Annotated in this window: 106 protein-coding genes and 2 pseudogenes (1 of these 108 running past the window's edge); 62 read left to right on the forward strand and 46 right to left on the reverse strand. The window is 63.1% G+C overall.

Annotated features, from left to right (window positions below):
• Window positions 1-157 carry the final stretch of an ABC transporter substrate-binding protein gene (locus tag PspCFBP13509_RS14135; RefSeq protein WP_065924570.1) on the forward strand. The gene continues 857 nt to the left of window position 1, outside the view, so the window shows 157 of its 1014 coding nt (coding positions 858-1014); the start codon falls outside the window, past its left edge; its stop codon occupies window positions 155-157.
• A 109-nt stretch (window positions 158-266) separates the two neighbouring features.
• Here PspCFBP13509_RS14135 and PspCFBP13509_RS14140 read toward each other — a convergent pair whose 3' ends face one another.
• The gene (locus PspCFBP13509_RS14140; protein ID WP_074847098.1) at window positions 267-1055 is read right to left on the reverse strand and encodes an AraC family transcriptional regulator; all 789 of its coding nucleotides are present in this window, start codon (window positions 1053-1055) and stop codon (window positions 267-269) included.
• A gap of 85 nt (window positions 1056-1140) precedes the next feature.
• Between PspCFBP13509_RS14140 and PspCFBP13509_RS14145 the strand changes: the two genes are divergently transcribed.
• Window positions 1141-2139 carry a bile acid:sodium symporter family protein gene (locus PspCFBP13509_RS14145; protein ID WP_065924572.1) on the forward strand — a complete coding sequence of 333 codons (999 nt, stop codon included), beginning with the start codon at window positions 1141-1143 and terminating at the stop codon, window positions 2137-2139.
• 88 nt (window positions 2140-2227) lie between these two features.
• A complete protein-coding gene (locus tag PspCFBP13509_RS14150) occupies window positions 2228-3412 on the forward strand; it encodes a sugar transporter (protein ID WP_065924573.1) in 1185 nt (394 codons plus the stop codon).
• 78 nt (window positions 3413-3490) lie between these two features.
• Here PspCFBP13509_RS14150 and PspCFBP13509_RS14155 read toward each other — a convergent pair whose 3' ends face one another.
• The 9 genes from PspCFBP13509_RS14155 to PspCFBP13509_RS14200 form a co-directional block, all read right to left on the reverse strand.
• The gene (locus PspCFBP13509_RS14155) at window positions 3491-4690 is read right to left on the reverse strand and encodes an NAD(P)/FAD-dependent oxidoreductase (RefSeq protein WP_065924574.1); all 1200 of its coding nucleotides are present in this window, start codon (window positions 4688-4690) and stop codon (window positions 3491-3493) included.
• Window positions 4691-4816: 126 nt separating this feature from the next.
• Window positions 4817-5812, reverse strand: coding sequence for a GlxA family transcriptional regulator (locus PspCFBP13509_RS14160; protein ID WP_137212197.1), 996 nt, complete (start codon window positions 5810-5812; stop codon window positions 4817-4819).
• Window positions 5809-6732, reverse strand: a complete 924-nt coding sequence (tal, locus tag PspCFBP13509_RS14165) for a transaldolase (RefSeq protein ID WP_065924576.1) — start codon at window positions 6730-6732, stop codon at window positions 5809-5811. Before tal ends, PspCFBP13509_RS14160 begins: the two co-directional genes overlap by 4 nt.
• Window positions 6733-6754: 22 nt before the next feature.
• On the reverse strand, window positions 6755-7708 hold the full coding sequence (locus PspCFBP13509_RS14170) for a sugar-binding transcriptional regulator (RefSeq protein ID WP_065924577.1): 954 nt from the start codon (window positions 7706-7708) through the stop codon (window positions 6755-6757).
• 45 nt (window positions 7709-7753) lie between these two features.
• Window positions 7754-8554 (reverse strand): SDR family oxidoreductase, encoded by an 801-nt coding sequence (locus tag PspCFBP13509_RS14175; protein ID WP_065924578.1) that lies wholly within the window; start codon window positions 8552-8554, stop codon window positions 7754-7756.
• An 11-nt stretch (window positions 8555-8565) separates the two neighbouring features.
• Window positions 8566-9330, reverse strand: a complete 765-nt coding sequence (locus tag PspCFBP13509_RS14180; RefSeq protein ID WP_065924579.1) for an SDR family oxidoreductase — start codon at window positions 9328-9330, stop codon at window positions 8566-8568.
• Window positions 9331-9569: 239 nt separating this feature from the next.
• Window positions 9570-11081, reverse strand: a complete 1512-nt coding sequence (locus PspCFBP13509_RS14190; protein WP_065924580.1) for a sugar ABC transporter ATP-binding protein — start codon at window positions 11079-11081, stop codon at window positions 9570-9572.
• A gap of 15 nt (window positions 11082-11096) precedes the next feature.
• A complete protein-coding gene (locus tag PspCFBP13509_RS14195) occupies window positions 11097-12029 on the reverse strand; it encodes a sugar ABC transporter substrate-binding protein (RefSeq protein ID WP_065924581.1) in 933 nt (310 codons plus the stop codon).
• Between the two features lie 50 nt (window positions 12030-12079).
• Window positions 12080-13087, reverse strand: a complete 1008-nt coding sequence (locus tag PspCFBP13509_RS14200; RefSeq protein ID WP_027607262.1) for an ABC transporter permease — start codon at window positions 13085-13087, stop codon at window positions 12080-12082.
• 361 nt (window positions 13088-13448) lie between these two features.
• Here PspCFBP13509_RS14200 and PspCFBP13509_RS14205 point away from each other — a divergent pair, with 361 nt between their 5' ends.
• From PspCFBP13509_RS14205 to PspCFBP13509_RS14215, 3 genes are read left to right on the forward strand one after another with little or no spacing between them, the layout of a single operon-like run.
• Complete coding sequence (locus tag PspCFBP13509_RS14205; RefSeq protein ID WP_065948088.1) at window positions 13449-14285, forward strand: transketolase; 837 nt, start codon at window positions 13449-13451, stop codon at window positions 14283-14285.
• Window positions 14275-15207, forward strand: a complete 933-nt coding sequence (locus tag PspCFBP13509_RS14210; RefSeq protein WP_065948089.1) for a transketolase family protein — start codon at window positions 14275-14277, stop codon at window positions 15205-15207. The genes PspCFBP13509_RS14205 and PspCFBP13509_RS14210 overlap by 11 nt, the downstream gene beginning before the upstream one ends.
• A gap of 5 nt (window positions 15208-15212) precedes the next feature.
• Window positions 15213-16688: an FGGY family carbohydrate kinase gene (locus PspCFBP13509_RS14215; protein WP_065924584.1), complete on the forward strand. Its 1476-nt coding sequence runs from the start codon at window positions 15213-15215 to the stop codon at window positions 16686-16688.
• A 161-nt stretch (window positions 16689-16849) separates the two neighbouring features.
• Here the strand turns inward: PspCFBP13509_RS14215 and PspCFBP13509_RS14220 are convergent, their stop codons facing one another.
• Window positions 16850-17794: an aliphatic sulfonate ABC transporter substrate-binding protein gene (locus tag PspCFBP13509_RS14220; RefSeq protein WP_137212199.1), complete on the reverse strand. Its 945-nt coding sequence runs from the start codon at window positions 17792-17794 to the stop codon at window positions 16850-16852.
• A 235-nt stretch (window positions 17795-18029) separates the two neighbouring features.
• On the opposite strand from PspCFBP13509_RS14220, the gene PspCFBP13509_RS14225 reads away from it, so the two are divergent.
• From PspCFBP13509_RS14225 to PspCFBP13509_RS14235, 3 genes are read left to right on the forward strand one after another with little or no spacing between them, the layout of a single operon-like run.
• A complete protein-coding gene (locus tag PspCFBP13509_RS14225; RefSeq protein ID WP_065948092.1) occupies window positions 18030-19088 on the forward strand; it encodes an ABC transporter substrate-binding protein in 1059 nt (352 codons plus the stop codon).
• The gene (locus PspCFBP13509_RS14230) at window positions 19075-20064 is read left to right on the forward strand and encodes an ABC transporter permease (RefSeq protein ID WP_137212200.1); all 990 of its coding nucleotides are present in this window, start codon (window positions 19075-19077) and stop codon (window positions 20062-20064) included. The genes PspCFBP13509_RS14225 and PspCFBP13509_RS14230 overlap by 14 nt, the downstream gene beginning before the upstream one ends.
• Window positions 20058-20846 carry an ABC transporter ATP-binding protein gene (locus tag PspCFBP13509_RS14235; RefSeq protein ID WP_137212201.1) on the forward strand — a complete coding sequence of 263 codons (789 nt, stop codon included), beginning with the start codon at window positions 20058-20060 and terminating at the stop codon, window positions 20844-20846. The genes PspCFBP13509_RS14230 and PspCFBP13509_RS14235 overlap by 7 nt, the downstream gene beginning before the upstream one ends.
• Here PspCFBP13509_RS14235 and PspCFBP13509_RS14240 read toward each other — a convergent pair whose 3' ends face one another.
• On the reverse strand, window positions 20847-21695 hold the full coding sequence (locus PspCFBP13509_RS14240; protein WP_027607254.1) for an AraC family transcriptional regulator: 849 nt from the start codon (window positions 21693-21695) through the stop codon (window positions 20847-20849).
• A 110-nt stretch (window positions 21696-21805) separates the two neighbouring features.
• Between PspCFBP13509_RS14240 and PspCFBP13509_RS14245 the strand changes: the two genes are divergently transcribed.
• Entirely contained in the window at window positions 21806-22216 is a 411-nt protein-coding gene (locus PspCFBP13509_RS14245) for a hypothetical protein (protein ID WP_065948095.1), read from the forward strand.
• A 74-nt stretch (window positions 22217-22290) separates the two neighbouring features.
• Here the strand turns inward: PspCFBP13509_RS14245 and PspCFBP13509_RS14250 are convergent, their stop codons facing one another.
• A complete protein-coding gene (locus tag PspCFBP13509_RS14250) occupies window positions 22291-22626 on the reverse strand; it encodes a hypothetical protein (RefSeq protein ID WP_074847090.1) in 336 nt (111 codons plus the stop codon).
• 90 nt (window positions 22627-22716) lie between these two features.
• On the opposite strand from PspCFBP13509_RS14250, the gene PspCFBP13509_RS14255 reads away from it, so the two are divergent.
• The 4 genes from PspCFBP13509_RS14255 to glsB all read left to right on the forward strand — a co-directional run bounded on the left by PspCFBP13509_RS14255 (window position 22717) and on the right by glsB (window position 24881).
• Window positions 22717-23061, forward strand: a complete 345-nt coding sequence (locus PspCFBP13509_RS14255; protein ID WP_053134342.1) for a hypothetical protein — start codon at window positions 22717-22719, stop codon at window positions 23059-23061.
• Window positions 23062-23120: 59 nt separating this feature from the next.
• Window positions 23121-23516, forward strand: a complete 396-nt coding sequence (locus PspCFBP13509_RS14260) for a hypothetical protein (protein ID WP_137212202.1) — start codon at window positions 23121-23123, stop codon at window positions 23514-23516.
• Entirely contained in the window at window positions 23506-23892 is a 387-nt protein-coding gene (locus PspCFBP13509_RS14265) for a hypothetical protein (RefSeq protein ID WP_065924593.1), read from the forward strand. Before PspCFBP13509_RS14260 ends, PspCFBP13509_RS14265 begins: the two co-directional genes overlap by 11 nt.
• Before the next feature lie 80 nt (window positions 23893-23972).
• Complete coding sequence (gene glsB / locus PspCFBP13509_RS14270) at window positions 23973-24881, forward strand: glutaminase B (protein ID WP_137212203.1); 909 nt, start codon at window positions 23973-23975, stop codon at window positions 24879-24881.
• Between the two features lie 37 nt (window positions 24882-24918).
• Here the strand turns inward: glsB and PspCFBP13509_RS14275 are convergent, their stop codons facing one another.
• The 3 genes from PspCFBP13509_RS14275 to PspCFBP13509_RS14285 form a co-directional block, all read right to left on the reverse strand.
• Window positions 24919-25158 (reverse strand): DUF6124 family protein, encoded by a 240-nt coding sequence (locus PspCFBP13509_RS14275; protein WP_137212204.1) that lies wholly within the window; start codon window positions 25156-25158, stop codon window positions 24919-24921.
• A 677-nt stretch (window positions 25159-25835) separates the two neighbouring features.
• The gene (locus PspCFBP13509_RS14280) at window positions 25836-27080 is read right to left on the reverse strand and encodes a saccharopine dehydrogenase family protein (protein WP_137212205.1); all 1245 of its coding nucleotides are present in this window, start codon (window positions 27078-27080) and stop codon (window positions 25836-25838) included.
• Window positions 27081-27108: 28 nt separating this feature from the next.
• Window positions 27109-28206, reverse strand: coding sequence for a carboxynorspermidine decarboxylase (locus PspCFBP13509_RS14285; protein WP_027607243.1), 1098 nt, complete (start codon window positions 28204-28206; stop codon window positions 27109-27111).
• A 355-nt stretch (window positions 28207-28561) separates the two neighbouring features.
• Between PspCFBP13509_RS14285 and PspCFBP13509_RS14290 the strand changes: the two genes are divergently transcribed.
• The 7 genes from PspCFBP13509_RS14290 to PspCFBP13509_RS14320 all read left to right on the forward strand — a co-directional run bounded on the left by PspCFBP13509_RS14290 (window position 28562) and on the right by PspCFBP13509_RS14320 (window position 35521).
• The gene (locus tag PspCFBP13509_RS14290) at window positions 28562-29581 is read left to right on the forward strand and encodes a LacI family DNA-binding transcriptional regulator (RefSeq protein ID WP_137212206.1); all 1020 of its coding nucleotides are present in this window, start codon (window positions 28562-28564) and stop codon (window positions 29579-29581) included.
• Entirely contained in the window at window positions 29565-30569 is a 1005-nt protein-coding gene (locus PspCFBP13509_RS14295) for an ABC transporter substrate-binding protein (protein ID WP_137212207.1), read from the forward strand. Before PspCFBP13509_RS14290 ends, PspCFBP13509_RS14295 begins: the two co-directional genes overlap by 17 nt.
• Window positions 30570-31388 carry an ABC transporter permease gene (locus tag PspCFBP13509_RS14300; RefSeq protein WP_137212208.1) on the forward strand — a complete coding sequence of 273 codons (819 nt, stop codon included), beginning with the start codon at window positions 30570-30572 and terminating at the stop codon, window positions 31386-31388.
• A complete protein-coding gene (locus PspCFBP13509_RS14305) occupies window positions 31385-32179 on the forward strand; it encodes an ABC transporter permease (protein WP_065948102.1) in 795 nt (264 codons plus the stop codon). Before PspCFBP13509_RS14300 ends, PspCFBP13509_RS14305 begins: the two co-directional genes overlap by 4 nt.
• Window positions 32176-33207, forward strand: coding sequence for an ABC transporter ATP-binding protein (locus PspCFBP13509_RS14310; RefSeq protein ID WP_137212209.1), 1032 nt, complete (start codon window positions 32176-32178; stop codon window positions 33205-33207). The genes PspCFBP13509_RS14305 and PspCFBP13509_RS14310 overlap by 4 nt, the downstream gene beginning before the upstream one ends.
• A gap of 10 nt (window positions 33208-33217) precedes the next feature.
• Entirely contained in the window at window positions 33218-34051 is an 834-nt protein-coding gene (locus PspCFBP13509_RS14315) for a phosphodiesterase (protein ID WP_065924658.1), read from the forward strand.
• 150 nt (window positions 34052-34201) lie between these two features.
• Complete coding sequence (locus tag PspCFBP13509_RS14320; RefSeq protein WP_137212210.1) at window positions 34202-35521, forward strand: OprD family porin; 1320 nt, start codon at window positions 34202-34204, stop codon at window positions 35519-35521.
• Window positions 35522-35653: 132 nt separating this feature from the next.
• Here PspCFBP13509_RS14320 and PspCFBP13509_RS14325 read toward each other — a convergent pair.
• Window positions 35654-37037: pseudogene (locus PspCFBP13509_RS14325) on the reverse strand (diguanylate cyclase); the annotation flags it as partial.
• Between the two features lie 158 nt (window positions 37038-37195).
• Here PspCFBP13509_RS14325 and PspCFBP13509_RS14335 point away from each other — a divergent pair.
• Both PspCFBP13509_RS14335 and metE read left to right on the forward strand, forming a co-directional pair.
• Window positions 37196-37981: a M12 family metallopeptidase gene (locus tag PspCFBP13509_RS14335; RefSeq protein ID WP_065948104.1), complete on the forward strand. Its 786-nt coding sequence runs from the start codon at window positions 37196-37198 to the stop codon at window positions 37979-37981.
• Between the two features lie 166 nt (window positions 37982-38147).
• Window positions 38148-40436, forward strand: coding sequence for a 5-methyltetrahydropteroyltriglutamate--homocysteine S-methyltransferase (gene metE, locus PspCFBP13509_RS14340; RefSeq protein WP_137212211.1), 2289 nt, complete (start codon window positions 38148-38150; stop codon window positions 40434-40436).
• A 250-nt stretch (window positions 40437-40686) separates the two neighbouring features.
• Here metE and PspCFBP13509_RS14345 read toward each other — a convergent pair whose 3' ends face one another.
• Window positions 40687-41841, reverse strand: a complete 1155-nt coding sequence (locus PspCFBP13509_RS14345; protein WP_065924602.1) for a DUF1624 domain-containing protein — start codon at window positions 41839-41841, stop codon at window positions 40687-40689.
• A gap of 120 nt (window positions 41842-41961) precedes the next feature.
• Between PspCFBP13509_RS14345 and PspCFBP13509_RS14350 the strand changes: the two genes are divergently transcribed.
• Both PspCFBP13509_RS14350 and yfcF read left to right on the forward strand, forming a co-directional pair.
• Window positions 41962-42498, forward strand: coding sequence for a DUF924 family protein (locus tag PspCFBP13509_RS14350; protein WP_137212212.1), 537 nt, complete (start codon window positions 41962-41964; stop codon window positions 42496-42498).
• 96 nt (window positions 42499-42594) lie between these two features.
• Entirely contained in the window at window positions 42595-43227 is a 633-nt protein-coding gene (gene yfcF, locus PspCFBP13509_RS14355) for a glutathione transferase (RefSeq protein ID WP_137212213.1), read from the forward strand.
• Here the strand turns inward: yfcF and PspCFBP13509_RS14360 are convergent.
• Window positions 43202-43474 (reverse strand): hypothetical protein, encoded by a 273-nt coding sequence (locus PspCFBP13509_RS14360; RefSeq protein ID WP_065924604.1) that lies wholly within the window; start codon window positions 43472-43474, stop codon window positions 43202-43204. The genes yfcF and PspCFBP13509_RS14360 overlap by 26 nt on opposite strands.
• A gap of 132 nt (window positions 43475-43606) precedes the next feature.
• Here PspCFBP13509_RS14360 and PspCFBP13509_RS14365 point away from each other — a divergent pair, with 132 nt between their 5' ends.
• Entirely contained in the window at window positions 43607-44251 is a 645-nt protein-coding gene (locus tag PspCFBP13509_RS14365; protein WP_065924605.1) for an ATPase, read from the forward strand.
• Window positions 44252-44285: 34 nt separating this feature from the next.
• Window positions 44286-44618 (forward strand): hypothetical protein, encoded by a 333-nt coding sequence (locus PspCFBP13509_RS14370; protein WP_027607228.1) that lies wholly within the window; start codon window positions 44286-44288, stop codon window positions 44616-44618.
• A 308-nt stretch (window positions 44619-44926) separates the two neighbouring features.
• Here PspCFBP13509_RS14370 and PspCFBP13509_RS14375 read toward each other — a convergent pair whose 3' ends face one another.
• Complete coding sequence (locus PspCFBP13509_RS14375; RefSeq protein ID WP_027607227.1) at window positions 44927-45673, reverse strand: creatininase family protein; 747 nt, start codon at window positions 45671-45673, stop codon at window positions 44927-44929.
• 30 nt (window positions 45674-45703) lie between these two features.
• On the reverse strand, window positions 45704-46417 hold the full coding sequence (locus tag PspCFBP13509_RS14380) for a murein L,D-transpeptidase catalytic domain family protein (RefSeq protein WP_065924606.1): 714 nt from the start codon (window positions 46415-46417) through the stop codon (window positions 45704-45706).
• Between the two features lie 39 nt (window positions 46418-46456).
• On the opposite strand from PspCFBP13509_RS14380, the gene PspCFBP13509_RS14385 reads away from it, so the two are divergent.
• Window positions 46457-48058, forward strand: coding sequence for a L,D-transpeptidase family protein (locus tag PspCFBP13509_RS14385; RefSeq protein ID WP_137212214.1), 1602 nt, complete (start codon window positions 46457-46459; stop codon window positions 48056-48058).
• Here the strand turns inward: PspCFBP13509_RS14385 and PspCFBP13509_RS14390 are convergent.
• A complete protein-coding gene (locus PspCFBP13509_RS14390; protein ID WP_137212215.1) occupies window positions 48055-48558 on the reverse strand; it encodes an AAA family ATPase in 504 nt (167 codons plus the stop codon). The genes PspCFBP13509_RS14385 and PspCFBP13509_RS14390 overlap by 4 nt on opposite strands.
• A 74-nt stretch (window positions 48559-48632) precedes the next feature.
• On the opposite strand from PspCFBP13509_RS14390, the gene dapF reads away from it, so the two are divergent.
• Window positions 48633-49436 (forward strand): diaminopimelate epimerase, encoded by an 804-nt coding sequence (dapF, locus tag PspCFBP13509_RS14395; protein ID WP_065924610.1) that lies wholly within the window; start codon window positions 48633-48635, stop codon window positions 49434-49436.
• Here dapF and PspCFBP13509_RS14400 read toward each other — a convergent pair.
• Both PspCFBP13509_RS14400 and PspCFBP13509_RS14405 read right to left on the reverse strand, forming a co-directional pair.
• Complete coding sequence (locus PspCFBP13509_RS14400) at window positions 49424-50566, reverse strand: PAS domain-containing sensor histidine kinase (RefSeq protein ID WP_137212216.1); 1143 nt, start codon at window positions 50564-50566, stop codon at window positions 49424-49426. The two genes, dapF and PspCFBP13509_RS14400, sit on opposite strands and share 13 nt — an antisense overlap.
• Window positions 50556-51371: an alpha/beta fold hydrolase gene (locus tag PspCFBP13509_RS14405; protein WP_137212217.1), complete on the reverse strand. Its 816-nt coding sequence runs from the start codon at window positions 51369-51371 to the stop codon at window positions 50556-50558. Before PspCFBP13509_RS14405 ends, PspCFBP13509_RS14400 begins: the two co-directional genes overlap by 11 nt.
• A 128-nt stretch (window positions 51372-51499) precedes the next feature.
• On the opposite strand from PspCFBP13509_RS14405, the gene PspCFBP13509_RS14410 reads away from it, so the two are divergent.
• Window positions 51500-52705: a TPM domain-containing protein gene (locus tag PspCFBP13509_RS14410; protein ID WP_137212218.1), complete on the forward strand. Its 1206-nt coding sequence runs from the start codon at window positions 51500-51502 to the stop codon at window positions 52703-52705.
• Window positions 52706-52764: 59 nt separating this feature from the next.
• Here the strand turns inward: PspCFBP13509_RS14410 and PspCFBP13509_RS14415 are convergent, their stop codons facing one another.
• Entirely contained in the window at window positions 52765-53190 is a 426-nt protein-coding gene (locus PspCFBP13509_RS14415; RefSeq protein ID WP_065924614.1) for a GNAT family N-acetyltransferase, read from the reverse strand.
• Between the two features lie 18 nt (window positions 53191-53208).
• A complete protein-coding gene (locus PspCFBP13509_RS14420; RefSeq protein WP_065948112.1) occupies window positions 53209-53700 on the reverse strand; it encodes a GNAT family N-acetyltransferase in 492 nt (163 codons plus the stop codon).
• 422 nt (window positions 53701-54122) lie between these two features.
• On the opposite strand from PspCFBP13509_RS14420, the gene PspCFBP13509_RS14425 reads away from it, so the two are divergent.
• The gene (locus tag PspCFBP13509_RS14425; protein ID WP_137212219.1) at window positions 54123-54593 is read left to right on the forward strand and encodes a GNAT family N-acetyltransferase; all 471 of its coding nucleotides are present in this window, start codon (window positions 54123-54125) and stop codon (window positions 54591-54593) included.
• A 120-nt stretch (window positions 54594-54713) separates the two neighbouring features.
• On the opposite strand, the gene PspCFBP13509_RS14430 is transcribed toward PspCFBP13509_RS14425, so the two are convergent.
• Entirely contained in the window at window positions 54714-55199 is a 486-nt protein-coding gene (locus PspCFBP13509_RS14430; protein ID WP_065924617.1) for an HIT family protein, read from the reverse strand.
• Between the two features lie 140 nt (window positions 55200-55339).
• Between PspCFBP13509_RS14430 and PspCFBP13509_RS14435 the strand changes: the two genes are divergently transcribed.
• Window positions 55340-55669: a DHCW motif cupin fold protein gene (locus tag PspCFBP13509_RS14435; protein ID WP_065924618.1), complete on the forward strand. Its 330-nt coding sequence runs from the start codon at window positions 55340-55342 to the stop codon at window positions 55667-55669.
• A 426-nt stretch (window positions 55670-56095) separates the two neighbouring features.
• Here the strand turns inward: PspCFBP13509_RS14435 and PspCFBP13509_RS14440 are convergent, their stop codons facing one another.
• Together PspCFBP13509_RS14440 and PspCFBP13509_RS14445 are read right to left on the reverse strand one after the other, a co-directional pair.
• Complete coding sequence (locus tag PspCFBP13509_RS14440; protein ID WP_074847076.1) at window positions 56096-56563, reverse strand: copper chaperone PCu(A)C; 468 nt, start codon at window positions 56561-56563, stop codon at window positions 56096-56098.
• Window positions 56563-57168 carry an SCO family protein gene (locus tag PspCFBP13509_RS14445; protein WP_065948117.1) on the reverse strand — a complete coding sequence of 202 codons (606 nt, stop codon included), beginning with the start codon at window positions 57166-57168 and terminating at the stop codon, window positions 56563-56565. The genes PspCFBP13509_RS14440 and PspCFBP13509_RS14445 overlap by 1 nt, the downstream gene beginning before the upstream one ends.
• A gap of 181 nt (window positions 57169-57349) precedes the next feature.
• On the opposite strand from PspCFBP13509_RS14445, the gene PspCFBP13509_RS14450 reads away from it, so the two are divergent.
• The 5 genes from PspCFBP13509_RS14450 (at window position 57350) to hemN (ending at window position 61640) form a co-directional block, all read left to right on the forward strand.
• Window positions 57350-57733 (forward strand): DUF2946 domain-containing protein, encoded by a 384-nt coding sequence (locus tag PspCFBP13509_RS14450; protein ID WP_074847075.1) that lies wholly within the window; start codon window positions 57350-57352, stop codon window positions 57731-57733.
• 62 nt (window positions 57734-57795) lie between these two features.
• The gene (locus tag PspCFBP13509_RS14455; RefSeq protein WP_074847074.1) at window positions 57796-58341 is read left to right on the forward strand and encodes a putative natural product biosynthesis protein; all 546 of its coding nucleotides are present in this window, start codon (window positions 57796-57798) and stop codon (window positions 58339-58341) included.
• An 86-nt stretch (window positions 58342-58427) separates the two neighbouring features.
• Window positions 58428-58871, forward strand: a complete 444-nt coding sequence (locus PspCFBP13509_RS14460; protein ID WP_065948120.1) for a CopD family copper resistance protein — start codon at window positions 58428-58430, stop codon at window positions 58869-58871.
• A 77-nt stretch (window positions 58872-58948) separates the two neighbouring features.
• Window positions 58949-60268, forward strand: coding sequence for a coproporphyrinogen III oxidase (locus PspCFBP13509_RS14465; RefSeq protein ID WP_137212220.1), 1320 nt, complete (start codon window positions 58949-58951; stop codon window positions 60266-60268).
• Window positions 60255-61640, forward strand: a complete 1386-nt coding sequence (gene hemN / locus PspCFBP13509_RS14470; RefSeq protein WP_065924624.1) for an oxygen-independent coproporphyrinogen III oxidase — start codon at window positions 60255-60257, stop codon at window positions 61638-61640. Before PspCFBP13509_RS14465 ends, hemN begins: the two co-directional genes overlap by 14 nt.
• Before the next feature lie 153 nt (window positions 61641-61793).
• Here the strand turns inward: hemN and PspCFBP13509_RS14475 are convergent, their stop codons facing one another.
• From PspCFBP13509_RS14475 to nirS, 11 genes are read right to left on the reverse strand one after another with little or no spacing between them, the layout of a single operon-like run.
• Entirely contained in the window at window positions 61794-63248 is a 1455-nt protein-coding gene (locus PspCFBP13509_RS14475; RefSeq protein ID WP_137212221.1) for a nitrite reductase, read from the reverse strand.
• On the reverse strand, window positions 63245-64084 hold the full coding sequence (cobA, locus tag PspCFBP13509_RS14480) for a uroporphyrinogen-III C-methyltransferase (protein WP_065924626.1): 840 nt from the start codon (window positions 64082-64084) through the stop codon (window positions 63245-63247). Before cobA ends, PspCFBP13509_RS14475 begins: the two co-directional genes overlap by 4 nt.
• A gap of 44 nt (window positions 64085-64128) precedes the next feature.
• Entirely contained in the window at window positions 64129-65310 is a 1182-nt protein-coding gene (nirJ, locus tag PspCFBP13509_RS14485) for a heme d1 biosynthesis radical SAM protein NirJ (RefSeq protein ID WP_065924627.1), read from the reverse strand.
• 3 nt (window positions 65311-65313) lie between these two features.
• Complete coding sequence (ahbB, locus tag PspCFBP13509_RS14490) at window positions 65314-65823, reverse strand: siroheme decarboxylase subunit beta (protein WP_065948125.1); 510 nt, start codon at window positions 65821-65823, stop codon at window positions 65314-65316.
• On the reverse strand, window positions 65798-66241 hold the full coding sequence (locus PspCFBP13509_RS14495) for an Lrp/AsnC family transcriptional regulator (protein ID WP_065924629.1): 444 nt from the start codon (window positions 66239-66241) through the stop codon (window positions 65798-65800). The genes ahbB (PspCFBP13509_RS14490) and PspCFBP13509_RS14495 overlap by 26 nt, the downstream gene beginning before the upstream one ends.
• Window positions 66234-66749, reverse strand: a complete 516-nt coding sequence (gene ahbB / locus PspCFBP13509_RS14500) for a siroheme decarboxylase subunit beta (protein ID WP_065924630.1) — start codon at window positions 66747-66749, stop codon at window positions 66234-66236. Before ahbB (PspCFBP13509_RS14500) ends, PspCFBP13509_RS14495 begins: the two co-directional genes overlap by 8 nt.
• Window positions 66746-67249: an Lrp/AsnC family transcriptional regulator gene (locus PspCFBP13509_RS14505; protein ID WP_137212222.1), complete on the reverse strand. Its 504-nt coding sequence runs from the start codon at window positions 67247-67249 to the stop codon at window positions 66746-66748. Before PspCFBP13509_RS14505 ends, ahbB (PspCFBP13509_RS14500) begins: the two co-directional genes overlap by 4 nt.
• A 1-nt stretch (window position 67250) precedes the next feature.
• Window positions 67251-68420 carry a cytochrome D1 domain-containing protein gene (locus tag PspCFBP13509_RS14510; protein WP_137212223.1) on the reverse strand — a complete coding sequence of 390 codons (1170 nt, stop codon included), beginning with the start codon at window positions 68418-68420 and terminating at the stop codon, window positions 67251-67253.
• Entirely contained in the window at window positions 68417-68734 is a 318-nt protein-coding gene (locus PspCFBP13509_RS14515; protein WP_178084547.1) for a c-type cytochrome, read from the reverse strand. The genes PspCFBP13509_RS14510 and PspCFBP13509_RS14515 overlap by 4 nt, the downstream gene beginning before the upstream one ends.
• 16 nt (window positions 68735-68750) lie before the next feature.
• Window positions 68751-69065: a c-type cytochrome gene (locus tag PspCFBP13509_RS14520; protein WP_065948127.1), complete on the reverse strand. Its 315-nt coding sequence runs from the start codon at window positions 69063-69065 to the stop codon at window positions 68751-68753.
• A gap of 24 nt (window positions 69066-69089) precedes the next feature.
• Window positions 69090-70763, reverse strand: a complete 1674-nt coding sequence (gene nirS, locus PspCFBP13509_RS14525) for a nitrite reductase (protein WP_065924633.1) — start codon at window positions 70761-70763, stop codon at window positions 69090-69092.
• Between the two features lie 195 nt (window positions 70764-70958).
• Between nirS and PspCFBP13509_RS14530 the strand changes: the two genes are divergently transcribed.
• The 6 genes from PspCFBP13509_RS14530 (at window position 70959) to PspCFBP13509_RS14560 (ending at window position 77431) form a co-directional block, all read left to right on the forward strand.
• Window positions 70959-71735 carry a CbbQ/NirQ/NorQ/GpvN family protein gene (locus tag PspCFBP13509_RS14530; protein WP_065948128.1) on the forward strand — a complete coding sequence of 259 codons (777 nt, stop codon included), beginning with the start codon at window positions 70959-70961 and terminating at the stop codon, window positions 71733-71735.
• Entirely contained in the window at window positions 71719-72282 is a 564-nt protein-coding gene (locus PspCFBP13509_RS14535; protein WP_137212224.1) for a cytochrome c oxidase subunit 3, read from the forward strand. Before PspCFBP13509_RS14530 ends, PspCFBP13509_RS14535 begins: the two co-directional genes overlap by 17 nt.
• A gap of 7 nt (window positions 72283-72289) precedes the next feature.
• Window positions 72290-72532: a cytochrome C oxidase subunit IV family protein gene (locus PspCFBP13509_RS14540; RefSeq protein WP_137212225.1), complete on the forward strand. Its 243-nt coding sequence runs from the start codon at window positions 72290-72292 to the stop codon at window positions 72530-72532.
• 623 nt (window positions 72533-73155) lie between these two features.
• Entirely contained in the window at window positions 73156-73596 is a 441-nt protein-coding gene (locus PspCFBP13509_RS14545) for a c-type cytochrome (protein ID WP_065924637.1), read from the forward strand.
• Window positions 73597-73599: 3 nt separating this feature from the next.
• Window positions 73600-75021, forward strand: a complete 1422-nt coding sequence (locus PspCFBP13509_RS14550) for a cbb3-type cytochrome c oxidase subunit I (protein ID WP_137212226.1) — start codon at window positions 73600-73602, stop codon at window positions 75019-75021.
• Window positions 75022-75589: 568 nt separating this feature from the next.
• Window positions 75590-77431, forward strand: coding sequence for a nitric oxide reductase activation protein NorD (locus tag PspCFBP13509_RS14560; protein WP_137212228.1), 1842 nt, complete (start codon window positions 75590-75592; stop codon window positions 77429-77431).
• Here the strand turns inward: PspCFBP13509_RS14560 and PspCFBP13509_RS14565 are convergent.
• The 3 genes from PspCFBP13509_RS14565 to PspCFBP13509_RS31430 are packed head-to-tail and all read right to left on the reverse strand — an operon-like array spanning window position 77425 to window position 78529.
• Window positions 77425-77616: a protein DnrP gene (locus tag PspCFBP13509_RS14565; RefSeq protein WP_065924640.1), complete on the reverse strand. Its 192-nt coding sequence runs from the start codon at window positions 77614-77616 to the stop codon at window positions 77425-77427. The two genes, PspCFBP13509_RS14560 and PspCFBP13509_RS14565, sit on opposite strands and share 7 nt — an antisense overlap.
• Window positions 77613-78296: a Crp/Fnr family transcriptional regulator gene (locus tag PspCFBP13509_RS14570; RefSeq protein WP_065948311.1), complete on the reverse strand. Its 684-nt coding sequence runs from the start codon at window positions 78294-78296 to the stop codon at window positions 77613-77615. Before PspCFBP13509_RS14570 ends, PspCFBP13509_RS14565 begins: the two co-directional genes overlap by 4 nt.
• Window positions 78297-78325: 29 nt before the next feature.
• Window positions 78326-78529 carry a hypothetical protein gene (locus PspCFBP13509_RS31430; protein WP_137212229.1) on the reverse strand — a complete coding sequence of 68 codons (204 nt, stop codon included), beginning with the start codon at window positions 78527-78529 and terminating at the stop codon, window positions 78326-78328.
• A gap of 120 nt (window positions 78530-78649) precedes the next feature.
• Between PspCFBP13509_RS31430 and PspCFBP13509_RS14580 the strand changes: the two genes are divergently transcribed.
• The 8 genes from PspCFBP13509_RS14580 to ubiT all read left to right on the forward strand — a co-directional run bounded on the left by PspCFBP13509_RS14580 (window position 78650) and on the right by ubiT (window position 85742).
• Window positions 78650-79840: an NnrS family protein gene (locus PspCFBP13509_RS14580; protein WP_074847064.1), complete on the forward strand. Its 1191-nt coding sequence runs from the start codon at window positions 78650-78652 to the stop codon at window positions 79838-79840.
• Between the two features lie 9 nt (window positions 79841-79849).
• On the forward strand, window positions 79850-80281 hold the full coding sequence (locus tag PspCFBP13509_RS14585; protein ID WP_074847063.1) for a hypothetical protein: 432 nt from the start codon (window positions 79850-79852) through the stop codon (window positions 80279-80281).
• Window positions 80282-80846: 565 nt separating this feature from the next.
• Entirely contained in the window at window positions 80847-81494 is a 648-nt protein-coding gene (gene pdxH, locus PspCFBP13509_RS14595) for a pyridoxamine 5'-phosphate oxidase (protein ID WP_074847062.1), read from the forward strand.
• An 85-nt stretch (window positions 81495-81579) separates the two neighbouring features.
• Window positions 81580-82134, forward strand: coding sequence for a molybdenum cofactor biosynthesis protein B (gene moaB / locus PspCFBP13509_RS14600; protein ID WP_065924644.1), 555 nt, complete (start codon window positions 81580-81582; stop codon window positions 82132-82134).
• Window positions 82131-83363 carry a molybdopterin molybdotransferase MoeA gene (locus PspCFBP13509_RS14605; protein WP_137212230.1) on the forward strand — a complete coding sequence of 411 codons (1233 nt, stop codon included), beginning with the start codon at window positions 82131-82133 and terminating at the stop codon, window positions 83361-83363. Before moaB ends, PspCFBP13509_RS14605 begins: the two co-directional genes overlap by 4 nt.
• Window positions 83364-83372: 9 nt before the next feature.
• Window positions 83373-84368, forward strand: a complete 996-nt coding sequence (gene ubiU, locus PspCFBP13509_RS14610; protein ID WP_065948136.1) for a ubiquinone anaerobic biosynthesis protein UbiU — start codon at window positions 83373-83375, stop codon at window positions 84366-84368.
• Window positions 84369-84378: 10 nt separating this feature from the next.
• Window positions 84379-85269: a U32 family peptidase gene (locus PspCFBP13509_RS14615; protein WP_092490173.1), complete on the forward strand. Its 891-nt coding sequence runs from the start codon at window positions 84379-84381 to the stop codon at window positions 85267-85269.
• The gene (ubiT, locus tag PspCFBP13509_RS14620) at window positions 85263-85742 is read left to right on the forward strand and encodes a ubiquinone anaerobic biosynthesis accessory factor UbiT (protein WP_065924647.1); all 480 of its coding nucleotides are present in this window, start codon (window positions 85263-85265) and stop codon (window positions 85740-85742) included. Before PspCFBP13509_RS14615 ends, ubiT begins: the two co-directional genes overlap by 7 nt.
• Here ubiT and PspCFBP13509_RS14625 read toward each other — a convergent pair whose 3' ends face one another.
• The 3 genes from PspCFBP13509_RS14625 to PspCFBP13509_RS14635 form a co-directional block, all read right to left on the reverse strand.
• The gene (locus PspCFBP13509_RS14625) at window positions 85743-86423 is read right to left on the reverse strand and encodes a Crp/Fnr family transcriptional regulator (RefSeq protein ID WP_065924648.1); all 681 of its coding nucleotides are present in this window, start codon (window positions 86421-86423) and stop codon (window positions 85743-85745) included. It abuts the gene before it with no gap.
• 332 nt (window positions 86424-86755) lie between these two features.
• Window positions 86756-87403 (reverse strand): two-component system response regulator NarL, encoded by a 648-nt coding sequence (narL, locus tag PspCFBP13509_RS14630; protein ID WP_065924649.1) that lies wholly within the window; start codon window positions 87401-87403, stop codon window positions 86756-86758.
• Entirely contained in the window at window positions 87400-89202 is a 1803-nt protein-coding gene (locus PspCFBP13509_RS14635; protein ID WP_065924650.1) for a HAMP domain-containing protein, read from the reverse strand. Before PspCFBP13509_RS14635 ends, narL begins: the two co-directional genes overlap by 4 nt.
• Before the next feature lie 310 nt (window positions 89203-89512).
• On the opposite strand from PspCFBP13509_RS14635, the gene PspCFBP13509_RS14640 reads away from it, so the two are divergent.
• The 11 genes and pseudogenes from PspCFBP13509_RS14640 (at window position 89513) to PspCFBP13509_RS14705 (ending at window position 106403) form a co-directional block, all read left to right on the forward strand.
• Window positions 89513-90769 carry an MFS transporter gene (locus PspCFBP13509_RS14640; protein WP_092490178.1) on the forward strand — a complete coding sequence of 419 codons (1257 nt, stop codon included), beginning with the start codon at window positions 89513-89515 and terminating at the stop codon, window positions 90767-90769.
• A 2-nt stretch (window positions 90770-90771) separates the two neighbouring features.
• Window positions 90772-92169, forward strand: coding sequence for a NarK family nitrate/nitrite MFS transporter (locus tag PspCFBP13509_RS14645; RefSeq protein ID WP_137212231.1), 1398 nt, complete (start codon window positions 90772-90774; stop codon window positions 92167-92169).
• A gap of 57 nt (window positions 92170-92226) precedes the next feature.
• Window positions 92227-96000, forward strand: a complete 3774-nt coding sequence (locus PspCFBP13509_RS14650; protein ID WP_137212232.1) for a nitrate reductase subunit alpha — start codon at window positions 92227-92229, stop codon at window positions 95998-96000.
• Window position 96001: 1 nt separating this feature from the next.
• On the forward strand, window positions 96002-97540 hold the full coding sequence (gene narH / locus PspCFBP13509_RS14655; RefSeq protein ID WP_027607174.1) for a nitrate reductase subunit beta: 1539 nt from the start codon (window positions 96002-96004) through the stop codon (window positions 97538-97540).
• Between the two features lie 3 nt (window positions 97541-97543).
• Window positions 97544-98299 carry a nitrate reductase molybdenum cofactor assembly chaperone gene (gene narJ / locus PspCFBP13509_RS14660; RefSeq protein ID WP_065948143.1) on the forward strand — a complete coding sequence of 252 codons (756 nt, stop codon included), beginning with the start codon at window positions 97544-97546 and terminating at the stop codon, window positions 98297-98299.
• On the forward strand, window positions 98292-98972 hold the full coding sequence (narI, locus tag PspCFBP13509_RS14665; RefSeq protein ID WP_065948144.1) for a respiratory nitrate reductase subunit gamma: 681 nt from the start codon (window positions 98292-98294) through the stop codon (window positions 98970-98972). The genes narJ and narI overlap by 8 nt, the downstream gene beginning before the upstream one ends.
• 10 nt (window positions 98973-98982) lie before the next feature.
• On the forward strand, window positions 98983-99909 hold the full coding sequence (locus tag PspCFBP13509_RS14670; protein WP_137212233.1) for a peptidylprolyl isomerase: 927 nt from the start codon (window positions 98983-98985) through the stop codon (window positions 99907-99909).
• A 1-nt stretch (window position 99910) separates the two neighbouring features.
• Window positions 99911-100897 carry a GTP 3',8-cyclase MoaA gene (moaA, locus tag PspCFBP13509_RS14675; protein ID WP_065924657.1) on the forward strand — a complete coding sequence of 329 codons (987 nt, stop codon included), beginning with the start codon at window positions 99911-99913 and terminating at the stop codon, window positions 100895-100897.
• Between the two features lie 938 nt (window positions 100898-101835).
• Window positions 101836-104019, forward strand: a pseudogene (locus tag PspCFBP13509_RS14690) (ribonucleoside triphosphate reductase); the annotation flags it as partial.
• Window positions 104019-104714: an anaerobic ribonucleoside-triphosphate reductase activating protein gene (locus tag PspCFBP13509_RS14700; RefSeq protein ID WP_065927214.1), complete on the forward strand. Its 696-nt coding sequence runs from the start codon at window positions 104019-104021 to the stop codon at window positions 104712-104714. The pseudogene PspCFBP13509_RS14690 and the gene PspCFBP13509_RS14700, both read left to right, overlap by 1 nt.
• 69 nt (window positions 104715-104783) lie before the next feature.
• Complete coding sequence (locus PspCFBP13509_RS14705) at window positions 104784-106403, forward strand: methyl-accepting chemotaxis protein (RefSeq protein ID WP_137212234.1); 1620 nt, start codon at window positions 104784-104786, stop codon at window positions 106401-106403.
• Window positions 106404-106603: the final 200 nt, after the last annotated feature.

Genomic DNA, 106603 nt, shown 5'->3' on the forward strand with positions numbered 1-106603 from the left:
AAAAATCGTCCAGGACCCGGAAATCGATTTCACTATCGTGCCGCAGCGTACCTATATCTACGCCGAGAAATTGCAGGAACTGGGCGTACTGAAAAACAAGGCGGCGAGCTGGAAGGACTACTTTTTCGAAGAGGCTCATGGCGGTAACGGCAGCTGAACGTCGATCCCCATTGGAAATACGCTCAACTTTGTGGGAGGGGGCTTGCCCTAATACCGTTCAGTTAAGGAGGAACACTGTAACTGTGGCACGTTCAGCGTTTGAAGTGTCAGCGGAAGAACTCACCCGGCGTGGCATCGAACTGCTGCCGAAACGCGTTGATAAACGCCGAGGTGGACTCATAGCCACAGTTCAACGCCACATCCGTCACCCGCTCGCCTTGCTCCAGGGCGGGCAGGGCGCTCAGTAACCTTAAACGCTGGCGCCAGGCCCGAAACGTCAGGCCGGTGTCACGCAAGAACAACCGGCTCAGCGTCTTCTCACTCACCCCTAGCTTCTGGCTCCAGTGCCCCAGGGTGGTCTGCTGTTCCGGGTGCAGGTTCAGGCTGCGATAGATTTGCCGCAGGCGCGGGTCCAGCGGCAAGGGCAGCATCAGGTCCACCTGGGGCGCTGCCGCTAACTGGTCCAGCACCACCTGGGCCAAGCGCCCATCCGGGCCATCCTCGGCATATTCCACCGGCAGCTCGCTGAAACTGCGGATCAACTCGCGCAGCAGGCTGCTTACCTCCAGCACCTGGCAGCGCTCTGCGGCCCAGGCGGTGACGCTGCAATCAAGGTACAGGCTGCGCATCTCGGTATGGGGCGAGCTGTACACCCGATGCGGCATGCCCGCCGGGATCCACACCGCCCGCTGGGGCGGTGCGACGAAGCGGCCGGCGCTGGTCTGGATCTCCAGCACCCCGGAAATGGCGTAGGACAATTGCACCCATGGGTGGCTGTGCCGGCGGGTCAGCGCACGGTTGGGCAGCGATTCGGTGCGCCCATACACCGGCCGTGGCAGGCTGGAAAGCCCAGGCACACTGCGACGTACGGTATTGGCATGTCCTTTAGGCGGCATTTACTGGCTCATTGGCGTTAGTCGGTAACAAGGCGTTACGTTAGAGTCGCCATGACGCTCTTGGCAACCCCCGGAAGATTCGCTTATGACTCGCCCCCGTTTTCTGCCCGACAACTTCACCCTGACCTTGATCGCCACGGTGATCCTCGCCTCCCTGCTGCCCGCCAGCGGCCAGACCGCCGTGGCCTTCGGCTGGGTCACCAACCTGGCCATCGCGCTGTTGTTCTTTTTGCACGGCGCCAAGCTGTCGCGCCAGGCCATCGTCGCCGGCGCGGGCCACTGGCGTCTGCACCTGCTGGTGTTCAGCCTGACCTTTGTGCTGTTCCCGCTGTTGGGCCTGGCGCTCAAACCGGTGTTGTCGCCGCTGATCGGCAAAGACCTGTACATGGGCATGCTTTATCTCTGCGCCTTGCCTGCCACGGTGCAATCGGCGATTGCCTTTACTTCGCTGGCACGGGGCAATATCCCGGCGGCGATCTGCAGCGCGGCGGCCTCCAGCCTGTTCGGCATCTTCCTCACGCCGTTGCTGGTGACGCTGTTGCTCAATGTGCACGGCGAGGGCAGCTCCACCGTCGATGCGATCCTGAAAATCAGCGTGCAACTGCTGCTGCCGTTTATCGCCGGGCAGATCGCCCGCCGCTGGATTGGCGCGTGGGTGGGGCGCAATAAAGCCTGGCTGAAGTTCGTCGACCAGGGTTCGATCCTGCTGGTGGTGTACGGCGCGTTCAGCGAAGCGGTCAACGAAGGCATCTGGCACCAGATCCCGCTGTGGGAACTGGGCGGCCTGGTGGTGGCCTGCTGCGTGTTGCTGGCCTTGGTGCTGGTGGCGTCCACCGTGCTGGGCAAGGCCTTTGGTTTTAACCAGGAAGACCGCATCACCATCCTGTTCTGCGGTTCGAAGAAAAGCCTGGCCACTGGCGTGCCGATGGCCCAGGTGCTGTTCGCCGGGGCGAGCATGGGCGTGCTGATTTTGCCGTTGATGCTGTTTCACCAGATCCAGTTGATGGTCTGTGCGGCGTTGGCGCAGCGTTATGCCAAGCGGCCGGAGTCAATCCCGGAACTGATGGCACAGGTGGATCCTTGAAGGTCCGTGTTACTATTTTTCCGCGCTGCTCAAGGGCTGGCATTGGGCCGCCTTGACCCGCGCGGAAACCGAGTACGACGACCTGTAAATGAGCATTTCAGCCGCAACCCCCCAAGCCAACTGGCAACCGGTCATCGCCCTCGCGTTGGCCGCGTTTGTGTTCAATACCACTGAATTCGTCCCCGTCGGGCTGCTCAGCGCCATTGGCGCCAGCTTCGACATGCCCGTGTCCAGCGTCGGCCTGATGCTCACCATTTATGCCTGGATCGTGTCCCTGACCTCGCTGCCGGTGATGCTGCTGACCCGCAACGTTGAGCGACGCAAGCTGCTGATCGTGCTGTTCTGCCTGTTTATCGCCAGCCATATCCTCTCCAGCGTGGCCACCAGTTTCGGCCTGTTGATGGTCAGTCGCGTCGGCATTGCCTTGTCCCATGCACTGTTCTGGTCGATCACCGCGTCCCTGGCGGTGCGCCTGGCGCCGGAAGGCAAGCAGGTGCAAGCCCTCGGACTGCTCGCCACCGGTACGTCCCTGGCGATGGTGCTGGGTATTCCCCTGGGGCGTCTGCTCGGCGAAGCCATGGGTTGGCGCACCACGTTCCTGGTGATCGGCGCGTTCGCCGCCGCCCTGGTGTTCTGGCTGGCGCGCACCTTGCCCTTGCTGCCGAGCCAGAACTCCGGTTCCCTGCGTAGCCTGCCACTGCTGTTCAAGCGTCCGGCGCTGGTGGCGTTGTATGTGCTCACCGCCATGACCGTGACCGCGCAATTCACCGCCTACAGCTACATCGAACCCTTCGTCGAAGGCGTGGCCGGCATGAGCGGCAGCGCGGTGACCCTGATCCTGCTGGTGTTCGGCGGCGCGGGTATCATCGGTTCGCTGTTGTTCAGCCTGGTGCACCGCTTCAACCCCCACCTGTTCGTGGTCGGCGCGGTGTTTATCCTGGCCGCGTGCCTGGCGCTGATGCTGCCGTTGAGCGGTGCCGAGTCGTACCTGGTGATCCTCAGCGTGTTCTGGGGCATGGCGATCATGGGCTTCGGCCTCGCCATGCAATCGAAGGTGCTGGTGCTGGCCCCGGACGCCACCGACGTGGCCATGGCGATGTTCTCCGGTATCTACAACATCGGCATTGGCGGTGGCGCCCTGATGGGCAGCTGGGTCGGCAGCCACTTCGGCTTCGCCTGGGTCGGCCTGGCGGGCGGGTTGCTGGCGGCGCTGGCATTGATCGGGTATTGCCTGGCGATTCGCAAGTTTGGGACGGGTGTCGCGCAAAGCTGAGGCAGGAGCGAGCCTGATCGCTCCTGGCATTTATGCTCGCCAGCAAACAGTGGGCTGGCGGGCACCGGGTGTGGGGCGTCAGGCCACCGGAATCAGCGGGTCAGCCGCCGCCAGGGCGGTGGCCCGTTCTGCGGCTGGCGGGTAGATCCACACCGTGTTGATCTGCTGCTTGAGCTCCTTGGCTTCCTGGCCCACCAGCTTGAGTTGACGATCCCAGCCCTCGGTGTACACCGCGCCCCAGGCCCCGAGGTCGAGGCAGGTGACGTATTTGGGCTGGCTGTAGGTCATCGGGGCCACGCCGATCAGGTCGGCGGCGACGTTGTTGCCGGCGTAGCGGCCCAGGGCGATGGCGTGCTGGCAGGACATGCCGGCGAAGTGACCGAGGTCGTCGGTGGCGGCGTAGGCCACATCACCGGCGGCAAAGACATCGGCCTGGCCCTTCACCTTGAGGTTGCCGTCCACATGCAGGCGGCCCTGGGGGTCAAGGGTGCCGCTGACCTGTTCGGTCAGCGGGTTGGCGCGAAAGCCGATGGTCCAGATCACGGTGCTGGACTCGATGCGCTGCCCATCGGCCAGGGTCACGCCGCCGGCATCCACCGCGGCCACGGAGGTGTTCAATCGCCATTCGAGGCCCAGGTGTTGGCTGGCTTCGACGATGGACGGGCGAATGCCATCGCCCATGGATGCCCCGATCTGCGGGCCACGGTCCACCACGATCACACGGATAGTGGCGTCGTCACCCAGTGCTGCGCGCAGGCGTGCCGGCATTTCGGTGGCGGTCTCGATCCCGGTAAACCCGCCGCCGGCCACCACCACGGTGTTGCGTGCCGGGCTGTCGGGCAGGTTTTTCAAACCCTTGATATGGGCTTCGAGGCGCGTGGCGTCTTCGATCTGGTCCACATCGAACACGTGCTGGAGGCCTTCCATCTGCGGGCGATTGAGACGACTGCCGGCGGCCAGCACCAGGCGGTCGTACTTGAGGGTGGTGGGGATGCCTGCTGCGTTGCGGTAGGTCACCTGCTTGCCGTGTTCATCGATGCGGTCGGCGGCGCCCTCGATGAAGTCCACGCCGACTGCCGCAAACAATGGGCCCAGCGGTGCCTGCATGGCATGCACTTCGGCCTCGTAGAAACGTGGGCGAATACGTAGCGCCGGCTGTGGGGCCAGGACGCTGATCTGCACGTCATGGCGATCATGTTTATCCAGCAGGCGCGCGGCGCTCAAGGCGCTCCAGACACCGCCGAACCCGGCGCCGATGATAAGGATGTGCTGCTTCATGGGGATGCTCCAGGGACCAGGTCGATACGATTGCTCAAGGCGCAATGCGTTACCGGCCTACTCTAAGAGCGCCGCGGTTTGGCGGGTAGGACAGAAAACCCTGAATAACTGCCAAGCGGCCTGCCGTCAGCGGGAAAAGCGCGCGCGGTAGTCGCGAGGGGAAATCGCAAGGTGGCGATGGAAGGTGTAGCGCATGCGCTCTTCATCGCCAAAGCCACACAGGTGCGCCACCTGGTCGATGTTGCGCTGGGAGTCTTCCAGCAGGCGCCGCGCCGCCTCCACGCGAAACAACTCGATGGCCTTGGCCGGGGTGCGCCCGGTTTTTTGCTTGTAGACCCGGGCGAAGTTGCGCGGGCTCATGCGGCTTTGTTCCGCCAGGCGCTCCACCGTAAGCTCGCGGTCGCTGAGGTTGTCGGCGATCCACAGGTGCAACGCATCGAAACCGGCAGTGTCGTCGGTCTGGGCTTGCAGCAGTTGGCTGAACTGGGCCTGGCCGCCAGGCCTTTTGAGAAACACCACCAGTTCCCGTGCCACTTGCAGGGCGACGTGACGCCCGCAATCGGCCTCTACCAACGCCAGCGCAAGGTCGATGCCGGCACTCACGCCTGCCGACGTCCACACATTGCCTTGCTGGACAAAGATCGCGTCCATGTCCACATCGATGCTGGGGAACCCGCGCTTGAGCATGTCGCACATCGCCCAGTGCGTGGCAGCACGCCGGCCCTGGAGCAAGCCGGCCTGGGCCAGCAGGAAGGTGCCGCTGCACACCGAGGCCGTGCGCCGGGCCCGAGTGGAGGCGTGACGCAGCCAGTCCACCAGGTCGGTGTTGGCGGCCAGCGCCTGTTGAATGGCGGGGGCGCCGGGTACGATCAAGGTGTCCAGGGCGGCGGGGTCAAATTGCGCCAATGGCAGGGTGTCGACGCTCAATCCTTCGGCCGTCGGCATCAAGCCGCCCGCCAGGCTGGTGGTGTGCACCACATAGCCCGGCAGGCCACGCTCGACCATGGCCTTGGTGGCAGCCCAGAACACGGTCTGGGCACCGGTCAGGTCGAGCAGGCCCATTTGCGGGTAGGCCAGGAACACCAAGGTGCGCGACTGGCCGAGCGGCTGGACGGGGTTCATAGCGCCGACAACACCGCCTCGAGTTTTTCCTGGTCCCGTGCAAACTGTCGAATCCCTTCCGCGAGTTTCTCAGTGGCCATCGCATCTTCGTTCGACGCCCAGCGGAACTGCGCTTCGTTCATTGGCTGGCGTGCTTCACCTTCGGTCACCGGCACCAATTTGCGCGCCAGCGTGCCCTGGTCTTCGTCGAGCTTCTGCAGCAGCTCCGGGCTGATGGTCAGGCGATCGCACCCCGCCAGCTGTTCGATCTGGCTGAGGGTGCGGAAGCTCGCGCCCATCACCACGGTGTTGATCTGGTTGGCCTTGTAGTAGTTGTAGATGCGCGTCACCGATTGCACGCCTGGGTCATCAGCGCCGGTGTAGTCCAGGCCGGTGTTCTTGCGGTACCAGTCGTAGATGCGGCCCACGAACGGTGAGATCAGGAACACCCCGGCATCGGCGCAGGCCTGGGCCTGGGCGAACGAGAACAGCAGGGTGAGGTTGGTCTGGATGCCGGCTTTTTCCAGGCGTTCGGCCGTGCGGATGCCTTCCCAGGTGGAGGCGAGTTTGATCAGCACGCGGTCGCGGCTGATACCGGCCTGGTCGTACAGGGCGATCAACTGGTTGGCCTTGGCCCACAGCGCGTCTTCATCGAAGGACAGGCGCGCGTCGACTTCGGTGGAAATACGCCCGGGAATGACCTTCAAAATGCCGGCACCGACGGACACCGCGAAGTGGTCGCAGGCCAGGCCGACGTCGCCCTTGGCCAGGTTGACGGCATTGCGCAGCAGCTCGGCGTATTCCGGGATCGCGGCGGCCTTGAGCAGCAGCGACGGGTTGGTGGTGGCGTCCACCGGGCGCAGGCGGCTGATGGCTTCCAGGTCGCCGGTGTCGCAGACCACGGTGGTGAATTGCTTGAGTTGTTCGAGTTTGGACGTCATGAGCGGCAATCTCCAAAAAAGGTTATTGGTTGAGGGCCTGTGCGGTGTCCAGGTCGGTGATCAGGATATCCAGGTAGCCGCCCTTGAGCGCGCCACGAATGGCCTGGACCTTGTTCAGCCCGCCAGCCAGGCCGAGCACGCGGTGGATACTGCGCAACTTGGGCAGCGCCACCGAGACCACGAATTCTTCATCTTCCTCCAGCACCGGCTTGCCCTGGGCATCGAAGTAGCGCAGGCAGATATCGCCGACGGCACCGCGCTCGGCCAGCAGGCGCAGCATGTCCTCGGTGTAGTAGTTGCCACTGTTGCGCAGCAACTGTGAGGGTTCCAGGTCGCCGATGCCGACGATCGCCAGGGTGATGCTGTCAAAGCGTTGCAGCACTTCCTTGACCTCTTCCATCTGCACGATGCGCTGTTTGCTTTCCACCGATTGCTCGATGCTTTGCGACGGCAGCAGGAACGCCGGGCAGTTGAGTAGGGTGGCCAGGCGCTGGGTGAGCAGGGTGGCTTCAAACGCGCCTTTGTGGCCGACGCCGCCCAACAGTTGTACCACTTCCTGGGCGCCTTGTTTGCCCGGCTGGGCATGCAGGTGGCCGACCATGGCGCGAATGGTGCTGCTCCACGACGAAATGCCGATATGGTCCTGGGGCGACAGGCTGGTCTCCAGGTAGTGGGCAGCCGCCGAGCCGATGGCTTGCTTGATGCTTTCATCGTTGCCGGGCTCGGTGGCTTCCACCACGATCACCTGGCGCACGTCGTAGCGGCGTTGCAATTGGTTTTCCAGCTCCAGGTGCAGGCCTTGCAGGCGCATCACGCTGATCTTCACCACGCCTTCCTGCAGCGCCCGGCGCAGGGCACGGCTGATAAAGGATTGGGACAGGTCCAGCTGGGCGGAAATCTCGGACTGCTTGAGCCCGTCTTCGTAATAGAGGCTCGCGATCTTGGTGATCAGGCGCTGTTCTTCGATCTGGCTCATGAAGGCCTCAGTGATGACATCAATGCGGGTGAGGATACCAAACCCTTACGACATGATCAGGCCGCCGTCGATATTGATCGCCTGGCCGGTCAGGTAGGCCGCGTCATCCGAGGCCAGGAACGCCACCAGGCCGGCGACATCCGAGGGCTTGCCGGCCCGGCGCAGGGGGATGTTCCTGACCCATTCGGCCATCAACTCGCCCTTGGCGTAGCGTTTTTCGTCGGTGCTGAGGATCTCGCCCCATACGCGGTCGTTGTAGTCCCACATCTCGCTTTCGATGATGCCGGGGCAGAACGCGTTGACCGTGATGTTATGCCGCGCCAGTTCCAGTGCCAGGCTCTGGGTAATGCCGATCACGCCCATTTTGCTGGCGGCGTAGTGCGGGGTGTAGATAAACCCCTGGCGGCCCTGGCCGGACGAGGTGTTGATCAAGCGCCCGCTGCCTTGCTTGACCATGTACTTGGCCGCCTCCCGGCAGCCCAGCCACACGCCGGTGGTGTTGACCTGCAGCACCTTGTCGAAGTCGGCGCGGGGCATCTTGTCGTAGTGGTCGATGGTGATGATGCCGGCGTTCTGCACTGACACGTCGATGCTGCCGAAGCGCGCGTGACCCTCGCGGTAGAGGGTTTCGATGTCTTCTTCGCGGGTCACGTCGATGCCCAGGGCCAGGGTGTCGACCTTGTATTCCCGGGCCAGTTGGTCGGCGGTGAATGTCACGCGCTCCAGGTCGTTGGAGGCCAGCACCAGGTTGGCACCTTCCTGGGCGAAGCGCTCGGCAATGCCGGCACCGATGCCACGGCAGGCGCCGGTGATCACGATGGTTTTACCGCTGAAACGTTGCGACATGACAAAACTCCTTACCAGCAGACAAAACCACCATCGACCAGCAGGTCGACACCGGTGCAGAAAGACGAGGCCTGGCTGACCAGGAAAATCGCCGGGCCGACCATTTCGTCCACGCTGGCCATGCGGCCCATGGGCGTGGTCTGTTCAAAGATCTTCACCTGGTCGGCGACTTCCGGGCGCGAGTTCATCGGCGTGGCGGTGTAGCCGGGGCTGATGCAGTTGACGCGCAGGCCTTTGTCGGCCCATTCCATCGCCAGGCTTTTGCTCAGGTGGATCACCCCGGCCTTGGAGGTGTTGTAGTGCGCCTGCAACAGGCCGCGGTTGACGATGCTGCCGGACATGGAGGCGATATTGACGATGGCGCCTTTGCCACGCGGCAACATCACCGCGGCCTGGGCCTGGCAACTGAGGAAAATGCCGGTGAGGTTGATGTCCAGGGTGGTTTGCCAGCGTTGCAGCTCCAGGTCTTCGGCGGCCTGGGCATTGGCGATGCCGGCGCAGTTGACGGCCACGCTGAGCGGGCCGAGCTCATGCTCGGTGTGCGCGACCGCTGCATCCAGGGCAGCTCGCTCGGTGACGGTGCCGCTGAGGGCCAGGGCGCGCCGGCCCAGGGCCTGGATGCGTTCTACCGTGCTGGCGATGCCGGGGCTGCCCGGAAGATCAAAGCAGGCTACATCCGCGCCGGCTTCGGCGAGCCCGACGGCGATAGCCTGGCCAATGCCGCTGCCGGCGCCGGTAACAAAGGCCACTTGGCCTTGAAGACTAAAAAGCTGCATGAATAACTCCAATTTTTGAAATCACAGTGGAACCCCTGTGGAAGGAGGCTTGCCCCAAGGTTTTTTGTAGGAGCGAGCTTGCTCGCGAAGAACCCACAGGCGCCGCGTACATTCAGGAAGCACGCGTTATCATTGACGTTTTTCGCGAGCAAGCTTGCTCCTACAGAGGCCGATGTACGCTTAACTGACTGGCATTAGGGCAAGCCCCCTCCCACATTTGGATCTTTGTAGGTCTTTGGTTATGCGGTGGCCATTTCCATGACCGCAACCGGAGTGGCCTCGCCACGCTCCAGAATCCCCATCTGCCGCCCTCGGCTCATCACCATCACCCGATGGGACAAGCCCAGCACTTCGTCCAGGTCGGAACTGACCACAATCACCGCCATGCCCTTGGCCGCCAGGTCCGCGATCACTTCATAAATCGCCGCCCGCGCGCCCACGTCGATGCCGCGTGTGGGTTCATCGAGGATGAACACCTTGGGGTTGCGCGCCAGCCACTTTGCAATGATCACCTTCTGCTGGTTACCGCCGGACAAGCTGGAAATCCGCGACTGCGGCGCACCTTTGACCCCCAGTCGCGCCACCGCCGTGCGCGCGAATTCGCGCAGTGGGGCAGGGAACACCCAGCCGCGTTTATCCAGCAGGTCGGTGTTGCCATAAATCAGGTTGTCTTCGATGCGATGCTCCACCACCACGCCTTGCTGCTTGCGGTCTTCGGGCACCAGCACCACGCCGGCCTGGATCGCCTCGAAGGGCGAGCGCAACTGGCGGACCTCGCCATCCAGCACCATATGGCCGCGAATATCCTGGGCCGCGCCGGCAATGGTACGCACCAGCTCGGTTCGCCCGGCGCCGACCACCCCGGCAATGCCGAATACCTCGCCGGCACGCACGCTGAAGTCGATGCCGTGCAAGGCAAACTCACGGCAGCTCAACGCCTTGACCTGCAACATCACCTGCTCCTGGGGCGCCTGCAACGCAGGAAAGATCCGCTCCAGGCTGCGCCCGACCATCTGCTCCACCAACTCCCGCACCGGCACCTGGGCCGTGGCATGCAGGGCGATCTGGCGACCGTCGCGCAGCACCAGCACGCGGTCGGCGATGCGTGCGATCTCTTCCAGGCGGTGGCTGATATAGATAAACGACACACCCTCGGCCTTCAGCCGTTCCACCTGCTTGAACAGCAGCTCGGTTTCCTCGCCACCCAATGCGGCGGTGGGTTCATCGAGGATCAACAGGCTGGCCTTCAGCGTCAGCGCCTTGGCGATTTCCACCAGTTGCTGGGCCGCCACGCTCAGGCCTTCGACCTTGCGCGAGGCCGGCACCTTGAGCCCCAGGCGCTCTAACTGGATCTGCGCCTGGGCCTCCATGTACTCGCGGTCCACCCGCCCACGGCGCATGGGCAGGCGGCCGACGAAGATGTTCTCGGCAATCGACAGTTGCGGCAGCAGGCGGATTTCCTGGTGGATCAGGCCGATCCCGGCGCCCAGCGCAGCCCCCGGTGAAGCGGGGGCGTAGGGCGCGCCGAGCCAGGTCATGCTGCCCCCGGCTTCCGGTTGCACCAGCCCGGCGATGATCGACGACAAGGTCGACTTGCCCGCGCCGTTCTCACCGAGCAGGGCCAGTACTTCACCGGGGCGAATGTCCACGTTGACCTGCGACAACACCTGCACCGGCCCGTAGGCCTTGCTGATATTGCGCAGGCACAGCACCGCGTCTGATCGAGCGGTGTCAACGGCTGCTGCTTGCATGACGACCTCCAAGGCTTACGGGTGCTGTTGCAGGAACGGCGCGACGTTTTCTTTAGTGGTCAGCACGGTGGGCAACAACTGCTCCTTGGGCAGGGTCTTGCCGGCTTTGAGGTCGATGGCCGAGGCCACGGCCAGGCGCCCCATTTTCTGCGTCTGCTGGGTCATGGTCGCGTTCAGCACACCGCTTTGCACGGCCTTGAGCCCGGCCACGTCGCCGTCGAAACCGACCACGACCACCTTGTGATCGAGGTTGCCGACTTTCACCGCCTGGGCAGCGCCCAAGGCCATGGCATCGGCTCGGCCGAAGAACACGGTGATGTTCGGGTCACGCTGGAGCAGGTCCTGGGCCACGGCGAAGCCTTTGTCCTGGGCCCATTCAGCTGGTTGCTGGGCGACGACCTTGAGGTCCGGGAAGGCTTTCAGGCCCTCTTCAAAGCCTTTGGCGCGATCATTCTCGGGGGTGGTACCGATCTGGCCTTGCAGGATCGCGATGCGGCCCTTGCCGTCGGTGATCTTGCCCACGTACTCGGCCAGGGTCTTGGCGCCGGCCACGCTGTCGCTGGCGATAAAGGTGTCGCCCGGTGCGTCGGGGGCGTTGCGGTCCACGGCGATCACCGGGATGCCCGCAGCCTTGGCGGCTTTCACCGGCACACCGGCGGCGGTGGCACCGGCCGGGATGTAGATCAGCACGTCGATCTGGCGGGTGATCAGGTCTTCAATCTGGCTGACCTGGGTGGAGGAGTTGCCCTGGGCGTCCACGGTGATCACCTTGACCCCCTTGGCTTTGCCTTCGGCTTCCACCGATTGCTTGATCTGGTTGAAGAAGTCGGCCTGCAGGTTGGCCACGGCCAGGCCGATGGTCAAATCCTTGGCCCAGGTGGTGCCGGCAACGGTGAGGGTGGCGGCGGCGAGAGCGGTGGCCAACAGCAATTTCTTGGGGCTGAACATGTCGGTGACTCCTGGTTTTATTGTTGGAGGGTGTCAACTGTCGAACAGGTTTAACGGGCAGTGCTGGAGCGGCGTCGCAGGGTGTCGATGGTGACGGCGAGGGCGATGACCACGCCGATCACCACTTGTTGAATAAAGGGCGAAACCCCCAGCAGGTTGAGGCCATTGCGCAATACGCCAATGATCAGCACGCCCACCAGGGTGCCGCCGATGCTGCCGACGCCGCCACTGAGGCTTGCGCCGCCAATCACCACGGCGGCGATGGCGTCCAGCTCCAGGCTCAGCCCGGCGCTCGGTTGCGAGGAGTCCAGGCGCGCGGCCAGGGTCACGGCGGCGATGCCGGCCAGCGCACCGCTGATGGCGTACACCCAGAGGGTAATCGCCCGCACCTTGATGCCCGACAGCCGTGCCACTTCCGGGCTGCCGCCCATGGCGTAGAGGTTGCGGCCGCCGGCACGAAAGCGCAGGAACACCCAGGCCACCACCAGCATCACCAGGAACAGGCCCACGGTGGCCGAGAGGAAACCGAAGTGGCGCACCGTCGCCAGGCTGGTGAACCAGTCCGGATAGCCGACGATCTGCCGGCCTTCGGTGAGGATATTCGCCAGGCCACGGGCCACCGACATCATGGTCAGCGTGGCAATAAAGGGTGGCAGCTTGGCGTAGGTGATCAACGCGCCGGAGACCAGCCCGGCGAGCATGCCGCTGGCAATCGAGATCGGAATCGCAAAGCCCAGGGGCACCGCCTGATCCTGATACAGCCAGCCGAGCATCATCATCGAGAAGGCCAGCACCGAGCCGACCGACAGGTCGATGCCGCCGATCACGATCACCGCCGTCATGCCGATCGCCAGGATGCCCAGCACCGTGACCTGATCGAGGATGTTCAGGCCATTGCGCAACGAGAAGAAGAATTCGGAACTGAAGGAGAAGACCAGCACCAGCAGCACCAGCCCGATCAACGGGCCGCCGATATTACTGGGCAGCAGTTTGACAATACGTGGGCGAGGTGGCGGCTTGAGTTCGGCCGGGTGCTGGACAATAGCTTTGGCGTCCACAGTGTTCTCCTGAGTTATTTTTTTTGGAGTGCTTCAGGCTTCTTGAATATTTATGCGTGCCTGACTGTTAATTCAGATTCCAGTGACACCGTGTCAAAGTCAAGCGCTTAATTTTTCTTGCCTGCCGCTGAAACGGTGTTTTTGCCCGGCGCAAAGCCACGGTCTAGAGGAGCCGGCGTGGGATTTTGGCCGTTTGTCCGAGGGGGATTTCCGAGTTTTATTTGATTTTTCGGCGGTTCGCTCACTTGACCTGCCGGAGGATCGGCGTCTAAATAGAAATATATTGTCACTGCTGAATAAATATTCAAAGACAGCCTTGGACACTTTCACCCCGCGTGGTCAGCCTCAAAGGAGCCGCTGCATGAATGCCTTCCAGTACGACGCCCACCAGATCAAGGAACAGGCCCGCCTGATTCGTCGCCATGTGATCCGCCTGAACGCCGACTCACCGGCCGGCGGGCACACCGGGGCGGATCTTTCCGAAACCGACATCCTCGCCACCCTGTATTTCCGCGTCCTCAACACCGGCCCGGAACGCACCGAAGACCCCGAGCGCGATATTTATATCCAGAGCAAGGGCCACGGCGTGGGCGGTTTGTACTGCTGCCTGGCGCAGGCGGGCTACATCCCCACCGAGTGGCTGCCCACCTACCAGCACTTCAACTCGCACCTGCCCGGCCACCCGGTACGCCAGAAAACCCCCGGCATCGAACTGAACACCGGCGCCCTCGGCCACGGTTTGCCGGTGGCGGTCGGGCTGGCCCTCGCGGCGAAGATGTCCGGCAGCAACAAGCGCATCTACGTGCTCACCGGTGACGGCGAACTGGCCGAAGGCTCCAACTGGGAAGCGGCGATGGCGGCGGCCAAGTACGGCCTGGATAACCTGTTTGTGATCGTCGACAAGAACAAGCTGCAGCTTGCCGGTTTGACCGCCGAGATCATGCCGCTGGACCCACTGGACGTGAAATGGGCGGCCTTTGGCTTCCGCGTCAGCGAGTGCGACGGTAACGATGTCGGCCAATTGATCGAAGCCCTGGAAAGCATGCAGACCAAGACCGGCGCGCCCCAGGTGCTGATCGCCCACACCATTAAAGGCAAGGGCGTGTCGTTTATCGAAGCCCGCCCCGAATGGCACCACCGCGTGCCCAAGGGTGATGAAATCAACGCAGCACTGGAGGAGTTGAACCATGGCGAGTGAACATTTGGCGAGCGTCATGGTGCAAGCGTTTATCGCTGCCGTCGATGCCGGGCTGGACGTAGTGCCGGTGGTCAGCGACTCCACCTCCACGGCCAAGATCGGCCCGTTTGCCCAGCGTTTTCCCGAGCGGCTGATCAATGTGGGCATTGCCGAGCAATCCCTGGTCAGCGTCGCGGCGGGCCTGGCCCTGGGCGGCAAGATCGCCGCCACCTGCAATGCGGCGCCGTTCCTGATCTCGCGGGCCAATGAGCAGATCAAGGTGGACGTCTGCTACAACCAGGCCAACGTGAAGATGTTCGGCCTGAATGCCGGCACCAGTTATGGCCCGCTTGCCAGCACCCACCACAGCCTCGACGATATTTCGGTGATGCGCGGGTTTGGCAATGTGCAGATCTTCGCCCCCGCCGATGCCGTCGAGTGCCGGCAGATCGTCGATTACGCGCTGCGCTACCACGGCCCGGTGTATATCCGCCTCGACGGCAAAGCCTTGCCCGACGTGCACGGCGCCGATTATCAGTTTGTGCCCGGTCAGGTCGACATCCTGCGCCAGGGCGCCGATGTGAGCATCGTGGCCCTGGGCTCGGTGGTGCATGAAGCGGTGGATGCAGCGGCATTGCTGGCGGAGCAGGGCATCCAGGCGCAGGTGATCAACCTGTCGTCGATCCGGCCCTTGCAGCGTGATGTATTGCTCAGCGCCTTGAGCGGCACCCGCGCGGTCATCAGTGTGGAGGAACACAATATCAACGGCGGCGTCGGCAGCCTGGTCGCCGAAGTGCTGGCCGAAGCCGGGTTGGGCATTGCCCTGATCCGCCTGGGTATCGGCGATGGCGAGTACGCCGCCGCCGGTGCCCGCGAACCGACCCGCGCCTTGCATAACATCGACGCGGCTGGGATCGTGGCGGCTGCCACTCGGTTGCGGTGAATTCAATGAATAACAATACCCCGCTGATCCTGGCGATAGATGAAGGCACCAGCAACGCCAAGGCGGTGCTGGTCAACGAACTTGGCCAGGTGATTGCGCGCGGTTCGCGACCCTTGAGCATCAGCCATCCCCAGGTCGGGTTTTCCGAGCAGGACCCGCTGCTGATCTGGCAAAACACGTTGGCTGCGATTGAAGAATGCCTGGCCCAGGTGGACCGTCCGATCACTGCGTTGGCCATCAGCAACCAGCGTGAATCGGTGGTGGCTTGGGATAGGCATACCGGTGAGCCATTGTCGCCGTGCATCAGTTGGCAGTGCCGACGCTCTACGGCGTTGTGCACGCACCTGCATGAGCAGGGCCATGAAGCGCTGATCCTGGAAAAGACCGGGCTGGCGTTGGACCCGATGTTCTCGGCGGGCAAGTTCCGCTGGATTCTCGATCACCTTGAGGATGGTCACGCCCGCGCTGCTGCAGGCGATATCTGCCTGGGCACCGTCGACAGCTGGCTGTTGTGGCAACTCAGCGGCGGCCAGGTGTTCGCCACCGACTATTCCAACGCCGCACGTACCCAACTGTTCAACCTGCACACCTGCGCCTGGGATCCTGAGCTGTTGGCGCTGTTCGGCATTCCGGCTGCGGCGTTGGCGCCGATCCGGCCGAGCGCCGGTTTCTTCGCCGAAACCGTCGCGTTGGGCGGCTTGCCCGCCGGCATCCCGGTGATGTCGATGATCGGCGACTCCCATGCGGCGCTGTACGGGCAGGGCGGTTTCGCGCCGGGGCTGGTCAAGGCCACCCTCGGCACTGGTTCGTCCTTGATGACGCCCATGGGCGGGCCGATTGCCTCCACCCATGGCCTGTCGACCACCCTGGCCTGGCACGATGGCAGCCAACCTACTTTCGGCATGGAAGGCAATATCGTCCATACCGGCGCTGCCGTGCAGTGGGCGTCGAAGCTGGTGGCGGGAGAATCCCTGGATGCGCTGACCGAACAGGCCGCGCAATTGCCGGATAACGGCGGCGTGTATTTTGTCCCGGCGCTGTCCGGCCTCGGCGCACCGCACTGGAAGGCCGACGCCCGTGGGCTGATCTGCGGGCTGACCGAAGCCACGTCCGGCGCGCACATCCTGCGCGCGGCGCTGGAATCCATCGGCTATCAGATTCGCGATGTGTTCGAGGCCATGCAGCAAGACATCGGCAGCCCGCTCAAGGAACTGTGGGTGGATGGCGGCGCCACGCGCAACCGCTGGCTGATGCAGTTCCTCGCCAACCTGCTGCAACGCCCGGTGGTGCGCAGCCTGTCGCCGGAGGTTTCGGCATTGGGCGCCGCGCACCTGGCGGGACGGGCGTTGGGGGTGTGGGCGAGTGATGCGGCGCTGGGGCAGTTGCAGCGCCAGCGCGAGCGCTTTGAGCCGCAGGAGGATCCGGCGATGGCGGAGCGTTACTCAGAGTGGAAAAAGGCTCTAGCCCGAACACTCCTCTAACCGCATATGCAAACCAAATGTGGGAGGGGCTTGCCGCCGATGAGCATAGGGATCTACATAACGTTGACTCAACACTGAACGTCCGGCAGATAGGGCTGTTGTGGTGAGCGGGCTTGTCGAATCGTCGCACCGCCCCTCCCACATTGAGATCACACCCGCCTTCAAGGCCGCCAGGTCTGCACATCCTTGGCATCCACCGCCTTGGGCAACAACCCCGCCTTGAAGAACGCATCGGCAATCTTCTGCTGCTCACCCAACTGCTCAATCGTCACCGGCTGCACCTGATAACTGCGGTGCGCATTCGCCGCTTCCACCGTGGCTGCATCCAGGTTGCCCCACAGCGGGCCGAGCACTTTTGCCGCGTCCTGCGGGTTGGTTTTTACCCAGTGGCCGGCGTTTTCCAGCTGCGCATACACCACCTTCAATACCTCCGGGTGCGCCTTGGCGTAGGGCGTGCCGGTCAGGTAGTAACGCTTGTAACTGGCCAGCCCGGCACCGTCCGCCAGGGTGCGTGTCGGCAGTTGGCGCTGCACGCTGGTGAGGAAGGGTTCCCAGGTGACCCAGGCGTCCACCTTGTTGTTCTCGAACGCCGCGCGGCCATCGGCCGGCGACAGGTAAGCCGGCTCGATATCCGAGAATGCAAGGCCGGCCTTGGCCAGCGCGGCAATCAACAGATAGTGAGTGCCGGCGGCCTTGGTCACCGCGATCTTCTTGCCCTTCAAATCCGCCAACTGTTGGATCGGCGAGTCCTTGCGTACCACGATGGCCTGGGCCGAAGGCGAGGGCGCTTCCTGGGCGAAGTAGGTGAGTTTGGCCTGGGCGGCCTGGGCGAAGATCGGCACGGTGTCGGCCACGTCGGCGCTGATGTCCACGTTGCCGACGTTCAGCGCTTCCAGCAGCGGCAGGCCGCTGGGGAACTCATGCCAGCTCACCTCGATGTTGTCGGCCTTGAGGGCTTTCTCCAAGGTGCCCTGGGTCTTGAGCAGGGTGATCAGCGTGGAGGATTTCTGGTAACCGATGCGCACGGTTTCCTGGGCGTGCGCACTGACAGCGACGGAAAAGGCCAGCAATCCTAATACAGCGGCGAGGGGACGACGAAGGGGCATGGTGGGCTCGATTTTCAACGAAATATGCCCAAGCTTAATGATCTAAAAACCATTCGATAAATACTCTTTCGATCTGAGCTTAGGGCGCTTTCATCCGCTTCCTGCCCATCAGGCATAACAATAGAATTATATGGTTCTTTCATAAAAGTCAGTCATTAATATAATCAAAATGGTTTTTTTGACGCTTTCGGCCCTTCTTTGGAGTGGGCTGATCCATTAAATAGGGATAGTTCGCATGGCTGCTTTTGATCACCTGACCCGTCGCCGCCTGCTGGGTCTGGCCGGCCTCACCCTGGCCAGCCTGTCGCTGCCGCGCCTGGGTTTTTCCGCCGACGCACACGCCGGCCACACTACCGCCCAGGAGCCTGCCGGCACCGGTGAGTTCATCCGCCTCGACGCACCGCGCAAACTCAAACTGGCAGTCAACCTCAACGCGGTGTGCCTGGCGCCGGTGGTGATCGCCCATGGGCAGGGCTTCTTCACCAAGCACAACCTGGACGTGGAACTGGTCAACTTCGGCAACTCCACCGAGGTCTTGCTGGAAGCCATCGCCACCGGCAAGGCCGACGCAGGCGTGGGCATGGCGCTGCGCTGGCTCAAGGCCCTGGAGCAGGGCTTTGACGTGAAGCTCACCGCCGGCACCCATGGCGGTTGCCTGCGGTTGCTCAGTGCCGCCAACGGCGGCGTGAGCAAGCTGGAAGACCTCAAGGGCAAGGCCATCGGCGTGACCGACATGGCCAGCCCGGACCGCAACTTCTTTTCGATCCTGCTGAAAAAACACGGCGTCGACCCGGTGCGCGATGTGGAGTGGCGCCTGTACCCGGCCGACCTGCTCGGCACGGCGCTGGAGCGTGGCGAAGTGCAGGCAGTGAGCGGCAGTGACCCGTTCATGTACCGCCTGATCAAGTCCGGCGTGGCGCGGGAGTTGTCCACCAACCTGGTGGAGGAATACGCCAACCTCAGTTGCTGCGTGGTCGGCGTCACCGGCAAATTGGTGCGTGAAGACAAGCGCGTGGTCGCGGCGCTGACCCAGGCGATCCTGGAGGCCCATGACTATTCCGTGCAGCACCCGGAGGACGTCGCCAAAGGCTTCCAGGCCTACGCACTGAACACCTCCACCGAAGAAGTCCAGGCGATCCTCCACGACCACACCCACGGCCACCACGCGGTCGGCGCGGCGCTGACCCAGGAGATCACCACCTACGTCACCGACCTGAAAACCGTGGAAGTGATCAGCAAAGGCACCGACCCGATAGCGTTTGCCAAGGAGATCACTGCCGATGTCTTCAACTGACGCAACCGTCCTCAACCCGCCTGTGGCGCTCAAGCTCGGGTGGCAAGGCGCGGCGGTGGTGACGGCCTGGGTGGCCGTCGCGCTGCTGATCAGTTACTGGCCCAACGCGGTGCGCAATTGGCCGATGACCCAAGGCTTGGCCAACCTGTGCGTTGGCGCGGCAGCGTTGTTCATTGTGCTGAGCCTGCTGGGCCGAAGGTTGTCGAAACTCGCGCTGCGCTTGCGCACGGCCGCACCCTGGCTGATCGCCTTGCCGGTGCTGCTGGGCCTCTGGGAATTGCTCACCGCCAAGCTTGCGCTGTTGCCGGTGCCGTTCTTCGCACCCCCCCAAGCCTTGCTCGCGGTGTATATCGAAGACTACGCACGCCTGGCCGACAGCCTGCTGCATTCGGCGCTGCTGCTGGGCTCGGGGGTGGCGCTGGGCGCGGCCACCGGGTTTGTCGCCGGCGTCGCCATTGGCTGGTCCACGCGTATCGGCTACTGGCTGCACCCGGTGCTGCGCATCCTCGGCCCGGTGCCATCGACGGCGTTGTTGCCGCTGTGTTTTTTCCTGTTTCCCAGCAGTTGGAGTGCGAGCGTGTTTTTGATCGCCCTGGCCACCTGGTTTCCGGTCACGGTGCTCACCTGGTCCGGCGTGGCCAGCGTCGATAAAGCCTATTACGACGTGGCGCGCACCCTCGGCGCCCGGCCGGGCTTTCTGATTTTCAAAGTAGCGATTCCCGCCGCGCTGCCCCACGTCTTCGTCGGCCTGTTCATGGGCCTGGGCGCCTCATTCTCAACCTTGGTGGTGGCGGAAATGATGGGGGTCAAATCCGGCATCGGCTGGTACCTGCAATGGGCCCAGGGCTGGGCCGCCTACGCGAACATGTACGCCGCACTGCTGATCATGGCGCTGGCCTGTTCGGGGTTGATCACCGGGTTGTTCCTGGTGCGTGATCGGTTGCTGGCCTGGCAGAAAGGAGCGATGAAATGGTAGCCCTGGCACACGCGGTATCGGCTTCGGAAGGATTGGCGCTGCGCATAGAAAACCTCAGCCATGGTTTTGCGCTGGACGGACGGCATTTGCCGGTGTTGGAGCGGGTGTCCCTGGACGTGGCGCCGGGAGAGTTTGTGGCTTTGCTCGGGCCTTCGGGCTGCGGCAAGTCCACCTTGCTGCGCCTGGTGGCGGGGCTGGAACCGGCGGACGCCGGACGGCTGTTGGCCGATGGCGAACCCATCACCGGGCCGGACCCAAGCCGCGTGGTGGTGTTCCAGGACCCGACCCTGTACCCATGGCGCCGGGTGTGGGACAACGTCGCCCTCGGCCTCGAAGCCCAAGGCCTGCTCAAGACCCATTCGGCCAAGGTCGATGAGGCCCTGCACAAGGTCGGCCTTGGCCCGTTCGCCCGTGCCTATCCCCGGCAGTTGTCCGGCGGCATGGCCCAGCGGGTGGCGTTGGCCCGTGCCCTGGTCAACCAGCCGCGTTTGCTGATCCTCGACGAACCCCTGGGCAAACTCGACTCCCTGACCCGCATCACCATGCAAAAAGAGCTGATCGACCTGTGGCAGCGCCAGGGCTACACGGCCCTGCTGGTGACCCACGATGTGGAAGAAGCCTTGCTGCTGGCCAACCGGGTGATTGTGTTCAGCGACCGCCCGGCGAAGATCCAGGCACAGTTGAGCATCGATAGGCCGTATCCACGGCACCGGGACGATCCTTACCTGGTGGACCTGCGGCGGCAGATACTGGGCCTGCTGGGGTTGGGCGAAAACTGGTAGTCAGTGGGCGTCTTTCAGCGCAATGGCCTGGGTGGTCGTACTTGAGACACCGGCACGGTCCGCCAGGTAACGCGCGGGCGGCTGGCCCACCGCCTTGCGGAACATGGTGATGAAGCCACTGGCGTTTTCATAACCCAGGTCCAGGGCCACCCGTTGCACACTTTCACCCTTGGCCAGCCGTTGCAGGGACAGGATTACATGCAACTGCCGGCGCCAGCGGCCGAAACTCAGGCCCAATTCCTCCAGCAACAGGCGCGTCATGCTGCGCTCGCTCATGCCGATGCGCACGGCCCATTGACCGAGGGTGGCTTTGTCGGTCGGGTCGGCCAGCAGGCTGTTGGCCAGGCGGCGCAAGCGTGCGTCCTGGGGCATGGGCAGGTGCAGGGCTTCGACCGGGGCGGCGGCCAGTTCATCCAGCAAGGTGTTGATCAAGCGGCCTTGGGCGCCGGCCTCGTCATAGAATTGCGGGAAACTGACGGCCTTGCTGATCAGCTCATGCAGCAACCCGGACACGGCCAGGGTGCAGCATTGCGGCGGCAGGGCGTGGGCGGCGTCGGGGTCGATCAGCAGGCAATACACCTCGGCCTCGCCAGACCCGCGCGCAGCATGGGGCGTACCGCCGGGAATCCATAATGCACACTGGGGCGGCACGATCCAGATCCCCGCTTCGATTTCACAGTGGATGACCCCGCGCAGGGTGTACATCAACTGGCCCTTGCGGTGCGCGTGCTGGGCATGTTCCCAGGTGTCCGACGTGCTGGTGGCGCCCACGGCCACCACGGCGCGGGGGAACAGGTCGGCGTCCTTGGCCATCAACGGGTCGAGCAGATCAAGACGGTGGTGCTTCATGGCGCGGGTCGCAAGTTGGCCGGATTGCGAAACAGTCTGGCTATTCTGTGCAATGCCGTCCAGGGGTTCGAGCTTTATATTGAGATCCACTCTCATTAAGGAGCTTTGCCATGCGACTCGACAGTACAACGTTCCCTGTGGTGAAAATCGTCTTCGATGCGCCCAGCGAAGGTGGGCCGCAGGATGCTTTCCTGGCCTTTGAAGGGCTATTGGCGAGGGAGCAGGCCTTTATGTTGCTGCACGAAAAATCCGTGGATGAAAACAACCATGAGCACTCCCACGAAGAGCGTAAGCAGGCGTCGATCTGGATGAAGAAAAACAAACAGGCGCTGCGCATGTTCGTCAAAGGCATGATCCAAGTTGAGCCCAGCGCCGCCAAACGCCTGGCACTCAAGCCGTTCGCGGTGATGTTCAGCAAGGCCTGGGGCTACCCGTTGCTGGTGGTGGAATCCAAGGACCAGGCCTGGGCACTGGCGCGGGATGTGCTGGATGAGCGGGTGTCGGATGTGGCGCATTTTTGAAGGGTAAAGTGGAGCAAAAAATGTGCGAGCGGGTCTGGCCGCGGGCCCGCTCCCACATGGGTTGGTGGTATGGCTCAGTCCACGCAGTTCGCTCGGCCCAGCTTGCCTTTCTCCACCGTCGCCGAGCAGCCGAAGTGGCCGTTATCCACTTGGCACGCGCCGGTCACCGGACCGTTGCCGGACTGGGTGGTGACGCTGGTCTGGCACTCGCCTTCACACTGGCTCGAATCGGTACATGCCTTGCCAGCATCCTTGTACGGGGTGATGCATTTCCAGCTCTGCAGCTTGCCGACTTGCTTCATGGTACCGCCGCCTGCCAGGCAGGTGGACGCCGCAGCGTCCTGGGCGGGTGGGGTCGTGGTACAGGCCGATACCAGCAGTACAGCGGCCAGGCCAATCATCAATTTCATGCAAAGTCCTCGTGGAGTAAGCGCAACGGTGCAGTGTACGGGCATATGGACTACTTTGATTGACAAGCGATCCCCACCCGGTAATGACTCATGCGCACGTTATGGAAGCGGTATGTGGCCCTGCTGGAAAACGACCTGAGCACGCAAATTTTCGACAACGTCAAAAACCTGCTGGTGTGCGCGCTGTTGTTTGCGGCGGGCACCAATACCCTCGTGGGGCAGCAGGACCTGTTTATCGGGGTGTTTGCCTCCAGCGTGGCAGGGTGGGGGCTGATCCTTCTGTCGACAGTGCTGATGCTATTGAACGTCAGCGATGGCATTCGTCGGCTGGCCAAGCTGCGTTATCACCTGGCATTGCAACTGTTGCTGATCCTGGTTTATCTGGTGGTGGCCGAGCGGGTGGTAGAGATTGTGTGGGGCTTCAGGGCGCATTGAATCGAGGTGTTCACCGCGTTCGCGCTAGAATTGCCCGCCCGCGGACCAGGATGCGCACCATGCACACGCTTTATTGTTACGTCGATGGATCTGACAACCAGGCAATCGAACCGGTATTGGCCGACGCCTTTCGCGCATTGGTCAGCGATTGGGCGCAATATTGCGCCGTGTTTGTGAATCACCAGCACGAGCGTACACCCGACCTGGCGCCTGATGATCTGAATGACTGGTTTATCGGGCTCCACCTTCCTTTACCTCACGTCAGCCAATCTCAAATTGACCAATTGGTTGTGTTTGCCAAAGCCCTGGCCGGCGCAACAGGGCGTGATTTTGTGGTGGGTATTTCGTTGCCGTCGGGGCTTTGCGAGGATCTGGTGTTTCTCGACGCGAACGCTGACGAGACTGAGGGATTACGCTTGTACACACGGTTGGAGGCTGCGCTCCATGGGGCTTGATATTCATCTTGAGGCTGATAAGCGAATGTCCCTGGTCCATCTGGCTGACGCCGTGAACGCGGTGGGCGTTGCTGAACTGGAACAGAATGAACACTCGGTGGTGGCGCACTTTCATTCAGGTCTTTTTCTGAGCGGCTGCTATGAAGTGGATGATCCTGATATTCGGGCGCAAGGCCCGAGCGATCTGGCATTTCCGGTGGCCGTTCGTGGTTATCTGCGCATCAAGGGGCCTGCGCCGGAGGACGCTGATCCATTGGCTGACGTCAGGCACCTGGTTGAGCAACTGACTGCGAGGTGTGAGGCCTGTTTCTTGATATCGTTTCAGTACGAGTCCCTTATGTATTGCCGGGACGAGGAGGGCCTTCACGTTATGTAGTACGCCACCTGGCCTGCGTGTTTCAGGTATCCTCCGCACCCCGCTTTCCACTGATTCAAAGACAGATGACAGGACAAGACATGCAGGCGCTGCTGGAGTCGATCCTCGACGAAGTGCGCCCCCTGATCGGCCGCGGCAAAGTCGCCGACTACATTCCCGCGCTGGCCGATGTACCGGCCAACCAACTGGGCATCGCGGTATACGGCAACGACGGCTCGGCCTACCGCGCCGGTGACGCCGATACGCTGTTCTCGGTGCAAAGCATTTCCAAGGTGTTCAGCCTGGTGCAGGCCATCGACCACGGTGGTGAAACCATCTGGGAACGCCTGGGCCACGAGCCTTCGGGGCAACCGTTCAACTCGTTGGTGCAACTGGAATTCGAACGCGGCCGCCCGCGTAACCCCTTCATCAATGCCGGCGCGCTGGTGATCTGCGACATCAACCAATCACGCTTTGCCGTGCCGATCCTGTCGATGCGCGACTTCGTGCGGCGCCTGTCGGGCAACCCGCAGATCCTGGTCAACAGCGTGGTCGCCGACTCCGAAGCCCAGCACGGTGCGCGCAATGCGGCCATGGCCTATCTGATGAAGTCCTTCGGCAACTTCCACAACGATGTGGACGCGGTGCTGCACAGCTACTTCAACTACTGCGCCCTGCAGATGAGCTGCCTGGACCTGGCCAAGGCGTTCAGCTTCCTGGCCAACGAGGGCACCAGCGCCCACAGCGGCGAACAGATCCTCACCGCGCGGCAGACCAAGCAAGTCAACTCGATCATGGCCACCAGCGGGCTGTATGACGAGGCGGGCAATTTTGCCTATCGCGTGGGATTGCCGGGCAAGAGCGGGGTAGGCGGCGGGATCGTCGCGGTGGTGCCGGGGCAGTTTACGGTGTGCGTGTGGTCGCCGGAGTTGAACGCGGCGGGCAACTCGCTGGCGGGGATCAAGGCGTTGGAGTTGTTGAGTGAGCGGATTGGGTGGTCGGTGTTTTGAGATCGTTCCCACGCGCGTGGGAACGATGATCTGGGTGTCATGCCGCTGGATGGGCGTAATCCAATGCTTTGTCTACCAACAGTTGCACACCTTCCAGCATTCGGCAGATGCCCAACGCCACATTGCGTTGCGCACCGTCGATTTCAAAGGCCAGGTGCGTGGCGATGTCGGTGATGGAGGATAGATCCTGGGAGGCGTTGACCAGCAGGGTTTCCGTGCCCAGGTCGGGGCGCACGGTGAAGAGTTTATCTGGAGGATTTGGGGTGTCTTTAATCATGGTGGAACTCCGTCGACAAGTGGAGCCGCCAGCGTTTGCGGTCAAACGAAGAGGGTGGCAGCTGTACGCGGGTTGACCGACCGGTTGTCAACGAACCCGGCATACCCGAAAGTATCCCGCGCACAACTGCCGCGACACGATACCTCAGGCACAAAAAAAACGCCTGGGATAGGTGCAGGGCGTAGCAGTTCGTTAACAAGGCCGGACGGTCAAATCCGGTCGCTGAATTGGCAGCGACGGCGCAGAGGTTAGTCAGCCGCGTTCCGAGCGACAACCTGAAACAGTCGTGGGAAAACTCTGAGAGTCTGGGGCGAAGTGCTATCCCTGTGGGAGGGGCTTGCCCCTGATAGCAGTGTGTCAGCCAAGATGCATCAACTGACACGGCCTCATCGGGCATGAGTATCTACACAACTCTTAAAGGCTTATACATAACTCTGTGGTGAGCGGGCTTGCCCCGCGCTGGGCTGCGAAGCAGCCCCAATCCAGGCACCGCGTTTTTTCAGTCATAACCCATTGGCCGGTTTTGGGGCCGCTTCGCAGCCCAGCGCGGGGCAAGCCCGCTCACCACAAAAGCCCCCTCCCACATTTGGATCTTTATTGGTTTGTAATCGCTACCTACCCCAAACAAAAAATGCGCCCCTGAGGGCGCATTTTTTTGTTCGGTCAGCTATCGCCTATCAGGCAATCGCATCCCAGGCCCGATCACCGTGCTCGTCCTTGATGCGAGTCGGCAGGCCCATCACGTCCAGCGCCTTGAGAAACGGCTCAGCCGGCAGTTCCTCGACGTTGGCCATGTGTTTCACATCCCACTCGCCCCGGGCGACCAGCAGCGCTGCGGCTACCGGTGGAACGCCTGCGGTGTAGGAGATGCCCTGGCTGTCCGTCTCGGCAAAGGCTTCTTCGTGGCACGCCACGTTGTAGATGAACATCTCGCGTGGCTGGCCATCCTTGGTGCCTTTGACCAGGTCGCCGATGCAGGTCTTGCCGGTGTAGCCCGGGGCGAGCGAAGACGGGTCGGGCAACACGGCCTTGACCACTTTCAACGGCACCACTTCCAGGCCTTCGGCGGTGGTGACCGGCTTCTCGGAGAGCAGGCCGAGGTTTTTCAGCACGGTGAACACGTTGATGTAGTGTTCGCCGAAGCTCATCCAGAACCGCACGTTGGGCACGTCGAGGTTTTTCGACAGCGAGTGCACTTCATCGTGGCCGGTGAGGTAGAGGTTCTGCGAACCCACGACCGGCAGGTCGTCGGTGCGTTTGACTTCGAACATGGTGTTGCTGGTCCACTGGCTGTTCTGCCAGCTCCACACCTGTCCGGTGAATTCGCGGAAGTTGATTTCCGGATCGAAATTGGTGGCGAAGTATTTGCCATGGGAGCCGGCATTGACGTCGAGGATGTCGATCGAATCAATGCGGTCGAAATGCTGTTGCTGCGCCAGCGCGGCATACGCGTTGACGACACCCGGGTCGAAGCCCACGCCAAGGATGGCGGTGATGTTCTTCTGTTTGCACTCTTCCAGGTGGTTCCATTCGTAGTTGCCGTACCACGGCGGGGTCTCGCAGACCTTGCCCGGCTCTTCGTGGATGGCGGTGTCGAGGTACGCAACGCCCGTGTCGATGCAGGCACGCAGTACCGACATGTTGAGGAACGCGGAACCCACGTTGATGACGATCTGCGATTCGGTCTCGCGGATCAGGGCCTTGGTCGCTTCCACGTCCAGGGCGTTCAGCGCGAAGGCCTGGATGTCGGCGGGCACCTTGAGGCTACCCTTGGCCTTGACGCTGTCGATGATGGCCTGGCATTTGGAGATGTTGCGCGACGCGATAGCAATACGACCGAGTTCGTCGTTGTGCTGCGCGCACTTGTGGGCCACCACCTTGGCGACACCTCCTGCACCAATGATAAGAACGTTCTTTTTCAATTGCTTTATTTCTCCTATATCCGCCAGCTTACGAAAGGCTGGACAGGTAGTCGTCGTAACCAAATTCACGAACCACTTCGACTGTACCGTCGAGTTGTTTCACTACGATGGACGGCATTTTCAGGCCGTTGAACCAATTTTTCTTGACCATGGTGTAGCCCGCGGTGTCGATGAACGACAGCCGATCGCCGATGGCCAGCGGACGATCAAATTGATACTCGCCGAAGATGTCCCCGGCCAGGCAGGATTTGCCGCACACCATGTAGGTGTGTTCGCCCTCGCTCGGCGCCAGCTTGGCGTTGAGGCGATAGATCAGCAGGTCCAGCAGGTGGGCTTCGATGGAGCTGTCCACGACGGCGAGGTTTTTGCCGTTGTAGAGGGTGTCGAGCACGGTGACTTCCAGGGACGCGCTGTTGGTGATCGCCGCTTCGCCGGGTTCCAGGTAGACCTGCACGTCGTACTTCTGCGAGAACGCCTTGAGGCGCTGGCAGAAGGCGTCGATGGCATAGCCTTCACCGGTGAAGTGGATGCCGCCGCCGAGGCTGACCCAGTTGACCTTGTGCAGCAGCGCGCCGAAGCGTTCTTCGATGGTGTTCAGCATCTGGTCGAACAGGTTGAAATCGCCGTTCTCGCAGTTGTTGTGGAACATGAAGCCGGAGATCTGCTCGATCACGCCTTCGATCTTCACCGGGTCCCATTCGCCCAGGCGGCTGAACGGACGCGCCGGGTCGGCCAGCAGGTAGTCGGAGCTGCTTACCTGCGGGTTCACACGCAGGCCACGGGTCTTGCCTTCGCTGCGCTCGGCAAAGCGCTGCAGCTGGCTGATGGAGTTGAAGATGATCTTGTCGCAGTTATCGAGCATCTCTTCGATTTCATCATCGGCCCAGGCCACGCTGTAGGCGTGCGCCTCACCTTCGAACTTCTGGCGACCGAGCTTCAACTCATACAGCGACGACGAGGTAGTGCCGTCCATGTATTCCTGCATCAGGTCGAACACCGACCAGGTGGCAAAGCACTTGAGCGCCAGCAGGGCCTTGGCGCCGGACTGCTCGCGCACGTAAGCAATCTTCTGCATGTTGACCAGAAGCTTCTGTTTATCGATGAGGTAGTACGGCGTTTTGATCATTTTTGAGAGCCTGCGGCGGTGCCTGCCAAAAAAGGACACGCATTGTGCCCGCACTTGGATCGAATCGAAAGGTTAGTGGGCGGATTTTGCACGCCGGTTTTTCAAGCATAGCCCCGGAGTATGACTATCTAAGGATATGCACCGGCCCGGTGTGGGAGGGGGCTTGCTCCCGATAGCGGTGGACCAGCCCGCCAATAGGGTGCCTGACACACCACTATCGGGTTCAAGCCCCCTCCCACATATTGGCCTATGTGACTTTGTTGCACTGCCATCAAACCGTCATCTCCCCACCACCTTCCTGCCACATTCCCCCGTTACTGTCCTCGCCAATGAGATCGATCTCAAGCGAGTAAACATGACTGACCTGAAAGACGTTGCGCGGCTGGCTGGCGTATCCCGCGCTACCGCCGCCCGCACTTTTGCCTCCCCCGACCAGGTGCGCCCGGCGACCCGTGAGCAGGTGTTCGCCGCTGCCCGGGAGTTGGGGTTTCGGCCCAACCTGCTCGGCCGCCAACTGCGCCTGCAAACGACCCAGTTGATCGGCGTGGTGGTGCCCAACCTGCTCAACCCGGTGTTCGCCGAACAGTTCCAGGCCATGGAGCGTGCCGCACGTTTGCGTGGCTACAGCCTGGTGCTGGCGACCACCGACTACAGCAGCGAGCGCGAGTGCATCGTAGTGGAAGAACTGCTGCGCCAGCGCGTCGATGGCCTGGTGCTGACGGTCACCGATGCCGAAAGCAACAGCGTGCTCAGCAGCCTGAATACCGAACGGACGCCGTTCGTGCTGGCCTATCACCAACCGAGCAACCCCAACTACAGCGCCGTGTCGGTGGACAACCGCGCCGGCATGGCCTTGGCCACGCGTTACCTGCTGGAGGCCGGTCATCGACGTATCAGCATGGTCGCCGGCCCCGCCTTGCAGTCCGACCGCGCACGCCTGCGCTATGCCGGTTACTGCGACGCGATGAAGGCATACGGTCTCAAAAACCGCGCGGTGATCGAAATGCCCGCCCATACCCAGGCTGAATTCGCTGCCATCCAGCCGTACCTCAACGGCCCCGACGCCCCCAGCGCGCTGGTGTGTTCCAACGATTTCCTGGCTATCAGCCTGATCGCCGAGCTGCGCCGCAACGCCTGGAATGTACCTGGGCAACTGTCGGTGATGGGCTTTGACGGCATCGCCCTCGGCACCCAGATGCACCCGACCCTGTGCAGCGTGGTACAGCCCATCGCGCTGCTGGCCAGCACGGTGATTGACCAACTGCTGGCGCAGATCGCCGGCAACGATCCCATTTCCCATTGCCTGCCTTGCCATATCCGGCCGGGCGAAAGTACCCAACCCTTTGAGGAGTCCCTTGATGCGCGCATTCAGTAAAACCCTGGCCACCGTGCTGCTCTGCGGTGTGGCCAGCCTGGCCCAGGCCGCCGACACCGCGATTTGCTACAACTGCCCGCCGGACTGGGCCGACTGGGGCACCCAGCTCAAGGCCATCGCCGCCAGCACCGGTGTGCAGGTGCCGCTGGACAACAAGAACTCCGGCCAGTCCCTGGCGCAACTGGTGGCCGAAAAGGCCGCGCCCGTCGCCGACGTGGTCTACTACGGCGTGACCTTCGGCTTGCAGGCGCAAAAGGCCGGCGTGGTCGAGGGTTATAAGCCCAAGGGCTGGGAACAGATCCCCGCCGGGTTGAAAGACCCCGCCGGCCAGTGGTTTGCGATCCACTCCGGCACCCTGGGCATCATGGTCAACGTCGATGCATTGGGCGGCCTGCCGGTGCCGCAAAGCTGGGCCGACCTGCTCAAGCCGCAATACAAAGGCATGGTCGGCTACCTGGACCCGTCCAGCGCCTTCGTCGGCTACGTCTCTGCCGTGGCGATCAACCGCGCAATGGGCGGCGACCTGGACAACTTCGCCCCGGCCATCGACTACTTCCAGAAGCTGGCGAAAAACGCCCCCATCGTGCCCAAGCAGACCGCCTATGCGCGGGTACTGTCCGGCGAGTTGCCGATCCTGGTGGACTACGACTTCAACGCCTACCGCGCCCGCTACAAGGACAACGCCAACGTCGCCTTCGTGATCCCCAAGGAAGGCAGCATCAGCGTGCCCTATGTGATGAGCCTGGTGGCCAACGCGCCGCACCGCGCCAATGGCGAGAAGGTGCTGGACTTCGTGCTGTCGGACCAAGGCCAGGCACTCTGGGCCAAGGCTTACTTGCGCCCGGTACGTCCGGTGACCATGCCGGCCGATGTCGCCGCGCAGTTCCTGCCCGACAGCGATTACGCCCGCGCCGGTGTGGTGGACTATCAGAAAATGGCCGCTGTGCAGGAAGCCTTCGCCGCCCGTTACCTGAACGAGGTCAAGTAAGTGGCTGCATCGGCAAAACAGGCAGCCTGGGCGCTGGCCCCGGCCTTTGCAGTGCTGTTCGCGTTCTGGCTGCTGCCGCTGGCACACTTGATGGTGCTCGGCGCCGATAGCCGCGACAGCCACGGCAGCGGCTATTGGCAGGTGCTCAGCAGCGCGCAGTACCTGGGCAGCCTGGCGCAGACCTGCGTGCTGGCCATCGTGGTGACGTTCACCGCGTTGTTGATCGGTGGCATCAGCGGCGTGTTCCTCGCGCGCCAGCAGTTTTTCGGGCGCTCGGCGTTGGTGGCGTTGCTCACGTTTCCCCTGGCGTTTCCGGGGGTGGTGGTGGGCTTCCTGGTGATCCTGCTGGCCGGACGCCAGGGGTTGCTGGCGTCCCTGGGCCTGCAATTGGCCGGTGAGCGCTGGATCTTTGCCTACTCGCTGGCCGGGCTGTTTGTCGGCTACCTGTACTTCTCGATTCCGCGGGTGATCCTCACGGTGATGGCCGCGTGCGAAAGCCTCGACCGCAGCCTGGAAGAAGCCGCGCATTCGCTGGGAGCAGGGCACTGGCGGGTGGTCTGCGACGTGATCGTGCCGGGCCTGGCGCCGGCGTTGGCGTCCTGCGGTGCGATCTGCTTCGCCACGTCCATGGGCGCCTTCGGCACCGCGTTCACCTTGGGCACGCGCCTGAATGTAACCCCGGTGGCGATCTACAATGTATTCACCAACTACGCCAATTTTGCCGTCGCCGCCGCGTTGTCGGTGGTGCTCGGCGCGGTGACCTGGGCGGCGCTGTTGCTCACGCGACGCCTGGTGAAAAATGCGGGGACGGTCTTGTGAAACGCTCATCGCTGTTTGTGATGCAACTGCTGTTCACCCTGCTGGTGTGCGCGTTCATGCTGGTGCCGGTGCTGATGTCGTTGCTGGCCGGGTTGACGCGCAATTTCTTCGTCGGCCTGTCCAGCGGCCTGACGTTCGACTGGCTGATCCAGGTATGGCAGGCCTATTCGCCCACCGTATGGCTGTCGTTGCAATTGGCCCTGGCGTGCGCGGTGTGTGTCTGCGTGATCGGCGTGCCGGCGGCCTATGCGCTGGTGCGCATGAACAACCGCTTCAGCCGTGCCTTCGAAGAGCTGATGGTGCTGCCCGTGGCGATGCCGGGGCTGGCCAGTGCGCTGGCGTTGCTGCTCACCTATGGCCAGTTCGGCACGTTTCGCAGCAGTTGGCTGTTCATCCTGGTCGGCCATGTGTTGTTCACCTTGCCGTTCCTGGTACGTCCGGTGATGGCGGTGATGCAACGCCAGCAACTGCCGGTGCTGGAAGAGGCGGCGGCCAGTCTGGGCGCCGGGCCGATCAGGCGCTTTTTCAGCGTGGTGGTGCCCAACTGCCGGGCGGGGATTCTGGCGGGCGTGCTGATGGTGGTGACCTTGTCGTTGGGGGAATTCAACCTGACCTGGATGCTCCACACGCCGATGACCAAGACATTGCCCGTGGGCCTGGCCGACAGCTACGCCTCGGCGCGCCTGGAAATCGCCAGCGCCTATACCCTTATCTTTTTGCTGATGATCGTGCCGCTGCTGATTGCGTTGCAGGCCATCAGCGCTCGTTTGTCCCGTGGAGAGCGTCGATGACCGCTATCACTATCCGCCTGCAAGGCTGTCGCAAGGCATTCGCCGACGGCACCGTGGCTGTGCATGACCTGAACCTGACCGTCGAAGGCGGTGAGACCCTGGCGATCCTCGGCCCGTCCGGCTGCGGCAAGACCACCACCTTGCGCCTGATTGCCGGCCTGGAACGCCCGGATGTGGGCCAGGTTTTTTTCGGCACCGACGACGTCACCCGCCTGCCCATCGAGCGCCGCGACGTGGGCATGGTGTTCCAGAACTACGCGCTGTTTCCCAACCTCGATGTGGCCGGCAATATCGTCTACGGCTTGAAGATTCGCGGCATGGCGCCGCTTGCGCGGAACAAGCGCTGTGAGGAACTGCTGGAGTTGGTCGGCCTGCAACAGCATGGCAAGCGCAGCATCCACGAATTGTCCGGTGGCCAACGTCAACGGGTGGCCCTGGCCCGTGCCCTGGCGCCGCGCCCTAAAGTGCTGTTGCTGGATGAACCGCTGGCGGCCCTGGATGCGCAATTGCGCGAGCGCCTGCGCAGCGAGCTGAATGAACTGCTGCGCGGCCTCGGTATCACCTCGGTATTTGTCACCCACGACCAGGGCGAAGCCATGGCCCTGGGCGATCGTATCCTGGTGATGGAGCACGGCCGCGTCGCGCAACTGGCCAGCCCACGGGAGATCTACCAAAAGCCGGCGAATGCCTTCGTCGCCGGTTTTGTCGGCAACCTCAATGCCTTTGCCGTCACCTCGCGAACAGCCCATGGCCTGAAAGTCTGCGGCGGCGAGTTGCCGTGGCAGGCCGTCGACGTGCCCAACACGGTGTACTGCCGCCCCGAACACTTGCGGGTGATGGAGAGCGAAGGGCACTTGCACGGCCATCTATTGGCGCAGTTTTTCCAGGGCGCGCAAAGCCGCCTGTTGGTGGACGTGGGCGGCCCGCAACCGCTGCTGGTGGACAGCAGCGACAACCACCTGTACGCCGTCGGCGCGCCGATTGCCCTGGCGATTGCGCCGCACATGTTGTTCACCCTGAATGCGTGAGAGTTTGCTTGTGAATCGTCCGTTTCTTGTTGCGCAAATCAGCGACCTGCACCTTAAAGCCGGCCAGCGCCTGACGTATGGGGTGGTCGATACCCTGGGCGCGCTGCGCCGTGCCGTCGACCATTTGAACGCCAGCCACCCACGGCCCGATATCGTGGTGGTCAGCGGTGACCTGGTGGACTTCGGCCGCGCCGATGAATACGCCGTGCTGCACCCCGAACTCGCGCGCCTGCACATGCCGTGCTACCTGGTGCCCGGCAACCACGACACACGCGGTCCGTTGCTCGAGGCATTCCGTGATCACGCCTATTTGCCGTTGTCGGCAGAGGGCCCGTTGGACTGGGTGGTGGACGAGCATCCGCTGCGTTTGATCGGCCTGGACTCGACTATCCCGGGTGGGCACGGCGGCCAGCTACTGGACAGCCAATTGCACTGGTTGGACGCGCAACTGGCACGACGCCCGGACGTGCCGACGTTGCTGATCCTGCACCATCCACCGTTTATCAGCGGCATCGGCCATATGGACCGCGAACCCTTTATCAACGCTGCGGCGCTGGAAGCAGTTGTGTCTCGCCACCCGCAAGTGGAACGCCTGCTGTGCGGGCACCTGCACCGACCGATGCAACGACGCTTTGGCGGCAGCTTGAGTTGTGTGTGCCCCGGTACTTCCCATCAGATTGTGCTGGACCTGCAGGACGCCGCGCCCGCGCATTTCAACCTGGAGCCGGCGGGGTATCTGTTGCATCGCTGGGATGCGCAACAGGGCCTGATCAGCCACAACGGCGTGTTCGGGGATTACCCGGGGCCGTACCCGTTTTATGACGCTCATGGATTGATTGACTGAGGTTTACGGAGGTTTCACTTCACTCAACTCGCTAACAACTAAGCAACTGAATAACCGTTAACGCCGCGGCCAACTTCACATTTGGCCGACGGCATCCTGCTGCCCATTTTTTGCGCCCGGAACCTGGGTTCCGCGCCGGAGTTCGTCCTGATGAAAGCCACGTTGAATGTATTAAGTGTATTGACCGGCGGCCTGGGCATTGCCCTGAGCCCCTTGGCGTCTGCTGACTTTTTGAGCGACAGCAAAGCCAACTTGAGCATGCGTAACTTCTACTTCAATAACGACAACCGCGACGGCACGGCGGCACCGTCGAAGACCGAAGAGTGGGGCCAGGCCTTTATCCTCAACTACCAGTCGGGCTTCACCGACGGCACCGTCGGTTTTGGCCTGGACGCCATCGGCATGCTCGGCGTGACCCTCGACAGCAGCGCCGCGCGCCATGTCGGCAGCTCGATGATCCCCACCGAAGACGGCAAGGCCACGGACAACTGGGCCCGTGGTGGCGCGACGGCCAAGGCGCGCTTTGCCAAGACCGAAGCGCGCTACGGCTACCTGCGCCCGAACCTGCCGATCCTGGTGAGCAACGACGGCCGCCTGTTGCCGCAGTCGTTCGAAGGCGGGCAGGTCACCAGCAAGGACATCGACAACCTGACCCTGGTCGGCGGCCAGCTTGAGCACACCACCGGTCGCGGCTCCAGCGACCGCAGCGGCCTGGCAGCGGCGGGCGGTACCCAGGAGAGCAATAAATTTACCTACGCCGGTGCGGACTACCAACTGACCAAGGACCTGATGGTCCAGTACTACTACGCCAACCTCGAAGACTATTACCAACAACATTTCGCCGGGTTGATCCACGTATTGCCGCTGGGCGAATACGGCTCATTGAAAACCGACCTGCGCTACTTCAACACCCGCTCCGACGGCAAAAACAGCAGCGCCGCCGGACGTGCCGAAGGCTACAAATTGGGCGGCTTCACCAAGAACGGCAACGGTGAAATCGACAACAACACCTGGAGCGCCGCGTTCATCTACTCCCTCGGCCCGCACGCGATCACCGCCGGCTACCAGCAAGTCTCGGACGACAGCAACTTCGCCCAACTCAACCAGGGCGGCCTGGTGAACAAAGGCGAGGGCGGTGCCAGCCTGTACCTCTACACCGACCGTACCGTACAGACCTTCATCCAGGCCGGCGAACGCACCGGCTTTGCCCAGTACGCCTACGACTTCGCGTCGCTGGGTGTACCCGGCCTGAAGGCCTCGGTCATGTACCTCAAGGGCGAGCACATCCTCACCACCAGCGGCAACGACGCCAGCGAGTGGGAGCGGGACATCTCGTTGGATTACGTGGTGCAGAGCGGCACGTTCAAGAACGTCGGCTTCGGCTGGCGTAACGGCGTGTCACGCAGTGAAGTGGCGCGGGACCAGGACCAGAATCGGGTGTTTGTGAGTTATTCGATTCCGTTGATGTAGTACCGCTGAGCCCCTCATCTTTGTAGGAGCGAGCTTGCTCGCGAAAAATGTCAACGATAACGCGCCTGTTCAGAATGCCAGCGGTGTCCTTGGGTTCTTCGCGAGCAAGCTCGCTCCTACAGGGGGGCTTGCTCACGCCACCCGATTCCTGCCCGCGCCCTTGGCCTCATACAAGCGCATGTCCGCGCGCTTGAGCAATGCCAGGGAGTCGCGGTCAGAAGGCTCGGCCACGCCCACGCCGATACTCACGGTCAGGCGACCCACGCTTGGGAACACTGCCGCCTCGACAGCCACACGGATCTTTTCGGCGACCACGTCAGGGCTGTCCGGCGCTTCGACTTCCGGCAGCAGCACGGCGAATTCTTCTCCGCCATAACGGGCAACGAAGTCGGTGGCGCGCGTGGTGTTTTCTATCAGGGCTGCCAGTTGGCACAGCACATCGTCACCGATGGCATGGCCGTAGGTATCGTTGACGCGCTTGAAATAGTCGGCGTCGATCAGCAGCAGGGCGAAGGTGCGGCCGGTACGTTGGAACAGCAGGCTGTTCTCGGCGAGTTTTTCGTCGAAGCGGCGCCGGTTGAACACGCCGGTGAGGGCGTCGTGGGTGGCCAGCTTGAGCAGGTCGGCGTTGGCCTGGGTGAGGTCGGCGGTGCGTTGCGCCACGGTGGCTTCCAGGGAGGCGTTGGCGTCTTGCAGTTCACGTTCCTTGGCGAGCAGCGATTGCGTCATGCCGGTGAGCGATTGTCCCAGTTGGGCAATCTCCAGCACCGGGTGTTCCTGGGGGAAGACCGCGCCGGGCTGATGGTCCTGCACCTGTTTGGCGGACTTTGCCAGGCGCTCGATGGGACGGCTGAGGGAGGAGGCGAGGTAATACGCGGCCACTACAAAAGTGATCGCCGCGAGCAGGCCGAGCACGAGCAATTTGTACAGCAGGCTGCGCGCCGGTTGCAGGGCTACGTCCAACGGCTGGCGCACCATGATGTACCAGTTCATCCTGGCGTTGGACGGGCTTGGCACGGCGACGGAGGCCGTGACGTAGCCGTTGCCGGAGAACCAGCCGGCCGACGTGAGCAGCTTGTCTGAGGGTATCTGTTCACCCGCGAGGGCTTCGGGGTAAAGCACCTTGCCATCGAAGTCGACAATCAAGGCCTCGATATCGGGGAGGGCGTCTTTTTGCGTTACGGCAGCAGTTTGGCCAGCAGCACTGCCTCGTGGGGATCGCCGGTGTACTCACCGCGCAGGCCGGCCTGGAACCATGCTGCACCGATTGATTGACCAGCAGCCCGTTGACGGCCTGGCGCACTTGGCCATCGGCGTCGGCGATGCCCATCCAGGCATATTCGGCGCGTGATTGCGTACGCAGTTCCATCAGCGTGAGGATATCCGGTGCGTCCAGGTCGCCCTTGCGCATGATCGGTGCTTTGCTCAACAAAGACACTTCCAGCTGGCGCTCGTGCAGTTGCACCGCCAACAGCGCTGCGGTCGAGCGCGCCGTGCTCAGCAGGGGGCTGGCGCTGGTGGGGTGTGCGTATTTCATGTTTTACGCGTTTTACCTGCACGTGATTGCGCCCTGAGATGAGTGGTTGAAATGGGCGGTTGTACTTCACGCGGAACCGTTGGCGCTCTCGGCACCAACTGTTCATTGTGGCAAAAAGCCGGACAACCACGGAGATCATGATTGTGATGACAGGAATTAATATTCAGCCATTTATACCGCCTTCCTACGCCCAGCCGAATGATGACACTGGCCAGAAACAGCCCGTCGACGCACCGGTTTTATCCAGGAGCAAGCGTGGGGTGGCCCTAGAGGCTGCGTTGTGGCCACAGTTTTCGACGGTCAGGATTTCTCTGATGGAGATGACCAAGGAACAGGAAAAATTCATCAAGGACAACATCAACAAATGGGCGCCGTATATCAACCTGAAACTGGAGTTCACCAAAGAGCTCGATGGCGATATCAGAATCAAGGCAGATAATGACCTCCTCGGTGGGAACTCCTATTACGGCACCCAAGGTAAACAAACGGCAGGTGCCGGTGAGCCTACGATGAATATCGGCTTCAAGGGTGGGCTGAATGAACTCAACGCTCGCGTGATAATGCATGAGTTCGGTCATGCATTGGGATTAGCCCATGAGCATCAGCACCCGGAAAATACACTCGACCTGAATTTTGAGCGGATTCGCAAATATCACACAGAGAAAAATGAGCCCTCGGCCCATGAATGGTTTTTCCCGTTCGACTCACAGACGGTTGTCACCTCCCCCTATGATCAAGCGTCCGTCATGCACTACACCATTCTCAAGGATTTTCGGAACAGTGGACATTATGTCGAGGGCGGCAGTGAGTTGTCAGAAGGCGACAAGCAATTTGCGCGCAAGCTCTATCCCATCCCCCGTCCTCCGGTACCGCCTCGTTGGTGGAACCTTTACAACGGACACGTCCCTTCTTCGCGAGCCTGAGCTGATCCCCCATTCAGACATCACCCAATGCGCCACCGCGAAAAGGGCGGGTTTGCAGCTTGTGATCATGAATTAAATTTGTGTTCGTATAAAATAAAATGAGTTTGTCTCACTATGATTGACTGCCGACAATGGCTCCCATCTCAACAGATTGGAGTTTTTTGTCATGGCAGTCGCTCATTCCCTCGGATTTCCGCGCATTGGACGCGATCGTGAACTGAAAAAAGCGCAGGAAGCGTTCTGGAAGGGCGAACTCGACGAAGCCGGCCTGCGGGCCGTCGGCCGTGAACTGCGCAAGGCCCACTGGGATCTGCAGAAACAGGCCGGTATCGAGTTGCTGCCCGCCGGTGATTTCGCCTGGTACGACCAGGTGCTGACCCACTCGCTGATGTTCGGTGTGATCCCCGAGCGTTTCCGTCCAGCCGACGGCAACGCCACCCTGCACACGTTGTTCGGCATGGCCCGGGGTGTCAGCGACAGCTGCTGCGGCGGTGCCCACGCCCAGGAAATGACCAAGTGGTTCGATACCAACTACCACTACCTGGTGCCTGAATTCAGCGTCGACCAGCAATTTCACCTGGGTTGGGAGCAGTTGTTCGAAGAGGTGCAGGAAGCCCTCGACCTGGGCCACACCGTCAAGCCGGTGGTGATCGGCCCGCTGACCTACCTGTGGCTGGGCAAGGCCAAGGGGGGTGATTTCGACAAGCTCGACCTGCTTGAGCGCCTGCTGCCGTTGTACGGCCAGATCTTCCAGCGCCTGGCCGACCTCGGCGTGGAATGGGTGCAGATCGACGAGCCGATCCTGGTCCTCGACCTGCCGCAGGAATGGAAGAACGCGTTCGAGCGTGCCTACAACCTGATCCAGCGCGACCCGCTGAAAAAGCTGGTGGCGACCTACTTCGGTGGCCTGGAAGAGAACCTTGGCCTGGCCGCGAACCTGCCGGTGGATGGCCTGCACATCGACCTGGTGCGTGCGCCGGAGCAGTACCCGACCATCCTTGACCGCCTGCCGGCGTACAAGGTGCTGTCCCTGGGTGTGGTCAACGGCCGCAATGTGTGGCGCTGCGACCTGGAAAACGCCCTGGCCATCTTGCAGCACGCCCATGAAAAACTCGGTGATCGCCTGTGGGTGGCGCCATCCTGCTCGCTGCTGCACAGCCCGGTGGACCTGGGCCGTGAAGACCAGTTGGATGCCGAGCTGAAAAGCTGGCTGGCATTCGCCGTGCAAAAATGCGCTGAAGTGGCGGTGCTGGCGCAAGCGGTTAACCAGCCTGAAGCGCCCAACGTCCTTGCTGCCCTGGCCGAAAGCCGCGCGGTGCAGGCGGCCCGCGCGGCCTCGCCGCGTATCCACAAGCCTGCGGTACAGGCGCGGGTGGCGGCGATTACCCGCCAGGACAGCCAGCGCCAGTCGCCGTTTACCCAGCGTATCGAGAAACAACGTGCGGGCCTGAACCTGCCGCTGTTTCCGACCACCACCATCGGTTCGTTCCCGCAGACCGCATCGATCCGCCTGGCGCGGCAGTCCTACAAACAGGGCAAGTTGAGCCAGGCCGAATACGTCGAAGCCATGCACAGCGAGATTCGTCACGCCGTCGAGGTGCAGGAAAACCTCGGTCTGGATGTGCTGGTGCACGGGGAAGCCGAGCGCAACGACATGGTCGAGTACTTCGCCGAGCAGTTGGACGGCTATGTGTTCACCCGCTTCGGCTGGGTGCAGAGCTACGGTTCGCGTTGCGTGAAGCCGGCAGTGATCTTCGGCGACCTGAGCCGCCCGAAGGCGATGACGGTGGAGTGGATCCGCTATGCCCAAGGCCTGACCCGCAAGGTGATGAAGGGCATGCTGACCGGCCCTGTGACCATGCTGATGTGGTCGTTCCCGCGCGAAGACGTGAGCCGCGAAGTGCAGGCCCGCCAACTGGCCCTGGCGATTCGCGACGAAGTGGTCGACCTGGAAGCTGCCGGCATCCAGATCGTGCAGATCGACGAAGCCGCGTTCCGCGAAGGCTTGCCGTTGCGCCAGGCGCACTGGCAGGGGTACCTGGACTGGGCCACCGAAGTGTTCCGCCTGTGCGCCTCGGGCGTGCGGGATGAAACCCAGATCCATACGCACATGTGCTACAGCGAGTTCAACGATGTGATCGAGTCCATCGCGGCCATGGATGCCGACGTGATCACCATCGAGACGTCACGCTCGGACATGGAGTTGCTGGATGCGTTCGAAGCTTTCGCGTACCCCAATGACATTGGCCCAGGCGTCTACGACATCCACTCGCCACGGGTGCCGGATGCCTCGGAAATGGCCAACCTGTTGCGCAAGGCGGCGAAACGGATTCCTGCCGAGCGCCTGTGGGTGAACCCGGATTGCGGGTTGAAGACGCGGGGGTGGCCGGAGACGGAGGCGGCGTTGATTCATATGGTCACTGCAGCTCGCCAGCTACGCGCTGAGTTGGCTTGATATCGTAAAAAATGTGGGAGGGGGCTTGCTGTGGTGAGCGGGCTTGCCCCGCGCTGGGCCGCGCAGCAGCCCCAGTAAAGCAGAATGCGGTATATCAGAAACTCCATAGCGGCTGTTTTGGGGCCGCTACGCGGCCCAACGCGGGACAAGCCCGCTCGCCACAGGGGGAACTCGCCAGTCTCTGAAAGTTGTGTAGATACCTATGCCACGATGAGTATGGGCGAGCTCCCACATTTGGATCTGTGTCAGATTAGAGGTATTTGAGCCAGGCCAGGTCGCGCCGCCGCGCCTTGAGCCCGGCGAACCAGCGCACCGGCGGGTAGAGCGCCAGGGGTAATACTAGCGCCATCAGCCACACCGCGCCCATGCTGTCGAAGCCAAAGTAGTTGCCTTGGTTCAGGCCAAGCAGCGCGACACAGGCGACATACAGCACTTTCAGCACATAAAGGTGCAACAGGTAAAAGAACATCGGCACGGATCCAAACACCGCCAACACGCCGATCCAGCGTCGATGCCCCGCGCGTTCAAACGCCAGCAACAGTAACAGTCCAATGCCCAGGGTCAACGCCAGGAACAGCAGCGAAGGCGGGTACTTGGTGACGTTGAAAAAGCTCATCAGCGTCTGCACGCCGTTGTCATACGCCTGCCAGGGTTTCTCGCCGTAGCCATTGAGCCCACGCAACAGCACAAACCCCAGCAACGCACCCAAGCCGCCGAGCAGCAAATACCGCTGGCGCACGGCAGGCCGCGTGGCATTGGCAAACCACGGTCCCAGGCCGTAACCCAGGGCAATCACGCCGATCCACGGCAGTACCGGGTAGGTCGTGCGCAGGCGCAGGGTGTCGGACACGTCAATCCAACTGCGTTCATGCAGGATCGTCCACGGAATATGCAGCGCCGAGCCTGGGTCGAAGTGCAGGCCATCCAGCAGGTTGTGCCCGCCGATGATCACCAGCGCCAGCACGATCAACAGCGGGCGCGGCAACCACACCAGGGCGGCGAGGGCGAGCATGCTGATGCCAATCGCCCAGATCACCTGCAGATAGATCACGCTGGGCGGCAACTGGAAGGTCCAGGCGAAGTTGACCAGGGTGAACTCCAGCACCACCAGGAACAACCCGCGCTTGAACAGGAACGCCGACACATCGCGGCGGCCCTGGTATTTCTGGCCGTATAAAAACGCGGATAAGCCCGTGAGCAACACAAACACCGGCGCGCACAGGTGGGCGAGGGTGCGGCTGATAAACAACGCGGGCTCGGTGCTGTCGATGCTCATCGGGTCGCTGACCTGGCGATGCAGCAGGAAGGTCTCGCGTACGTGGTCGAGCAGCATGAACAGGATCACCAGGCCGCGCAGGGCGTCGATGGAGAGCAGGCGTTGGCGCAGGGGAACGGCATCGGTCATGGGCGGGATCACAGGGCAGGGCGGAAAATTGGCGTTATCCTATAACATTAATCGACGCGTTGCCCTCCATTGATCCCGCTTCTGATACCTTCAGTAAACCCATACCCGGAGCCCCTGAGCATGAGCACCCCTCAAACCGTCATCGACTTCTGGCAGCACGCCGGCCCCAAGCGCTGGTTCGCCAAGGACGATGGGTTCGACGCCACCTTCCGCGACACCTTCCACGCCACCCACCTGCAGGCCGCCCGGCGCGAGCTGGAAAGCTGGCTGGATTCAGCCGAAGGCGCCTTGGCCTTGCTGATCCTGCTCGACCAATACCCACGCAACGCCTTTCGCGGCACCGCGCACATGTTTGCCACCGACCCGCTCGCGCGTCTGTATGCCGCGCGCATGGTGGACGCCGGGCTCGACCAGCAGGTGGAGCCGGCATTGCGCGCGTTCTGTTATTTGCCGTTCGAACACTCGGAAGACCCAAGGGATCAGCAACGCTCCCTGGCCCTCAACCAGCCACTGGACGCCAACACTTACCGCTGGGCCAAGGAACACGCGCAGATCATCGAGCGCTTCGGGCGTTTTCCCCATCGCAATGCGGTGCTGGCCAGGGTCACCACGGATGAAGAGCGCGCCTTTCTGGACAAGGGCGGGTTTGCCGGTTAACCCGCTATTCCGCCCGGGAATGCCCCCATAAAAACCGCGCATTGTCTTTCTCGGCGCGCATCTCGTAGCGTAGGGCTTCACCCAAGGAGCCCCGTTATGAACCAGCCCCCGTTGCGCCTCTACGTTGATTCGCTCTACACCAGCCCGTACGCGATGTCGGTGTTCGTCACCCTGCGGGAAAAAGGCCTGGCCTTCGACCTGGTCACCCTGGACCTCGACGCCGCGCAAAACCAGACAGCCGACTTTGCCCAGCTATCCGTGACCCAGCGCGTGCCGACCCTGGTGGAAGGCGATTTTGCCTTGTCGGAATCCTCCGCGATTACCGAATACCTGGACCAGGCCTACCCCGAGACAGCCGTGTACCCGGCCGATCCCAAACAGCGGGCGAGGGCACGACAGGTGCAGGCGTGGTTGCGCAGTGATTTGCTGCCGATTCGCCAGGAGCGTTCGACCCTGGTGGTGTTTTATGGGCAGAAAATGCCGCCGTTGTCAGCCGACGCCCAAGGGGCAGCCCGGCGCTTGATCAGTGCGGCGCAGGTGCTGTTGGCGGGCAACCCTTCGTACTTGTTCGGTGAGTGGTGCATTGCTGACGTGGACCTGGCGGTGATGCTCAATCGCCTGATTCTCAACGGCGACAGCGTACCTGCCGAGTTGGTGGCTTATGCGCAGCGCCAGTGGCGCCGGCCGTCCGTGCAGGCGTGGGTCAACCTGCAACGTCCTGCGCTGTAGCGCTGGTCGTCATTTGCATGACGCGCCGGTCCAGGTCTTCCCAATCGGCCATGCCCAGCACCCGCGTGGTGTTCAAGCCACGCAGGTAGCCGCGCAACTGCTGGGCACTGGCGTGCACCTGGTCGGCCTCCGACGCCTCATCCAGCAGTACCTGTTCATACTCGACCAGGTAATCGGCGACCCGCTCGCGAAACTCCGGCAAGACGGCTTCGCGGATGCGGTCGAAGGTTTTCTGGTGAGGCTTCATGGCGTGGTCCTTATAGGTTTTATGTGAGCACTATCGGTTCAGATAATAGTCACCATCATGCAACGCAAGTTCTGTTTTTTCAGGAAAAGCGCAAAATCGTCTGCATCGAGACGCTGTTCAAGGAAATGCGCGATGAGGACGTTGATTCAGCTGGGTTTAATGATGCTGATGCTGGGCACTGTGATCGTCAACAACGCAGCGATCGCTGATGAATTGCGTGCAGGCCATTTGCTACCTATCGTCGGTAGCGTAGACTCCCTGCAGCATGCGCAATCGGTGGGGGTGTTGTTAAGCGATAACACCCGCGACAACCTCAGCTACCTTGAACGCTACCACGACATGGCCTTGAACGGCGCCAGGGATGCCCTTGACGCAGGTATCCGCGAGGCGTTCGTCAACAGCTCCGACCCGGAACTGGCCATTGATTGGTTGATGAGCTCGCTGCAGGGAACCTTTTTGTCGGTGACGGTCTACGACAACCTGGATGCCCTGGTGCAGGCTCGCCCCGATGTGGTGGTGATGCTCGATACCCATAACCAATTGCTGACCCAGCGCAACGATCAGGTCGAAGCGCGTTTTATCGCACGGTTTTATGACGCGAACCTGCAATACATCGCCAAGGCCGAAGGCTCGGTGCACAGGCAGGTGCCCTCGGTGTGGGTGCACGACAAGGCCGCACCGGAGATTGCCGCGCGGATCGAACAGCAGCGGGATGTGCAGCTCGATGCGTTGAAGCAGTTCGATGCCTCGCTCAAGGCGCTGGTTCGCGCGGGTTGATGTGAACCTTTATTTTTAGACTCAGGATTTTTTCATGCGCTCTTTTTTCGTACCGGTCGCGGCCCTGTTGCTGGCCGGTTGTGTTTCCGCTCCCAATAATCCGACCTTGACCCTGCAAACCGGCAAGAGCCCGGATGACTATGTGCAATGCCTGCTTCCCAAGCTGGAAAAGCACGGCATCACGTCGACGGTGACCCAGAACTCGCGCCACGCCAAGCTGGTGTTGACCAGCAAGATTGCCGCCGATGACGTGCTGGAGGTCTACAAGGCGGGGGACGGCGGCAAGGTGTTTTTGTATGAGCGCAAGCCGCTGGCGTCGACCATTACGCCGTCGCGGCTTGAACAGGTGGCGCAGGACTGCAGATAACCGATGTGGGAGGGGGCAAGCCCGCTCACCACAGCGGTTCGATCCTGCTGCTGGCGGTGGTCATCGACCGCATGAAACAACGCTGATGGTGGTAAACAAGCCCGTCGTAGTGAGCGGGCTTGCCCCGCGCTGGGGCGCGAAGCGGCCCCAATACAGTCACTGCATTCTTCCAGGCTGAACCGGGTTGCGGGTTTTAGGGCCGCTTCGCGCCCCAACGCGGGCAAGCCCGCTCACCACAGTTACAGTGTTCCTCCTTAACTGACTGGCATTGGGGCAAGCCCCCTCCCACATTTGAATCTGCATAAGGCCTAAGGTCTGGCTTCATTGCTGAAGCTGTTAACCGTTTTCACCAGCCCTTGAGCCGCCAGCGCCACCAACTCCCCACCTTTCTCCACCGTCGCCAGCGCCGGGTCCGAGCCCATGCGCCCGTCGGGGAAGCGGGCGCGGAAGTCCAGGGCTTCACGGATCGGCCCGGTGTTGGCGATCTGCGGGGAGTAGTCGGCCGACTTGATCGCGTCCGGGTACGCCCACTGCGTCACCGCGATTTCCGAAGGCGTCGCATGGCTGCCATGGCCCACCGGGAATTGGCGGTGCGCCAGGTCAGTGACGCCTTCCAAGTCCCACCAGTTCACCAGTTTCAACGCAAACCCGGCAGGGCGACGGCCGAAGCTCGCCTCGGCGTACAGCTCGGAAAACGCCGCTTCAATCGTGGCGATATTGCCGCCGTGACCGTTCAGGAACAGGATCTTGTCGAAACCATGCCCGGCCAGCGAGCGCACCCAGTCGCCAATCGCAGCGATAAAGGTGGAAGGGCGCAGGGAAATGGTGCCAGGGAAACCCAGGTGGTGCTGGGCCATGCCGATATTGAAGGTCGGGCCGATGAGGATGTCGGCGTTCTTTTGCGCCTCATGGGCGATGATTTCCGGGCACATCCAGTCGGTACCCAGCAGGCCGGTGGGGCCGTGTTGTTCGTTGGAGCCGATGGGGATCACCACCGTGCGGCTGCGTTCCAGGAACTGCCCGATCTCGATCCAGGTCGATTGATGTAGAAGCATGCGAAGCTCTCTTTTATCTGTGGGGACAGGCTAACCGCCACGGATTGTACGACTACTCGCCACCTGCTGGGGTTTGCAATTGAGGTACGTCGAGGACTTCAACCAACGTTGGTCGGGGTACCACGAAAACATGAACTGCCCATCCTTGAGCTTGTCCACCACCTGGCGTGCCACCTGCGGACGCACGGCCGGGCAACCCTGGCTGCGGCCGATGCGGCCTTCGCGCTTGCTCCACAAGGGGCTGACGTAGTCGGCGGCGTGAATCACGATGGCGCGGTCGCGGGCCTGGTCATTGAACCCCGGCTCCAGGCCGTCCATGCGCAGCGAGTAGCCATGGGTGCCGAGGTAGCTTTCCTGGGTGCGGAACAGGCCCAGGCTGGATTGATGGCTGCCTTCCAGGTTGGAGAATTGGGTGGCGAAGTTTTCCCCGGACTTTGCGCCGTGGGCCACCAGGTCGCGCAGCACCAGGGTTTTCTTGCGCAGGTCGAAGATCCACAGCCGACGGGCGGTTGAAGGTTGGGAATAGTCAATCACGGCCAGGCGCTCGGAGCGTTCCTCGCCATTATTGACGGCGCATTGCACGGCGTTCAGGGCGCTTTTCAGTACCGTGGGATTGAGTTCTGGAGCCGAGCGCGCCAGGCTGCTATACAAGGAAGGAGGGTTGCCATTGGCGGCGAGCGTAATATTGCTCAGTAAAGCCAGGCCCACGGTGACCAAACCGAGGCGGCACATAAAAGTCAGCATCTACAGTACATCCCCCCACTGTGGATTGGAGCAAAGCTATTGTTCAAAAAACACGCATGTTACTTGAGCATTTGCCTGCTCGTTGCACCATTGGTCGCCACAGCCGACGTGCTGCCGGTCGAGCCATTGCCGGTCACCACGCCGGCGCCGGTCGAACTGGCCCCGCTGCAACAGGCACTGGCGCAACTGCCGGGTGTCTGCCCCGGCCTTGCCGCGCAGATAGACGCCGCCGCCCAATTGCGCCTGCAAGCGTTCTACCAGCAGCAGGGGAATGGGCCGCTGTGGTCCGCCAACGATCGCCGCGAGGCACTGCACGCCCAATTGCAGCTGCTCGCCGATGACGGGCTGGACCCCACCCACTATAGTCTGCCTGCGGCGGATGCCACGGCCAATGTGCTGTGCAGCGACATCGACATCAGCCAGCACTACCTGCAAGCCCTGCAGGATCTGCATTACGGGCGCCTGCAGCAATCGCGCTTCGAACCGCTGTGGCATTCGCAGCCGCCCACCCGCGACCCCGACACCGAAGTGCTGGCCCTCGCTGCCCTCGGCCTGCAAAACATGGCGCAAGCCTTTGACCAGGCGCGCCCCAGCGCCGACCTGTACCGCAGCCTGCGCAACGCCTATTCCACGGTCCGCCTGCAACCCTTGCCCCATTGGGATCCGGTCGGCAGCGGCCCGTTATTGCGTCCCGGCATGGACGACCCGCGCGTCCCGGAACTGGCCCGTCGGCTCCACAGCGGTGGCTACCTGTCTGCAGAACCCAAGGGCGCCGGCAAACAATACGGTCCGGAACTGGTCACGGCGGTGAAGGCCTTCCAGCTCAGCCACTCCCTGCAATCGGACGGCGTGATCGGTGCCGGCACCGTGGCCGAACTCAATATCAGCCCGGCCATGCGCCGCGAACAACTGCGCATCAACCTCGAGCGTTTCCGCTGGCTGGCCCAGGACCTGGAGCCCGAAGGCGTACTGGTCAACGTCGCCGCCGCGCAACTGAGCGTGTACCAGAGCGGCATCCCGGTGTGGCAGACCCGCCTGCAAGTGGGCCGCGCCGAACGCCAGACGCCGCTGCTCAAGTCACGCATCACCCGGTTGACCCTCAACCCCACCTGGACCATCCCGCCCACCATCATGCGCGAGGACAAACTCCCGGCCATCCGCCTCAACCCCGAGTACCTGCGCCAGCAGAACCTGCAAGTGCTCGACGCCGAAGGCCACCCGCTGGCGCCGGAAAATATCGACTGGGCGCGCCCCGGCAATATCCTCCTGCGCCAGGAAGCGGGCCCGCGCAACCCACTGGGCAAGATCGTGATGCGCTTTCCCAACCCGTACTCGGTGTACCTGCACGACACCCCCAGCCAACCGCTGTTCACCAAGGGCCCGCGGGCGTTCAGCTCCGGTTGCGTGCGGGTCGAACAACCGCTGCTGCTGCGCGACCTGCTGGTCAGCCCGGCCGAACGCGCGCGCACCGATGAACTGCTGGCCACCGGCGTGACCCATGAATTCCGGCTGGCCACCCCGGTGCCGGTGCTGTTGGGCTACTGGACGGTGCAGGTCGACGGCCAGGGTGACCTGGTGTATGCGCCGGATATTTATGGGCGCGACCTGGTGTTGATGAAGGCGATGGGGAGTGTGCTCTAGGGCATTGCCGTGTGGGCAACGATTGACCCGACGGCCTCGGTAGCTGTCACGGAGGCCGTGTCCAGGGTCAACACGGGTTGGTCCCAACGCTCATATTCATGCGCCGATACCGACTGCCAAGTCGGCGGCGTCAACCCAGGAATGTCGCCCCTACGGGTTTCCACCCGGCGCCGGTGTTCCTGTGCGTCTGTACACACCACCTGAATATTGACCAGCGCCACGTCTGCCGTCGCGGCCGTCGCTGTCCAGGCTGCCCGACTCTCCTTGACCGGGTTCACGCAATCGGCGACGACCCTATGGCCCAACTGCAAGTTACTCAGCGCCAGCGCATTCGCCACGCCGTAACCGCTGGCACCGACATCACCCGCCAATACGCCAGCGTCGCGAATCGCCTGTTCGATCACATCGATGCGCAGGTAAACCGCACCGGTCTGGCGCGCCAACTCGCGGGCAATCGTGGTTTTGCCGGTGCCGGGCAGGCCGCTGAAGACGATAAGCATGCTTGACTCTCGATAAGCTTGGGTCGGTTCAGGGTATCCTCCAGTTCCCCCACCGGTCGACCCCAGGACAGCCCATGACCTTGCCGTTCACAAAAATGCACGCCCACGGCGACGATTTCATCATCATCGACCGCCGTGGCCTGGACGACCCTGTTACCCCCGAGGTCGCCCGCCGCCTGGGCAATCGCCACACCGGTATCGGCTTTAATCAATTGGCCGTGGTGCTCGACTGCGAAGACGCCGCCGCGCGCGTCAAGTTCTGGAACCCCAATGGCACGCCGCTGCAAACCTGTGGCAGCGCCACGCGCGGGGTGGCCGACCGCTTGATGCATGAAACCCGCAGCGATTCGGTTGTGCTGCGCACCGACCGGGGCCTGTTGACCTGCGTGCGGGTAGCGGATCGTCAAGTGTCGGTCAACATGGGTGAGCCGTCGCTGGACTGGTCGGCCGTGCCGCTGGCCGAGGCCATGGATACGGGTACGTTACCGCTGGCGGGCAACCCGGCGGCGTGCAGCATGGGCAACCCCCATTGCACGTTTTTTGTGGCCGACATCAACGCCATCGATCCGGCCGCCGTCGGCCCGGCGCTGGAAATTCACCCGCTGTTCCCGGCCAGGACCAATGTGCATTTCGTGCAGGTGCTCGACCGTGGGCATATCCGCCTGCGCATTTGGGAGCGTGGCGGCGGCGTGCCGTTGGGCTCCGGTTCGTGCTGCTGCGGCGCGGTGGTCAATGGCATCCGCCGTGGCTTGCTGGATGCCACGGTGCAGGTGCAGTGCGACGGCGGTACGGTCACGGTGTGTTGGGACGGGCAGGGCGGTGTGGTGTTGACGGGCAGTGTGGAGCCGATCATGCAGGGCAGCGCCTACCTGTTCTGAAACGTCACCGTGAAGGTGGTGCCGGCCGTGGCACAGGAACTCACCGCCACATCGCCGCCATGGACCTTGGCCAACTCCCGCACGATATACAGGCCCAGGCCCACGCTGCGCACGTCGCTGCCCTGGTCGGTGCCACGGGTCATGGGCTCGAACAGCCCGGCCAGCAAGGCTTCGGGAATCGCCGTGCCATGGTTGTGCACCGCCACTGCGCAAGCGCCGGCATCCAGGCGCGAGGTGATGGTGATCGGCCGTTGCGGGTCACCATAGGCCACGCTGTTGGCCACCAGGTTGCCGATGATCTGCTGCACGCGATCGGCATCCAGGCAGGCGTTGCCACGGCCCTGTGCGTGATGCTCCAGCGTTGCCTTGGGGAACGCCACGCGCAGTTCGTCCACCGCGCGATGGATCACCTCGTGCAGGTCCAGCGGCGCCGCCTTGATGGTGATGCCCTGGCCGACCCGTGCCTGGGTAAAGTCCAGCAGGTCGGCGATCATGCGTTGCGCGCGCTCGGAGGACTGGTCGATATGCCCCAGCAGTTGGCGCTCCTTGGGTGTGCGTTCGCCACGGCTGAGAAAGTCCGAGGCCATGCGGATCGCCGTGAGCGGGTTTTTCAGGTCATGGCTGACAATCGCGACCATCTGCTCGGCAAACAGGGCGCGACGCTGGGCGATGGCGTAGGCCTCGTTCAGTTCGGCCTGGGCTTGTTGCAGCGCGACTTCGGTGGCGGTTTTTTCCTGCAACAGCGCTTCGGCCAGGTGGCGCGCGTTGAGCAGCTCGCGCTCGTACTTGTCGCGGTCGGTGGTGCCGAACAGCGCCAGGTCGTACACCACGGCGCCGGCCTGTTCGCGTTTGTTACCGTTGAGCAGCACGGTCAGCTTGTGGCCGTCGCGGTGCAGCAGGTCCAGCTTCACCTCGGTGACGCTGCCGTGCATGCGCAGCATGGGCGCCAGGTGAGTCTGGTGGAAGATCCTCCCGCCCATGCTCAGCAGGTCCTGGAAACGCCGGCCCTGCAGCTCGGCGATGCTGAACCCCAGCCCGTCGCTGAAGCGTGCGTTGGCCTGCAGGATCGTGCCATCTTCCGTGGTGACAGCCAGGGCGCAGGCGGCGCTGTCGAACAGATCAGCCGGCACGTGCAGCCATCCACGGCACCAGGAAGGCGTCCATGGCCACCGCGCAGGCCTGCGGTGCGCTCATGTGCGGGCAATGGCCGACGTTGTCCACCAGGCAATAGGTGCTGTTGGGCAGCACGCTGTGCAGGTATTCACCCACGGCCACCGGAGCGATCAGGTCGTCACTCGATTGCAGGATCAGCACCGGGGTGGGCAGGCCGATCACGTCCTGGCGGTTGTCCGACATAAAGGTCACGCGCGCGAACTGCCTGGCGATCTCCGGCTCGGTGCGGCAGAAACTCTCGGTCAACTCGTCGCTCAGCGCCGGTTGGTCGGGGGCTCCCATGATCACCGGGGCCATGGCGCTGGACCAGCCGAGGTAGTTGCTGTCGAGGGTGTCGAGCAGGTCGTCGATGTCGGCGCGCTTGAAACCGCCCACGTAGCCATCGTCATCGATATAGCGTGGCGACGGGCCGATCATCACATGGGCGGCGACACGCCCGGGGGCCAGGCGGTCGGCGAGGGCGCCGATCATGGCACTGACCGAGTGTCCCACCAGGATGACCGGGCCCTCGGCAAAGGCTTCGATGATCTCGTTCAAGTCGCGGGCATAGCCGTCCAGCGCGCTGTACTTGGCCTTGTCAAAAGCGTTGAGGTCGGACAGGCCTGCGCCCGTCAGGTCATACATCACCACGCGAAAACGCTCTTTGAACTGCGGCGCAAGGTAGTTCCACATGGCCTGGTTGCAGCCAAAACCATGGGAAAACACCAGGGTCGAGGGCCCGTCACCCATCACGTTGACGTTGTTGCGCTGGAGTAGGCCCATGGGGATCTCGAAGTTATGGCGTATTGCTAGGTGTGCTGCAGTTTAGATAGTCGATGGCTTTGGGTCACGCGTTATAGCGCCGATAGGGTAAAGTCGGCGCCTTCAGGAAGAAACTTCAGGTAACAAACATGATGCGGTGGTTGCGGCAATCCGTCTTGAGTCTGCTGGTATTGATGTCCGCCGGCCTGTTTATCACCGCCCAGGGCGAGACGTCGCCCATCGGCGTGGCCCTCGACCAGCGGGTGATCGACCTCACCAACACCCTCGACGCCGCCACCACCACCCGTCTGCAAGACCAGCTCGCCGCCCTTGAGCAGCGCAAAGGCGCGCAGGTGGCGGTGTTGCTGGTGCCCACCACCCGTGGCGCGAGCATCGAGGACTACGCCAACCAACTGTTCCGTGCCTGGAAACTGGGGCGCAAGGATGTCAACGACGGCATCCTGCTGCTGGTGGCCAAGGATGATCGCAAGGTGCGCATCGAAGTCGGTTACGGCCTGGAGGGCACGGTGACCGACCTGCTGGCCCACCGGATTATTGAAGAACACATCACCCCGGCCTTTCGCCAGGGCGACTATGCCGGCGGTGTCGAGCAGGGCGTGAACGACTTGGTTGTCCTGGTGGATGGCGGTGACTTGCCGCAAGTGGCCGGGCACGGCGGCAGTCTTGAGGCGCTTGCGGTATTGCTGGCGTTTGTGTGTGGTGCCATCGCTGGCGTGCTGGTCGCGGCGCGCAAGCTGGGCTGGCGCGGGGCGCTGATCGCCACCGCAGCCGTTACCGTGGCGCTGGTGGTATTCGCCGGTGGCCGGGAATGGCCGATGTACCTGCTGGTACTGCCGCTGACCCTCCTGATCGGCGGCGCCACCTTCGGCGCCTTGTGGCTGGCGCGCACGGCGTTCTACTGCGTGATAGGGCTGTTGGCCTACATCGCCGGGGTGGTGATCGCCAACCGGTTCGTGGAGGTCAGCTATATCCATTGGCTGGTGTGGCCGTTTGGCGCGGCATTGGTGCTGGGCTTGTACCTCGGGTTGTTCTTCGTCATCAGGGCATCCTGGAAAAAGCGCCCGCGCTTTTTCCTCCTGCGTGCGCTGGCGGTCATGGCCATCTACGTCGCTGCGGCGACACTGCTGGGGCACGGGTATCAGGGCTGGATCGTGGCGATTCCAGTGGCCTCCTTTGTGGCGTTTATCGTGTTTGTGCAGAGCATCGCCAGTTCCGGCTCGGGGTCCGGTTCGGGCGGTGGTTCCGGTTCGGGCTCCAGTGGCTCCAGCTCCAGCAGCAGTTCCTCGGGGGGCGGTGGTTCCAGTGGCGGTGGCGGGGCGTCGGGGAGTTGGTAATCGGCGGTTGTTCGGCGTGACGCCAGGCTGCAAGCGGCTGTCGGGCAAAGCCTTGGACGTTACAGCCGCTTGGACAGAAACACGCGACTGCTGCCTGCCGGTTCACATGGGACTTCCCCGAACCGCACCCACCCATGCTTTTCATAAAAGCCCGGTGCCTGAAAACTGAGGGTATAGAGCACCGCGTTCGCGCAGCCGCGACGCCGGGCTTCGTGCTCAAAGGCGTGCAGCAATCGGCTGCCGAGGCCTGTGCCGCGCAGGGTCTCGGGCAGGTGGAACAGGTCGAGAAAAGCCATGCCCAGGGTGGTTTTGCCGGTGATGCCGCCGACGATCTGCCGGGTATCGGGATCTTTGAGCAATACCGTCAGAGGCAGGCGATCGTTGTAGCCGGCGATACCTTCGTTGAACGCAGCCAGGCCGTTGCCGAGCATACGCTCGGCGTCGGGATTGGCCTGGTCGCTGACTTCAATAAGCGCTGCGGTCATTGCGAAACCCTCCGTTGGTTAAAGCGTCATCAGCATCTCATGCCAGGCCATGCCGCCATGATCCGAGGGTGACGGCTGCATGTAGGTGTAGCCCATGCGGGTGTACAACGGCACATGCTGTTCCTTGCACATCAGGTGAATCGTGCGCTTGCCCATGGCGCGCATGCGCTGCACGAACTCGCTCATCAGCACCTTGGAATACCCCTTGCCCTGATGCGCCGGGTCGACCACCACCGACATGATCACCACATTCGGCGCCTCGGCCGAATGCCCCACCAGTTCCTTGAACGCCTCGTCCGACATCACCACTTCGTGGGCACAGCCGCTGTTGATAAAACCTGCCACTTCGCCATCGGCTTCCAGGATCAAAAAACCTTGCGGGTATAGGGCAATGCGCGTGGCGATCTTTTCCAGGGTCGCGGCTTCGTCGCCCTCGTAGGCGGTGATTTCAATTTCAAAGCAACGGGCGGCGTCGGCGGGGAGGGCGTTGCGCAAGGTGAGGGCGGGCATGGGCGTTTCCTGGGGCGTTGAGCGAAAGGCCACATCATAACGGCCTCGCTGGGACTCTGCGCAGAACACAGATCGAAATTGTGGGAGGGGGCAAGCCCCCTCCCACAGTTTTGTCCGCGCCAGGCTTGGTGGTGGGTGCTGTTTTCGATGCATGTTGGTCAGGGCCATGACGTTCAAGAGGCAGTGTGGAACCCGCCAAAGCGGGTTTCCTCACTGCTCAAGTCACATCAACTCACCGTAAACACATCCGCCACGTCCTGGACCAGGATCCGGGCGGTATTGGCGACGGTGCAACCGATTGGCAGAACGACTGCTCGGCCTGAGTGCTTGATAGGATTAAACTGCCAAAGCGGGAGCAAGCTCCCTCACCTCCGTTATTCATTCACCCGGGCGGGCACCGGAAATCCATGAAGGAAGGACCCATGCTGGAAATAAAACGCGCCACCCCCACCGACGCCAACACCGCTTTTGACATCCGCCGCGCAGCCATTCGCAGCCAATGCATCGGTGCCTACACCGCTGAACAAATGGCGCTCTGGACCCGTGGCAAGGCCGAGGACGGCTACAGCGCGCTGATGGAAAAACCGTTCTACCTGGGCTGGTTGAACGGTGAGCCGATCGCCACTGGCATGCTCGACCCGGCCAACAACGAAGTCGGCGCGCTGTTCGTGTTGCCCGCATTTACCGGATGCGGGTATGGCAAGGCGATGCTGGATCACCTTGAGCAGGTCGCGCGGGAACTGGCGATTGAAGAGGTGGTGCTGGACGCGACGTTGAATGCCGCGAGTTTTTATCGCGCGTGCGGCTATGTGGGCGATGAACAGGCGATTTATCACTCGCCGTCGGGGTTGCGGTTGGCGTGTATTCCGATGAAAAAACCGCTGCCGCGCTGACGCACCGACTGTAGGAGCCGGCTTGCCGGCGAAAAGCCCGAGGGCAATGCGCTTATTCAGAATGGCCGCGTCATCGTTGACGATTTTCGCTGGCAAGCCAGCTCCTACGGGTGGGCTTGTTCAGTGGAAAAAGTGGGTTCGCAAGGTTGCGATCACTTGTGTAACGGACGGCCCGTGGATCGGTGGAGGCATCAGGCTCTCACCAAACTCCCGCCACACAAACAGCGTCAGTTCCGCACCATCGGTGAGCGTTTTTGCCAGGCCCTGCGAACCCAAACCCTGCAACCGCCGATAGCGCTCATCCCGCCAGAATGCTTCCTCCACCCAGTCATACACCGGGATGAAATGAAAGTGCAGCGGGAACCCCGGCATATGCCCATAGCGGCTGATATACAACCACTTGGGCTTGAGTTGCGCGTCCATGACTCGCTGGGTTTTTGCCAGCAGTCCACCCAGTTCGGCCAGCGCTGCATCCGGCATATCGGCCAGGGAATCAACAGGCGCCTTGGCACCCAGCAACAGGTAACCCGGCAGCTTCGAAGCCAGGTGATGGTTGAGCAGCCAGTGCTCGGTCTCAAGCAGGATGTAGGTGGGGTCGATCTGCATCAGTGCGCGTCCTTGGGAGCAAGGTCGGCAGGATAACAAGCACGCACGCCTGTATCCCATAAAACCACGGGATCTGTGTCTACCCCATGCAGCCTCAGCCCGATAGCTTCCCGTCACGACCACCCACGACCGAGCAAACCATGGAACTCACCGCTGTCCCGTTTGGCATCACCGACTGGTCCACTGTCGAACCCGAGCTTCACCCCGGCGTCAGCGGCAGTGCCTCATGGCGCACCTGCCACTTCGGCACCACCCGCGTGCGCAGGGTCGAATACAGCCCCGGCTACCTGGCCGATCACTGGTGCACGCGCGGGCATGTGCTGCTGTGCCTGGAAGGCGAGTTGCACACTGAGCTGGAAGATGGCCGCCGGTTCACGCTGACGGCGGGGATGAGTTACCAGGTGGGCAATGATATGGAGGCACATCGTTCCTCGACGAGTGTCGGGGCGAAGCTATTTATCGTGGATTGAAGGGTGACCTTTGTGGCGAGCGGGCTTGTCGAATCGTCGCACCGCCCGCGTTGGGGTGCGAAGCGCCCCTGATGAAGACAGATGTGGTGTATCAGACACTCCTCTGCGCCTGGTTTTGGGGCTGCTGCGCAGCCCAACGCGGGACAAGCCCGCTCACCACAAGAATGCGCTCGCCTGAAATTATTTATGCAGGACTCAAGACTTCAGTGTGAAATTTTAACCCTTTAAAATCAGTTAGTTATTTCAAGTTTGATAAGGGCTTTCTCCCGTTGGACTGCGCAGCAGTCCCGTTTTTTCAAACAAAGAGCGGGGGCCACTTCGCGGCCCAACGGGAGCAAGCTCCCTCGCCACAGGTACGGTGTTCGCCCTTAACTGCCTGCCGTTAGGGCTTGCCACAGGAACAGGCACCCCCTTAAATCCGCTGTATCAATGCATCTTGCTATGGTCCATGCCATCCAGCCCACGCGCCGTGGCCTGGACCTCAACGGTCTGCTTTTCGCCCTTGGCGTCCTGCACCGTCAGGGTCAGCGGCACCTGGTCACCTTCCTTGATCTGGCCGGTCAGGCCCATCAGCATCACGTGGTAGCCGTCCGGGTCGAGCTTGACTGCCTTGCCCGTCGGCAGGGCCACCGAGTCCACGGGGGCCATGCGCATCACGTCGTCCTTCATGCTCATCTCATGGATCTGCACATCCTTGGCCACCGGCGAGGCCACGCTGAGCAGCTTGCTGTCGCTGTCGGCGGTCACGGTCATGAATGCCCCGCTGGACGGTTGGCCCGGCACCGAGGCGCGCACCCAGGCGTCGGTGACTTGCACCTGGGCACTGGCGTGGGCGGCGAGGCCCAGCAGGGTGAGGCCAAGGGTGAAGCGCTTGAGGTGTTGAACGGCAGTCATTAGCAGACCTCCATGACGGTGAGCAGGTCTTCTGCGCACTCTTTAGCGGTAAGGGATGCCTGCAACCCCAGGCGCAGGTTGCCACGGGTGTCGAAGACAAAACTGGTGGCCGTGTGGGACAGGGTGTAGGTGTCGCCGGCGGGGATCTTTTCATAGAAGATCCCGAACTCCTTGGCGGCCACGGCGATTTCTTCCGGGGTGCCGTACAGCGCTTCGAAGCTGGGGTCGAAGGCCTTGACGTACTTGTCGAGAATCTCCGGCGTGTCGCGTTCCGGGTCCAGGGTGATAAAGATCACCTGCATGATCTCGCCGTCGCGGCCCATCAGTTTCTTGGCCTGGGCGGCGCGGGCCAGCGTGGTCGGGCACACGGCCGGGCACTGGGTGAAACCGAAGAACACCACCGGCATCAGGCCACGGTAGGAACTGAGGGTGACGATGTCGCCCTCGGTGTTCTTGAGCTTGAAGGTGCGGCCCATGATCTTGTCGCTCAAGTCCTTGCCGTACTTGAAGTTCAACTTGGGGCTGTTGTCACAACCGGCCAGCAGGCCCAGGCCCAACAGGCCCATGCCGGTCAGGACCTTGCGGCGGGTGAATAACGTACTCATCAACGGTGCATCCTGTGAAACGCCCGCATTGCGCGAAATCAACTCGGCGGGCTTTGAATAGGAGTAAACGAGGAGGGCGCCAAGTCTACCAACCCTGGCCAGCCCGCGTAATCTGCGACGTTCTGCCACAGGGGCACGCTGGATTTCATCCTTTTGCACCGCTGGTGGTAGAGTCGCCGCCATGAAATCGAGCCGCCCCGACCGTTCCCTGATCGTCTGGACCCTGTACTTCTGCGTGCTGATGAACCTGTTCGTGTGCGGTTTGGGCCATGGCCAGATGACCGGCCAGCAGCTCAACGGGATCGGTGGCGCGTTCTGTGGAGTGGACGGCCAACAGGCGCCACTTTCCGACAAAGGGCTGGGCGCCCCGTCTTCCAGTAACATCTCGAACTACTTTGCCTGCCCGGTGTGCAACGCCGTGACCGTCGCGCTGGTGTTCCTGATCGGCCTGGCCTGGTTGCTGGGCCTGGGGCAGACCCCACGCCCGGCCCATGAGCGGCGCAACAAGGCGCCGCCGCGTTATTCCTGGCCTTCGGCCAACCCCCGTGCATCCCCCGCATTCTGACGTGTGCCCTGGGCCTCCTGTGAACAGGGGGCGTTCTATCGTCACGACTGTGAGTGCGCTTTATGAACCATCACTTGCCTGCAGGCGCCAGCCGCCTGGTCAGCCAGGCGTCCCGCCGCACGCGCGCGGAGCCGGCACGCCCGGACTACCCGAGCAATGCCCGCTGCTTTGTGCACCTGGATGCACGCCTGTTGCCGTATTGGCACACCGTGTTCGACATCTGCCCGACGCTGCTCAAGCTCGACCCGCCCGAAGGCCTGAACCTGTTTCGCAGCTTTATGACCTGGGCCTATCGCAACCGCCCGGCCCAGGACTGGACGTATCACTTGAGCGTCTGTCGTTGGCTGTTGGGCTCGGCGTATCGCGCGCAGATTGGCGACGAGCCCATCGAGGCCTTCATGGCCGCCGCCGCAGCGCGCTGGATCAGTACCGATCAGAGCCCTGCGCTGGGCATCGTCCTGGCGTGGCGCGGGTCGAAGGTGTTCGATTGGAAGGACGCTCGGTTCGCGGCTGCCGAACAACAGGTGCTGCCCGCTCCAGCGTGGGAGTTTGCCTGGAGCCCGCTGACGCACCTGGGCGAATTCAACCGCTGGTTGCCGCTGCCGTGAACCGCGCTTGATCGGCATCAAGGCCACGGCCTGCGCAAGTCCGCACACTGAGGGTCCTCACTGGCCGGTCCCTCTGCGAGGCCTCCATGCTCTACCTCCTGTTGCTATTGGCCCACCTGTTCGCCGCGCTGATCTTTATCGGCACGGTGTTTTTCGAGGTGCTGATCCTGGGGCACCTGCACCAGCACTTGCCGATTCGGGTGATGGTGCTGGTGGAGCAGGGCGTCGGCCGGCGCGCCCGGGTAGTGATGCCGTGGGTGTTGCTGGTGCTGTTCGGCGCCGGGCTCGGCATGGTCTGGCTGCGTTATCTGCCGGCGTTGGCGGCACCGTTGGCGTCCTCGTTCGGCACGTTGCTGAGCCTCAAGTTGATCCTGGCCGCCAGCGTATTGCTGCACTTTCTGGTGACCATGGCGCGGATGCGCTGGGGCAAGGTCAGCGCGCGCTATAGCCGCTTTATTCACCTGAGCCTGTTCGCGCACATGGTCGCCATTGTGTTGCTGGCCAAGGGCATGTTTTACCTCAGTTGGTAACGACCTTGATGCATATCAAGGTGCGCGCAGCGGTCGCACCGGACAATGGACCACCGCCGCCCGTTCCGGAGTCCGCCATGCGCACCCATCTTCATCCCACCCGCTTTCGTCAGGACCAGGGCGTGCTGGACCTGGCCTGCGATGCGGACACGCGCCGCTTCCATGGCGGTGTGGGTTCCCTCGACCTGTTGCGTGCCCTGCGCGACAGTCGCCAGCGCCAGCGGCCCCTGGCGTTGAACCTGCAGTGGCCGGCGGTTGACGGCGGCGCCGACTACCTGCGCAGCCTCACCGAGGAAATCCAGTTGATCGGCTGCCAGCTCGGTCCGCGCCAGCCGGTCGAGCACTTTCACCTGCGCGGCACCACGCCGACGATCGAGCAGGTGTGCACGTTGCTGGAACACCTGCACAGCCGCTTCAACTTTCTCGACCACGACCGTGGCGACTACCGAATCGACCTCGACCCCTGGCACATCGACTGGGCCACCATGGGCCTGTTGCGCGACCAGGGTTTCAACCACGCCAGCATCGGCGTGCCCGACGTCAGTCGCGAGGGACCGCTGTGCCAGGCGCGCTACCAGGACCCGGCGCCTATCGAATCGCTGGTGGATGCGGCGCGCACCTTTGGCTTTCGCTCGGTGAACATCGACCTCGGCTACGGCCATGCCTGGCAGACGCCGGCCAGTTTCGAGTTGAAACTGGCCAGCCTGATTGCCCTGGAGCCGGATCGCCTGCAACTGTTCGATTACGCCCAGCCACCGGTGCGCTACCAGGGCCGTCAATCCCAGGCGTTTTGCAGCGCGGCGGATAAGATCGTCATGCGCCGCAGCGGCTTTGAACACCTCACCGCCGCCGGGTATCACTACATCGGCCTGGGCCAGTTCGCCCGCGCCGACGATGACCTCAAACAGGCCCAGGAGCGCGGTCGCCTCAGCCGTAACTGCGAAGGCTTTACCCTGCACGGTTACTGCGACCACATCGGCTTCGGCCTGGGCGCCATCAGCCAGATCGATACATTGTGCGCGCAGAACACGGCGGTTCTGCCGCACTACCGTGAGCAGCTGGCCAGTGGTCAACCGGCCACGTGCCGAGGCTGGTTTCGCGAGGCGGCCGACCCGGTGCGCCTGCATGTCGCCGAACGCCTGGCCTGTGACCTGGAACTGAATATCCAGGCCGTGGAGCGCCGTTACGGCCTGGTGTTCAGACGTTATTTCGCCAACCTCTGGCCGCTGCTGGAGGCGTTGCACCGCGACGGTCTGCTCGAGTTGTCGCCTACGTTTATCTGGCTGCTGCCTGCGGGCCTGCCCCAGGTGGATGCCATCTGCGCATTGTTCGAACGGGCGGTGCTCGCCACCCCCGTCAGCGCCAACGACGAGGTGATCGACCATGACGGCGTTTGAGTTCGACCGTGCCCTGGTGCACAAATACGACCGCCCGGGGCCGCGCTACACCTCGTACCCGACCGCGCCGCAGTTCAACAGCGCGTTTGCCCTGGACGACTATCACCAGGCCGTGCGCGCCAGTCACCAACTCGCCGCGTCCAAGGCGTTGTCGGTGTACATCCATATTCCGTTCTGCCAGAGCCTTTGCTACTACTGCGGCTGCCACAAGATCATCACCCGCAAGACCCATCGCGCCGTCGAGTATGTGGCGTACCTCAAGCGCGAGATCCAGATGCAGGGCGCGCTGTTCGAGCGCTCGCGACGCCTGACCCAATTGCACCTGGGCGGCGGCACCCCGACGTATCTGGACGATGCGCAACTGGCCGAACTGATGGCCTGCCTGGCGGACAACTTCAGCCTGGATGACAGCGACGCCCATGAGTTCTCCATTGAGGTCGACCCGCGCACCATCAGCCTCGAGCGCATCAACACCCTGCGCCGCCTGGGCTTCAATCGCCTGAGCTTCGGCGTGCAGGACTTCGACCCCGACGTCCAGGCCGCCGTCAATCGCGTGCAAAGCGAAGCGCAGATCCTGCAACTGGTGGCGGCGGCCCGCGAGGCGCGCTTCAAGTCGGTGAGTGTCGACCTGATCTACGGCCTGCCCCTGCAAACCGTGGCCAGCTTCGACGTGACCCTGAGCAAGCTGATCGCCCTGCGCCCCGACCGCGTGGCCGCCTACAGCTACGCGCACCTGCCAAGCCAGATCCGCGCCCAGCGCATGATCCGCCCCGAAGACATGCCACCCCCGGCACGCAAGCTGGAGCTGCTGGAACTGACCATTCGCCGCCTCACCGAGGCCGGGTATGTCTACATCGGCATGGACCATTTCGCCCTGCCCGACGATGAGTTGGCACTGGCCCGCGTCAACGGCAGCCTGCAACGTAACTTCCAGGGTTACTCCACCCATGCCGATTGCGACTTGATCGGCCTGGGCGTATCGGCCATCGGCAAGGTCGGCGACAGCTACAGCCAGAGCGTCAAGGAACTGTCCCAGTACTACGCGCGCATCGATGCGGGCATGCTGCCGGTGCAACGCGGTTACCGGCTCAACCCCGACGACGTACTGCGCCGCGAGGTGATCAATGGGTTGATGTGCGACGGCCGCGTCGATGTCGCCCAGGTGGAAGCGGCCCATGGCATTCGCTTCAATGAGTATTTTGCCCAAGCGTTGACGCAGTTGGACGAGCAAGTGGCGGACGGCTTATTGCTGGTTCGGGACGACGCGCTGCAACTGCTGCCCAAGGGCCAACTGATGGTGCGCAGCGTGGCCATGGCCTTCGACGCCTACCTGGGCGGTGCCCACAAAGGCCAATTCTCCCGCACCGTCTGACCCACCACGCAGCCCGATAGCAGTGTGTCAGCCAACACCTCTACCAACCCTGCCACCGCCATCGAAGCCTCGCTGAAGCTCGACATCTCCCACAGGGGATCAGCGGTGCCCATGCGCTCTATGACCTGGCTGCTTCCTTCCTGTCACCCGTGTTCAATGCGATGTCCCTTCCGCAAACTCCACCTTATTGCCCACGTTGTACTTGCCCGACGGCTTATTCATGGGAATGCGCTTCACCTCCTCGAGCGTCTGGCTGTCATACACAATCAGCGCCCCCTCCGTGGCCCAGATGCTCAGCAACACATACCGCCCATCCCGGGTGAATTCCACATGGGCTGCCGTCTTGCCCGGCACTGGCCTCAGGGTGTGGGCGATCTCGAGGGTCTGCTTGTCGATCAGGTGAATCGCATCATTGTCCGGCCCGAAAAACACGTCGCTCCACACATAGCGCGAGTTCACATGGCTGCGCATGAAAAAGCCCGGCCCGAGGGTGGGAATCTGTTTGATCAGGCTCCAGGTCTTGAGGTCGATCACCGAGATTTGCCCCTTGCTGATATTCGGCGTGGCAAACACCCATTGCCCGTTGCGGCGCCAGTACGTCCCCGAACCCAGGTGCGGCATGCCGGACAGCGGGACGTCGGTGACCACGCGGCCGCTGTCCAGGTCGATCACCTGGCCGCCGCCGGCCTTGCGTGAGGTGGCGATCAGTTGCCGGTAGTCGGGCGAGAACGAGAAGTCGTCGAGCACGTCCTGGGCCTGGATGCGCCGGGGCTCGAAGCTGGGGCGGGCATCGGCATAGGACAATTCCCAGACTTCGTTCACGTCCTTGAGCGCGACGATAAAGCTGTTGCGCGGTGGTGCGGTGTACACCGCACTGACCCGTGAGCCCGTTTCCAGGGTCTTGACCAGCGACAGGTCGCGGGCATCCAGCAGCACCAGGTTGCCCGGCAGGTAGTTGCCCGCCAGCACCCAGCGCCCATCCTTGCTCACCGCCAGGTTGCGGGTGTTGAGGCCCACGCGGATCTCGGCGATCAGCTTGAGGTTGTGCAGGTCGTACTGGCTGATCCAGCCGTCCCGCGAGGCGAAGTACACAAAGCGTCCGTCCGGGGAGAATTTCGGCCCGCCGTGCACCGCGAAATGGGTGGGGAAACGGTCCAGCACGGCAAAGGTGTCGCCGTCGAGAATATCCATGTGATGGTCGCCGGATTCCACCACCACAAACAGGTTGAGCGGGTCGGCGTGATGCTGCGGCGTGCTCGGCAATTGGCGCAGGTCCGCCAGCACGCTGTGGCTGGTGCGGATGTCATGCTCGTTCCAGGTCGCAGGTGAGTCAGGCGGCTGTTGCAGAAACTGCGCCAGCCCATCCATCTGCGCGGCGCTCAGTTGCGGCGCGAACGCGGCCATCTGGCTGGCGGGCCGGCCGTGTTCGATGACCTTGCGCACTTCATCCGGCTTGATCCGCCCCAGGCTCTCCGGCAGCAGCGCCGGGCCGGTGGCGCCGATGCGATTAAGCCCGTGGCAGCTTTCGCAATACTGGCGGTAGTCCTGCGCGGGCGTAGCGTGCGCGGCCGTGGCCCACAGCAGCGGCACCAGCAGCAGGCGCTTCATACCGCCACCGCTTCACGGGCCGGTGCCAGGCTGGCGGGGAAGTGCAGGGCGGCGTCGGCAAACAGGTTGACGACGTGGCCGATCACCGTCAGCGTCGGTACGCCGGGTTCGCAGTCGGCGGCCAGGGTGGGCAACTGGCGCAGGGTGCCACGGGCCACCTGTTGATCGGCGCGCGCACCGTTGCTGATCAGGGCGGCCGGCGTATCTGCGGGCAAACCGGCCGCCACCAAATGCTCGGCGATCAGTGCCAGGTTCGACAGGCCCATGTAGAACACCAGGGTCTGGCTCGGCTCGGCCAGGCTGGCCCATGGCAGTTTCAACGCGCCGTCGCGTTGCAGGTGGCCGGTGACGAAGCGGCACGAATTGACCAGCTCGCGGTGGGTCAGCGGGATACCGGCATAGGCGCTGCAGCCGGAGGCGGCGGTGATGCCCGGCACCACCTGGCACGGGATACCGCGCGCGAGCAGGTACTCCAGCTCCTCGGCGCCGCGCCCGAAGATAAACGGGTCGCCGCCCTTGAGGCGCACCACCCGCTGGCCCTGGTCGGCCAACTCAGCCAGCAGTTCATTGAGTTGATCCTGGGGCAGGCTGTGGCAACCGCTGGCCTTGCCCACGTAATGACGGGCGCAGGTCAACGGGATCAGCGCGAGCAGTTCGGCACTGATCAGCCGGTCGAACACCACGGCGTCGGCCTGCATCAACAGGCTCCAGGCGCGCAGGGTCAGCAGGCGCGGGTCACCGGGGCCGGCGCCCACCAACGCGACTTCGCCGGGGTGCAAGGGGCTGTGCAGACTGGCCGGCAGGCCAGTGGAGGAGTGGGCAGTTGAAGTGTGCATGCGACGTCCTTGGTTCATCATCAGGTAGGCGGCCCCCGGTTGTGTCACCGGGTAGTCGAGCAAGGGATCAGGTTGAGCGGCTGGCGCGCGATCTCGGCGTCGCTGAAGTAGCAACCGGGGTCCGGGCCCCACAGGTCGCCATCGGCCCAGGCGCGGGTGCGGGTATTGCCGTTGCAGATCGCCAGCCAGCGGCACTCGGCGCAGCGTCCGCCAATGCTGCGCGGGTGTTCGCGCAGGCGTAGCAGCAACGGGTCGGGCTGCTCCAGCCAGAGTTGGCGGAAGGTGGTGTTGCGCACATTGCCCACCGATTGCTGCCACCAGTAGGTGTCCGGGTGCACCTCGCCGGTGTTGTCGATATTGGCGATGCCGCTGCCCGAGGCATTGCCGCCCCAGCCGTGCAGCAGGTGTTCAAGCTGCGGGTAGTGTTCGGGCAGGTGCTGGTGCACCCATTGCAGCAACAGCACGGCGTCGGCGTCGTTGTTGCCGCTGACGAAATCACTGTCCACGCCGTGTTGAATATCGCTCCAGGCCTGCTGGAAAATCAGCGCCATGGCCTCGCGGCTCATCTGCCGGTGCGCATCCAGTTGGCGGCTGCGTTTGCCACGCCCGCTGTAGTTGAGGTGTGACAGGTAGAACTTCTGCACGTCATAGGTGCGCATCAGCGCCAGCAACTGCGGGAGCTGCCCATGGTTGTCCTGGGTCAGGGTGGTGCGCAGGCCCACGCGAATCCCGGCTTCGCGGCACAGGCGGATGGCGTGCATGGAGCGCTGGAAACTGCCGTGCAGTTGGCGAAACGCATCGTGGGTCGCCTCCAGGCCGTCGATGCTGATGCCCACATAGTCGAAGCGCGCGTCGGCGATCTGCTGGATGTTGTGCTCATCGATCAGCGTGCCGTTGGTCGACAGCGCGACGAAAAAACCCTTGTCACGGGCATAGGCGCTCAGCTCGAAGAGGTCTTCGCGCAGCAGCGGCTCGCCCCCGGACAGGATCAACACGCGAACCCCGGCGTCGTGCAAATCGTCGATCACCCGCAATGCTGCCGGGGTGTCGAGTTCATCGCGAAACACGCTGTCGGCGCTGGTGGCGTAGCAGTGCTTGCAGGTGAGATTGCAGCGCCGCAGCAGGTTCCAGATCACCACCGGCGGCCGCTCTCTGCCAGGGGGCGAGGTGCGCGGCGGCGGGCATTGGCCGGCGAGGGTGCGCAGGTACTGACTGATTCGCAGCATGGGCTATTCCTTTGAGTGCGCCGGCGTCAGGCGCAGGCCGGTCTTTTTCAGGATGCGGCTGCTCACCAGCATCTCGTCGGCGTGGCAGGCATCCCCCAGCAGGAAACGCAGGTGCTCGCGGTAGCTGTCGATTTCTTCGCGGCTGCGGCCATGCACCATGGCGAACAGGTTGTAGGGCCAGTTCGGGCGCCGGGGGCGACGGTAGCAATGGCTGACAAACGGCTGGGCGCCGAGCAGTTCTCCCAGGCGCGGCAGGTGCACATCGGCCACGTCCCACACGGTCATGCCGTTATGCCGATAGCCCAGGCGGTAGTGGTTGGGCACGGCGGCGATACGCCGGATCGCGCCTTCGGCCTGCAGGCGCTTGAGCAGGTCGAGGGTCGATTCGACGCTGATGCCCAACTGCTCGGCGAGCCAGGCCCACGGGTCCTCCACCAGCGGCAGGCCGCTTTGGGTGAGGGCGACCAGCTGCAGGGCCAGGGTGTTGTCAGACCGGGAAATACAGACCGACATGGTAGGTGTGCTCCTTCGGCAGATTGAGCACCGCCAGCCCGGTGAGGGCCTCGATGTGCGATAGGGTGGCGGCCAACTCCTGCGCGGTGGCGCAGGCCAGCACGAACCACATGTTCCAGCGGTGTTCGCGGCGGTAGTTGTGGGCCACCTGGGGCAGGGCGTTGAGCTGCTCGGCGACCGCGTCAAAGCGCGCCTCGGGTACGGCGAGCGCCGCGAGGGTGAAAGCGCCGCCGAGACGCTCGATATCGAACATCGGGCCGAAGCGCGTGAGCACGCCGTCTTCGAGCAGGGCATACAAGCGGTCGAGCAGTTCACTCGGATGGCTGTGCAGTTCCTCTGCCACCTGTTGCCAGGTCTGGCGCACCAGCGGCAGGCCGTGTTGCAGGCGGTTGATCAATTGTCGATCCAGCTCATCCATGGGCCCATACCTGTGACGTCGGCGGCGCGAAACGCCCGCCGCATTGCTTGAAGGCGCGGGTGCTGAACAGCAGTTGGTGGGGCAGGTCGCTGAGCAGATGCTGCTCCAGCAACGCCTGGATCTGCGCCTCGACCACCGCGCGCTCGCGCCCGTGCACCATGCAGAACAGGTTGTAGCGCCACTGCGGCAGGCGTCGCGGGCGCTGGTAACACAGATTCACGCCGGGCGCGCGGCCCAGGCGCGCACCGACTTCATCGACCAGCGCATCCGGCACATCCAGCACCAGCATGGCGTTGGCCACATAGCCCAGGGCGCGGTGATTGAGCACCAGGCCGACACGACGGAACAGGCCCTGGTCGTGCCATTGCTGCATCTGTTGCAGCACCTGATCGTGGTGGGCACCAATCTGCTCGGCGAGCTCGTCGTAGGGCCGTGGCACGATGGGCAAACCGCGTTCCAGGCACTGGCGCAGATCGAGCATCTGCTCGTGGTTCAGTGGCGCGATCACGGCTGCTCTCCCAAACTACCCACCTCAAAAAAATCTCCCGTAGCAGCTGCCGCTTCGAGGGGGAAACCGAGGTCGATGCGATAGGCGGTGAGCATCGGCAGGTCCAGGGGCGTGAGGCCGGTGTCTTGCTCCAGCTCATCGAGGATCTGCTGCAGGTGCTGGCGGTGGGGCCCGGTGAGCACGAACCATAGGTTGTAATGATGCTCGCGGGCGTAGTTGTGATTGACCTCCGGGTACTGGCTGACCCGCGCGGCCACCTGTTCCAGGCGCTCGATCGGCACCGCCAGGGCGGCCAGGGTGCTGGCGCCCGCGCGGGTGTGTTCGAACACCGGGCCGATGCGCGACAAGGCGCCGGCCAGTTCCAGGCGTTGCAGGCAGGCCATCACCTCGGCCGCGCTGCAACCCAGCACCTGGGCCATTTCGCGGTAGGGCTCGGCGCACAGCGGCATGCCGTGCTGGAAGCGTTCGATCAATTGCTGGCTGAGCGAATCAAGGTCCATTTCAATACCCCATTTTTTGCGCGCGCAGGCTGAAGAAAATCCCGCTGGGACTCTGGGCCGGCAGGCTTTTCAGCAGGGTCAGGCGGTACGGGTCCCACACTTGCAGCTGTTCGCCATCGCGCACCGACAGCCACAGTTGCTCGCCACGCCCGCTGAATTCCATGTGCAGCACACCGGGGCCGGGGCGCAGGTCGGCGACCACTTGGTGGGTTTCGGTGTCGAGTACCTGCACCCGGTCGTTGTCCGGGTAGGCGAAGTTGACCCACAACTGGCGCCCGTCGGGCCGCGCAGTGACAAAGATCGGCTGCCCGGCCACCGGGATCGCCGCCGTCTGCTGCCAGGTGCGCGCGTCCATCACCAGCACCTGGTGGCGTCCCACCGCCGGCACGAACGCCTGGTCATCGGCGACGGCCCAGCCCTCCAGGTGGGGCATCTTGTACACCGGCAGCTTGGCCTGGCCCCGGCCATAGTCCTTGAGCACGCGCACCACGCCGCGCTCCGGGTGCCACAGGTCGAGCTGGGCCATGCCGTCTTCACCGAACAGCCCGGCCATGTAGTAGCGGCCGTCGGCGGTGATCAGCGCGTCATAGGGTTGCTCGCCGACGTCCTTGAAGCGGGTGATGCGCGGCGGGTTGCCGTGGCTGAAGTCGGCGCTCCAGATCTCGCCGGTGTCGAACAGGCTGAACACGAAGCGCTGCCCGGGCGCATCCACCAGGCCGACCACCCGCGAGCGTTTGCCATCGGCCAGTGCGGTCGCGGGGATGTCGGCGATGAGGGTCAGGTCTTCTGCATCGAACACCTTGACCCCGCCCGGCACGTAATTGGATACGGCGATCAAGCGCCCATCCTGGCTGATGGCGCCGCCGATGCTGTTGCCGCCCTGGACGATGCGCCGCTCGATGCGTTGGCGCAGCAGGTCGATCTTGGTCAGGCCGCCATCGCGGGCAAACACGTAGGCATAGCGCTGGTCGCGGGAAAACACCGCCGAGGCGTGGGACAGGTCGCCCAGCCCCTCGATACGGGCCAGTTCGGTCATGCCGGTGCTCTCGATAATCTGCACGCTGCCACTGGCGCGTTCGATCACCAGGCCCAGGTCGCCGCTGCCGCGCAAGGCGGGTTGGGCGCAGGCACCCAGCAACAGGCACAGGGATAACAGGGTAGGACGCATCATGGTGGGGGGCTTCCTTGCAATAGGCGGTCGACCAGCCAGGCAATATCGCCGGCACTCAGCAGCGGGCCCCAACCGGGCATGGCGCGGGCAGGGCGGCCGTAGGTCACGGTGGCGATCAGGCTGTCGCGGCTGTGGTGGGCCAGGGCTTGCGGTGTGAGGGCCGGGCCCAGGCCGCCGGTGAGGTGCAGGCCATGGCAGGCCCCGCAATCCTGGGTCAACAGGTGTTCAAGGCGGGCAGCGTCCGGGGTGGCCGCTGCCCGCACGGGAATCAGCAGGAGCAGCGCCATGGCCGTACCGATCATCGATGCTTGCATGGCGTGCTCCTTGTGCTTATTTCAAGGTCAGGACCCAATCGGCCAACACCTTGGCTTCATCATCGGTGACCTGGTTCGGCGGCATCGGCACCGGCCCCCAGTTGCCCTGGGTACCGTTCTTGATGTGGCTGGCCAGGGTGGTGGCTGCGTCTTTCACACCGGCATTCTTGGCGGCGACGTCCTTCAAGGCCGGCCCCACCAGTTTGCTGTCAATCATGTGGCAGCCCACACAGGGTTTGCTGTTGAACAACCCCGGCCCGTCTTGTGCCAACACCGGTTGCAGGCTGAGCGCAGCGGCGGATGCCAGCAGTGCGAGGAGAATATTTTTCATTCGGTGACCTCGTGTTGATGGGGCTCAATAAATGTCGTGTTGGGTGTTGTAGACGTTGAATTTTCCGGTCGGCGTGATCAGGCGCTTGTCGCGGATCACCTGCTTGAGCTTCAAGGTCTTGTCATCGATCACCACCAGCGCCGACTCTTCGGTCTGGCCGTTCCACACCGAGAACCACACCTCGTCACCGGCCTTGTTGTATTCCGGTTGCACCACCCGCAGCGCGCCTTGCTTGATGCCCGAATACTCGGCAATCGGCAGCACGGTGTAGCCCTTGTCCAGCTGGTTGATGTCGAACACCGCCACCGACTGGCTGAGCTTGGCGTCGGGGTTGAGGGTGGTGTCGACATACAGGTGATGGGAGTTGGGGTGGGTCTTGATAAACAGCGAACCGCCGCCCTGGCCCTTGAGGGATTCCACCTGCTTCCAGGCGTATTGCGGGTGCTTGACCGGGTCGGTGCCGATCACCGAAATACCGCCGTCGCCCAGGTGGCTGGTAGCCCACACCGGGCCGTATTTGGGGTGAATGAAGTTGGCGCCACGGCCAGGGTGCGGGGTCTTGCCGACCTCTACCAACGCGGTGAGCTTGCGCTCCTTGGAGTCGATCACCGCGACCTTGTTGGAGTTATTCGCGGCGGTCATGAAGTAGCGGTGGGTGCTGTCCCAGCCGCCGTCATGCAGGAACGGCGCGGCGTCGATGGTGGTGATGGTGAGGTTCTTGATGTCCTGGTAATTGACCAGCATCACCTTGCCGGTTTCCTTGATATTGACGATGAACTCCGGCCACTCGTGGGAGGCGATGATCGCCGCCACGCGGGGTTCGGGGTGGTATTCCTGCTTATCGACGGTCATGCCCCGGGTGGACACGATCTGCCTGGGCTCCAGGGTTTCGCCATCCATGATGGTGAACTGCGGCGGCCAGTAGGAGCCGGCAATCGCGTACTTGTCTTCATAGCCCTTGAACTTCGAAGTCTCCACCGAGCGCGCTTCGATACCCACCTTGATCTCGGCGACTTTGGTCGGCTCCAGGGGCCACAGGTCGATCATGTCGATCTTGGCATCGCGGCCGATCACCAGCAGGTAGCGGCCAGACGCGGAGATACGCGAGATATGCACGGCGTAACCGGTGTCGATCAGCTTGATGATCTGCTTGGTGTCACCGTCCACCAGGGCGATCTTGCCGTCGTCGCGCAGGGTGACCGAGAACAGGTTTTGCAGGTTGAGGGTGTTCAGTTGTTTTTTCGGCCGGTCTTCGGGCTTGACCAGTACTTTCCAGGTCTTGAGGGTTTCGGCCATGCCCCATTCAGGCGGGGTGGGCGCGGTGTGCTGGATGAAGGTGGCCATGCTGGTGATCTGCGCCTTGGTCAGCGCATTGGACGTGCCCCAGTTGGGCATGCCGGCCGGGGAACCGTAGGTGATCAGCGCTTCCAGATACGCCTGGCCACGGGCCTGGGTGATGTCCGGGGTCAGCGGCTTGCCGGTGGCGCCTTTGCGCAACACACCGTGGCAGCCGGCGCAGCGTTCGAAGTAAATCTGCTTGGAGGCGTCGAACTCAGCCTGGCTCATATCCGGCGCGCCGGGGCTTTTCACCATCCCGGTCGGCGCGTCGCCATGGGCGTTGATGGGCAATGCGAGGGCCAGGGCGCAGCTCAGGCTGGCAAGACTCAGGACCCAGGGTTTTCTGTTGCGAGTCAGCATTCCATATCTCCTCAGGCAAGACCTTTGCGATGCCCGGCGAAGGCGGGGTAGAGCGCAGGTTCTTAGTGCCAGGCAAGACTATGTTGCAGTGGCGCAAGGCTCGCTTGACGGCGATCAAGTTTGCCGTTGTACGTGCTTGCCAGGTTGTCGCAGGGGCCCTTAGCGTGGGGGCCGAACCCGTTGCGAGTACGCGTAATGACCGAGCCCTTCTACCAACCGCAGGACAACGAACAGCAGCTGTTCGAACACGCCTGGCGCCACCACCTGCCGGTGCTGATCAAAGGCCCCACGGGCTGTGGCAAGACGCGCTTCGTGCAGCACATGGCGCACCGCCTGAACCTGCCGCTGTACACCGTGGCCTGCCACGACGACCTCAGCGCCGCCGACCTGCTCGGCCGCCACCTGATCGGCACCGACGGCACCTGGTGGCAGGACGGCCCACTGACCCGCGCCGTGCGCGAAGGCGGGATCTGCTACCTCGACGAAGTTGTCGAAGCACGCCAGGACACCGCCGTGGTGCTGCACCCGATTGCCGATGAACGCCGTGAACTGTTCCTGGAACGCACCGGCGAAGTGCTCAAGGCGCCGTCGTCGTTCATGCTGGTGGTGTCGTACAACCCCGGCTACCAGAACCTGCTCAAGGGCATGAAACCCAGCACCCGCCAGCGCTTCGTGGCGATGCGGTTTGCCTACCCGCCGGTGGCCGACGAAGAACGCATCGTCGCCCGCGAGGCCGGTGTGGATGTGGCGCTGGCCGCCCAGGTCGTGCGCCTGGGCCAGGCGTTGCGTCGGCTTGACCAGCATGACCTGGAGGAGGTGGCCTCCACCCGGCTGCTGATCTTCACCGCCCGCCTGATCGGCGCCGGCATGAGCCCACGCGAAGCCTGCCTGGCGTGCCTGGCCGAACCGCTGAGCGACGACCCGCAGACCGTCGCCGCGCTGATGGACGTGGTGGATGTGCACTTTGCCTGAACCGCGCCGGCTGCCAGGCGACCTGGCGATGTGGTTTTTTATCCTCGCCGAGCTGTCGGTGTTCGCGATTCTGATCCTCACGTTTGCCGTGACCCAGGTGCTCAAGCCCGAGCTGTTTGCCGCCGGGCGCGCACAGCTGGATACCTCGACCGGGTTGGCGATGACCTTGAGCCTGCTGACCGCAGGCGTGTTGGCAGCGTTGGCGGTGCAGCAGGTGCGATTGCAGCGCTGGCGACGCGGCGCCGGTTTGTTCGTCGCGGCGTTGTTGGTGGCGCTGGTGTATGTGGCGATCAAACTCACCGAGTACGCCCACCTGGGCGCTGCCGGACTGGGCCTGGAGCACAGCACGTTTTTTACCTTGTACTGGATACTCACGGGGTTTCATTTCCTGCATGTGCTACTGGGGATGGTGATTCTCGGGTGGCTGGCGCTGGGCTGCTGGTGCGGCGGGCTGTCAGTCGGCGGGCTGGAGTCCGGGGTGCTGTATTGGCACATGGTGGATCTGGTGTGGGTGGTGCTGTTTCCGTTGGTCTATGTGATTCACTGAGGTGGGTATGACGGATTCCCAGACGCTGATCCTGTGTTGGCTGATGTTGGTGGTGCTGAGCGTTGGCACTGTACTGACGGGGGCGTCCGGGTTGTGGTGGGCGGTGTTGCTGCTGGCGGTGGTCAAGGGGTGGGTGATTGTGGATGGGTTTATGGCGTTGCGGCGTGGGCCAGTGTTGTGGAGATTTTTGATGCTGGGGTGGGGGGTGGTTGTGGTCGCTTTACTGAGTACATATCCGTTATTTGCGTAGCGGCTGCTTACGAGGCTCGGTATGCCCTCATTCCAGATCAAAAGCCAAGCTGTGGCGGCCTTATAGCCGACCGGTGTTGGGTCTGGTGTACTCGGTTAAAAATGTGGGAGGGGGCACCCCCGAATGCCAACCCCATCAAGGCCTCCCCCCGTAGCAGCTGCCGAGCGCAAGCGAGGCTGCGTCAGGCGCGCTGCCGATTCAAGCTCGAGTCGCGGCCGACGCAGCCTCGCCGGGGCTCGGCAGCTGCTACGGGGGTTTGCGCGGTGCTGGATAAGACGGTATCTGCGCCGATGAGGGAGTATCAGTTGATGCATCTTTGGCTGACCCACTGCATCGGGGGCAAGTCGAATCGTCGCACCGCCCCTCCCACATTTGGATCTCCATGTATCAGCTAGACCTCGGTCTGCTTTTGCTCTGGCTTTTGATCTTGATCCTAGGCGCCCCGTCAAAACGACCCGCCGTCAGGGCGGAACCCTAAGCCGCCGTTACCTAAATAACGGATATGTACCCAACCCAACCCAAAAAATACCCCACCAAAACCATCAACATTTCTTGATCGCCATCAAGCAGTTTTCACCCCCCACCTCCCTATCATCCCCTGGCCAAGCAATGAGGAAGCGACCATGTCAGAGACCTTCACCAAGGGCATGGCCAGGAATATCTACTTCGGAGGAAGCGTGTTCTTCTTCCTGATTTTCCTGGCCCTGACCTACCACACCGAACAAACCTTTCCCGCCCGCAGCAACGTCGACCAACTCAGCGAATCCGTCGTTCGCGGCAAGGGCGTCTGGGAGCGCAACAACTGCGTCGGCTGCCACACCTTGCTGGGCGAGGGCGCTTATTTCGCGCCGGAGCTGGGCAATGTGTTCAAGCGCCGGGGCGGCGAAGAAGGGTTCAAGCCGTTCCTGCAAGCCTGGATGAAAATGCAGCCCCTGGGTGTACCGGGGCGGCGGGCCATGCCGCAATTCAATCTCAGTGACCAGGAGGTGGACGATATGGCCGAGTTCCTCAAATGGAGCTCGAAGATCAATACCAATAACTGGCCACCGAACAAGGAGGGCTGAGCCATGCGCAGTGCCAATCCATACTTGAAATTCCAATCCCAGGCCGTGGCCAAACCCTACTTTGTGTTCGCCCTGATCCTGTTTCTCGGTCAGGTGCTGTTCGGTTTGATCATGGGCCTGCAATACGTCATCGGCGACTTTCTGTTCCCGTTGATCCCCTTCAACGTGGCACGGATGGTCCACACCAACCTGCTGATCGTGTGGCTGCTGTTCGGCTTTATGGGCGCGGCTTACTACCTGATACCCGAGGAGGCCGAACGCGAGCTGCACAGCCCGAAACTGGCGATCATCCTGTTCTGGGTGTTCGCCGCCGCCGGGGTGTTGACCATCCTCGGCTACCTGATGGTGCCGTATGCGGCGCTGGCCAGGCTGACCCACAACGAGCTGCTGCCGACCATGGGTCGTGAGTTCCTGGAGCAACCGACCATTACCAAAATGGGCATCGTCGTGGTGTGCCTGGGCTTTCTGTACAACATCGGCATGACCCTGCTCAAGGGCCGCAAGACCACCGTCAGCATGGTGATGATGACCGGGTTGATCGGCCTCGCGGTGTTCTTCCTGTTCTCTTTCTACAACCCCGGCAACCTGGCGCGTGACAAGTTCTACTGGTGGTGGGTGGTGCATCTGTGGGTCGAAGGCGTGTGGGAGCTGATCATGGGCTCGATGCTGGCCTTCGTGCTGATCAAGGTCACCGGCGTCGACCGCGAAGTGGTGGAGAAATGGCTGTACGTGATCATCGCCATGGCCTTGATCACCGGGATCATCGGCACCGGTCACCACTTTTTCTGGATCGGTGCGCCTGAGGTGTGGCTGTGGGTTGGTTCGATCTTCTCGGCCCTGGAGCCGCTGCCGTTCCTGGCGATGGTGATGTTCGCCTTCACCATGGTGAAGCAACGTCGGCGCCAGCACCCGAATCGCGCGGCGACGTTGTGGGCCAAGGGCACCACGGTCACGGCGTTCTTCGGCGCAGGCGTGTGGGGGTTCCTGCACACCCTGGCACCGGTCAACTTCTACACCCACGGCACCCAACTCACCGCCGCCCACGGGCACCTGGCGTTCTTCGGTGCCTACGCCATGATCGTGATGACCCTGATCAGCTACGCCATGCCCCGCCTGCGCGGTATCGGTGAAGCGCCGGACGCGCGTTCGCAGACCCTCGAAATCTGGGGCTTCTGGATGATGGTGCTGTCGATGGTGATGATCACGCTGTTCCTCACCGCCGCCGGGGCCGTGCAGGTCTGGCTGCAACGCTGGCAGGTGGACGGGGTGGCCTTGCCGTTCATGGCCACGGTGGAGCATTTGCAGGGACTGTTCTGGGCGCGGTTGGTCAGTGGGGTGGGCTTTCTGATGGGGTTGCTCTGCTACCTGCTCAGCTTCCGGCAACGTGCTCGGATGGCTGGAGCACCGGTGCCGATCGTCTACTGAAGTAACGCGGTCCAAATGTGGGAGGGGCGGTGCGACGATTCGACTTGCCCCCGATGGCGGCCTCTGGGCCGACCGCTTTTTGGGGGGTGAGTACATATCCGTTGCTGCGGTAACGGCTGCTTAGGGTTCCGCTCTTACAGCGGGTCACTTTTGGAAGAGCGCCAAAAGTAACCAAAAACGCTTCGCCCCAACACTCGGCACCTCGCCTAGGCTCGGTGTGCCCGAACGAAGGCTTTGGAGCGTGGGCCGCCGCAATGGGCCATCCATGGCCCAGTGCGGCTAACCCGGCGTCCTGCCGGGTTACCCACGCTCCAAAGCCTGCGTTCGGCCAGCGTGTTTGACGGGGCGATTTGAGATCAAGAGCCAAAGCGCGGCGGCCTTAGAGCCGACCGGAGTTGGGGCTGGTGTACTCGGTAAATGTGTGGGGCTTGCCCCCGATGAGGGAGTGTCAGTCACTTATTTTTTAACTGACCCGGCGCTATCGGGGGCAAGTCGAATTGTCGCACCGCCCCTCCCACATTTTGACTGCAGTGTGCCTGTCAAATATCAAACAGTTGGAGCCCATCCCATGGTCTTTACCCTTGAATTGGAAGAATGGATCGGCAGTGCCTGGCACCGCTTTATCACCCGCCGTGCCAGCGCCGATTTCCCGGCGGCGCGGGTCGAGCTGGTCGACCGCCAGCGCAGCCTCGCCGTATTGTTTCGCGCCTTGGGCGGTGCCAGCGGGATCGCCCTCGAAGCCGCCAGCGAACGCGACCTGCTGCTGCGCCGCAACCTGTTGATGCGCATCGCCGGCACCTGCCGGCATGCGCCGCTGGCCTCCTGCGATGGCAACCGCCTGCGCCTGCCGTCGAGTCTGGCGGTGTACCCCACCGTCGCCTTGAACCGGGAGCTGTACCGCTGGCTGGCGCTGCTGGCCGCCCATGCAGGCCCCATGGCCCATTGGGCCCGGGACAACCAGCGCTGGACCTGGCTGCTGCTGCAACGCTACCCGGCGCTGTTGCCCAGTTACCAGCGCCTGGTGGACGCGCATCTGAGGCTGCGCCCCGACCCGGCCAGCCTCAAACCCGGTGAAGCCGCCCTGGAAAAAGCCTTGCGCAAGGCCCTGCGCGAGCCCGGCAGCGTGCGCCATTTACCCCACAGCGAACGCGCCGCCTGGCCGTTGCCCTTATGGCTTTACCCGCCGTTGCACCTGGACACGCCCCAGGCCCTCGACCTTGAAGACGACGGCGACGACCTCGCCACCCCGTCCGGGGAGCAGCAGGGCGCGCCCAAACGTGCCAGCCGTGTGGATGATCACAGCCGTGATGGCGGCCTACTGGTGGTGCGCCTGGAAAACCTGTTCAGCTGGACCGAGCACGTCGACCTCGATCGCTGGGCCGACGACAGTGAGGACCCGGACGCCGCCCGCGTCGCCGAAGACCTCGACCAGTTGAGCCTGTCGCGCCAGCGCGTGCGCAAGAGTGGCGGCTTGAAGCTGCACCTCGACCTGCCTCCTGCCGAAGTGGATGACATCCCCCTCGGCGAGGGCATCAAGCTGCCCGAGTGGGATTACCGTCAACAATGCCTGCAACCCGGTTTCGTCAATCTGCAACGGATGCAGCCACGTGCCGATGCACCGCAACCGTTACCAGCCCGATTACTCGGCCCGGCCCAGCGCCTGCGCCGCCAGTTCCAGCAACTGCGCACCGACCGCCAATGGCTGCGCCAGCAACCCCAGGGCGCGGAGCTGGACCTGCAAGCCTGGGTGGATTTTTACGTGCAACGCCAACACGGCGCCTGCACCGAACGCGGCTTGTACCAGGAGCAACGTCACACCCGACGCGACCTGGCATGCCTGCTGCTGGCGGACCTGTCGATGTCCACCGACGCGCATTTGAACGACGAGCAAAAGGTCATCGACGTGATCCGCGACAGCCTGTTGCTGTTCGGCGAAAGCCTGGACGGGCTGGGGGATACGTTTGCGTTGTATGGCTTCTCGTCCCTGCGCCGCCATCAGGTGCGCCTGCACCAGCTCAAGACCTTCGAGCAAGTCTATGACGACCGCACGCGCGGCTGCATCCAGGCCCTCAAACCGGGGTACTACACGCGCATGGGCGCCGCGATTCGCCAGGCCACCCAGTTGCTGGGCGCGTGCAAACAGCGGCGCAAGTTGTTGTTGCTACTGACCGATGGCAAACCCAATGACCTGGATCTGTATGAGGGCCGCTACGGGGTCGAAGACACCCGCCAGGCAGTGGTCGAGGCGCGGCGCCAGGGCCTGATTCCGTTCTGCATCACCATCGACAGACAGGCCGGGGACTATTTGCCCTATATGTTCGGTGCCCATGGCTACACCCTGATCCGCCAGCCGGAGCAGCTGCCGCTGCGGTTGCCCCAGCTGTACCGGCAACTGACCGAGGGTCAGTAGAAGTCGCGCGGCAACCAGAAGAACATCGCGATGCAAAACAGCGTCAGGCTCAGGCAGAACCACTGGAAACGCCGCAAGCGAAGGGCCTGTATGCCGGCGTCCGAGGCGGGCAGGGCCATACCGCAATCCGTGCACTGCTGATGCTTGTCGGCATTGCGCTGCTGGCAGTACAGACAGGTTTTCACTCGAATTGCTCCAGGCGCAGCCGGTCCAGAATGGCGATCTGACGTCCGTCCTGGGTGATGATCTTTTCATCGATCAGGCGCCGGATAATCCGCGAAAAGGTTTCCGGCTGGATCGACAGATGCCCGGCAATCAACTGCTTGGCCATGGGCAGTTCGAAGGTGGCCTCGGTGCTGTGCAGGCGCATCAGTTGGGTCAGCAGGTAGCGCACCACGCGGTGGGTGGCGTTTTTCAGCGACAGGGTCTCGATCTCGTTGACCCGCTGGTGCAGGCGCACGCACAACGTGCCGAGCAGGGCGAAGGTCAGGCGGCTGTTGCTGTGCAGCAGGCGCATGTAGGTGGCGTTGGACAAACGGTACAACTGGGTGGGGCACACCGCTTCGGCGCAGGCCACGTAGTTGGGGGTGTCCATCAGCATCATGGCCTCGGCGAAGGTCTGGCGCTCGCCGATCACTTCGAAGACCTTCTCCTGGCCGTCGGGGGTCAAACGGTAGATCTTCACCGCACCGGCAATCACGAAGTAAAACGCATCGGCCGGTTCGCCCTGGCGGAACAGCGGCTCGCCTTTGTCGATACTCAGCAACTGGCTGTTGCCCATCAGCTCGTTGAGTTCTTCGTCGTTCAGCGGTTCGAACAGGTGATGGCTGCGCAGGATCTGGTGGTGCACGCGATGCAGCACCATGCCCGGTTCCTTGAACAGCAGCGGCGCGTTCACACCAGCACCAGCGAAAGCCCGCTGGCGGCGGCCAGCATGGAGCCGAGGATCACAAACCAGGCGAGGGGGACATAGGCGTTTTTCATCATGGCTCCAAAGCATGCTAAAGGTGTTGTAGGAGCGAGCTTGCTCGCGAAAAACCCACAGACACCGCGTTTAATCAGGATGCCCGCGTCATCGTTAACGTTCTTCGCGAGCAAGCTCGCTCCTACAGTGAGCGCAAGCGTAAGCGTTGAAGTGGGTTTGCGACTTGATCTACGACAAGGGCAACGCGCAGGTATCGGCGCAAGATTGCCGCAGTCCTGAAGGGAGACCGTGTCATGCAAGTGCTCGATCGGCGCAAGGCCATGTCGATTACCCCGTTGTTTCGCCTGGCCTTCCGGCCATTCTTCCTCGGCGCCTGTGTATTGGCGACGCTGGCAATCCCCCTGTGGCTGCTGGCCCTGGGCGGTCACCTCGGCAGCTGGCAGCCGGCGGGCGGCTGGCTGGCCTGGCATCGCCATGAGCTGCTGTTCGGCTTTGGCCTGGCGATTATCGCCGGCTTCCTGCTCACGGCAGTGCAGACCTGGACCGGCCGCCCGGGCATCAGCGGCAACGCCCTGGCGCTGCTTGCCGGCGTGTGGCTGGCGGCGCGCCTGGGGTGGTTGTTCAACCTGCACTGGCCGCTGTTGGCGGTGCTGGAGCTGACCTTTCCCCTGGCTGTCGCCGCAGTGATGGGCTGGACCCTCTGGCAGGTAAGACAGAAGCGTAATTACCCGATTGTGCTGGTGCTGGCGCTGTTGACCGTGGCCGATGCGCTGTCGCTGTATGGCTTGCTGCGCAATGACCCCGGCCTGCAACGCCAGGCGGTGCTCACAGGCCTGTGGCTGGTGGCGGCGATGATGGGCCTGATCGGCGGACGGGTGATTCCGTTTTTCACCCAGCGCGGTTTGGGCCGGGTCGAAGCGGTCAAACCCTGGGTGTGGCTGGACCTTATATTGCTTGGCGGCTCGCTGCTGATCGCCGTGCTGTATGCCGCAGGGCCTGCATTGGGCGCCAACCTGTGGATCGGCCTGCTGTTCGCCGCCCTCGGGTTGGGGCACCTGGTCCGCCTGGTCCGCTGGCATGATCGCGGCCTGTGGCGCGTGCCGTTGCTGTGGTCATTGCACCTGGCGTATGCCTGGCTGGCCGTGGCCTGCCTGGGCATGGCGCTGTGGCACTGCGGTGCGCCGCTCAATCCCAGCCTGGCCGTGCATGCATTGACCATCGGCGCCATGGCCGGGCTGATCCTGGCCATGATCGCCCGCGTCAGCCTGGGCCACACCGGCCGCCCGTTGCAGCCGCCGGTCGGGATGACCCTGGCCTTTGGGCTGCTGAACCTGGCGTGTGTGTGCCGGGTGGTGCTGGTCCTGCTGTTGCCGATGGCCGCGTTGTGGCTGGCGGGTGTGTGCTGGACCCTCGGGCTCGGCCTGTACCTGTGGCGGTATGGCCCGATGCTGTGGCAGGCGCGGGTCGATGGGCATCCAGGCTAGGGGGACGTCATGCTCTATTCCACCTTGTTGATCGTGCATCTGCTGGCGGCGATTGCGTTTATCGGCACGCTGTTTTTCGAAGTAGTGATCTGGCACAGCGCCCGTGAGGAATTGGCCTGGTCGGCGCAGTTCACCTCCGACCACGCCATTGCACGGCGTTCGCGCCAGGTACTGCACGGCGTGGTGGTGTTGCTGTACGGCGCTGGCATCGGCCTGGCCTGGCACTATCGCGGGCTGTTGGCGGTGCCCTGGGCCAGCCATTTCGGGGCGCTGCTGAGCCTGAAAATTTTGCTGGCCCTGAGCATCATCGGCCATTACCTGTGGCTGGCGTACCTGCTGGGCCATCAGCGCTTGAGCCCGAGGCGTGCGACGTGGATTCGTCGCAGCATCCTGGGGCATATGGTCGTGATCGTGATTCTGGCCAAGTTGATGTTGCGCTGATCTGGCAGGCTGATAGGGACCTGATGTATAGAGATCAAATGTGGGAGGGGCGGTGCGACGATTCGACTTGCTCCCGATGGGTCCTCTGGACCGACCATTTGCTGGGGTTGGAATGAGTACATATCCGTTGCTGCGGTAACGGCCACTTAGGGTTCCGCTCTTACAGCGGGTCACTTTTGGAAAAGAGCCCCAAAAGTAACCAAAAGGGCTCTTGCCCCAACACTCGGTACCTCGCCTAGGCTCGGTATGCCCGAACGCAGGCTTGAATCCGTGGGCCGCCGTCATGGGCCATCCCTGGCCCAGGACGGCTAACCCGGCGTCCTGCCGGGTTACCCACGGATTCAAGCCTGCGTTCGGCCAGCGTGTTTGACGGGGCGCCTAGGATCAAGATCAAAAGCCAGAGCCAGAGCCAGAGCAACAGCAACAGCAACGCGATCCGTTGTGTAGAACCCCACACCTCAAGCGATCACATGCGGCGTCATGCCACGGGTGAATGTTGATCGTGGTCAAGGGATAACGGCGCGGTAGTTCCCACACTGTGGCGAACTTTCTGGAGGACCGTGTCATGCCCTTGTCTCTTGCGCAATTGCGCCGTAACTACACCCTTTATGGTTTGCGTGATGACTTGGCGCAGGACGATCCCCTGGTGCTGTTCGGTCAGTGGCTGGATCAGGCGCGCAAAACCGAGGTGCCTCCGGCGGAGGCCAATAGCATGGCGCTGGCCACCGTGGACAGCCAGGGCCATGCGCATTGCCGCATCTTGCTGCTCAAGGGTTTCAGCGCCGAGGGTTTTTTCTTTTTCGGCCATTACCAGAGTGCCAAGGGCCAGGAGTTGGCGAGCAATCCCCATGCGGCCATGACGTTTTTCTGGCCGGGGCTGGAGCGTCAGGTGCGTATCGAAGGCCCGGTGGTGCGGGCGGATGCGCAGCTGTCGGACGATTATTTCGATGCGCGCCCGGCCGCCAGCCAGTTGGGCGCCTGGGCGTCGCCGCAAAGCCAGCCCCTTGGCCATCGCAGCGAGCTGGAAAGCCGCTTGCGAGAGGTCACCGAGCGTTTCGCCGGGCAGCAACCGCCACGCCCCGAGCATTGGGGCGGCTACCGCCTGCAGCCGCAGCGCATCGAGTTCTGGCAGGGCCGGCCCGACCGTCTGCATGACCGTCTTGACTACCGCCTGCACGCGGGCATTTGGCAGCGCACGCGCCTGGCCCCCTGAACGAGATACCTCCTTGGAGGAATAGGCCCTGCGCCCGTTGCGGCGCAGGCTGACGGCAACTTTCTTGACGCCTGGAGCCTTGATCATGGCCCATTTGAAACAACGCAATTTCGTGCCCCTGAACATCGCCGTGCTGACCATCAGTGACACCCGTACCCTCGACACCGACACCTCCGGCCAGACCCTGGTGGACCGCCTCGAAAGTGCCGGGCATGTGCTCATCGACCGTGGCCTGGTGATCGACGATATCTACCAGATTCGTGCGCAAGTCTCCCTGTGGATCGCGGATCCCGAGGTGCAAGTGGTGCTGATGACCGGCGGTACCGGTTTCACCGCCCGCGACAACACGCCCCAGGCGGTGTTGCCGTTGCTGGACAAACATGTCGAAGGCTTCGGTGAGCTGTTCCGCCAGGTGTCCCTGGCCGAAATCGGCACTTCCACCGTGCAGTCCCGCGCGTTGGCCGGCATCAGCAACGGCGTGCTGGTGTGCTGCATGCCGGGCTCGCCGGGGGCGTGTCGCACCGGCTGGGACCAGATCCTGGCGGGGCAGTTGGACAGCCGCACCGGCCCGTGCAACTTCGTGCCGCACCTCAAGCCCCAGCCTGAGCAAACCCTGCAAGCCTGCGAGTCGCGTTCATGAGTGTCTCGGTGTGTGACAGCGGCCACCTGATGCCGGTGGACGAGGCCATCGCCACGCTGCTGGCCCAGGCGCCGCCGCCGCCGAGCACCCAGGTGATTGGCCTGGAGCAGGCGCTGGGGCGGGTGGTCGCTGAAGAGCTGTTCTCGCCCCTGGATTTGCCCGGTTTCGACAACAGCGCCATGGACGGCTACGCCCTGCGCGCCGAGGACGTGCCGGCCGAAGGCGGCTACCTGATGCTCGCCGGGCGCATTGCGGCGGGGCAGCACAGCAAGGTGAGCGTGCAGGCCGGGCAGGCCGTGCGCATCTTTACCGGTGCGCCGCTACCGCCTGGCGCTGACACGGTGGTGGCCCAGGAGCGTTGCCGCCTGTACGGCCAGCGCATCTGGTGCCCGCCGGTACGTCTCGGCGAGCATGTGCGCAAGCAGGGTGAAGAGTTGCAGCGCGGGCAGACCCTGATCGCCGTCGGCAAACGCCTGCGCGCCCAGGACATCGGCTTGTTGGCTTCGGCAGGCATCCCTCGGTTGAAAGTCTATCGCCCGTTGCGGGTGTGCCTGCTCAGCAGCGGCAACGAGTTGCGTGATCCGGGCGAGGCGCTGGTGCCGGGACAGATCTACAACAGCAACCGCTATGCCCTGGCCGCGTTGTTGCGTGGCTGGGGCGTGGACGTGCACGACTACGGGGTGATGGCCGATGAGTTGGCCGCCAGCCGTGATGCCCTGGCCCTGGCCTCGTCCGAATGCGACCTGTTGCTGACCTCGGCGGGTGTGTCGGTGGGGGAGGAGGACCATCTCAAGCAGGCCATCGAAGCGCTCGGTCGCGTGGACTTCTGGCGCCTGGCGATCCAGCCCGGCAAACCCCTGGCATTTGGCGAAGTGGCGGGCAAGCCGTGGCTGGGCCTGCCCGGTAACCCGTCGGCGGCGCTGATCACCGCGCTGGTGGTGGTGCGCCCGTTCCTGCTGCGCGCCCAAGGGGTGGAGCGGGTGTTGCCGGTGCCGATCCAGGTGCCGGCCGCGTTCGAATGGCTCACGCCCAACAAGCGCCGCCAGTACCTGCGTGCACGCCTGAGCCCTGGCGAGGACGGGCAATTGCGCGCCGTGCTGCACCCCCAGCAAAGCTCGGCGATGCTCACCGCCGCCTGTTGGGCCGATGGCCTGGTGATCGTCGAGCGTGAGCATCAGGTGCTCAAGGATGAATCGGTGCCGTTTGTGTCTTTCGCTGAATTTCTCTGAGGAGCCCCCATGCAACTGGTCTGCCCGGCAGGCAACCTGCCTGCGCTTAAAGCCGCTGTGCGTCAAGGCGCCGATGCGGTGTATGTCGGTTTTCGCGATGACACCAATGCCCGGCACTTTGCCGGGTTGAACATGGACGACAAACAGTTCGACGGTGCCGTCGCCTTTATTCGCCAGCACCAGCGCAAGCTGTACGTGGCGGTCAACACCTACCCGCAACCGAAGATCTGGGCGCGCTGGCAACGCGCCGTCGACCGCGCGGCGGACCACGGCGTGGACGCCCTGATCGCCGCGGACCCCGGCGTGCTCGACTACGCCAGCCGCCAGCATCCGCACATGGCCTTGCACCTGTCGGTACAGGGCTCGGCCACCCACGCGGCGGCGCTGAAGTTCTATGCCGAACGCTATGGCATTCGCCGCGCGGTATTGCCCCGTGTGCTGTCCCTGGCCCAGGTCAAGCAGGTGGCTGCGAGCAGCCCGGTGCCCATCGAAGTGTTCGGGTTTGGCAGCCTGTGCATCATGGCCGAGGGGCGTTGCCACCTGTCTTCCTATATCACCGGCGAGTCGCCGAACCTGTGCGGCGTGTGCTCGCCGGCCAAGGCGGTGCGCTGGAGCGAAGATGCCGAGGGCTTGAGTGCGCGCCTGAGCGAAGTACTGATCGACCGCTATACCGCCGACGAACCCGCCGGTTACCCGACCCTGTGCAAGGGCCGCTTCCTGGTCGGCGGCAAACGCTTCCATGCCCTCGAAGAACCCACCAGCCTCGACACCCTCGACCTGCTGCCGGAGCTCAGCGCCATCGGCGTCGAAGCGGTCAAGATCGAAGGCCGCCAACGCAGCCCGGCGTATGTGGAACAAGTCACCCGGGTCTGGCGCGCCGCGCTCGACGCCCACCGCAGCGCACCGGCCAGCTTTGTGGTCAAGGACCAATGGCGCCAGGTGCTGGCCGGGTTATCCGAAGGCAGCCAGACCACACTCGGCGCCTACCATCGTGCATGGCAGTGAGGAGACACAGATGAAACTCAGCCTGGGACCGGTGCTGTTTTATTGGGATAAGGAACACTTGGGGCGCTTCTACTCGGACATGGCCGGCTTGCCCCTGGACGTGATTTACCTGGGCGAAACCGTGTGTGCCAAGCGCCGCGCGTTTTCCCTGGACCGTTGGTTGGGCCTGGGCCGGGAGCTGCAGACCTGCAGCCCGGCGCAGATCGTGTTGTCGAGCCTGACCTTGATCGAAGCCGCCTCCGAACTGTCGAGCCTGCGTCGCCTGTGTGACAACGGCGAGTGGCTGGTGGAGGCCAACGACATGGGCGCGGTGCAGATGCTGATCGAGCGCAAACTGCCCTTTGTCGGCGGCCCGGCGCTCAACCTCTACAACGGTCACGCCCTGGTGCAACTGCTCGACGCCGGCATGCAGCGCTGGGTGCCGCCGGTGGAGTGCTCCCAGGGCCTGATCGCCGACGTGCTGGAACAGGTGCGCGAATTGGGCCGGCCGTTACCCGAGGTGGAAATCTTCGCCTACGGCCATTTGCCCCTGGCCTACTCGGCGCGTTGCTTCACCGCCCGCGCGGAAAACCGCCCCAAGGACGATTGCCAGTTCTGCTGCATCAACTACCCCGACGGCATGCCACTGACCAGCCAGGAAGGGCAGGCGCTGTTCACCTTGAATGGCATCCAGACCATGTCCGCCGACGTTACCAACCTGCTGGCCGATTACCCCGGCCTGGTGTCCAGCGGTGCCGATCTGTTGCGCCTGAGCCCACGGGCCGAGGGCATGGTCGAGGTGGTGCGTGCCTACGACCAGGTACGCCAGGGCGCTACGCCGCCGCTGTATGTCGAAGGCTGCAACGGCTACTGGCACGGCCAGGCGGGCATGTTGCGGGTTGAGGAGGTGGGCCTGTGCTGAGTCGTAAACCATGGCTGCTCAAGGGTGCCGACCGGTTGTTGCCATTGATCCGCCGTGTGCCGTTTGGCGTACAGCGCCTGGTCTTGCAGCAGGCCCTCAACCGCTGCCTGGCCGAACCCCTGCGCGACGGCGGGTTTGACCTGCTGCGCGGGCGTTGGCTGTGTTTGCGTATTCCTGACCTGGGGTTGTGCTGGTACCTGACCCTGGGGCGGGATGGGTTGCGGATTGCGCAAAAGGCTGAGGCGCAGGTCAGCATCAGTGGTAATTGGCGGGAGTTTCTGTTGCTGGCCAGCCGCCAGGAAGATCCGGATACGCTGTTCTTTCGCCGCCGGTTGGTGATTGAGGGGGATACGGAATTGGGGTTGGGGTTGAAGAATCTGATCGACAGTTTGGACCCGGATGTGTTGCCGCCCTGGTTGTGGCGGAATCTGGAGCGGGCGGGGCGGGCGTCAGCGGGCCATAGCGGGCACTGATCAGCCGGCCTGATAGCCCATCAACTGTTCTTCGCAGAGGATTCGAATGGTGCGCCGCTGCACCTCGATCAACCCGCCTTCCACCAGCCGGTGCAGGATCCTTGAAAAGGTCTCCGGCTGGATCCCCAGCTTCGACGCCACCAGGCGCTTGGGCACTTGCAGCACCACCTCGCCACTCAGCGCATCGCGCTCCTGGAACAGGAAGTTGATCACCCGACGGCTGGCGTTGGCCAGGGTCAGGGTGTCGATGTCCTTGAGGCGCTGATGCAGGTGGATGCTCATGCTGGCCAGGATCGCCAGGCAGATTTTCGGCTGGTCTTCCAGGGCCCGGCGGTAGTGCTGGCCTTCGATGCTGACCAGCACGCTGTCCTTGAGCGCGGTGGCGCTCACCGGATAGGCCTTGGCCTGGGTGAACAGCAGCGCTTCGGCAAAGGTCTGGCCGGGCTGGATGACTTCCACCAGATGTTCCTGGCCTTCACCCGTGACCCGGTGCAGCTTGATCTGGCCGCTGACCAGCAGGAAAAAACGCTCGGCCGCGTCGCCCTGATGCATCAAGGGCGCATGGCCGGGCAGGCGCTTGAGATTGGCCAGGGTGCAGACGTCCTGGAAGGTTTTTTCCGGGAGCTGGCTGAACAGGTGATGGCGACGCAGGGTGAGCACGATGTGGGGATGGGTGAGCATGGTTGGGCCTCCGCAATGGGCTAGCGTAGAGGGCTTGGGGCGGGGTTGATATGCCTCTGTGGGGGTACCTCTTGCGGGGTTTGTGTAAACGATGTCTACGGTTCTACACCCCGATGAGCAAGGGTATCTACACAACTTTTCAGACCCAGACAAATCTCCCTGTGGTGAGCGGGCTTGTCCCGCGCTGGGCTGCGTAGCGGCCCCAAAACCAGTGTCTACAGAGTGTCTGATACACCGCATTCTTCTGGACTGGGGCTGCTACGCAGCCCAGCGCGGGACAAGCCCGCTCACCACAACAGCCCTATCTGCCGCGCGTTCAGCGTTAAACAGCCTCACCCCGCCTGCCGCAAATGCTCCATCGCCCAGACCGCCGCTTCCACCCGCGACCGCAACCCCAGCTTATGCAGCAAATTCTTCACATGCACCTTCACCGTGCCCTCGGTAATCCCCAGCTTATGCCCGATCACCTTGTTGCTGTGCCCACTGGCAATAGTCCTCAGCACCTGGCGTTCGCGCTCGGTCAATTCCACTGCCCCATGGGGCTGCGGCGAGCGCAGGGCCTGGGCCAGGACGCGGGTCAGGCCGGGGCTGATGACCAATGCGCCATGCAACGCGTCACGGATGTACTGGATCAACAACTCCGGCTCCATGTCCTTGAGCAGATAGCCATTGGCATCCAGGCGCAACGCATCACGAATATCGTCTTCAGCGTCGGACACGGTAAACAGCAACACCTTGCCGCCATAGTTCATGGCGCGCAGGCGGCGCAGGGTTTCGAGGCCGTTCATGTGCGGCATGTTGTTGTCCAGCAGCACCAGGTCCGGTTGCAGGGTGTCGATCTGGTCCAGGGCTTCCTGGCCGTTGCCGGCTTCGCCGACCACTTGCAGGTCGTCTTCCAGTTCAAGCATCTGGCGCATGCCGTGGCGCATCATCGGGTGATCGTCGACCAGCAGGATACGGTGGCGGGTGAGGGTGTTCATGAGGCGGTGCCTTGTAGGGAGTGGCCGAGAAATTCCGGTTGGAAACGCAATTGCACGCGGGTGCCCTGGGGCTCGCGGGGGCTGATGTCGAGGCGGCCATGCAGGCTGCGGGCGCGCTCGTCCATGATGGTCAGGCCGTGGTGTTCGCGGGTGTCGACCTCACCGCAGAAGCCCCGGCCGTCGTCCTCGATGCTCAGGCTCACGGTCTCGCCTTCCTGGCGCAGTTGCAGCCAGGCGTTTTGCGCATGGGCATGGCGCAGGCAATTGGACAGGGCCTCGCGGGTGACCTGCAACAAGTGGATCTGTTCGCTGGCCGACAGTTGGAAGGCCAGGGCGTCCACATGCAGGTGCACCTGGAACTCGCCACGCCGCGAGAACTCTTCGGCGGTCTCCTGCAGTTCCTGCACCAGCCCGGCATCGTGGATTTGCAGGCGGAAGGTGGTGAGCAATTCGCGCAGTTGGCGGTAGGCGTTGTTCAGGCCATCGCGCAGTTCGGCGGTGACGGTGGCCAGGGTTTCCACCGGTTCGCCACGGCGGATCAGGGTTTGCATGCGGCTGACTTGCAGCTTCATGTACGACAGCGCCTGGGCCAGGGAATCGTGCAGTTCGCGGGCGATGATGGTGCGTTCGTCGAGTAGCAGCAGGCGGTGGTCCTGTTCACGCTGGCGCTTGAGCGACAGCGAGGTGCCGATCAGGTTGGCCAGGGCCTGGATCAGTTGTTTTTCCCAATCCTGGGGGGGATGGCCATCGTCGAAGTGGGCCTTGAGTTCGCCCAGTTCCGAGCCCTGGTTGCTGATGCTGAATACCTGGGGGAGCGCCACTTTGTGTTTTTGGCACGTTGCGCAATCACCGATGGCGCAGACGTTGCGGCTATCCCCTCCATTCAGGGAGAGCATCTGCTGGGCCGGCGCCAGGAAGTGCCCTTGCAGGCACAGCGACAGGCGCAACCCCGGCAGGCGTTTCTGGAAGCGCCGGATCAGTTCATCCAGGCCCTCGGCGTTCGCCAGGCGCGTGGCCAGGCTGCGGCTGCTCTGGTAAAGCAGCTCCAGGGCGGCGTTGGCTTGTTGCAGGTTGAGGGTTTTCTGCCGGACCTGGCTCTCCAGGGTGCGGTGGGAGTGTTCAATGGTCTCGGCCATGGCGTTGAAGCTCAGGGCGAGTTGCCCCAACTCGTCTTCGGAGCGGTGATTGACCCGGGTCTTGAAGTCACCATCACGAAAGCGCCGGGTCGCGTGCACCAGTTCTTCCAGGGGGTTGACCACGCCGTACTGCAATTCGTACAGGCCGATCAGCAGGATGATCAGCGTGCTGAACAGTGCCAGGCCCTGGATGCCTTGCTGCCAGCCCTGTTTCTGTTCGCTGTGTTGTTGCAGGAGGCTGACGAATTGGTTCAGTTGCTCGACGAACCCCGGCGCGCTGGCCTGGAACAGCACCGCGTCGCCACGGGCCAGCGCCGGGCGCAGATCGGTGTCCCAGCGCTGCTGGATCTGTTGGTAGCTCTGCAGCAGGGCGCTGCGCGGGCCGTCTTCGAGCACCGCCTTGAGCGATTGGCTGTCGAGGCGTCCTTGCAGGCTGTGGGTGATGGCGTCGATCTCGTCGGCAGGGGCCCCGGCGGCGAGTTTCCAGCTGAGGTGGTAGGTCTCCATGCGCACCGAGCCGGCGGTGTTGATGGCGGCCGCGTCGCCCTGGCTGAACCAGGCGATCAAGCCGGCGCTCAAGGAGCTGGCAAGGGCGAGAATGGCGATCAGGATTACCGCCAGGCCGGCGCGAGCGGGCAGGGAGCTGCGCAGCCAGTTAAACATGGCGGCGTGATCGAAGGGGGTTGAGAGCCTGCATGGCGGCACCTGCAAAGGGAAAAGGGCTGAAAAACCGCAATCCCTGGCGCACTACCTCTAAAGAGTTGCCGGCCAACCCTCCCACGGGAAAACGCCGGCACAAGAGACCAATCCATTGATAAATAAAGACTTTCTCTTGTTGTTAGGACTACCTCCTTAGAGGTATGTGGGGCCAGCATAGCCCCATACCCCCCAGGCGGACGTTGACCTGGGTCAAGTTCCACGGGGGTGTCGCCCCTAACCTGCGCCCATGGAATCACTTTCTGGAGCGCATACCGTGACTCAACCCCGTATGAGACAAGGCCTGGTGCTGGGCATGAGCACACTCGCCTTCACCGTCTGCTTTATGGTGTGGATGATGTTCGCCGTGTTGGGCGTGCCCATCAAAGAGCTGTTGCAACTCAACGAAACCCAGTTCGGCCTGTTGGCCGCCACGCCGGTGTTGACCGGCTCCCTGGTACGCCTGCCCCTGGGCCTGCTGACTGACCGCTTCGGCGGGCGCATCGTGTTCTTCCTGTTGATGCTCGCCTGTGTGCTGCCGCTGTACCTGATCACCTACGCCACCGCCTATTGGCAGTTCCTGGTGCTGGGCCTGTTCGTCGGCCTGGCCGGCGGTTCGTTTTCGGTGGGCATCGCCTACGTGGCCAAGTGGTTCGACAAAGACAACCAGGGCTTTGCCATGGGCGTGTTCGGCGCCGGCAACGCGGGCGCCGCCGTCACCAAGTTTCTGGCCCCGGCGCTGATCGCCCTCGGCACCTGGCACCTGGTGCCCAAGGTGTTCGGCGCGATCCTGTTTATCACCGCGCTGCTGTTCTGGTTCCTCACCAGCGAAAACAAGGCCCACCGCAGTGCTGGCGGCGCCAGCCTGCGCCAGCAGTTGCTGTGCCTGAAAGACCCGGCCGTGTGGCGCTACTGCCAGTACTACTCGATTGTGTTCGGCGGCTACGTGGCCCTGGCGCTGTGGATGACCAAATACTACGTGCAGGAATACGGCTTCAGCCTGCAAAGCGCCGCGCTGCTGGCCGCGTGTTTCTCCCTGCCCGGCGGCGTGCTGCGTGCGGTGGGCGGCTGGATGTCCGACCGCTGGGGTGCCCAGAGCGTGACCTGGTGGGTGCTGTGGGTGAGCTGGATCTGCCTGTTCCTGCTCAGCTACCCGCAGACCCAATTGCAGGTGCAGACCGTCAACGGTCCCCTGGATTTCCACATCGGCCTCAACGCCACCCTGTTCACCGTGCTGTTGTTTGTGATGGGCATCGCCTTCGCGTTCGGCAAGGCCTCGGTGTTCAAGTACATCGCCAATGACTACCCACAGAACATGGGCGCGGTGTCCGGCATCGTCGGCCTGGCCGGTGGCCTGGGCGGCTTTGTGCTGCCGATCCTGTTTGGCGCCCTGGTGGACCTCACCGGCGTGCGCTCGTCCTGCTTCATGTTGATGTACGGCGTGGTCTGGGTGTCCCTGACCTGGATGTACTTCAGCGAAATGCGCAAGCAACCGCTGTTGGGCAAAACCGCCCAACCTCTCCAAGGAGAATGAACATGTCCATCGCGCAAAAGCCCGGCTCGGGGCCGGTGATCCACGACTGGCGCCCTGAAGACCCGGCGTTCTGGGGCGCCAGCGGCAAGAAGACCGCGACCCGCAACCTGTGGATCTCGATTCCCGCGCTGTTGCTGGCCTTCGCCGTGTGGATGGTGTGGAGCACGGTGATCGTGCGCCTGAACGCCATCGGCTTTACGTTCACCACCGACCAGCTGTTCTGGCTGGCGGCGTTGCCGGGCCTGTCCGGTGCCACCTTGCGGGTGTTCTACTCGTTCATGGTGCCGATCTTCGGCGGCCGCCGCTGGACCGCCCTGAGCACCGCGTCGCTGCTGCTGCCGTCGCTGTGGATGGGCTTTGCGGTGCAAGACCCCAACACCCCCTACAGCGTGTTTGTACTGATCGCGCTGCTGTGCGGTTTCGGCGGCGGCAACTTCGCCTCGAGCATGTCCAACATCAGCTTCTTCTACCCCAAGTCGCAGCAAGGCACGGCCCTGGGCCTGAACGCCGGCCTCGGCAACCTGGGGGTGTCGGTGATGCAGTTCTGCGTGCCGCTGGTGATCACGTTCGGCGTGTTCGGCCTGGTGGGCGGTCAACCGCAGGCCTTGGCGGATGGCAGTCAACTCTGGCTGCAGAACGCCGGTTTCATCTGGGTGCCGTTTATCCTCACCGTCACCGTGGCGGCCTGGTTCGGCATGAATGACCTGTCCAGCGCCCGCGCTTCGTTCAGCGAGCAGGCGGTGATCTTCAAGCGCAAGCACAACTGGCTGATGTGCTGGTTGTACCTGGCCACCTTCGGCTCATTCATCGGCTTTTCGGCGGCGTTCCCGCTGCTGATCAAGACCTCGTTCCCCGATGTGGTGGCGCTGAAATTCGCCTTCCTCGGCCCGCTGGTCGGTGCCCTGGTACGCCCACTCGGCGGCTGGCTGGCGGACAAGCTGGGCGGCGCACGGGTGACCTTGTGGAACTTCGTGCTGATGATCGTGATGGTGTTCGGCGTGCTGCACTTTTTGCCGGTGAACGGGCAGGGCGGCAGCTTCTACGGTTTCCTCGGCATGTTCATGCTGCTGTTCATCACCACCGGCGTCGGCAATGGCTCCACCTTCCGCATGATCCCGGTGATCTTTCGCACCCAGCACGAGAAGGCCAGTGCCGGTAAATCCGCCGCCGAGCGCGAGCAGGCGATCAAGGATGCCGGCAAGGAATCCGCCGCCGTGCTGGGCTTCAGCTCGGCCATGGGTGCCTTCGGTGCGTTCTTCATTCCCAAGTCCTTCGGCACATCCATGGCCGCCACCGGCAGCCCGGCGATGGCCTTCTACATGTTTGTCGGTTTCTACCTGAGCTGCATTGTCGTGACCTGGTGGTGGTACGCCCGCAAAGGCTGCGCCACACCCTGCTGATCGACCACGAATTCGCGGGGCAACGCACCCCACGGCACGCCTGATGAGGAAAGCATCATGAGTCACTTACTGGATCAACTGCGGTTCTTCAACCGCAAGCAAAACGAATTCTCCGACGGTCACGGCGAGACCCGTAAGGAGTCCCGCGACTGGGAGAACGTCTACCGCTCGCGCTGGCAGTACGACAAGATCGTGCGCTCCACCCACGGCGTTAACTGCACCGGCTCGTGCTCGTGGAAGATCTACGTGAAGAACGGCCTGATCACCTGGGAAACCCAGCAGACCGACTACCCGCGCACCCGCAACGACCTGCCCAACCATGAGCCACGCGGCTGCCCACGGGGTGCCAGCTACAGCTGGTACATCTACAGCGCCAACCGCCTCAAGTACCCGAAGATCCGCAAGCCGCTGCTCAAGCTGTGGCGTGACGCGCGCCAGACCCTGTCGCCGGTGGAGGCGTGGGCGAGCATCGTCGAGGACAAGGTCAAGGCCGACTCGTACAAGAGCAAGCGCGGCATGGGCGGTTTCATTCGCTCGAACTGGGAGGAGGTCAACGAGATCATCGCCGCCTCCAACGTCTACACCATCAAGCAATACGGCCCGGACCGCATCGTCGGCTTCTCGCCGATCCCGGCCATGTCCATGGTCAGCTACGCGGCGGGTTCGCGTTACCTGTCGCTGATCGGCGGCGTGTGCCTGAGCTTCTACGATTGGTACTGCGACCTGCCACCGGCCTCGCCGATGGTGTGGGGCGAGCAGACCGACGTGCCCGAATCGGCCGACTGGTACAACTCCAACTACATCATCGCCTGGGGTTCCAACGTCCCGCAGACCCGCACCCCGGACGCGCACTTCTTCACCGAGGTGCGCTACAAGGGCACCAAGACCGTGGCCATCACCCCGGACTATTCGGAAGTGGCCAAGCTCACCGACCTGTGGCTCAACCCCAAGCAGGGCACCGACGCCGCGTTGGCCCAGGCCTTCAACCATGTGATCTTCAAGGAATTTCACCTGGATAAACCGAGCGCCTACTTCACCGACTACGCCAAGCGCTTTACCGACTTGCCGGTGCTGGTGATGCTCAAGCCGATGACCGGGTTCGCCCCTGGCGCCGGCTTCCAGCCTGACCGCTTCCTGCGCGCCTCGGACCTCACCGGCAACCTCGGCCAGGACAACAACCCGGAATGGAAAACCATCGCCCTCGACGAGAGCGGTGAACTGGTGTCGCCACAAGGCTCCATTGGCTACCGCTGGGGCGAGAAGGGCAAGTGGAACATCCTCGCGAAGGAGGGCGGTGAAGGCCGCCCCATCGACCTCAAGCTCAGCCTGATCGGTGACGACGTCGCCGAAGTGGCCTTCCCGTATTTTGCCGGCGAAGCCCACGAGCACTTCCAGCACGTGGCTGGCGATGCCGTGCAGTTCCGCCGCGTGCCGGTGCACAGCGTGACCCTGGCCGACGGCAGCGTGGCCAAAGTGGCGACGGTGTTCGACTTGTCCGCCGCCAACCTGGCCATCGACCGTGGCCTGGGCGGCCAGAACGTGGCCAAGGACTACGACGACGCCAGCGTGCCGGGCACCCCGGCGTGGCAGGAAGCGATCACCGGCGTCAGCCGCGAGAAAGCCATCCAGATCGCCCGTGAGTTCGCCGACAACGCCGACAAGACCAAGGGCCGTTCGATGATCATCGTCGGCGCGGCGATGAACCACTGGTACCACATGGACATGAACTACCGCGGGCTGATCAATATGCTCATGCTCTGCGGTTGCGTCGGCCAGACCGGCGGCGGTTGGGCCCACTACGTCGGCCAGGAAAAACTGCGCCCGCAATGCGGCTGGCTGCCCCTGGCCTTCGGCCTCGACTGGAACCGCCCGCCACGCCAGATGAACGGCACCAGCTTCTTTTACGGGCACAGCTCGCAATGGCGCCACGAGAAGATGAGCATGCACGACGTGCTCTCGCCCCTGGCCGACAAATCGCAGTTCCCGGAACACGCCCTGGACTACAACATCCGCGCCGAACGCGCCGGCTGGTTGCCGAGTGCGCCACAGCTCAACACCAACCCGCTGCACATCTGCCGTGATGCGGCTGCCGCCGGCATGACGCCGAAAGACTACGTGGTCAAGTCCTGGCAGGACGGCAGCCTGCGCTTCGCCTGCGAACAGCCGGACAGCCCGGTGAACTTCCCGCGCAACATGTTTATCTGGCGCTCCAACCTGCTCGGTTCCTCGGGCAAGGGCCATGAGTACATGCTCAAGTACCTGTTGGGCACCAAGAACGGCGTGATGAACGAAGACATCGGCCACAGCACCGAATGCAAGCCCACCGAGGCCGAATGGGTCGAGGACGGCGCCATCGGCAAGCTCGACCTGGTGACCACCCTGGACTTCCGCATGTCCTCCACCTGCGTGTATTCCGACATCGTCTTGCCGACCGCCACCTGGTACGAAAAAGACGACATGAACACCTCGGACATGCACCCGTTCATCCACCCGTTGTCGGCGGCCATCGACCCGGCGTGGGAGTCGCGCTCCGACTGGGAAATCTACAAGGGCATCGCCAAGGCGTTCTCGGCCATGTCGGTCGGCCACCTGGGCGTGGAGCAAGACCTGGTCACCGTCCCGTTGATGCACGACAGCGTCGGCGAACTGGCCCAGCCGTTTGGCGGCACCGACTGGAAAAGCGCCGGTGTGACGCCGGTTCCTGGCAAGAACGCGCCGAACATGGCGGTGGTGGAGCGGGACTACCCGAACATCTACAAGCAGTTCTCGTCCCTGGGTCCGATGCTGGAAAAACTCGGCAACGGCGGCAAGGGCATCAACTGGAACACCGATGAAGAAGTCGAGTTCCTCGGCGAGCTGAACCATCACGAAAGCGCTGCGGGCATCAGCCACGGCCGGCCGAAAATCGACACGGCCATCGACGCCGCCGAAGTGATCCTGTCCCTGGCCCCGGAAACCAACGGCAAGGTCGCCTTGAAAGCCTGGGCCGCGCTGTCGGAATTCACCGGCATCGACCACAGCCACCTGGCGATCTCCAAGGCCCACGAAGCGATTCGCTTCCGCGACATCCAGGCGCAGCCGCGCAAGATCATCTCCAGTCCGACCTGGTCAGGCCTGGAAGACGAGCACGTGAGCTACAACGCCGGCTACACCAACGTGCATGAAAACATCCCATGGCGCACCATCACCGGCCGCCAGCAGTTCTACCAGGATCACCCGTGGATGCAGGCGTTCGGCGAGCAGTTGATGAGCTACCGGCCACCGGTCAACACCCGCACCATCGAAGGCGTGAAGGGCAAGCGCAGCAATGGCGAGACCGAGATTGTGCTGAACTGGATCACCCCGCACCAGAAGTGGGGCATCCACAGCACCTACAGCGACAACCTGCTGATGCTCACCCTGAGCCGTGGCGGACCGATCGTGTGGCTCTCGGAAATCGACGCCAAGCGTGCCGGCATCGAAGACAACGACTGGATCGAATGCTTCAACGTCAACGGTGCATTGACCGCCCGTGCGGTGGTCAGCCAGCGCGTCAAGGAAGGCATGGTGATGATGTACCACGCCCAGGAACGCATCGTGAACGTGCCGGGTTCGGAAACCACCAAGACCCGTGGCGGCCACCACAATTCGGTAACCCGCGTGGTGCTCAAGCCGACCCACATGATCGGCGGCTATGCCCAGCAGGCCTACGGTTTCAACTACTACGGCACGGTCGGTTGCAACCGCGATGAGTTTGTCGTGGTGCGCAAGATGGCCAAGGTCGACTGGCTCGATGGCTCCAGCGGCGATGACTTGCCGCGCCCATTGCCGACTGACATCGAGGAGAACTGAGATGAAAATTCGCTCACAGATCGGCATGGTCCTCAACCTGGACAAATGCATCGGCTGCCACACCTGTTCGATCACCTGCAAGAACGTGTGGACCAGCCGTGAAGGCATGGAATACGCCTGGTTCAACAACGTCGAGTCCAAGCCCGGCATCGGCTACCCCAAAGAGTGGGAAAACCAGGACAAGTGGAAGGGCGGCTGGGTGCGCAACGCCAACGGCTCGATCAACCCACGCATCGGCGGCAAGTTCCGCGTGTTGGCGAACATCTTCGCCAACCCCGACCTGCCGAGCCTGGACGACTACTACGAGCCGTTCGACTTCGACTATCAGCACTTGCACACCGCGCCATTGGGCGAGCACCAGCCGACCGCACGCCCGCGTTCGCTGGTGTCCGGCAAGCGCATGGAAAAGATCGAGTGGGGCCCGAACTGGGAGGAAATCCTCGGCACCGAGTTCGCCAAGCGCCGCAAGGACAAGAACTTCGACCAGATCCAGGCCGACATTTATGGTGAGTACGAAAATACCTTCATGATGTACCTGCCGCGTCTGTGCGAGCACTGCCTCAACCCGGCGTGTGCGGCATCCTGCCCGAGCGGTGCGATCTACAAGCGGGAAGAAGACGGCATCGTGCTGATCGACCAGGAGAAATGCCGGGGCTGGCGCATGTGCATCAGCGGCTGCCCGTACAAGAAAATCTACTTCAACTGGAAGAGCGGCAAGTCCGAGAAGTGCATCTTCTGCTACCCGCGTATCGAAGCCGGTATGCCGACCGTGTGCGCCGAAACCTGCGTGGGTCGGATTCGCTACCTCGGTGTGCTGCTGTACGACGCCGACCGCATCAGCGAAGTGGCCAGCACCGCCAACGAGCAGGACCTGTACGAGAAGCAACTGGAAATTTTCCTCGACCCGAATGACCCGGCGGTGATTCGCCAGGCCCTGGCCGATGGCGTGCCGCAGTCGGTGATCGACTCGGCCCAGCGTTCGCCGGTGTACAAAATGGCCGTCGACTGGAAGTTGGCACTGCCGCTGCACCCGGAATACCGCACCTTGCCGATGGTCTGGTACGTGCCGCCGCTGTCACCGATCCAGAACGCCGCCGCGGCCGGCACCGTGGGCATGAACGGGGTGATCCCGGATGTGGACAGCCTGCGCATCCCCCTGCGCTACCTGGCCAACATGCTCACCGCCGGCGATGAAAAACCGGTCAAGCGTGCACTCAAGCGCTTGTTGGCGATGCGCGCCTACAAACGCTCCCAGCAAGTCGATGGCGTACAGGACCTGCAAGTGCTCGAAGACGTCGGCCTGAGCGTGGAGCAGGTGGAAGAGATGTACCGCTACCTGGCCATCGCCAACTACGAAGACCGCTTCGTGGTACCGAGCGCCCACCGTGAAGACGCCATGAGCGACGCGTTCGCCGAACGCTCCGGGTGTGGTTTCAGCTTCGGCAGCGGTTGCAGCGGCAGCTCCGACACCAACATGTTCGGCGCCAAGAAAGCCAACCGCCGTGACGTGCTGAAAACCGTCCAGATCTGGGAGGACTGAGCCATGCGCATTCTTAAAGTGATTTCGTTGCTGCTGGACTACCCCACTGAAACCTTGGTGAACGGTCGCGACGAACTGGAACAGGCGATTCTCGAATCCCGGGAAATCAGCCCCAAGCAGCGCGGTGCGTTGTTCGAGCTGCTGGAACTGATCTGCGCCAATGACCTGATGGACGGCCAGGAACACTACGGCGCGCTGTTTGGCCGGGGCCGTTCGCTGTCGCTGTTGTTGTTCGAACACGTGCACGGCGAGTCCCGCGACCGTGGCCAGGCCATGGTCGACATGATGGCCCAGTACGAAGAAGCCGGGTTTGCCATCGGCGTCAAGGAGCTGCCGGACTACATCCCGTTGTACCTGGAGTTCCTGTCCACCCGCGAAGACATCGAGGCCCGCGAGGGCCTGGCGGATGTGGCGCACCTGCTGGCCTTGCTCGCTGCGCGTCTGGACGAGCGTGAGAGCGGCTATGCCAGTTGCTTCCGTGCGTTGTTGCAGATTGCCGGCGCCGAGCCGCACCAGGCCGTGGCCGAACTGCGTGCCCAGGTCGCCGCCGAACCGCGGGACGACTCCCTCGAAGCCCTGGACAAAATCTGGGAAGAGGAGGCGGTGGACTTTATGCAGGCTGAGCAACAGGACCGCTGCGGCTCGATGCCAAGCGCCCCCGGCAAGGCCCGCGAAGAAAGCGCGGTGCCGTTGCATTGGGTGGATTTTCAGCAAGAAGGCCGGGCCGCAGCGCCCGCCGGGGAGGTGGGTAATGTCTAAGTGGAATTTGCTGGTATTCGGGGTGTACCCCTATGTGGCCCTGGCGATCTGCCTGTTGGGCAGTTGGGCGCGGTTCGACCTGTCGCAGTACACCTGGAAGGCCGGTTCCAGCCAGATGCTCAACAACCGGGGCATGCGCGTGGCGAGCAACTTTTTCCACATCGGCGTGCTGTTCGTGCTGGCCGGGCATTTTGTCGGCCTGCTGACCCCGGCGTCGGTCTACCACCATGTGATCAGCACTGAGAACAAGCAGTTGCTGGCGATGGTCTCCGGTGGCTTTTTCGGCCTGCTGTGCCTGGTGGGCTTGCTGATGCTGGTCAAGCGTCGCCTGGGCGATCCGCGCGTGCGGGCGACCTCGAGCCCGTCGGACATCCTGATCCTCTTGGTGCTGCTCGCGCAGTTGCTGCTGGGCCTGCTGACCATCGTCGCCTCCACCGGGCATATGGACGGCTCGGTGATGGTGATGCTCGCCGACTGGGCGCAGAACGTGGTGCTGTTGCGGCCGGTGGAAGCGGCCGAGTCGATTGCGCCGGTGTCGCTGATCTACAAGGCCCACGTGGCGCTGGGCTTGACCCTGTTTGTGCTGTTCCCGTTTACCCGCCTGGTGCACATGGTCAGCGCGCCGATCTGGTACCTGGGGCGTCGTTATCAAATCGTGCGGCAGAAGTATTGAGGAGAACGTCATGACTACAGGATGCGGATGTGGTGGCGGTAACGGCGGCAGCGGTGGTTGCGGCTCGTCGGCCAAGGAACCGGTGATGGCCGAGGCTGTGGCCCAGGCCTCTTTCGAGGAGATCAAGGCGCCGGAATTGATCGCCAGCAGTGAACAGGAATGGCCGATCATCAGCGTCAACGGCGTGGCGGTCACGCCCGAGGCCATGGCCCTGGAGTTGCAATACCACCCGGCCGCCAGCCGCGAGGAAGCGGTGTACCTGGCCGCCCGCGCGCTGGTGATCCGCGAGCTGTTGCAACAGCGGATCGCCGAGCTGGGCCTGGCGGTGGAAATCGCCGCCGGCGAGAACGAAGAAGAAGCCGCCACGCGCCTGCTGCTGGAGCGTGAGGTGACGGTGCCCGACTGCGACGAAGCCACCTGCGTGCGCTACTTCGAGAACAACCGTGGGCGCTTTCACAGCGCGCCGTTGCTGGCGGTGCGGCATATCCTGCTCGAGTGCGCGCCGGACGACGCCGAGGCGCGCCACCTGGCGCACACCCAGGCCGAAGTCCTGCTGCTGACGCTGGAAGAACATCCGGGCCAGTTTGCCGAACTGGCGCTCAAGTACTCGGCCTGCCCGTCCAAAGCACAGGGTGGTTCGCTGGGCCAGGTGAGCAAAGGCCAGACCGTGCCGGAGTTGGAGCGCCAGTTGTTCACCCTGGCCCCGGGCCTGGCCGCCAAGCCGCTGGAGAGCCGTTATGGCTGGCACGTGATCAGCGTCGACCAGCGTATCGAAGGCCAGCCGTTGCCGTATGAAGCGGTAGCCGTCGCGATTCGCACCCAGTTGCAGCAAGGGGTGTGGCAGAAGGCATTGGTGCAGTACCTGCAAACCCTGATCGGCGCAGCGGACATCCTCGGCATCGCGCTGCAGGGTGCCGACTCACCGTTGGTGCAGTGACATGAGCCTGGTGGATGGGGTGGGCCGTTCGATCGATTACCTGCGCTTGTCGGTGACCGACCGTTGCGATTTTCGTTGTGTGTACTGCATGGCGAAAAACATGACATTCCTGCCGCGCCAGCAGGTGTTGACCCTGGAAGAACTGCAACGCCTGGCCGCGCTGTTCGTGGGGCAGGGCGTGCGCAAGATCCGCCTCACCGGGGGCGAGCCGCTGATTCGCCCGGGCATTGTCGGGCTGTGCCGCAACATCGCGGCACTGCCGGGCTTGCGTGAACTGGTGATGACCAGCAATGGCTCGCAGTTGGCGCGACTGGCGCGGCCGTTGGTGGAGGCGGGGGTCAAGCGCATGAACATCAGCCTCGACAGCCTGGATGCGCAGCGCTTTCGTGGGATCACTCGCAACGGTGATCTGCGCCAGGTGCTGGACGGTATCGAGGCCGCGCGGGATGCGGGGTTCGAGCGGGTCAAGCTCAACTGCGTGGTAATGAAGGGGCGCAACTTTGACGAGGTCCCGGCGTTGGTGCGGTACGCCATCGACCAGGGGATCGACATCAGTTTTATCGAGGAAATGCCCCTGGGGGACGTGGGGCGATCGCGGGGGGAGACGTTCTGCTCCAGCGATGAAGTACGGGCGGTGATTGCCCGTGAGCATGGGCTGATCGATAGCACCGAGAACAGCGGCGGGCCGGCGCGGTATGTGCGATTGGCGGGGCATCCTGGGACGCGGGTGGGGTTTATTTCGCCTAATTCCCATAATTTCTGTGGCAGTTGTAATCGGGTACGGATGACGGTGGAAGGGCAGTTGCTGTTGTGCCTGGGGCAGGAGGATGCGCTGGATTTTCGCGCGTTGTTACGGCGCTATCCGTTGGAGGATGGGCCGTTGGTCGAGGCGTTGCACAGGGGGTTGAAGGGCAAGCCGTTGCGGCATGATTTCAGTGGGGCGGGGGAGGTGCAGGTGGTGCGGTTTATGAATATGAGTGGGGGGTGAGGGGGGTGAGGGGTGTGTGGGGTGGTGTGGTATTGAGTACATATCCGTTTCTTCGGTAACGGCTACTTAGGGTTCCGCTCTTACAGCGGGTCACTTTTGGAGGGACCCAAAAGTAACCAAAAGGTCCTCGCCCCAACACTCGGCACCTCGCCTAGGCTCGGTGTGCCCTCACTCCGGCTTTGGAGCGTGGGCCGCCGCGATGGGCCATCCATGGCCCAGCGCGGCTAACCCGGCGTCCTGCCGGGTTACCCACGCTCCAAAGCCTGCGTTCGGCCAGCGTGTTTGACGGGGCGATTTTAGATCAAGAGCCAAAGCGCGGCGGCCTTAGAGCCGACCGGAGTCGGGTCTGGTGTACTGGGTTAAAAATGTGGGAGGGGCGGTGCGACGATTCGACTTGCCCCCGATGAGGGTGGGTCAGTGATACTTGGGTTGACTGACTCACCGCTATCGGGGGCAAGCCCCCTCCCACATTTGGATCTCCATCCAGCAGGTAGACCTCAGCCTGCTTTTGCTCTGCTTTTGCTCTGGCTTTTGATCTTGATCCTAGGCGCCCCGTCAAACACGCTGGCCGAACGCAGGCTTGAATCCGTGGGTAACCCGGCAGGACGCCGGGTTAGCCGTCCTGGGCCAAGGATGGCCCATGACGGCGGCCCACGGATTCAAGCCGGAGTGAGGGCATGCCGAGCCTAGGCGAGGCACCGAGTGTTGGGGCAAGAGCCCTTTGGTTACTTTGGGCTGGGCCGGCATTCCGGCTCTTTTCCAAAGTGACCCGCTGTAAGAGCGGAACCATAGGCCGCCGTTACCTAAATAACGGATATGTACCCAATCAAAAAAGCTTGACCCCGATCAAGGGAAGCAAAACCCAGTCTCCGTAATATCACTGCATGTTGTGTTTTAAGTTGTTATTTGATCTATATGTAGTGCCTGGAGCCCGGAAAATGCAAAACACGCTCACCCCGCTGGTCAGCACCCGCCTACACAAACGCGACGGCAGCCTGGTCCCCTTCAACGCCGAAAAAATCCACCACGCCCTGACCGCCGCCGGTACCGCTACCGGCGAGTACCAGGAGGCCGACGTCGACCTGTTACTGGGCGCTGTCCTGGCCCGCCTGAGGGGCATCGAACGCCTGGACGTCGAACAAATCCAGGACAGCGTCGAACGCGTGCTGATGGACGCCGGCTACTTCCTCTCCATGCGCGCCTATATCGTCTACCGCGAACAACACGGCCGCCTGCGTCGCGACCGCAAGACCCTGGTGGAAGTCGCCACCTCGATGAACGAATACCTCGACCGCGAAGACTGGCGCGTGCAAGCCAATGCCAACCAGGGCTACTCCCTGGGGGGGCTGGTGTTGAACGTGTCGGGCAAGGTCACCGCCAATTACTGGCTCGACGAGGTCTACAGCCAGCAGATTGGCCGCGCGCACCGTGAGGCGGATTTGCATATCCATGACCTCGACATGCTCGCCGGGTATTGCGCCGGCTGGTCGCTGCGTTCGCTGCTGCACGAAGGCCTCAATGGCGTGCCGGGCCGTGTCGAAGCGGGGCCGCCCAAGCACTTGAGCAGCGCCCTGGGGCAGATGGTCAACTTCCTCGGCACCCTGCAAAACGAATGGGCCGGCGCCCAGGCGTTCAGCTCGTTCGATACCTACCTGGCGCCCTATGTGCGCAAGGACCAACTGAGTTACGCCGAGGTGCGCCAGGCGGTGCAGGAGTTCATCTACAACCTCAACGTGCCGTCGCGCTGGGGCACTCAGACGCCGTTTACCAACCTGACCTTCGACTGGGTGTGCCCGGAGGATCTGCGCGAGCAGGTGCCGGTGATCGGTGGTGAGGAAATGCCGTTTGCCTATGGCGACCTGCAAGCGGAAATGGAGCTGATCAACCGCGCCTACATCGAAGTGATGCAGGCCGGCGATGCCAAGGGCCGGGTCTTCACCTTCCCGATTCCCACCTACAACATCACCCACGATTTCCCCTGGGACAGCGAGAACGCCGACCGCCTGTTCGAGATGACCGCGCGCTACGGCCTGCCGTATTTCCAGAACTTCCTCAATTCCGATATGCAACCCAACCAGGTGCGCTCGATGTGCTGCCGCCTGCAATTGGACGTGCGCGAGCTGCTCAAGCGCGGCGGTGGGTTGTTCGGTTCGGCGGAGCAGACCGGTAGCCTGGGCGTGGTGACGATCAACTGCGCGCGCCTCGGCTACCTGTTCAAGGGCGACACCTCGGGCCTGTTGCAACGCCTGGACAGCCTGATGGACATGGCCATGGAAAGCCTGGAGGTCAAGCGCAAGGTGATCCAGCACCATATGGACGCCGGTTTGTACCCGTACACCAAGCGTTACCTCGGCACCTTGCGCAATCACTTCTCCACCATCGGCCTCAACGGCATGCACGAGATGCTGCGCAATTTCACCGGCGACGAGCAGGGCATGCACACCGAGGAAGGCCGCGCATTTGCCCTCAAGCTGCTCGACCATGTGCGCGCTACGTTGCTGCGCTTCCAGGAAGACACCGGCCACCTCTACAACCTCGAAGCCACCCCGGCGGAAGGCACCACCTACCGCTTCGCCAAGGAAGACCGCAAGCGCTACCCGGACATCCTGCAGGCCGGCAGCGACGTCGCGCCGTACTACACCAACTCCTCGCAACTGCCGGTGGGCTTTACCCAAGACCCCTTCGAAGCCCTGGAGCTGCAAGACGAACTGCAATGCAAGTACACCGGCGGCACCGTGTTGCACCTGTACATGGCCGAGCAGATTTCCTCGACCCAGGCCTGCAAGCAACTGGTGCGCAAGGCGTTGGGGCGTTTCCGTTTGCCGTACCTGACGATCACCCCGACGTTCTCGATCTGCCCGGTGCACGGTTACCTCGCCGGTGAGCATGAGTTCTGTCCCAAGTGCGATGAAGTGCTGGCACTGGCCGCTGCGCACTGAACCGATCTTCCAACCCGCAAGGAGATTCACATGCAAGCATCCCAGCCACAACGTCAGCGCTGCGAAGTCTGGACCCGGGTGATGGGCTATCACCGGCCCGTGTCGGCGTTCAATCCCGGCAAACAATCCGAGCACAAGGAACGGGTGCATTTCACTGAAACGGCCGCCGTGGCCGGGCGCCAATGAGTCGAGCGCTACGGGTCGGGGGCCTGGTGCCCCTGACCACCCTCGACTACCCCGGCATGCTCGCCTGTGTGCTGTTTTGCCAGGGCTGTGCCTGGCGCTGTCGTTACTGCCACAACCCGGACCTGATCCCGCCGCGCGGTAGCACGGAGGTGGATTGGCGCCGGGTGTTGCTGTTTTTGCAGCGGCGCAAGGACTTGCTCGACGCCGTGGTGTTCAGCGGTGGCGAGCCGACCTTGCAGGAAGGCTTGCCGGCGGCCATGGATGAAGTGCGGGCGATGGGGTTTCGCGTCGGCCTGCACAGCGCCGGGATCAAGCCGGCAGGGTTTGCCAATGCGTTGCGGCATGCCGATTGGGTCGGCTTTGACGTCAAGGCGCTGGCCGAGGATTGCCAGTTGATTACCCAGGTCAAGCACAGCGGCGCCGCCAACTGGCGCAGCCTCGACACCCTGTTGGCCAGCGGCGTCGAGTACGAGTGCCGCACCACGGTGCATTGGCATTTGATCGACCCCCCTCGGTTGCTGTTGCTGGCCCAGCGTTTGCAAGCCAACGGCGTGCAACGCTTTGCGGTGCAAATGGTGCGCACGGCCAGCATGCTCGATGCGCAATTGTCGAGTTCTCCGGCACAGGCTGCCTTGCCGGAGTTATGGAGCCGATTGCGCGAGTTGTTTCCTGCTTTTGTATTGCGAGGGTGATCGGCGCCCTCAAGCGGATTTTTATAGATGCTGCCCATGACGGGCAGGTTTTCATCAGGGACTATCACAATGAAGCAATTAACCACGGCACAACGCATTGTCGTCGGCTTCGCGATTGCGCCGCTGGCGCTGGTCGGCTTGGTGTTTTACGCCCTTCACGACCTGGCGACCCTCAAGCAGCAGTCCGAGCAGATCGTGCAGCAGGACTGGCCACGGATCGCGCCGATCATGGTGATAGCCACCGGTGTGCGCGATAACGGGCGCAACACCCGCGACCTGCTGATCGACCAGGATAACCAGCAGGCCCAGGCCTCCATCGGCACCACGCGCGAACGCATCACCCAGGCGTTCGCCACCCTTGAGCCGCTGCTCGACACCGCCGAAGGCAAGGCCGCCTATGCCACCTTGAAAACCCACCGTGAAACCTACGTGGCGGCCTTCACCCAGGTGCAGGCGCTGATCAGGCAGGGTGCCCGCGAGCAAGGCCTGGCCCAGCTCAAGCAACAGGTGATCCCGGCCGAGCTGGAGGTGTTCAAGAGCCTGGATGCGTTGATGGCCATGCAGGGGCGGTTGTTCGCCGAGCGTCAGCAGGCGGCGCAAACCCTGTATGACGAGGCGCGAGGCACCATGCTCGGGCTGTTCCTGTTGTGCCTGGCCCTGGTGGCGGCGGCGGCGGTGATCGTCACGCGCAGCGTCACCCGCCCGCTGGGCGGCGAGCCGGATGAGGTGGCGCGGGTGTTGAGTCATATCGCCGAGGGCGACCTGACCCTCGAGGTGCCGTTGGGCAACAGTATCGACGGCAGTGTGATGCGCAACCTGCACCAGATGCAGCAGAACCTTAACCAGATGGTCCGCCATATCGCCGCGTCGGTGGACGGCGTGGCCAGCTCGTCGGAAGAGTTGAGCGCGGTCAGCGGCCAGACCAGCAGCAGCCTGCAGTTGCAGGGCCAGGAAATCGAACAGGCCGCCACGGCGGTGAATGAAATGACCGCCGCCGTCGACGAAGTGGCACGCAATGCCGTGAGCACCAGCGAAGCTTCGCGCCTGTCGGAGCAGACCGCCCAGCGTGGACAGGCGCAGGTGCAGGAAACCGTGGCGTCGATCAATACCTTGGCCACCGGCGTGGTGGAAACCTCGGAGCGTATCCAGCAACTGGCCGGCCGCGTGCAAGACATCAGCAGCGTGCTCGAAGTGATCCGCAGCATTGCCGACCAGACCAACCTGCTGGCGTTGAACGCGGCCATCGAAGCGGCCCGCGCCGGGGAAGCCGGGCGCGGGTTTGCGGTGGTCGCCGATGAAGTGCGCGCGTTGGCCCATCGTACCCAGGTCTCGACCCAGGAGATCGAGCAGATGATCGGCAATATCCGCCAGGACACCGAACACGCCGTGGCCGCCATGCACAGCAGCAGCGAGCGGGTACAGGCGACCTTGAACGTGGCGCAACGCTCGGGAGAGGCGCTGGACGAGATCACCCGGTCGATCTCGCAGATCAACGAACGCAATATGATGATTGCCAGCGCCACCGAAGAACAGGCGCTGGTGGCGCGGGAAGTGGATCGCAACCTGGTGGGCATTCGCAACCTGTCCCAGCAGGTGTTGCAGGGCGCGATACATACCGAGACGGCAGGCCATGACCTGGCCGGAATGGCGGGGACGCTGCATCAGACGGTGGCGCGGTTCAAGGTGTAACTTCGGCTGGTGCGGTCAAAACTGTGGGAGGGGGCTTGTTTCCGTGGCGGCCTTCGGGTCGACCATGTCGTTGGATTTGATTGAGTACATATCCATTGCTGCGGTCACGGCCACTTAGGGTTCCGCTCTTACAGCGGGTCACTTTTGGAAGAGCGCCAAAAGTAACCAAAAACGCTTCGCCCCAACACTCGGCACCTCGC

The organism is Pseudomonas sp. CFBP13509, from assembly GCF_005233485.1.
In the GTDB taxonomy this organism is placed as follows: domain Bacteria; phylum Pseudomonadota; class Gammaproteobacteria; order Pseudomonadales; family Pseudomonadaceae; genus Aquipseudomonas; species Aquipseudomonas marginalis.

Coding starts and splice junctions, on each gene's coding strand:
- PspCFBP13509_RS14140 (WP_074847098.1), bottom strand. CDS start 1,055: ATGCCGCCTAAAGGACATGCCAATACCGTACGTCGCAGTGTGCCTGGG.
- PspCFBP13509_RS14145 (WP_065924572.1), top strand. CDS start 1,141: ATGACTCGCCCCCGTTTTCTGCCCGACAACTTCACCCTGACCTTGATC.
- PspCFBP13509_RS14150 (WP_065924573.1), top strand. CDS start 2,228: ATGAGCATTTCAGCCGCAACCCCCCAAGCCAACTGGCAACCGGTCATC.
- PspCFBP13509_RS14155 (WP_065924574.1), bottom strand. CDS start 4,690: ATGAAGCAGCACATCCTTATCATCGGCGCCGGGTTCGGCGGTGTCTGG.
- PspCFBP13509_RS14160 (WP_137212197.1), bottom strand. CDS start 5,812: ATGAACCCCGTCCAGCCGCTCGGCCAGTCGCGCACCTTGGTGTTCCTG.
- tal (WP_065924576.1), bottom strand. CDS start 6,732: ATGACGTCCAAACTCGAACAACTCAAGCAATTCACCACCGTGGTCTGC.
- PspCFBP13509_RS14170 (WP_065924577.1), bottom strand. CDS start 7,708: ATGAGCCAGATCGAAGAACAGCGCCTGATCACCAAGATCGCGAGCCTC.
- PspCFBP13509_RS14175 (WP_065924578.1), bottom strand. CDS start 8,554: ATGTCGCAACGTTTCAGCGGTAAAACCATCGTGATCACCGGCGCCTGC.
- PspCFBP13509_RS14180 (WP_065924579.1), bottom strand. CDS start 9,330: ATGCAGCTTTTTAGTCTTCAAGGCCAAGTGGCCTTTGTTACCGGCGCC.
- PspCFBP13509_RS14190 (WP_065924580.1), bottom strand. CDS start 11,081: ATGCAAGCAGCAGCCGTTGACACCGCTCGATCAGACGCGGTGCTGTGC.
- PspCFBP13509_RS14195 (WP_065924581.1), bottom strand. CDS start 12,029: ATGTTCAGCCCCAAGAAATTGCTGTTGGCCACCGCTCTCGCCGCCGCC.
- PspCFBP13509_RS14205 (WP_065948088.1), top strand. CDS start 13,449: ATGAATGCCTTCCAGTACGACGCCCACCAGATCAAGGAACAGGCCCGC.
- PspCFBP13509_RS14210 (WP_065948089.1), top strand. CDS start 14,275: ATGGCGAGTGAACATTTGGCGAGCGTCATGGTGCAAGCGTTTATCGCT.
- PspCFBP13509_RS14215 (WP_065924584.1), top strand. CDS start 15,213: ATGAATAACAATACCCCGCTGATCCTGGCGATAGATGAAGGCACCAGC.
- PspCFBP13509_RS14220 (WP_137212199.1), bottom strand. CDS start 17,794: ATGCCCCTTCGTCGTCCCCTCGCCGCTGTATTAGGATTGCTGGCCTTT.
- PspCFBP13509_RS14225 (WP_065948092.1), top strand. CDS start 18,030: ATGGCTGCTTTTGATCACCTGACCCGTCGCCGCCTGCTGGGTCTGGCC.
- PspCFBP13509_RS14230 (WP_137212200.1), top strand. CDS start 19,075: ATGTCTTCAACTGACGCAACCGTCCTCAACCCGCCTGTGGCGCTCAAG.
- PspCFBP13509_RS14235 (WP_137212201.1), top strand. CDS start 20,058: ATGGTAGCCCTGGCACACGCGGTATCGGCTTCGGAAGGATTGGCGCTG.
- PspCFBP13509_RS14240 (WP_027607254.1), bottom strand. CDS start 21,695: ATGAAGCACCACCGTCTTGATCTGCTCGACCCGTTGATGGCCAAGGAC.
- PspCFBP13509_RS14245 (WP_065948095.1), top strand. CDS start 21,806: ATGCGACTCGACAGTACAACGTTCCCTGTGGTGAAAATCGTCTTCGAT.
- PspCFBP13509_RS14250 (WP_074847090.1), bottom strand. CDS start 22,626: ATGAAATTGATGATTGGCCTGGCCGCTGTACTGCTGGTATCGGCCTGT.
- PspCFBP13509_RS14255 (WP_053134342.1), top strand. CDS start 22,717: ATGCGCACGTTATGGAAGCGGTATGTGGCCCTGCTGGAAAACGACCTG.
- PspCFBP13509_RS14260 (WP_137212202.1), top strand. CDS start 23,121: ATGCACACGCTTTATTGTTACGTCGATGGATCTGACAACCAGGCAATC.
- PspCFBP13509_RS14265 (WP_065924593.1), top strand. CDS start 23,506: ATGGGGCTTGATATTCATCTTGAGGCTGATAAGCGAATGTCCCTGGTC.
- glsB (WP_137212203.1), top strand. CDS start 23,973: ATGCAGGCGCTGCTGGAGTCGATCCTCGACGAAGTGCGCCCCCTGATC.
- PspCFBP13509_RS14275 (WP_137212204.1), bottom strand. CDS start 25,158: ATGATTAAAGACACCCCAAATCCTCCAGATAAACTCTTCACCGTGCGC.
- PspCFBP13509_RS14285 (WP_027607243.1), bottom strand. CDS start 28,206: ATGATCAAAACGCCGTACTACCTCATCGATAAACAGAAGCTTCTGGTC.
- PspCFBP13509_RS14290 (WP_137212206.1), top strand. CDS start 28,562: ATGACTGACCTGAAAGACGTTGCGCGGCTGGCTGGCGTATCCCGCGCT.
- PspCFBP13509_RS14295 (WP_137212207.1), top strand. CDS start 29,565: ATGCGCGCATTCAGTAAAACCCTGGCCACCGTGCTGCTCTGCGGTGTG.
- PspCFBP13509_RS14310 (WP_137212209.1), top strand. CDS start 32,176: ATGACCGCTATCACTATCCGCCTGCAAGGCTGTCGCAAGGCATTCGCC.
- PspCFBP13509_RS14320 (WP_137212210.1), top strand. CDS start 34,202: ATGAAAGCCACGTTGAATGTATTAAGTGTATTGACCGGCGGCCTGGGC.
- PspCFBP13509_RS14335 (WP_065948104.1), top strand. CDS start 37,196: ATGATTGTGATGACAGGAATTAATATTCAGCCATTTATACCGCCTTCC.
- metE (WP_137212211.1), top strand. CDS start 38,148: ATGGCAGTCGCTCATTCCCTCGGATTTCCGCGCATTGGACGCGATCGT.
- PspCFBP13509_RS14345 (WP_065924602.1), bottom strand. CDS start 41,841: ATGACCGATGCCGTTCCCCTGCGCCAACGCCTGCTCTCCATCGACGCC.
- PspCFBP13509_RS14350 (WP_137212212.1), top strand. CDS start 41,962: ATGAGCACCCCTCAAACCGTCATCGACTTCTGGCAGCACGCCGGCCCC.
- yfcF (WP_137212213.1), top strand. CDS start 42,595: ATGAACCAGCCCCCGTTGCGCCTCTACGTTGATTCGCTCTACACCAGC.
- PspCFBP13509_RS14360 (WP_065924604.1), bottom strand. CDS start 43,474: ATGAAGCCTCACCAGAAAACCTTCGACCGCATCCGCGAAGCCGTCTTG.
- PspCFBP13509_RS14365 (WP_065924605.1), top strand. CDS start 43,607: ATGAGGACGTTGATTCAGCTGGGTTTAATGATGCTGATGCTGGGCACT.
- PspCFBP13509_RS14370 (WP_027607228.1), top strand. CDS start 44,286: ATGCGCTCTTTTTTCGTACCGGTCGCGGCCCTGTTGCTGGCCGGTTGT.
- PspCFBP13509_RS14375 (WP_027607227.1), bottom strand. CDS start 45,673: ATGCTTCTACATCAATCGACCTGGATCGAGATCGGGCAGTTCCTGGAA.
- PspCFBP13509_RS14380 (WP_065924606.1), bottom strand. CDS start 46,417: ATGCTGACTTTTATGTGCCGCCTCGGTTTGGTCACCGTGGGCCTGGCT.
- PspCFBP13509_RS14390 (WP_137212215.1), bottom strand. CDS start 48,558: ATGCTTATCGTCTTCAGCGGCCTGCCCGGCACCGGCAAAACCACGATT.
- dapF (WP_065924610.1), top strand. CDS start 48,633: ATGACCTTGCCGTTCACAAAAATGCACGCCCACGGCGACGATTTCATC.
- PspCFBP13509_RS14405 (WP_137212217.1), bottom strand. CDS start 51,371: ATGGGCCTACTCCAGCGCAACAACGTCAACGTGATGGGTGACGGGCCC.
- PspCFBP13509_RS14410 (WP_137212218.1), top strand. CDS start 51,500: ATGATGCGGTGGTTGCGGCAATCCGTCTTGAGTCTGCTGGTATTGATG.
- PspCFBP13509_RS14415 (WP_065924614.1), bottom strand. CDS start 53,190: ATGACCGCAGCGCTTATTGAAGTCAGCGACCAGGCCAATCCCGACGCC.
- PspCFBP13509_RS14420 (WP_065948112.1), bottom strand. CDS start 53,700: ATGCCCGCCCTCACCTTGCGCAACGCCCTCCCCGCCGACGCCGCCCGT.
- PspCFBP13509_RS14425 (WP_137212219.1), top strand. CDS start 54,123: ATGCTGGAAATAAAACGCGCCACCCCCACCGACGCCAACACCGCTTTT.
- PspCFBP13509_RS14430 (WP_065924617.1), bottom strand. CDS start 55,199: ATGCAGATCGACCCCACCTACATCCTGCTTGAGACCGAGCACTGGCTG.
- PspCFBP13509_RS14435 (WP_065924618.1), top strand. CDS start 55,340: ATGGAACTCACCGCTGTCCCGTTTGGCATCACCGACTGGTCCACTGTC.
- PspCFBP13509_RS14440 (WP_074847076.1), bottom strand. CDS start 56,563: ATGACTGCCGTTCAACACCTCAAGCGCTTCACCCTTGGCCTCACCCTG.
- PspCFBP13509_RS14445 (WP_065948117.1), bottom strand. CDS start 57,168: ATGAGTACGTTATTCACCCGCCGCAAGGTCCTGACCGGCATGGGCCTG.
- PspCFBP13509_RS14450 (WP_074847075.1), top strand. CDS start 57,350: ATGAAATCGAGCCGCCCCGACCGTTCCCTGATCGTCTGGACCCTGTAC.
- PspCFBP13509_RS14455 (WP_074847074.1), top strand. CDS start 57,796: ATGAACCATCACTTGCCTGCAGGCGCCAGCCGCCTGGTCAGCCAGGCG.
- PspCFBP13509_RS14460 (WP_065948120.1), top strand. CDS start 58,428: ATGCTCTACCTCCTGTTGCTATTGGCCCACCTGTTCGCCGCGCTGATC.
- PspCFBP13509_RS14465 (WP_137212220.1), top strand. CDS start 58,949: ATGCGCACCCATCTTCATCCCACCCGCTTTCGTCAGGACCAGGGCGTG.
- hemN (WP_065924624.1), top strand. CDS start 60,255: ATGACGGCGTTTGAGTTCGACCGTGCCCTGGTGCACAAATACGACCGC.
- PspCFBP13509_RS14475 (WP_137212221.1), bottom strand. CDS start 63,248: ATGAAGCGCCTGCTGCTGGTGCCGCTGCTGTGGGCCACGGCCGCGCAC.
- cobA (WP_065924626.1), bottom strand. CDS start 64,084: ATGCACACTTCAACTGCCCACTCCTCCACTGGCCTGCCGGCCAGTCTG.
- nirJ (WP_065924627.1), bottom strand. CDS start 65,310: ATGCTGCGAATCAGTCAGTACCTGCGCACCCTCGCCGGCCAATGCCCG.
- ahbB (WP_065948125.1), bottom strand. CDS start 65,823: ATGTCGGTCTGTATTTCCCGGTCTGACAACACCCTGGCCCTGCAGCTG.
- PspCFBP13509_RS14495 (WP_065924629.1), bottom strand. CDS start 66,241: ATGGATGAGCTGGATCGACAATTGATCAACCGCCTGCAACACGGCCTG.
- PspCFBP13509_RS14505 (WP_137212222.1), bottom strand. CDS start 67,249: ATGGACCTTGATTCGCTCAGCCAGCAATTGATCGAACGCTTCCAGCAC.
- PspCFBP13509_RS14510 (WP_137212223.1), bottom strand. CDS start 68,420: ATGATGCGTCCTACCCTGTTATCCCTGTGCCTGTTGCTGGGTGCCTGC.
- PspCFBP13509_RS14515 (WP_178084547.1), bottom strand. CDS start 68,734: ATGCAAGCATCGATGATCGGTACGGCCATGGCGCTGCTCCTGCTGATT.
- PspCFBP13509_RS14520 (WP_065948127.1), bottom strand. CDS start 69,065: ATGAAAAATATTCTCCTCGCACTGCTGGCATCCGCCGCTGCGCTCAGC.
- nirS (WP_065924633.1), bottom strand. CDS start 70,763: ATGCTGACTCGCAACAGAAAACCCTGGGTCCTGAGTCTTGCCAGCCTG.
- PspCFBP13509_RS14530 (WP_065948128.1), top strand. CDS start 70,959: ATGACCGAGCCCTTCTACCAACCGCAGGACAACGAACAGCAGCTGTTC.
- PspCFBP13509_RS14535 (WP_137212224.1), top strand. CDS start 71,719: ATGTGCACTTTGCCTGAACCGCGCCGGCTGCCAGGCGACCTGGCGATG.
- PspCFBP13509_RS14540 (WP_137212225.1), top strand. CDS start 72,290: ATGACGGATTCCCAGACGCTGATCCTGTGTTGGCTGATGTTGGTGGTG.
- PspCFBP13509_RS14545 (WP_065924637.1), top strand. CDS start 73,156: ATGTCAGAGACCTTCACCAAGGGCATGGCCAGGAATATCTACTTCGGA.
- PspCFBP13509_RS14550 (WP_137212226.1), top strand. CDS start 73,600: ATGCGCAGTGCCAATCCATACTTGAAATTCCAATCCCAGGCCGTGGCC.
- PspCFBP13509_RS14560 (WP_137212228.1), top strand. CDS start 75,590: ATGGTCTTTACCCTTGAATTGGAAGAATGGATCGGCAGTGCCTGGCAC.
- PspCFBP13509_RS14570 (WP_065948311.1), bottom strand. CDS start 78,296: ATGGTGCTGCATCGCGTGCACCACCAGATCCTGCGCAGCCATCACCTG.
- PspCFBP13509_RS14580 (WP_074847064.1), top strand. CDS start 78,650: ATGCAAGTGCTCGATCGGCGCAAGGCCATGTCGATTACCCCGTTGTTT.
- PspCFBP13509_RS14585 (WP_074847063.1), top strand. CDS start 79,850: ATGCTCTATTCCACCTTGTTGATCGTGCATCTGCTGGCGGCGATTGCG.
- pdxH (WP_074847062.1), top strand. CDS start 80,847: ATGCCCTTGTCTCTTGCGCAATTGCGCCGTAACTACACCCTTTATGGT.
- moaB (WP_065924644.1), top strand. CDS start 81,580: ATGGCCCATTTGAAACAACGCAATTTCGTGCCCCTGAACATCGCCGTG.
- PspCFBP13509_RS14605 (WP_137212230.1), top strand. CDS start 82,131: ATGAGTGTCTCGGTGTGTGACAGCGGCCACCTGATGCCGGTGGACGAG.
- ubiU (WP_065948136.1), top strand. CDS start 83,373: ATGCAACTGGTCTGCCCGGCAGGCAACCTGCCTGCGCTTAAAGCCGCT.
- PspCFBP13509_RS14615 (WP_092490173.1), top strand. CDS start 84,379: ATGAAACTCAGCCTGGGACCGGTGCTGTTTTATTGGGATAAGGAACAC.
- PspCFBP13509_RS14625 (WP_065924648.1), bottom strand. CDS start 86,423: ATGCTCACCCATCCCCACATCGTGCTCACCCTGCGTCGCCATCACCTG.
- narL (WP_065924649.1), bottom strand. CDS start 87,403: ATGAACACCCTCACCCGCCACCGTATCCTGCTGGTCGACGATCACCCG.
- PspCFBP13509_RS14635 (WP_065924650.1), bottom strand. CDS start 89,202: ATGTTTAACTGGCTGCGCAGCTCCCTGCCCGCTCGCGCCGGCCTGGCG.
- PspCFBP13509_RS14645 (WP_137212231.1), top strand. CDS start 90,772: ATGTCCATCGCGCAAAAGCCCGGCTCGGGGCCGGTGATCCACGACTGG.
- PspCFBP13509_RS14650 (WP_137212232.1), top strand. CDS start 92,227: ATGAGTCACTTACTGGATCAACTGCGGTTCTTCAACCGCAAGCAAAAC.
- narH (WP_027607174.1), top strand. CDS start 96,002: ATGAAAATTCGCTCACAGATCGGCATGGTCCTCAACCTGGACAAATGC.
- narJ (WP_065948143.1), top strand. CDS start 97,544: ATGCGCATTCTTAAAGTGATTTCGTTGCTGCTGGACTACCCCACTGAA.
- narI (WP_065948144.1), top strand. CDS start 98,292: ATGTCTAAGTGGAATTTGCTGGTATTCGGGGTGTACCCCTATGTGGCC.
- PspCFBP13509_RS14670 (WP_137212233.1), top strand. CDS start 98,983: ATGACTACAGGATGCGGATGTGGTGGCGGTAACGGCGGCAGCGGTGGT.
- moaA (WP_065924657.1), top strand. CDS start 99,911: ATGAGCCTGGTGGATGGGGTGGGCCGTTCGATCGATTACCTGCGCTTG.
- PspCFBP13509_RS14700 (WP_065927214.1), top strand. CDS start 104,019: ATGAGTCGAGCGCTACGGGTCGGGGGCCTGGTGCCCCTGACCACCCTC.
- PspCFBP13509_RS14705 (WP_137212234.1), top strand. CDS start 104,784: ATGAAGCAATTAACCACGGCACAACGCATTGTCGTCGGCTTCGCGATT.